130 protein-coding genes, 1 tRNA gene and 1 riboswitch (1 of these 132 cut by a window edge) are annotated in these 113101 nt (G+C 44.9%); of the genes, 54 read left to right on the plus strand and 77 right to left on the minus strand.

The annotated features are described in order from the left end of the window. Positions 1-645 precede the first annotated feature (645 nt). The 3 genes from ATB74_RS15770 to ATB74_RS15780 form a co-directional block, all read right to left on the minus strand. Positions 646-1899: an HD-GYP domain-containing protein gene (locus ATB74_RS15770; protein ID WP_061019124.1), complete on the minus strand. Its 1254-nt coding sequence runs from the start codon at positions 1897-1899 to the stop codon at positions 646-648. Positions 1900-1982: 83 nt separating this feature from the next. After that, positions 1983-2390: a VOC family protein gene (locus tag ATB74_RS15775; RefSeq protein ID WP_048605864.1), complete on the minus strand. Its 408-nt coding sequence runs from the start codon at positions 2388-2390 to the stop codon at positions 1983-1985. Between the two features lie 357 nt (positions 2391-2747). Further along, positions 2748-2832 (minus strand) — tRNA-Leu (locus tag ATB74_RS15780). 194 nt (positions 2833-3026) lie between these two features. Between ATB74_RS15780 and ATB74_RS15785 the strand changes: the two genes are divergently transcribed. Then, positions 3027-3503 carry an RDD family protein gene (locus ATB74_RS15785; protein ID WP_060983498.1) on the plus strand — a complete coding sequence of 159 codons (477 nt, stop codon included), beginning with the start codon at positions 3027-3029 and terminating at the stop codon, positions 3501-3503. A gap of 63 nt (positions 3504-3566) precedes the next feature. Here the strand turns inward: ATB74_RS15785 and lptG are convergent, their stop codons facing one another. Both lptG and lptF read right to left on the minus strand, forming a co-directional pair. Then, a complete protein-coding gene (gene lptG / locus ATB74_RS15790) occupies positions 3567-4637 on the minus strand; it encodes an LPS export ABC transporter permease LptG (protein ID WP_060983499.1) in 1071 nt (356 codons plus the stop codon). Between the two features lie 3 nt (positions 4638-4640). After that, complete coding sequence (gene lptF / locus ATB74_RS15795; RefSeq protein WP_048659253.1) at positions 4641-5741, minus strand: LPS export ABC transporter permease LptF; 1101 nt, start codon at positions 5739-5741, stop codon at positions 4641-4643. A 192-nt stretch (positions 5742-5933) separates the two neighbouring features. On the opposite strand from lptF, the gene pepA reads away from it, so the two are divergent. The 5 genes from pepA to ATB74_RS23885 all read left to right on the plus strand — a co-directional run bounded on the left by pepA (position 5934) and on the right by ATB74_RS23885 (position 12642). Continuing rightward, positions 5934-7454, plus strand: a complete 1521-nt coding sequence (pepA, locus tag ATB74_RS15800; RefSeq protein WP_017058936.1) for a leucyl aminopeptidase — start codon at positions 5934-5936, stop codon at positions 7452-7454. Positions 7455-7553: 99 nt separating this feature from the next. Further along, positions 7554-8003 carry a DNA polymerase III subunit chi gene (locus ATB74_RS15805; protein WP_061019125.1) on the plus strand — a complete coding sequence of 150 codons (450 nt, stop codon included), beginning with the start codon at positions 7554-7556 and terminating at the stop codon, positions 8001-8003. 102 nt (positions 8004-8105) lie between these two features. After that, entirely contained in the window at positions 8106-10979 is a 2874-nt protein-coding gene (locus tag ATB74_RS15810; RefSeq protein WP_061019126.1) for a valine--tRNA ligase, read from the plus strand. 220 nt (positions 10980-11199) lie between these two features. Further along, positions 11200-11604: a DUF2061 domain-containing protein gene (locus ATB74_RS15815; protein WP_060983502.1), complete on the plus strand. Its 405-nt coding sequence runs from the start codon at positions 11200-11202 to the stop codon at positions 11602-11604. 132 nt (positions 11605-11736) lie between these two features. Further along, on the plus strand, positions 11737-12642 hold the full coding sequence (locus ATB74_RS23885; RefSeq protein ID WP_081090133.1) for a bifunctional helix-turn-helix transcriptional regulator/GNAT family N-acetyltransferase: 906 nt from the start codon (positions 11737-11739) through the stop codon (positions 12640-12642). 49 nt (positions 12643-12691) lie between these two features. Here the strand turns inward: ATB74_RS23885 and ATB74_RS15825 are convergent, their stop codons facing one another. Then, entirely contained in the window at positions 12692-13486 is a 795-nt protein-coding gene (locus ATB74_RS15825; protein ID WP_061019127.1) for a glycosyl hydrolase 2 galactose-binding domain-containing protein, read from the minus strand. A 125-nt stretch (positions 13487-13611) separates the two neighbouring features. Further along, positions 13612-14028, minus strand: coding sequence for a ribonuclease E inhibitor RraB (rraB, locus tag ATB74_RS15830; RefSeq protein ID WP_061019128.1), 417 nt, complete (start codon positions 14026-14028; stop codon positions 13612-13614). 576 nt (positions 14029-14604) lie between these two features. Here rraB and arcA point away from each other — a divergent pair. The 5 genes from arcA (at position 14605) to ATB74_RS15855 (ending at position 19182) form a co-directional block, all read left to right on the plus strand. Next, positions 14605-15825 carry an arginine deiminase gene (arcA, locus tag ATB74_RS15835; protein ID WP_019821481.1) on the plus strand — a complete coding sequence of 407 codons (1221 nt, stop codon included), beginning with the start codon at positions 14605-14607 and terminating at the stop codon, positions 15823-15825. A 156-nt stretch (positions 15826-15981) separates the two neighbouring features. After that, positions 15982-16986 (plus strand): ornithine carbamoyltransferase, encoded by a 1005-nt coding sequence (locus ATB74_RS15840; protein ID WP_061019129.1) that lies wholly within the window; start codon positions 15982-15984, stop codon positions 16984-16986. A 266-nt stretch (positions 16987-17252) separates the two neighbouring features. Beyond that, positions 17253-18182, plus strand: coding sequence for an aspartate carbamoyltransferase (gene pyrB, locus ATB74_RS15845; RefSeq protein WP_012604860.1), 930 nt, complete (start codon positions 17253-17255; stop codon positions 18180-18182). A gap of 12 nt (positions 18183-18194) precedes the next feature. Continuing rightward, a complete protein-coding gene (gene pyrI, locus ATB74_RS15850) occupies positions 18195-18656 on the plus strand; it encodes an aspartate carbamoyltransferase regulatory subunit (RefSeq protein ID WP_061019130.1) in 462 nt (153 codons plus the stop codon). A gap of 136 nt (positions 18657-18792) precedes the next feature. Beyond that, entirely contained in the window at positions 18793-19182 is a 390-nt protein-coding gene (locus tag ATB74_RS15855; protein WP_004738682.1) for a RidA family protein, read from the plus strand. Positions 19183-19306: 124 nt separating this feature from the next. On the opposite strand, the gene ATB74_RS15860 is transcribed toward ATB74_RS15855, so the two are convergent. From ATB74_RS15860 to mlaF, 8 genes are all read right to left on the minus strand, one after another. Next, entirely contained in the window at positions 19307-20032 is a 726-nt protein-coding gene (locus ATB74_RS15860) for a 1-acylglycerol-3-phosphate O-acyltransferase (protein ID WP_017058926.1), read from the minus strand. A 152-nt stretch (positions 20033-20184) separates the two neighbouring features. Then, complete coding sequence (gene murA / locus ATB74_RS15865; RefSeq protein ID WP_060983508.1) at positions 20185-21450, minus strand: UDP-N-acetylglucosamine 1-carboxyvinyltransferase; 1266 nt, start codon at positions 21448-21450, stop codon at positions 20185-20187. Between the two features lie 8 nt (positions 21451-21458). Next, complete coding sequence (gene ibaG / locus ATB74_RS15870; protein ID WP_060983509.1) at positions 21459-21713, minus strand: BolA family iron metabolism protein IbaG; 255 nt, start codon at positions 21711-21713, stop codon at positions 21459-21461. 13 nt (positions 21714-21726) lie between these two features. Beyond that, positions 21727-22035, minus strand: a complete 309-nt coding sequence (locus tag ATB74_RS15875) for an STAS domain-containing protein (protein WP_004735315.1) — start codon at positions 22033-22035, stop codon at positions 21727-21729. Next, positions 22035-22664: an MlaC/ttg2D family ABC transporter substrate-binding protein gene (locus tag ATB74_RS15880; protein ID WP_155645106.1), complete on the minus strand. Its 630-nt coding sequence runs from the start codon at positions 22662-22664 to the stop codon at positions 22035-22037. Before ATB74_RS15880 ends, ATB74_RS15875 begins: the two co-directional genes overlap by 1 nt. Before the next feature lie 52 nt (positions 22665-22716). Next, the gene (mlaD, locus tag ATB74_RS15885) at positions 22717-23208 is read right to left on the minus strand and encodes an outer membrane lipid asymmetry maintenance protein MlaD (protein ID WP_061019131.1); all 492 of its coding nucleotides are present in this window, start codon (positions 23206-23208) and stop codon (positions 22717-22719) included. A gap of 2 nt (positions 23209-23210) precedes the next feature. Further along, positions 23211-23990, minus strand: coding sequence for a lipid asymmetry maintenance ABC transporter permease subunit MlaE (mlaE, locus tag ATB74_RS15890; protein ID WP_061019132.1), 780 nt, complete (start codon positions 23988-23990; stop codon positions 23211-23213). A 1-nt stretch (position 23991) separates the two neighbouring features. After that, complete coding sequence (gene mlaF / locus ATB74_RS15895; RefSeq protein WP_060983512.1) at positions 23992-24786, minus strand: phospholipid ABC transporter ATP-binding protein MlaF; 795 nt, start codon at positions 24784-24786, stop codon at positions 23992-23994. A gap of 264 nt (positions 24787-25050) precedes the next feature. On the opposite strand from mlaF, the gene ATB74_RS15900 reads away from it, so the two are divergent. The 12 genes from ATB74_RS15900 to mgtE all read left to right on the plus strand — a co-directional run bounded on the left by ATB74_RS15900 (position 25051) and on the right by mgtE (position 34324). Then, positions 25051-26016, plus strand: coding sequence for a calcium/sodium antiporter (locus ATB74_RS15900; protein ID WP_019821462.1), 966 nt, complete (start codon positions 25051-25053; stop codon positions 26014-26016). A gap of 34 nt (positions 26017-26050) precedes the next feature. Then, complete coding sequence (gene kdsD / locus ATB74_RS15905; protein WP_060983514.1) at positions 26051-27022, plus strand: arabinose-5-phosphate isomerase KdsD; 972 nt, start codon at positions 26051-26053, stop codon at positions 27020-27022. Next, entirely contained in the window at positions 27022-27579 is a 558-nt protein-coding gene (gene kdsC, locus ATB74_RS15910; RefSeq protein ID WP_061019133.1) for a 3-deoxy-manno-octulosonate-8-phosphatase KdsC, read from the plus strand. The genes kdsD and kdsC overlap by 1 nt, the downstream gene beginning before the upstream one ends. Beyond that, positions 27576-28139 (plus strand): LPS export ABC transporter periplasmic protein LptC, encoded by a 564-nt coding sequence (gene lptC, locus ATB74_RS15915; RefSeq protein ID WP_004735306.1) that lies wholly within the window; start codon positions 27576-27578, stop codon positions 28137-28139. Before kdsC ends, lptC begins: the two co-directional genes overlap by 4 nt. Then, complete coding sequence (gene lptA / locus ATB74_RS15920) at positions 28120-28614, plus strand: lipopolysaccharide transport periplasmic protein LptA (protein ID WP_060983516.1); 495 nt, start codon at positions 28120-28122, stop codon at positions 28612-28614. Before lptC ends, lptA begins: the two co-directional genes overlap by 20 nt. A 3-nt stretch (positions 28615-28617) precedes the next feature. Continuing rightward, entirely contained in the window at positions 28618-29343 is a 726-nt protein-coding gene (gene lptB, locus ATB74_RS15925; RefSeq protein ID WP_061019134.1) for an LPS export ABC transporter ATP-binding protein, read from the plus strand. A gap of 54 nt (positions 29344-29397) precedes the next feature. Beyond that, positions 29398-30858: an RNA polymerase factor sigma-54 gene (locus ATB74_RS15930; protein ID WP_017058913.1), complete on the plus strand. Its 1461-nt coding sequence runs from the start codon at positions 29398-29400 to the stop codon at positions 30856-30858. Positions 30859-30920: 62 nt separating this feature from the next. Next, positions 30921-31208 carry a ribosome hibernation promoting factor gene (gene hpf, locus ATB74_RS15935; protein WP_009847742.1) on the plus strand — a complete coding sequence of 96 codons (288 nt, stop codon included), beginning with the start codon at positions 30921-30923 and terminating at the stop codon, positions 31206-31208. Position 31209: 1 nt separating this feature from the next. Then, entirely contained in the window at positions 31210-31671 is a 462-nt protein-coding gene (ptsN, locus tag ATB74_RS15940) for a PTS IIA-like nitrogen regulatory protein PtsN (RefSeq protein WP_004738707.1), read from the plus strand. Between the two features lies 1 nt (position 31672). Then, complete coding sequence (rapZ, locus tag ATB74_RS15945) at positions 31673-32542, plus strand: RNase adapter RapZ (RefSeq protein WP_060983517.1); 870 nt, start codon at positions 31673-31675, stop codon at positions 32540-32542. A gap of 2 nt (positions 32543-32544) precedes the next feature. Further along, a complete protein-coding gene (locus ATB74_RS15950; protein WP_017066670.1) occupies positions 32545-32820 on the plus strand; it encodes an HPr family phosphocarrier protein in 276 nt (91 codons plus the stop codon). Positions 32821-32968: 148 nt separating this feature from the next. Continuing rightward, the gene (gene mgtE / locus ATB74_RS15955) at positions 32969-34324 is read left to right on the plus strand and encodes a magnesium transporter (RefSeq protein WP_048605905.1); all 1356 of its coding nucleotides are present in this window, start codon (positions 32969-32971) and stop codon (positions 34322-34324) included. A 91-nt stretch (positions 34325-34415) separates the two neighbouring features. Here mgtE and pmbA read toward each other — a convergent pair whose 3' ends face one another. Beyond that, on the minus strand, positions 34416-35759 hold the full coding sequence (pmbA, locus tag ATB74_RS15960) for a metalloprotease PmbA (protein WP_061019135.1): 1344 nt from the start codon (positions 35757-35759) through the stop codon (positions 34416-34418). Between the two features lie 118 nt (positions 35760-35877). On the opposite strand from pmbA, the gene yjgA reads away from it, so the two are divergent. Further along, positions 35878-36402, plus strand: coding sequence for a ribosome biogenesis factor YjgA (gene yjgA / locus ATB74_RS15965; RefSeq protein WP_061019136.1), 525 nt, complete (start codon positions 35878-35880; stop codon positions 36400-36402). Positions 36403-36510: 108 nt separating this feature from the next. Here yjgA and thiQ read toward each other — a convergent pair whose 3' ends face one another. From thiQ to mpl, 5 genes are all read right to left on the minus strand, one after another. After that, the gene (thiQ, locus tag ATB74_RS15970; protein ID WP_050654134.1) at positions 36511-37215 is read right to left on the minus strand and encodes a thiamine ABC transporter ATP-binding protein; all 705 of its coding nucleotides are present in this window, start codon (positions 37213-37215) and stop codon (positions 36511-36513) included. 10 nt (positions 37216-37225) lie between these two features. Next, positions 37226-38821, minus strand: coding sequence for a thiamine/thiamine pyrophosphate ABC transporter permease ThiP (gene thiP, locus ATB74_RS15975; protein ID WP_061019137.1), 1596 nt, complete (start codon positions 38819-38821; stop codon positions 37226-37228). 83 nt (positions 38822-38904) lie between these two features. Next, positions 38905-39897: a thiamine ABC transporter substrate binding subunit gene (gene thiB, locus ATB74_RS15980; RefSeq protein ID WP_061019138.1), complete on the minus strand. Its 993-nt coding sequence runs from the start codon at positions 39895-39897 to the stop codon at positions 38905-38907. 53 nt (positions 39898-39950) lie between these two features. After that, a riboswitch (TPP riboswitch) is annotated at positions 39951-40070 on the minus strand. Positions 40071-40113: 43 nt separating this feature from the next. Further along, positions 40114-40737: a flavin prenyltransferase UbiX gene (locus ATB74_RS15985; protein WP_016787846.1), complete on the minus strand. Its 624-nt coding sequence runs from the start codon at positions 40735-40737 to the stop codon at positions 40114-40116. A gap of 38 nt (positions 40738-40775) precedes the next feature. Further along, complete coding sequence (gene mpl, locus ATB74_RS15990) at positions 40776-42134, minus strand: UDP-N-acetylmuramate:L-alanyl-gamma-D-glutamyl-meso-diaminopimelate ligase (RefSeq protein ID WP_060983521.1); 1359 nt, start codon at positions 42132-42134, stop codon at positions 40776-40778. Between the two features lie 270 nt (positions 42135-42404). Between mpl and fbp the strand changes: the two genes are divergently transcribed. Then, positions 42405-43415 (plus strand): class 1 fructose-bisphosphatase, encoded by a 1011-nt coding sequence (gene fbp, locus ATB74_RS15995; protein ID WP_060983522.1) that lies wholly within the window; start codon positions 42405-42407, stop codon positions 43413-43415. A 92-nt stretch (positions 43416-43507) separates the two neighbouring features. Here fbp and ATB74_RS16000 read toward each other — a convergent pair whose 3' ends face one another. The 4 genes from ATB74_RS16000 to tamA form a co-directional block, all read right to left on the minus strand. Next, entirely contained in the window at positions 43508-43864 is a 357-nt protein-coding gene (locus ATB74_RS16000; protein WP_060983523.1) for a DUF2799 domain-containing protein, read from the minus strand. 81 nt (positions 43865-43945) lie between these two features. Further along, entirely contained in the window at positions 43946-44302 is a 357-nt protein-coding gene (locus tag ATB74_RS16005; protein WP_061019139.1) for a gamma-glutamylcyclotransferase family protein, read from the minus strand. Positions 44303-44319: 17 nt separating this feature from the next. Further along, the gene (gene tamB / locus ATB74_RS16010) at positions 44320-48078 is read right to left on the minus strand and encodes an autotransporter assembly complex protein TamB (protein WP_061019140.1); all 3759 of its coding nucleotides are present in this window, start codon (positions 48076-48078) and stop codon (positions 44320-44322) included. Then, complete coding sequence (tamA, locus tag ATB74_RS16015; RefSeq protein WP_061019141.1) at positions 48075-49787, minus strand: autotransporter assembly complex protein TamA; 1713 nt, start codon at positions 49785-49787, stop codon at positions 48075-48077. The genes tamB and tamA overlap by 4 nt, the downstream gene beginning before the upstream one ends. 195 nt (positions 49788-49982) lie before the next feature. Between tamA and msrA the strand changes: the two genes are divergently transcribed. Next, positions 49983-50612 carry a peptide-methionine (S)-S-oxide reductase MsrA gene (msrA, locus tag ATB74_RS16020; RefSeq protein ID WP_061019142.1) on the plus strand — a complete coding sequence of 210 codons (630 nt, stop codon included), beginning with the start codon at positions 49983-49985 and terminating at the stop codon, positions 50610-50612. Positions 50613-50720: 108 nt separating this feature from the next. Here msrA and ATB74_RS16025 read toward each other — a convergent pair whose 3' ends face one another. Continuing rightward, positions 50721-50921, minus strand: a complete 201-nt coding sequence (locus ATB74_RS16025) for a DUF1107 family protein (protein WP_019821424.1) — start codon at positions 50919-50921, stop codon at positions 50721-50723. 253 nt (positions 50922-51174) lie between these two features. Between ATB74_RS16025 and ATB74_RS16030 the strand changes: the two genes are divergently transcribed. The 7 genes from ATB74_RS16030 (at position 51175) to ATB74_RS16060 (ending at position 56839) form a co-directional block, all read left to right on the plus strand. Beyond that, entirely contained in the window at positions 51175-51726 is a 552-nt protein-coding gene (locus ATB74_RS16030) for a YtfJ family protein (RefSeq protein ID WP_060983528.1), read from the plus strand. Between the two features lie 90 nt (positions 51727-51816). Beyond that, positions 51817-52107, plus strand: coding sequence for a DUF2607 family protein (locus tag ATB74_RS16035; RefSeq protein WP_061019143.1), 291 nt, complete (start codon positions 51817-51819; stop codon positions 52105-52107). A gap of 42 nt (positions 52108-52149) precedes the next feature. Then, a complete protein-coding gene (gene zrgA, locus ATB74_RS16040) occupies positions 52150-52935 on the plus strand; it encodes a zinc uptake protein ZrgA (RefSeq protein ID WP_061019144.1) in 786 nt (261 codons plus the stop codon). 141 nt (positions 52936-53076) lie between these two features. Then, positions 53077-53793 carry an ABC transporter ATP-binding protein gene (locus ATB74_RS16045; RefSeq protein WP_061019145.1) on the plus strand — a complete coding sequence of 239 codons (717 nt, stop codon included), beginning with the start codon at positions 53077-53079 and terminating at the stop codon, positions 53791-53793. Continuing rightward, positions 53790-55049 (plus strand): ABC transporter permease, encoded by a 1260-nt coding sequence (locus ATB74_RS16050; protein ID WP_061019146.1) that lies wholly within the window; start codon positions 53790-53792, stop codon positions 55047-55049. The genes ATB74_RS16045 and ATB74_RS16050 overlap by 4 nt, the downstream gene beginning before the upstream one ends. A gap of 14 nt (positions 55050-55063) precedes the next feature. Further along, positions 55064-55579 (plus strand): DUF3299 domain-containing protein, encoded by a 516-nt coding sequence (locus ATB74_RS16055; protein ID WP_061019147.1) that lies wholly within the window; start codon positions 55064-55066, stop codon positions 55577-55579. A gap of 351 nt (positions 55580-55930) precedes the next feature. Then, the gene (locus ATB74_RS16060; protein ID WP_061019148.1) at positions 55931-56839 is read left to right on the plus strand and encodes a TIGR03899 family protein; all 909 of its coding nucleotides are present in this window, start codon (positions 55931-55933) and stop codon (positions 56837-56839) included. A gap of 165 nt (positions 56840-57004) precedes the next feature. Here the strand turns inward: ATB74_RS16060 and cysC are convergent, their stop codons facing one another. From cysC to cysD, 4 genes are all read right to left on the minus strand, one after another. Beyond that, positions 57005-57625 (minus strand): adenylyl-sulfate kinase, encoded by a 621-nt coding sequence (gene cysC / locus ATB74_RS16065; RefSeq protein WP_048659289.1) that lies wholly within the window; start codon positions 57623-57625, stop codon positions 57005-57007. Between the two features lie 24 nt (positions 57626-57649). Then, on the minus strand, positions 57650-59374 hold the full coding sequence (locus ATB74_RS16070) for an SLC13 family permease (RefSeq protein WP_061019149.1): 1725 nt from the start codon (positions 59372-59374) through the stop codon (positions 57650-57652). Positions 59375-59439: 65 nt separating this feature from the next. Then, positions 59440-60870, minus strand: a complete 1431-nt coding sequence (gene cysN, locus ATB74_RS16075) for a sulfate adenylyltransferase subunit CysN (protein ID WP_017058887.1) — start codon at positions 60868-60870, stop codon at positions 59440-59442. Positions 60871-60888: 18 nt separating this feature from the next. Then, positions 60889-61833 carry a sulfate adenylyltransferase subunit CysD gene (gene cysD / locus ATB74_RS16080; protein ID WP_258954156.1) on the minus strand — a complete coding sequence of 315 codons (945 nt, stop codon included), beginning with the start codon at positions 61831-61833 and terminating at the stop codon, positions 60889-60891. 414 nt (positions 61834-62247) lie between these two features. Here cysD and ATB74_RS16085 point away from each other — a divergent pair, with 414 nt between their 5' ends. The 11 genes from ATB74_RS16085 (at position 62248) to ATB74_RS16135 (ending at position 72207) form a co-directional block, all read left to right on the plus strand. Then, the gene (locus ATB74_RS16085) at positions 62248-64224 is read left to right on the plus strand and encodes a bifunctional 2',3'-cyclic-nucleotide 2'-phosphodiesterase/3'-nucleotidase (RefSeq protein ID WP_055319928.1); all 1977 of its coding nucleotides are present in this window, start codon (positions 62248-62250) and stop codon (positions 64222-64224) included. Between the two features lie 284 nt (positions 64225-64508). After that, positions 64509-65096, plus strand: coding sequence for a DedA family protein (locus tag ATB74_RS16090; RefSeq protein ID WP_061019150.1), 588 nt, complete (start codon positions 64509-64511; stop codon positions 65094-65096). Then, a complete protein-coding gene (locus tag ATB74_RS16095) occupies positions 65093-66226 on the plus strand; it encodes an ATP-grasp domain-containing protein (RefSeq protein ID WP_061019151.1) in 1134 nt (377 codons plus the stop codon). Before ATB74_RS16090 ends, ATB74_RS16095 begins: the two co-directional genes overlap by 4 nt. A gap of 19 nt (positions 66227-66245) precedes the next feature. Further along, positions 66246-66788 carry a hypothetical protein gene (locus ATB74_RS16100; protein ID WP_061019152.1) on the plus strand — a complete coding sequence of 181 codons (543 nt, stop codon included), beginning with the start codon at positions 66246-66248 and terminating at the stop codon, positions 66786-66788. A gap of 2 nt (positions 66789-66790) precedes the next feature. Next, on the plus strand, positions 66791-67540 hold the full coding sequence (locus tag ATB74_RS16105; protein WP_061019153.1) for an NRDE family protein: 750 nt from the start codon (positions 66791-66793) through the stop codon (positions 67538-67540). A 12-nt stretch (positions 67541-67552) separates the two neighbouring features. Then, positions 67553-67990, plus strand: coding sequence for a YHS domain-containing (seleno)protein (locus ATB74_RS16110; RefSeq protein ID WP_061019154.1), 438 nt, complete (start codon positions 67553-67555; stop codon positions 67988-67990). 10 nt (positions 67991-68000) lie between these two features. Beyond that, positions 68001-68444: a hypothetical protein gene (locus ATB74_RS16115; protein ID WP_060983537.1), complete on the plus strand. Its 444-nt coding sequence runs from the start codon at positions 68001-68003 to the stop codon at positions 68442-68444. A 12-nt stretch (positions 68445-68456) separates the two neighbouring features. Then, a complete protein-coding gene (locus tag ATB74_RS16120) occupies positions 68457-70211 on the plus strand; it encodes a lysophospholipid acyltransferase family protein (RefSeq protein WP_061019155.1) in 1755 nt (584 codons plus the stop codon). A 71-nt stretch (positions 70212-70282) separates the two neighbouring features. After that, complete coding sequence (locus ATB74_RS16125) at positions 70283-70849, plus strand: Crp/Fnr family transcriptional regulator (RefSeq protein ID WP_048659300.1); 567 nt, start codon at positions 70283-70285, stop codon at positions 70847-70849. A 57-nt stretch (positions 70850-70906) separates the two neighbouring features. Next, a complete protein-coding gene (locus tag ATB74_RS16130; RefSeq protein WP_060983539.1) occupies positions 70907-71359 on the plus strand; it encodes a GNAT family N-acetyltransferase in 453 nt (150 codons plus the stop codon). Beyond that, a complete protein-coding gene (locus ATB74_RS16135) occupies positions 71359-72207 on the plus strand; it encodes a DMT family transporter (RefSeq protein WP_060983540.1) in 849 nt (282 codons plus the stop codon). The genes ATB74_RS16130 and ATB74_RS16135 overlap by 1 nt, the downstream gene beginning before the upstream one ends. A 44-nt stretch (positions 72208-72251) precedes the next feature. Here the strand turns inward: ATB74_RS16135 and ATB74_RS16140 are convergent, their stop codons facing one another. Then, positions 72252-72836: a LysM-like peptidoglycan-binding domain-containing protein gene (locus tag ATB74_RS16140; RefSeq protein ID WP_061019156.1), complete on the minus strand. Its 585-nt coding sequence runs from the start codon at positions 72834-72836 to the stop codon at positions 72252-72254. 213 nt (positions 72837-73049) lie between these two features. Here ATB74_RS16140 and ATB74_RS16145 point away from each other — a divergent pair, with 213 nt between their 5' ends. Both ATB74_RS16145 and ATB74_RS16150 read left to right on the plus strand, forming a co-directional pair. After that, complete coding sequence (locus ATB74_RS16145) at positions 73050-73670, plus strand: FKBP-type peptidyl-prolyl cis-trans isomerase (protein WP_008220519.1); 621 nt, start codon at positions 73050-73052, stop codon at positions 73668-73670. A gap of 134 nt (positions 73671-73804) precedes the next feature. Further along, entirely contained in the window at positions 73805-74299 is a 495-nt protein-coding gene (locus ATB74_RS16150; RefSeq protein WP_060983542.1) for a DUF2780 domain-containing protein, read from the plus strand. Between the two features lie 421 nt (positions 74300-74720). Here ATB74_RS16150 and rplQ read toward each other — a convergent pair whose 3' ends face one another. The 37 genes from rplQ to fkpA form a co-directional block, all read right to left on the minus strand. Further along, positions 74721-75101 carry a 50S ribosomal protein L17 gene (gene rplQ, locus ATB74_RS16155; RefSeq protein WP_004729812.1) on the minus strand — a complete coding sequence of 127 codons (381 nt, stop codon included), beginning with the start codon at positions 75099-75101 and terminating at the stop codon, positions 74721-74723. Positions 75102-75125: 24 nt separating this feature from the next. Then, positions 75126-76118, minus strand: coding sequence for a DNA-directed RNA polymerase subunit alpha (locus tag ATB74_RS16160; protein ID WP_004729813.1), 993 nt, complete (start codon positions 76116-76118; stop codon positions 75126-75128). A 22-nt stretch (positions 76119-76140) separates the two neighbouring features. Beyond that, positions 76141-76761: a 30S ribosomal protein S4 gene (gene rpsD, locus ATB74_RS16165; RefSeq protein WP_004738777.1), complete on the minus strand. Its 621-nt coding sequence runs from the start codon at positions 76759-76761 to the stop codon at positions 76141-76143. 31 nt (positions 76762-76792) lie between these two features. Further along, on the minus strand, positions 76793-77182 hold the full coding sequence (gene rpsK / locus ATB74_RS16170; RefSeq protein WP_004738778.1) for a 30S ribosomal protein S11: 390 nt from the start codon (positions 77180-77182) through the stop codon (positions 76793-76795). Between the two features lie 19 nt (positions 77183-77201). Continuing rightward, positions 77202-77558 carry a 30S ribosomal protein S13 gene (rpsM, locus tag ATB74_RS16175; RefSeq protein WP_004738779.1) on the minus strand — a complete coding sequence of 119 codons (357 nt, stop codon included), beginning with the start codon at positions 77556-77558 and terminating at the stop codon, positions 77202-77204. Between the two features lie 148 nt (positions 77559-77706). Further along, positions 77707-77820 (minus strand): 50S ribosomal protein L36, encoded by a 114-nt coding sequence (rpmJ, locus tag ATB74_RS16180; protein WP_000868186.1) that lies wholly within the window; start codon positions 77818-77820, stop codon positions 77707-77709. 41 nt (positions 77821-77861) lie between these two features. After that, a complete protein-coding gene (gene secY, locus ATB74_RS16185; protein WP_004738781.1) occupies positions 77862-79196 on the minus strand; it encodes a preprotein translocase subunit SecY in 1335 nt (444 codons plus the stop codon). 20 nt (positions 79197-79216) lie between these two features. Beyond that, positions 79217-79651: a 50S ribosomal protein L15 gene (rplO, locus tag ATB74_RS16190; RefSeq protein WP_004736758.1), complete on the minus strand. Its 435-nt coding sequence runs from the start codon at positions 79649-79651 to the stop codon at positions 79217-79219. Positions 79652-79656: 5 nt separating this feature from the next. After that, complete coding sequence (gene rpmD, locus ATB74_RS16195) at positions 79657-79833, minus strand: 50S ribosomal protein L30 (RefSeq protein ID WP_004736756.1); 177 nt, start codon at positions 79831-79833, stop codon at positions 79657-79659. A 7-nt stretch (positions 79834-79840) separates the two neighbouring features. Further along, positions 79841-80341, minus strand: coding sequence for a 30S ribosomal protein S5 (rpsE, locus tag ATB74_RS16200; protein WP_017061307.1), 501 nt, complete (start codon positions 80339-80341; stop codon positions 79841-79843). Between the two features lie 14 nt (positions 80342-80355). Continuing rightward, positions 80356-80709: a 50S ribosomal protein L18 gene (gene rplR / locus ATB74_RS16205; RefSeq protein ID WP_004738784.1), complete on the minus strand. Its 354-nt coding sequence runs from the start codon at positions 80707-80709 to the stop codon at positions 80356-80358. Positions 80710-80718: 9 nt separating this feature from the next. Beyond that, positions 80719-81252: a 50S ribosomal protein L6 gene (rplF, locus tag ATB74_RS16210; RefSeq protein WP_017063712.1), complete on the minus strand. Its 534-nt coding sequence runs from the start codon at positions 81250-81252 to the stop codon at positions 80719-80721. A 10-nt stretch (positions 81253-81262) separates the two neighbouring features. Further along, positions 81263-81655: a 30S ribosomal protein S8 gene (gene rpsH, locus ATB74_RS16215; protein WP_017061309.1), complete on the minus strand. Its 393-nt coding sequence runs from the start codon at positions 81653-81655 to the stop codon at positions 81263-81265. A gap of 29 nt (positions 81656-81684) precedes the next feature. After that, positions 81685-81990 carry a 30S ribosomal protein S14 gene (gene rpsN, locus ATB74_RS16220; RefSeq protein WP_004738789.1) on the minus strand — a complete coding sequence of 102 codons (306 nt, stop codon included), beginning with the start codon at positions 81988-81990 and terminating at the stop codon, positions 81685-81687. Positions 81991-82006: 16 nt separating this feature from the next. Next, positions 82007-82546, minus strand: coding sequence for a 50S ribosomal protein L5 (gene rplE, locus ATB74_RS16225; RefSeq protein WP_004738790.1), 540 nt, complete (start codon positions 82544-82546; stop codon positions 82007-82009). 24 nt (positions 82547-82570) lie between these two features. Beyond that, the gene (rplX, locus tag ATB74_RS16230; RefSeq protein WP_004738792.1) at positions 82571-82888 is read right to left on the minus strand and encodes a 50S ribosomal protein L24; all 318 of its coding nucleotides are present in this window, start codon (positions 82886-82888) and stop codon (positions 82571-82573) included. Between the two features lie 11 nt (positions 82889-82899). Further along, positions 82900-83271 (minus strand): 50S ribosomal protein L14, encoded by a 372-nt coding sequence (gene rplN, locus ATB74_RS16235; protein ID WP_004736740.1) that lies wholly within the window; start codon positions 83269-83271, stop codon positions 82900-82902. Between the two features lie 162 nt (positions 83272-83433). Continuing rightward, entirely contained in the window at positions 83434-83688 is a 255-nt protein-coding gene (gene rpsQ / locus ATB74_RS16240) for a 30S ribosomal protein S17 (protein WP_004736739.1), read from the minus strand. Further along, complete coding sequence (rpmC, locus tag ATB74_RS16245) at positions 83688-83879, minus strand: 50S ribosomal protein L29 (RefSeq protein ID WP_004736737.1); 192 nt, start codon at positions 83877-83879, stop codon at positions 83688-83690. Before rpmC ends, rpsQ begins: the two co-directional genes overlap by 1 nt. Then, positions 83879-84289, minus strand: a complete 411-nt coding sequence (gene rplP, locus ATB74_RS16250; protein WP_004736736.1) for a 50S ribosomal protein L16 — start codon at positions 84287-84289, stop codon at positions 83879-83881. The genes rpmC and rplP overlap by 1 nt, the downstream gene beginning before the upstream one ends. An 11-nt stretch (positions 84290-84300) precedes the next feature. Then, complete coding sequence (rpsC, locus tag ATB74_RS16255) at positions 84301-84999, minus strand: 30S ribosomal protein S3 (protein WP_004736734.1); 699 nt, start codon at positions 84997-84999, stop codon at positions 84301-84303. An 18-nt stretch (positions 85000-85017) separates the two neighbouring features. Next, the gene (rplV, locus tag ATB74_RS16260) at positions 85018-85350 is read right to left on the minus strand and encodes a 50S ribosomal protein L22 (protein ID WP_004736732.1); all 333 of its coding nucleotides are present in this window, start codon (positions 85348-85350) and stop codon (positions 85018-85020) included. A gap of 10 nt (positions 85351-85360) precedes the next feature. After that, on the minus strand, positions 85361-85639 hold the full coding sequence (gene rpsS / locus ATB74_RS16265) for a 30S ribosomal protein S19 (protein ID WP_004736729.1): 279 nt from the start codon (positions 85637-85639) through the stop codon (positions 85361-85363). Positions 85640-85658: 19 nt separating this feature from the next. Then, positions 85659-86483, minus strand: a complete 825-nt coding sequence (gene rplB / locus ATB74_RS16270; protein ID WP_010435149.1) for a 50S ribosomal protein L2 — start codon at positions 86481-86483, stop codon at positions 85659-85661. Positions 86484-86497: 14 nt separating this feature from the next. Continuing rightward, complete coding sequence (gene rplW / locus ATB74_RS16275; protein ID WP_004736765.1) at positions 86498-86800, minus strand: 50S ribosomal protein L23; 303 nt, start codon at positions 86798-86800, stop codon at positions 86498-86500. Further along, a complete protein-coding gene (rplD, locus tag ATB74_RS16280) occupies positions 86797-87399 on the minus strand; it encodes a 50S ribosomal protein L4 (RefSeq protein WP_004738803.1) in 603 nt (200 codons plus the stop codon). Before rplD ends, rplW begins: the two co-directional genes overlap by 4 nt. 16 nt (positions 87400-87415) lie before the next feature. Continuing rightward, a complete protein-coding gene (gene rplC / locus ATB74_RS16285) occupies positions 87416-88045 on the minus strand; it encodes a 50S ribosomal protein L3 (RefSeq protein ID WP_004736763.1) in 630 nt (209 codons plus the stop codon). A gap of 14 nt (positions 88046-88059) precedes the next feature. Beyond that, on the minus strand, positions 88060-88371 hold the full coding sequence (gene rpsJ, locus ATB74_RS16290; protein ID WP_004736761.1) for a 30S ribosomal protein S10: 312 nt from the start codon (positions 88369-88371) through the stop codon (positions 88060-88062). Between the two features lie 446 nt (positions 88372-88817). Further along, a complete protein-coding gene (gene tuf / locus ATB74_RS16295) occupies positions 88818-90002 on the minus strand; it encodes an elongation factor Tu (protein ID WP_010435158.1) in 1185 nt (394 codons plus the stop codon). Between the two features lie 147 nt (positions 90003-90149). Beyond that, on the minus strand, positions 90150-92246 hold the full coding sequence (fusA, locus tag ATB74_RS16300; RefSeq protein ID WP_017061101.1) for an elongation factor G: 2097 nt from the start codon (positions 92244-92246) through the stop codon (positions 90150-90152). A gap of 166 nt (positions 92247-92412) precedes the next feature. Beyond that, positions 92413-92883, minus strand: a complete 471-nt coding sequence (gene rpsG / locus ATB74_RS16305) for a 30S ribosomal protein S7 (protein WP_010435163.1) — start codon at positions 92881-92883, stop codon at positions 92413-92415. Positions 92884-92989: 106 nt separating this feature from the next. Further along, positions 92990-93364, minus strand: coding sequence for a 30S ribosomal protein S12 (rpsL, locus tag ATB74_RS16310; RefSeq protein ID WP_004737194.1), 375 nt, complete (start codon positions 93362-93364; stop codon positions 92990-92992). A gap of 182 nt (positions 93365-93546) precedes the next feature. Next, on the minus strand, positions 93547-93822 hold the full coding sequence (gene tusB, locus ATB74_RS16315; protein WP_061019157.1) for a sulfurtransferase complex subunit TusB: 276 nt from the start codon (positions 93820-93822) through the stop codon (positions 93547-93549). A gap of 8 nt (positions 93823-93830) precedes the next feature. Beyond that, the gene (gene tusC / locus ATB74_RS16320) at positions 93831-94187 is read right to left on the minus strand and encodes a sulfurtransferase complex subunit TusC (protein ID WP_061019158.1); all 357 of its coding nucleotides are present in this window, start codon (positions 94185-94187) and stop codon (positions 93831-93833) included. Further along, the gene (gene tusD, locus ATB74_RS16325) at positions 94184-94573 is read right to left on the minus strand and encodes a sulfurtransferase complex subunit TusD (RefSeq protein ID WP_061019159.1); all 390 of its coding nucleotides are present in this window, start codon (positions 94571-94573) and stop codon (positions 94184-94186) included. Before tusD ends, tusC begins: the two co-directional genes overlap by 4 nt. Further along, complete coding sequence (locus ATB74_RS16330; protein WP_004729851.1) at positions 94567-95292, minus strand: helix-turn-helix transcriptional regulator; 726 nt, start codon at positions 95290-95292, stop codon at positions 94567-94569. Before ATB74_RS16330 ends, tusD begins: the two co-directional genes overlap by 7 nt. Before the next feature lie 205 nt (positions 95293-95497). After that, positions 95498-96274 (minus strand): FKBP-type peptidyl-prolyl cis-trans isomerase, encoded by a 777-nt coding sequence (gene fkpA / locus ATB74_RS16335; protein WP_061019160.1) that lies wholly within the window; start codon positions 96272-96274, stop codon positions 95498-95500. Between the two features lie 131 nt (positions 96275-96405). On the opposite strand from fkpA, the gene ATB74_RS16340 reads away from it, so the two are divergent. After that, on the plus strand, positions 96406-97383 hold the full coding sequence (locus ATB74_RS16340; protein ID WP_061019161.1) for a WD40 repeat domain-containing protein: 978 nt from the start codon (positions 96406-96408) through the stop codon (positions 97381-97383). Between the two features lie 5 nt (positions 97384-97388). Then, a complete protein-coding gene (locus ATB74_RS16345) occupies positions 97389-97616 on the plus strand; it encodes a SlyX family protein (RefSeq protein WP_061019162.1) in 228 nt (75 codons plus the stop codon). Positions 97617-97731: 115 nt separating this feature from the next. Here the strand turns inward: ATB74_RS16345 and ATB74_RS16350 are convergent, their stop codons facing one another. From ATB74_RS16350 to kefG, 5 genes are all read right to left on the minus strand, one after another. After that, the gene (locus ATB74_RS16350) at positions 97732-98697 is read right to left on the minus strand and encodes an isoaspartyl peptidase/L-asparaginase family protein (RefSeq protein WP_061019163.1); all 966 of its coding nucleotides are present in this window, start codon (positions 98695-98697) and stop codon (positions 97732-97734) included. 219 nt (positions 98698-98916) lie between these two features. Further along, a complete protein-coding gene (slyD, locus tag ATB74_RS16355; protein WP_017061108.1) occupies positions 98917-99507 on the minus strand; it encodes a peptidylprolyl isomerase in 591 nt (196 codons plus the stop codon). 94 nt (positions 99508-99601) lie between these two features. Then, entirely contained in the window at positions 99602-99802 is a 201-nt protein-coding gene (locus tag ATB74_RS16360; RefSeq protein ID WP_019825339.1) for a YheV family putative zinc ribbon protein, read from the minus strand. 157 nt (positions 99803-99959) lie between these two features. Further along, complete coding sequence (kefB, locus tag ATB74_RS16365; protein WP_060983380.1) at positions 99960-101756, minus strand: glutathione-regulated potassium-efflux system protein KefB; 1797 nt, start codon at positions 101754-101756, stop codon at positions 99960-99962. Next, positions 101743-102327, minus strand: a complete 585-nt coding sequence (gene kefG / locus ATB74_RS16370) for a glutathione-regulated potassium-efflux system ancillary protein KefG (protein ID WP_061019164.1) — start codon at positions 102325-102327, stop codon at positions 101743-101745. The genes kefB and kefG overlap by 14 nt, the downstream gene beginning before the upstream one ends. 174 nt (positions 102328-102501) lie before the next feature. Here kefG and ATB74_RS16375 point away from each other — a divergent pair, with 174 nt between their 5' ends. From ATB74_RS16375 to crp, 6 genes are all read left to right on the plus strand, one after another. Then, the gene (locus ATB74_RS16375; protein WP_061019165.1) at positions 102502-104424 is read left to right on the plus strand and encodes an ABC transporter ATP-binding protein; all 1923 of its coding nucleotides are present in this window, start codon (positions 102502-102504) and stop codon (positions 104422-104424) included. Continuing rightward, entirely contained in the window at positions 104421-104891 is a 471-nt protein-coding gene (locus ATB74_RS16380) for a TIGR02444 family protein (RefSeq protein WP_061019166.1), read from the plus strand. Before ATB74_RS16375 ends, ATB74_RS16380 begins: the two co-directional genes overlap by 4 nt. A gap of 275 nt (positions 104892-105166) precedes the next feature. Next, positions 105167-106159 (plus strand): hydrolase, encoded by a 993-nt coding sequence (locus ATB74_RS16385; protein ID WP_061019167.1) that lies wholly within the window; start codon positions 105167-105169, stop codon positions 106157-106159. A gap of 95 nt (positions 106160-106254) precedes the next feature. Continuing rightward, a complete protein-coding gene (locus tag ATB74_RS16390; protein WP_004729649.1) occupies positions 106255-106467 on the plus strand; it encodes a YheU family protein in 213 nt (70 codons plus the stop codon). Between the two features lie 77 nt (positions 106468-106544). Beyond that, positions 106545-107414, plus strand: coding sequence for a phosphoribulokinase (locus ATB74_RS16395; RefSeq protein ID WP_060983384.1), 870 nt, complete (start codon positions 106545-106547; stop codon positions 107412-107414). A gap of 239 nt (positions 107415-107653) precedes the next feature. Continuing rightward, positions 107654-108286 (plus strand): cAMP-activated global transcriptional regulator CRP, encoded by a 633-nt coding sequence (gene crp / locus ATB74_RS16400; RefSeq protein WP_004729651.1) that lies wholly within the window; start codon positions 107654-107656, stop codon positions 108284-108286. Positions 108287-108460: 174 nt separating this feature from the next. Here crp and ATB74_RS16405 read toward each other — a convergent pair whose 3' ends face one another. The 4 genes from ATB74_RS16405 to ATB74_RS16420 form a co-directional block, all read right to left on the minus strand. Continuing rightward, the gene (locus tag ATB74_RS16405) at positions 108461-109252 is read right to left on the minus strand and encodes a DUF1338 domain-containing protein (RefSeq protein WP_061019168.1); all 792 of its coding nucleotides are present in this window, start codon (positions 109250-109252) and stop codon (positions 108461-108463) included. Positions 109253-109465: 213 nt separating this feature from the next. Beyond that, positions 109466-110923, minus strand: a complete 1458-nt coding sequence (gene astD / locus ATB74_RS16410; RefSeq protein WP_061019169.1) for a succinylglutamate-semialdehyde dehydrogenase — start codon at positions 110921-110923, stop codon at positions 109466-109468. Between the two features lie 39 nt (positions 110924-110962). After that, positions 110963-111982 carry an arginine N-succinyltransferase gene (astA, locus tag ATB74_RS16415; RefSeq protein ID WP_061019170.1) on the minus strand — a complete coding sequence of 340 codons (1020 nt, stop codon included), beginning with the start codon at positions 111980-111982 and terminating at the stop codon, positions 110963-110965. Positions 111983-112089: 107 nt separating this feature from the next. Next, positions 112090-113101 carry the 3' portion of an aspartate aminotransferase family protein gene (locus ATB74_RS16420; protein WP_061019171.1) on the minus strand. Its footprint extends 200 nt past the window's final position, so only the last 1012 of its 1212 coding nucleotides appear in the window; its start codon lies beyond the right edge, outside the window; it ends in the stop codon at positions 112090-112092.

A 113101-nucleotide genomic window follows, 5' to 3' on the forward strand; every position in this document is an offset into this window, starting at 1 on the left:
TTCAATCTGAGCCATGATCAAACTCTTCAATTTAAGATTTTGTGACTCAACGAATACTGACTTCAAAACTAATATTCATGTAAACATGAACATGTAATTCTAAAGCTATTACCATTCCAACAGAATGGTAATGAATTGACTGTGCCGAATAACTACAAGTAGTTAAACGTATTGGTCACTCAGTTCATTGAAATCAATTTTGTTACCGAAGTAACTGTTATTACGTTCTTTCGAAAAAGAACCAATAACGTTTTGATATTCATCAACGAGTGCCCACACAGATTGATAGGTTTAAATTGTTAAAGAGCTTCTCTTCGTTGTGACTTACATCACTTCGGAAGAGGCGGCCATTCTAGCGATTTAATTCTCAGTGTCAAACACTTATTTGGAATTCATTCCTACTTTCTAAAAGTAGAAGCGAATCATCGCTTAAAGCTAGTTGCCTTACTAACATTCTTCGCTGAAGCCTTGTGGCGTCTGCCGTGTCAGTGAGGCGGCATTATAGAGATGCCACTTATATTGGCAAGCAATAAATGCGTTTTTTATTAAAAAAAGAGGTTAAGCGACGACATTTCAACCAAGGGCTTATTTATACCATTTTCACCCCAAGTTTCGAACAAATTACCCACAACAACCTGTGGATAACTACTCTCCACTATCAAAAAAGTAAGATAAACGAGCCCTAGGGTTTAGATACTCTCGAACTTGTTCAGGTAACTTACTTGGATGAACGGCATTAACGATTTTGATCTCTTTAATAAAGAGGTCAATGATCGGGGCTTGAGTTCTTGGCACGCTAGGATCATAGATGAGTACATTTGGATAAAGCATATGCTTAGCGTTAACGGATATCACAATCCCAATCGAATCATTTGAAAGCTGTACTACGGTTCCTGGTGGATACACTCCCATGAACTTAACCAACAGACCCAAGTTATCTTGGCTATATAGATGTTTACAGCTCTTATATAAGTGAGACAGCGCCAAATACGGGATCATTTGTTGAGATTGCGTTTTACCATGGCAAAGGTTATCGAATGCATTAGCCACAGAGACTATCTTGGCAAACTCATCAATCTCATGTTCTTTTAAGCCCTCGGGGTAACCAGAACCATCATTCATCTCATGATGCTGAGCGATCACCTTTTTAGCACTTTCAGGAAAGTCATCAATTCCTGCAACAATATCCACACCATATTTCGTATGAAGCTTCAGGTAGTTCTCTTCAGGTATTGTCAGGGCGCTTTGCTTTCTTAGTATCGCGACTGGTATTTTGATTTTACCTACATCGTGAAACAATGCTGCGAAGGAGAGCTCTTTCAATTGTTGTGTATTATAGCCTTTGGCCTTACCTATCATCAGTGCGACAACCGAAACATTTAAAGTATGAAAGTAAATGTCTTCGAAATCCGCTTTAGTATTCATAAGATGCAAGGTAACGTTATCATCGCTCACTAAGGTTTCGACGATATCATCAACAAGAGCCTTAACCTCCCCCACCGCATCTAAAGGTCTGTTACGGATCTTAGTCATCACAGAGCGCATTCGAGCAAGCGAACGTTCAAACTCTCTCTCGCAATGACTCACCCTGCGGCGGTAAGAGCTAAGGGTTTCGATACGCTCATGCTTATCTTTCCACATTCTTTCCGTTTCAAGGCTTACCTGTGAATCAATATCAACTTCTTGTTCACTGACTTGATTAACAGGTAGAGGCGAGGTATCACTTTGGCTCAGGTTTATATAGACGTGCTTAATCCCAAGATGTCGAATTACTTTTACTTGAGCGTCATCTTTGATTTTAAAGCTGTTGAATAAAAATGGGTGTTCATTCCATTTTACGGGGAGTCGTATATGCAGACCGGGCTGAATTCGATCTACGGTAATCTTTATGCTGCCCATTTTTATATATAATATTGATGATTAATCTCTATTTATAATTCTAATAAAACCAAGCAGCAATTTCACTATCCAATTTCACAGGTTCAACTTAAAGAATCACAGTGCACCATCCAGCGTATACCAAACTTATCTTCTACTTTGCCAAATCGAGCCCCCCAAAACGTATCGGCGAGTGGAGTCATTATCCGCCCTCCCTTCTTAAGCTTTTCAAAGATTTGTTCTTGAGTCGCGGTATCTTCAGTCACAAGAGACAGAGCGAGATTGTTACCTTCAAGTTCCTTGGCTTTAACGCCATCAGACATCATCAGCTTCATACCAAACGCTTCGAACTCAGCATGCATAACCCAATCAGGTTGAGCTCCCTCTATTACCTGTGGTGCATCACTGAAAAGTTGTTTCGATAAAACCACACCACCAAAACATTTATGATAAAAATCCAACGCTTCACTACAACGGCCATCAAAAAATAAGTAAGGGGTTACTGTCAGCATATTTCTCTCCTCTGTTAGTCCTTTAAACATAGACAATAGAATAGAGAATGACAGGTAACATCATGATTTAAGATGATTAATTCATTATCAGATCGAATAGCGAAGGGAAATTATGGGATTAAGGAATGAAACATCAAGATCTGTCTGATTAAAGAAGCCTTCTTGTCGCCACCGAGAAGGCAACGCTTCCTATACCCCAGATACAACAAAGCCCCGACTTTCGTCGAGGCTTTATCATTTAAATATGGTACCGGTAGGCGACTTGACTGGGCTTGCATCCAAGCCGACACGCTGGATTTCAAATTTACATACGTCCAAAACGACGAAAGGTCGCTATAAAAGCGACCTTTCTATGTTTGGTACCGGTAGGCGGACTTGAACCGCCACGCCCGAAGGCAACGGATTTTGAATCCGTCGTGTATACCAATTTCACCATACCGGCATTATCTTGGGGCATTGCCCTTTCGATGTTTGGCATTATACGTATGCGAACTGATGTGGCAAGTATAAAAACTTGAATTCATGTGTGTTTGCCGATAATTTCGCCACTAAGTCATAAGCTGTGCGTCATGTCTCTTTTCAGGCTAAGCCTTAAACTATATTCTGACGCCTCAATTTTTAAAGAAGTAATAACACATGACATCAACAAACACTCTGCCACCAGCAGGAGTCATGCGCCGATTTGGTGCCTTGTTCTATGACGCTCTAATCGTAATCGCTATTGAAATGTTGGCGGCTGGCGTCATTGTCGCTCTACTGCACGCGCTCATGGCTCTGGGTATTTTTAACCACAGCGGGTATGCAGATGTCAGTGACTTCTTAACCAACCATCCGATTTGGAGCTCTGCATACACCTTTTACTTAGTGGTCGTTTGGGTATATTTCTTCGTGTTCTTCTGGACAAGAGCGGGTCAAACTCTCGGCATGAGAGCTTGGAAGCTACGCGTTCAGAACAAAGACGGCTCAGCCATCACTGTGACCCAGGCGCTGATTCGTTTAGGTACATCAGGTTTTGGATTAGCGAACCTATGTGTTCCATTCGATCCTGAAAAGCGTGGCTTTCACGATATCTGGGCAAAGACCGAAGTCGTTGTGTTACCACAAGTACGATAGCGCAATTTAAGTTAGCTCCAAACAAGATCAAAAAAGGAAGGCGTTATGCCTTCCTTTTTCTATTTACAGTTTCCGCCTCAAGAGCATGATGGCAATTCCAAGGAACACCACGCTCGGGGCTATTGCGCCGAAGGCGGGCGGTATCTGATAAACCAAACTCACAGGGCCAAAAAACTCACTGGATATATAGAAGGTAAAGCCCGCAATAACACCAGACAGAATCCTCGCCCCCATGGTCACACTACGCAAAGGACCAAAGATAAATGACAGTGCCATCAACATCATAACTGCGATCGAAATTGGCTGAGTTATCTTTCTCCATAATGCCAGTTCATAACGTGATGCATCTTGCTCTGAAGCTTTGAGGTAAGAAACATAATCATACAACCCACTTAACGACAACTCTTCTGGTTTAACCGTTACTATCGCGAGCTTATCTGGAGCGAGAGAAGTCTCCCAAGAATAAGTTGGTAAACTTTCTTTGGTAATTTGAAGTTCGTTTTCAAAAGACGTGATCTCTACATTCTTCATAGTCCACACGTTATCTCCAACGTAATCCACTTCCTCAGAGTAAATAGCAGTCTTTAGAGCCTTGTTCTCATCAAAGCGCCACATATTCATGCCATATAACTTCTGATCATCGATTTTAACAATGAAGATGAAGTCATTCGCATCACGAGCCCAAACACCACTTTGCGTCGAGATAATATTACCGCCAGCAATGGAAATAGTTCTTAGATCACGAGCCATTTTCTGCGCTTGCGGTGCGCCCCACTGACCAAGTAGTGTCACCACGATCATCAGTGGAATAGCGGTTTTAAGTACCGATAGGCCGATATCTAACTTAGAGAAACCAGCTGCCTGCATAACTACCAGTTCAGAACTCGCAGCAAGCATACCAAGCCCGATCAATGCGCCAAGCAATGCAGCCATTGGAAAGAACATTTCGATATCACGAGGGATACTCAGTAAAACAAAGTACAGCGCTTGTAATAGATCGTATGTACCACGGCCAACTTTTCTCAGCTGTTCTACATACTTGATGATCCCAGAGAGACCAACAAACGTCACCAATACCAGTGACGTCGTTGCGATGATGGTTCTGCCTATATATAAATCGAGAATCTTAAACACGGCTTAAGCCAACCTCTTATTCTTGAATTTTTCTTTCAAACGCCTTACTGGCACGCTATCCATAAAGTTTGCACCAATCGCGACAAATAACAATAACGCATTAATTGGCCACATGCCGATTACCGCAGGAATGCTCCCCTCTTCAATTGAAGATTTAGTTGCACTGATTGCTAAGAAATAGGTGAGATAAATCAGTATTGCTGGGCCGATTTTCGCAAAACGACCTTGTCGTGGGTTTACCGCAGACAGTGGCACGACAAGCATGGTCAACAATGGAATACAAAGTACCAAAGAAATACGCCATTGCAATTCAGCTTTCGCGCTATTATTCGGGTTACCGATAAGGTCAAGTGTCGGGATGGCTTCCCAGTCTCGACCTTTCTTCTCAACTTCACGTTGACCGATCAGGCCTTCGTATTCTTCAAAGTGTGTCACCATATAATCAAGGCGTGTAGGCACACCTTCATGACGAGTGCCATCGTACATCACGATAACTTGGCGACCATCGCTGAGCTCTTTTACATCTCCCGACTTCGAGAACATCACACTTGGCAGTACTGAATCGCGCGGGCGCATTTGAGCAACGAACACATTTTCTAATTTATTACCGTCGATATCATCAATAAACACCACAGAAGAACCATCCGGTGTACCTTCGAATTTGCCTTTCGGTAATAAATCAACGCTGTTCTCCGCTGCCACTTCTTCATACATTTGTTCAACTTTGTCTTGTGACCAAGGAGATAACCAAAATGAGTTAAAGGCAGCAACTGTCGCCGTAATCAAAGCAAGGTAAAGTGCAGATTGGATCAGAAATTTATTACCAATACCGGTGGCGTTCATGACCACTATTTCACTTTCAGCGTAAAGGCGCCCAAAAGTGAGCAAAATACCAATATAGATACTGAGTGGAAGCATCAACAAGCCCATCGCTGGCATATTTAAGCCAACAATCGACAATATTAGACTTGCAGGGATATCACCATCAGAGGCGTCCGCTAAAACACTGATGAATTTTTGGCTGAGAAACACGAGAAAGAGAACAAAAAAGATCGCAAATTGGCTCTTGATTGTCTCGCGGATCAAATATCTAACAATAATCACGCTCAAATTACCTATACAAAACTTGTTTTTTTGATTGAATCACTATAATTTCCCGTTGAACCTTTTATTTTTTTAAATTTTTAGCTAAGTGTTAGCGTTCTTCTTTAAGGTTAGTTCCATTATAGGATCCAACAAGTAAGAACCCATTATCTAACATTTAGTTCGATTTGTCTTCAGGATGTAGGAGTACGCATGGAGTTCAGTGTAAAAAGTGGCAGCCCAGAGAAGCAACGCAGCGCATGTATCGTTGTCGGTGTATTCGAACCGCGCCGCCTTTCTCCAGTAGCCGAGCAATTAGATAAGATTAGTGATGGCTACATTAGTTCACTGCTTCGTCGCGGTGATCTAGAGGGTAAACCTGGCCAGATGCTACTACTGCATCAAGTACCTGGTGTACTTTCGGAACGTGTTCTACTGGTAGGCTGTGGTAAAGAACGTGAGCTAGGCGAGCGTCAATACAAAGAAATTATCCAAAAAACCATCAGCACACTAAACGAAACAGGTTCTATGGAAGCGGTATGTTTCCTTACAGAACTGCACGTTAAAGGTCGCGATACTTATTGGAAAGTTCGCCAAGCGGTAGAAGCGACTAAAGATGGTCTTTACACATTCGACCAATTCAAGAGCAATAAACCAGAGACTCGTCGCCCACTACGTAAATTGGTATTCAACGTACCAACACGTCGCGAACTGAGCCTTGGTGAGAAAGCAATTTCTCACGGCCTTGCTATTGCTTCAGGTGTAAAAGCGTCTAAAGATCTAGGCAACATGCCACCGAACATCGCAAACCCTGCGTACCTTGCTTCTCAAGCTCGTCGTTTAGCTGACGATTACGAGACAGTGAAGACTAAGATCATTGGCGAAGAAGAGATGGAAAAACTGGGTATGACATCATACCTAGCGGTTGGCCGAGGTTCTAAAAATGAATCAATGATGTCTATCATGGAATACAAAGGCGCTCCGGATCCAGATGCGAAACCGATTGTACTGGTAGGTAAAGGTCTGACTTTTGATTCAGGCGGTATCTCACTTAAGCCTGGTGAAGGTATGGATGAGATGAAGTACGACATGTGTGGTGCTGCGTCTGTATTCGGTACAATGAAAGCATTGGCTAAATTGAACCTACCAATTAACGTGGTTGGTATCCTAGCAGGTTGTGAAAACATGCCTGGCAGCAATGCTTACCGTCCAGGTGATATCCTAACGACAATGTCAGGCCAAACGGTTGAAGTACTAAACACTGATGCTGAAGGTCGCTTGGTTCTATGTGATGCTCTAACTTACGTTGAGCGTTTTGAACCCGATTGTGTTGTCGATGTTGCTACGCTAACTGGCGCATGTGTTATCGCTCTAGGTCACCACATAAGTGGCGTTCTATCGAACCACAACCCGCTTTCTCACGAACTTGTTAATGCTTCTGAGCAAGCAAGTGACCGAGCATGGCGTCTACCTATGGCAGACGAGTACCATGAGCAACTAAACAGCCCATTCGCTGATATGGCGAACATCGGTGGTCGTCCTGGCGGCACAATTACTGCTGGTTGCTTCCTATCTAAGTTTACTAAGAAGTACCACTGGGCACACATCGACAGTGCTGGTACAGCTTGGAAGTCAGGCGCAGCGAAAGGCTCGACAGGTCGTCCTGTCTCAATGCTAGTCCAATTCTTATTGAACCGCAGCGGCCAAGAGACTGAAGAGCAATCTTCAAAATAATAAAAAGGGCCTAAGGGCCCTTTTTTAATAAGCGCTATTTGTTAGTCCCTGTTAACCAAGTAACATTGATATCCACGATTTTCAGTTCGAGTATTAAGTATGCAGACTGCTACATTTTACATTGTGCCTTCAGACAGCCCGCAAGCCAGCGAAGATGGTTTTGCTCACTATGTGCTGTTTCTTGCTCAGCACTTTGCGAAACAAGGCGCTAAACTTTATCTCAACTGTAATGACAAAGAACATGCCGAGCGTATTGCTGAAGTTTTCTGGCAAGTCGAATCCAGTGAGTTTATTGCGCACAACTTGGTTGGCGAAGGCCCAAAGTATTCAACCAACATCGAAATTGGCTATCAAAGCGTAAAACATAATTGGAATCGTCAGCTAGTAATTAATCTGGCCGATAATCATACAACCTTTGCGAACGCCTTTGCTCAGGTGATAGACTTCGTCCCTTGCGAAGAAAAAGCTAAGCAACTCGCTCGAGAAAGGTATAAAATTTACCGTCAGGCTGGATATCAGCTACAAACTATCGAGATTCAACATCCATAGTCAAACCTCATAGTTAAAGCTATCTTTGGATTTAGATTCAAGAAGCTTCACTTATGAAGTTTGACCACGATTAACCATTCACAGTATCCGTTTAAGAGCACTATGGAAAAGACATACAACCCAACATCAATCGAACAAGCTCTGTATCAGACTTGGGAAGAGAAAGGCTACTTTAAGCCACACGGTGACACATCAAAAGAAGCTTACAGCATCATGATCCCGCCACCGAACGTCACTGGCAGCCTACACATGGGTCACGCGTTCCAAGATACGATCATGGATACGCTTATCCGTGCTCAACGTATGAAAGGCAAAAATACCCTTTGGCAAGTGGGTACTGACCACGCTGGTATCGCAACTCAGATGGTTGTAGAGCGTAAGATTGCTGCTGAAGAAGGCAAAACAAAACACGACTACGGCCGTGAAGCTTTCATCGACAAGATTTGGGAATGGAAAGGCGAGTCAGGTGGTACTATCACTCAACAGCTTCGTCGCCTTGGTGCATCTGTAGACTGGGATCGTGAGCGATTCACTATGGATGATGGCCTATCGGCTGCGACTCAAGAAGTGTTTGTTCGTCTATATGAAGAAGACCTAATCTACCGTGGTAAGCGTCTAGTAAACTGGGATCCTAAACTGCACACTGCAATTTCAGATCTTGAAGTTGAAAACAAAGACAAAAAAGGTTTCATGTGGCACTTCCGCTACCCGCTCGCGAACGGTGTTAAAACGGCTGATGGTAAAGACTACATCGTTGTTGCGACTACTCGTCCAGAAACCATGCTTGGTGATACTGGCGTAGCGGTTAACCCAGAAGATCCTCGTTACAAAGATCTTATCGGTAAAGAGATCCTACTTCCTGTTGTTAACCGTCTTATCCCTATCGTAGGCGATGAGCACGCAGACATGGAAAAAGGCACGGGGTGTGTGAAGATCACACCGGCTCACGACTTTAACGATTACGAAGTGGGTAAGCGCAACAACCTACCAATGATCAACATCCTAACGTTCAACGCTGATATCCGTGATGCTGCTGAAGTATTCACAACGAACGGCGAAGAAAGCGATGTTTACTCAACAGATATCCCTGCTAAGTACCAAGGCATGGAGCGTTTTGCTGCACGTAAAGCTATCGTTGCTGAATTCGATGAACTTGGTCTACTTGAAGAGATCAAAGACCACGACCTAACAGTCCCTTACGGTGACCGTGGTGGTGTGGTTATCGAACCGATGTTGACTGACCAATGGTACGTGCGTACAGCACCTCTTGCAGAACCAGCAGTTAAAGCGGTTGAAGATGGTGAGATCCAATTCGTACCTAAGCAGTACGAAAACATGTACTTCGCGTGGATGCGCGACGTGCAAGATTGGTGTATCTCTCGTCAACTTTGGTGGGGCCACCGTATCCCAGCATGGTACGACAACGATGGTAAAGTTTACGTAGGTCGCACTGAAGAAGAAGTTCGTGAAAAGAACAACCTAGCACCTGTTGTTGTGCTTAAGCAAGACGACGACGTACTGGATACTTGGTTCTCTTCTGCACTTTGGACGTTCGGCACGCAAGGCTGGCCTGAAAACACTGAAGCAATGAAAACATTCCACCCATCAGAAGTACTAGTATCTGGTTTTGATATTATCTTCTTCTGGGTTGCTCGTATGATCATGATGACCATGCACTTTGTGAAAGACGAAGATGGCAAAGCTCAAGTACCTTTCAAAACGGTTTACATGACGGGTCTTATCCGTGATGAAAACGGCGATAAGATGTCTAAGTCGAAAGGTAACGTACTTGACCCAATCGACATGATTGACGGCATCGGCCTTGAAGAGCTAGTAGAGAAGCGTTGTGGCAACATGATGCAACCTAAACTGGCTGCTAAAATCGAAAAAGCAACACGTAAAACTTTCGAAAACGGTATCGAACCATACGGTACTGATGCGCTACGTTTCACTCTTGCTGCTATGGCTTCAACTGGCCGTGACATCAACTGGGACATGAAGCGTCTTGAAGGTTACCGTAACTTCTGTAACAAGCTATGGAACGCAAGCCGTTACGTACTAATGAACACAGAAGAGCACGATTGTGGCATGTCACTGTCTGTAGAAGACCGTGCAAACATGGAATTCTCTCTAGCAGACAAGTGGATTGAATCTCAGTTTGAAATTGCAGCGAAAGAGTTTAATGCTCACCTAGACAACTACCGTCTAGACATGGCAGCAAACACACTTTACGAATTCATCTGGAACCAATTCTGTGACTGGTACTTAGAGCTAACTAAGCCTGTTCTTTGGAAGGGTACTGAAGCTCAGCAACAAGCGACTCGTTACACGCTTATCACGGTTCTTGAGAAAACTCTGCGTCTTGCTCACCCTGTTCTTCCTTACATCACGGAATCTATCTGGCAGAGCGTTAAGCCACTAGTAGATGGCGTTGAAGGTGAGACAATCATGACTCAAGCGCTTCCTCAGTTTAATGAAGCTAACTTCAATGCTGAGATCGTTGACGACATCGAATGGGTTAAGACTTTCATCACTGCTATCCGTAACCTACGTGCGGAATACGACATTGCACCAAGCCAAGGCTTAGAAGTAATGATCAAAGTAGCGGATGAGAAAGATGCAGCTCGTATCGAAGCAAACAAGATCGTTCTTACTTCGCTAGCTAAGCTGGACGATATTAAAGTTCTAGTTGATGGCGAAGAGACTCCAGCTTGTGCAACCAAACTGGTTGGCAAATCTGAGCTAATGATCCCAATGGCGGGTCTTATCGACAAAGATGCTGAGCTTGCTCGTCTAGATAAAGAAGTAGCTAAAACTCACGGCGAGATTAAGCGTATCGAAGGTAAGCTAGGTAACGAAGGTTTCGTTGCTAAAGCACCAGAAGCGGTTATCGCGAAAGAGCGTGAAAAGCTTGAAGGCTACCAAGAGACTCTTGTGAAGCTTGAAGAGCAAAAAGCGACCATCGCTGCGCTTTAAAACCGAGTGAACGAGAAGGCTTCGAACTTCTCGCTCTAAATAGAAAGGTTGGTCTTCGTGACCAGCCTTTTTTTATACTTCTGATTCCAATGCTTCTCAATCTAGCCTCACTTATTGATAGGTTTCATCTATCAAATTAATCTCTACTTCCCATTATACTTAATGATAATAATTCTCAATAATAGGTCTATCGAAACAATACAACGATTGAGTAATTATCATGAAAAAGACACTAACCTTTGCTGCATTACATTTTACTATCGCATTTAGTGTCGCTTATGTACTAACAGGCGACATCTTAATTGGTAGCTTAATCGCTATGATTGAGCCCTCAGTGAATACTGTTGCCTTCTATTTTCATGAAAAGGCGTGGGCTCAAGTTCCTGCTCTTAAAGCTCGTCAGTGGATGACCAAATTAAAAACAGCAAGCTTTGCTACCATCCACTTTAGTGTTGCCTTTACCGTTGTCTACTTGTTGACTGGCGATGCCTTCATTGGTGGTGTAATGGCTTTGCTAGAGCCAACTTTGAATACAGTTGCTTACTACTTCCACGAGAAAGTCTGGTTACGAAAAGCTGAAAGCCAAACAGTACAAACTCAGTTTTGTTTACATCAACACGCTTAATCTAAAGCTCACTGAGCGATTGAAGTAACCGGCTTCGAAAAACAAGTTCAACTTACCATTGACAAAGTTGCGTACCGCAATTAAGTTAATTGCGGTACGCAACTTTATTTCTTAATCCAAAGGTAAGTCGTTATGAATTCTCAACAGTTAAGAGACTATTCTCGTCAAACGGTTCGTTTACTTGGCATGCTTGATAAGCAGTGTGGTGATGTGAACCTCACTCCAGTTCAAGCTCATACTATTGGTGAAATCCAGTTGCAGCCAATCACCATCAACCAATTGGCACAGCAACTCAACGTAGATAAATCCAATGCTAGCCGTACTGTCACGGGTCTGATCAAGCTTGGCTTAGTTGAGAGCCTAGAGAACCCAGCAGACAAACGTAGCCAGTTAGTCGCTCTGACCGCTCAAGGTATTGATGCATTATCTCAACTCGACCAGCAGCAAAACATCTTCTTTGAAAAAGTACTCTCGACACTCAATGACAACGAACAACAACTACTTAAGCAAGGGCTTGAGAGCTACTTAAAAGGGTTAACGAAAGTATGCCAAGCCGATGAGTTTGTATTACGCCCACTCACAGAATCAGATAACCAACAATTAGCAGAAGTCATTCGCCAAGTTTCGGCTGAGCATGGACTGACCGAAGATAAAGGCTATGGCGTGGCCGATCCAACACTCGATGATATGTATTCTGTCTATAGCCAAGCGAATGCAATGTACTGGGTTATCGAACACAACGGCAAGATCGTCGGAGGTGGTGGCTTTGCCCCTCTAGCAGGTAAACCCAATGTGTGTGAGCTACAAAAGATGTACTTCTTACCGCAAACTCGAGGGCACGGCCTAGCCAAGCGAATTGTTGCTTTGAGCTTAAAGCAAGCCAAACAACTTGGTTATCAACACATGTATCTAGAAACGACGGAGTGCTTAGGTGCTGCGGTCAAACTCTATGAGAAGCTTGGGTTTGAGCATCTTGACTCAGCTTGGGGAGAGACAGGCCACGACGCTTGTGAGGTTGTCATGGCCAAGTCGTTATAAGCAGAATGCACCGCTATAGCGAAAGAAGCTAGCGCAAAAATATACGGAGTTAGCGTAGAAAGTTACTGACGCAAGAAGTTGGGTTCAAGGCAACAAAAGAACTCTCCTCTTGCCCATCAAGTACCACTTCTAATTGGTATAGATGCTTAGGGTTAGGATTCTCAATATCAAAAATGATAGGTGCCTCAATCTGAAACACGACGCCAGTATGTTCTGCGCGCACATCGATCGGCATTACGAGTGTCATACCATTAAACTTGATGGATGCCGATACTAACCCCGCCTTTAGCGTTTGATAGATAACATCCACTTTAAACTCACAGCCACCACCATGGTGCCAGATCTGCTCTGTGACTACTTGCTCTAGCTTGACGTTTCGAACGAACTGCAGATATGGCGCTTGCCAAATCCCGATGCGCGAATCAGATTTAGCGACAACCTGTGAAGAGATAGAATCATCCATATCCTCCTCAAGTAATAAGCTCTCCTCTTCTTCAAGGAAAAGGATCTCGAAACGGTTTCGGCCAGACTGCATATAAGGACGGATATCTTTACGGTATTCAGCTTGGCTACCATCACAATCAAACACAGCCACACCATTAAGTCGAACTTCAGCAAAGTAATCAACCCCAGCCATCACTAACTCAACAAGTGGGCACGCCAACATAGCGTCATCCACTTCGATGTCGTGCATCAGATGCCACTCTTGCTCTGCAATTTCGTATTCACTCAAGCTATCAGGGAGCTTTGAGCTTAACGGAGCCGGAAAGGTGATGTCATCTTGTGGGATAGAGAGATCCGTCAGTGGCGAAATTTGCCAAAGACCATCGAGAAGCAACCGCATATCATTCCTTGAGCTAGATCAATTTTGACCGCATTATAATGAATGAATGCATATAAAGACATTTATTTTTCTGAGGGTAAAAAAATGCCAGCTCGAGGCTGGCATTTTTCAAAATTGGGAAAGAATTACTCTTCGACTTCATCATCTTCGTCTGGGTAGATAGCATCTTCACCTTCGTAGTAAGTGCCCCAACCGTCGTAGATAATGTCAAACTTCTCTGCAAGGTTCACAAGCTTCTCAACTTGCTCATCGATCGCTTCTGCATTCAGAGTACATTGCATCGTTGCATCACAACAAAGCAGCTTATTGCCATCTTCGTCTTCTGTCTCTTCAGCTTCAAGCACTTCAAAGCCCATTTTGAATGCTTCAACAACCGCTTTTTCAAGCACATCGAAATCTTCAGCAAATAGGTGATGCTCGATATCGTATAGAGCTTCAGGATCGCTACCATCTTCAATTAATGCTGTAATGATGTCGCGAGTCTCTTCCTTTTGAAATTCAATTAATTCCGCTACTGATAGATATTCATCTTCGTGAGACATGTGTCTGCTCCAGAGTGTTGACTATGAAAAGATCAAATTTGATTGCCACGAAATATGGCACGGATCGTCCAGAAAAGCCACCCAGATCAAGCCTAGAAAGGTAAGTTTATCACGAGATCGCTGAGCCAATATCAATTCAAAAGTGAAATCAAAATCACAGAAACAAATTTTCAACATTTTATTAACTGACGTGTATTTTAGCATTTCGTTTTTATGGACACTTTAGGGCTTATTGAATAAAACTTGCGTGATTAGTCACGTTAAGTGCATACGCTAAACCGCTTTTGGGGTGCATAAATCCTCAGCTTGTTATCAAAAAGTGCATAATAGTGAATAAAAAATCACGATTAATAAGCAAAATTCAATTCTAACAAGCCATGAATTGAGCATAGATCCTCAAAAACGTTGTTCCGTTCGATAGCCAGTTAATTGGAATTTAATCTGTATAAAGTTGAAAACCACAGGTTTTATGACCAATAATCAGCCAAATACCTTGCATTAACTCAATCTGCAAAACTTGCATATTACGGACAAGCTTGTCATAAATAGACGCTGGATTAATAGTAAGGATGCAAAATGAGTAAGCTGTACGTTGGCTCCGAAGTCGGTCAATTGAGACGAGTTCTCCTAAATAGACCTGAAAGAGCACTCACCCACCTCACCCCTTCAAACTGCCATGATCTTCTATTTGATGATGTACTTGCCGTTGAAGCCGCTGGTGAAGAACATGATGCCTTTGCAGAAACGCTGCGCAGCCAAGACGTAGAAGTGCTACTGCTGCACGACCTGCTCGTAGAGACGCTTGCCGTATCTCAGGCTCGTGAGTGGTTGCTGAATACTCAAATCTCAGATTTCCGTTATGGGCCGACTTTTGCCCGTGACTTAAGAAACTACCTTGCTCAAATGGATAATGAGCATTTAGCAACGATCTTACTCGGAGGCTTGGCCTACTCTGAGCTTCCTATCAAATCATCATCGATGCTGCCTAAAATGCATCGACCACTCGATTTCGTTATCGAGCCACTGCCGAACCACCTATTTACGCGAGATACCTCATGCTGGGTTTATGGCGGTGTGTCGCTAAACCCAATGATGAAACCGGCTCGTCAACGCGAAACAAACCACTTACGTGCTATCTATCGCTGGCATCCAGTGTTTGCTGGTCAAGACTTCATTAAGTACTTTGGTGATGAAGATCTGCACTATGACAACGCTAATATTGAAGGCGGTGACGTATTGGTTATTGGTAAAGGTGCGGTACTAGTTGGTATCTCTGAGCGTACGAAGCCACAAGGTGTCGAAAACCTAGCGGCTAGCTTGTTCCGTTCGGGTCAAGCAACCGAAGTGATTGCTATCGATTTACCAAAACACCGCTCTTGTATGCACCTTGATACGGTGATGACGCACATGGATATCGATACTTTCTCTGTCTATCCGGAGATCGTGCGTAAAGACCTAGACACTTGGCGCTTAACGCCAAAAGAGAATGGCGAAATGCGTGTCGAAAAAGCTGAAAACTACCTCTCAGCGATTGAAGGCGCATTAGGCCTTGATCAACTGAAGATCATCACTACCGGCGGTGACAACTACGAAGCTGAGCGTGAACAGTGGAATGACGCTAACAACGTACTGACGGTGAAACCAGGTACAGTGATCGGTTATGAGCGTAATGTTTACACCAATGAGAAATACGACAAGGCGGGTATCGAAGTTCTAACGATTCCTGGCAACGAGCTAGGCCGTGGTCGTGGCGGCGCACGCTGTATGAGCTGCCCTATAGAAAGAGATGGTATCTAAGTCAAAGAGCTCAGTTAAACGGACTCAATAACTTATCTAGGCCAGTATTCATTTACTGGCCTTTTTTATTAAATAAATAAAATAAATATTCACAAATATAGCATTTTTATGTTTAACTGGGTTATTCATTGATTCTATATTCGCAAGGAGCGAGAGATGGCCTTTAATCTTCGCAATCGTAACTTTCTAAAACTTCTCGACTTTACTCCTAAAGAGATTCAGTTTTTACTCGATCTGTCTGCCGATCTAAAAAAAGCTAAGTATGCAGGAACAGAGCAGAAAAAGCTTAACGGTAAAAACATCGCTTTGATCTTTGAAAAAGCATCAACTCGAACTCGATGTGCTTTTGAAGTAGCCGCCTTTGATCAAGGTGCTCAAGTCTCTTACCTTGGCCCTTCTGGTTCTCAGATTGGTCAAAAAGAATCAATGAAAGATACGGCTCGTGTACTGGGACGCATGTACGATGGCATCGAATATCGTGGTTTTGGCCAGAGTATTGTTGAAGACCTAGGCGCTTATGCGGGCGTGCCTGTTTGGAATGGCTTAACCGATGAGTTCCACCCTACTCAGATTTTGGCTGATTTCCTCACTATGCTTGAGCATGGTCGCGGAAAACATCTGCACCAAATAAGCTTTGCTTATCTAGGCGATGCACGCAATAACATGGGTAACTCTCTGTTAGTCGGTGCGGCGAAGATGGGCATGGATATTCGCCTTGTCGCTCCAAAAGCTTTTTGGCCGGAAGAGCAGCTCGTTGAAGAGTGCCAAGCTATCGCGCAAAGTACAGGTGCCAAAATCAAGCTGACAGAAGACGTTGCTGAAGGCGTGAAAGGCTGTGATTTCCTTTACACCGATGTTTGGGTTTCGATGGGCGAGGCGCCAGAAGCTTGGGACGAACGTGTTGCTGTTATGACGCCTTACCAAGTGAATATGGATGTTATTAAGCTCACTGGTAACCCTCAAGTGAAATTCATGCACTGCTTACCTGCTTTCCACAACAATGAAACCGTAATCGGCCAGCAAGTCGCAGACAAGTATGGAATGAACGGTTTAGAAGTCACTGACGAAGTCTTTGAATCGGATTACTCAATTGTGTTTGATGAAGCAGAGAATCGTATGCACACTATCAAAGCGGTAATGGTTGCGACACTGGGCCAATAGCGAATATTGAAAGTAAACAAAAGCTTGATGTAATCGCTTGCGCTCACAAATTGAAAGCGTATAATTCTCGGCAATTTGTCTGAGAGTAGTGAAAATGACGCCAACCAATATTGTGATAACACATAATAATATTGTGAAAACACCAAATATTGCTCGTAAGCTAAGATGCTTACCAGGCCGTCTATTCTGCTTTTCAGCACTTTTTTAAAGCCTCCCATTATGGGGGGCTTTTTTATGGCCAATACATTATTGTGGGGAAGAAGATCATGGCGAATTCGCTCTATCAAAAGCACATCATCTCAATTCCAGAGCTTTCTCGTGAAGAGCTAGAATTAATTGTTCAAACGGCAGGTCAGCTAAAGGCTGAACCAAACCCAGAACTCATCAAGAACAAAGTTGTTGCCAGTTGCTTCTTCGAACCTTCAACGCGAACTCGTCTCTCTTTTGAAACTGCGATTCAACGCATCGGTGGTGATGTGATTGGTTTCGACAGTGGTGGTAACACTTCTTTGGCAAAGAAAGGCGAAACGTTAGCGGACTCGGTACAAGTTATCTCTTCATACGTTGATGCTTACGTGATGCGTCACCCTCAAGAAGGCGCAGCACGTCTGGCTTCTGAGTTCTCAAACGGTGTACCTGTTATTAACGCAGGTGACGGCGCAAACCAACACCCAACACAAACGTTATTAGACCTATTCTCTATCGCTGAGACACAAGGCCGCCTCGACAACCTAAACGTTGCATTCGTTGGTGACCTTAAGTACGGCCGCACCGTTCACTCGTTGACGCAAGCGCTAGCGAAATTCGACAACATCTGTTTCTACTTTGTGGCGCCAGAAGCTCTAGCGATGCCAGACTACATTTGCGAAGAGCTTGATGAAGCGGGAATCAAGTACCAACTATTGACGGACATGGAAGATGTCATTCCTGAGCTTGATGTCTTGTACATGACTCGAGTTCAAAAAGAGCGCTTCGATGAGTCAGAATACGCGCACATCAAATCCGCATACATCCTGACCGCTTCAATGCTGGAGAATGCACGTGATAACCTGAAGGTTCTACACCCTCTTCCGCGTGTTGATGAAATTACTGTCGATGTCGATAAAACACCTTACGCTTACTACTTCCAGCAAGCAGAGAATGGTGTTTACGCTCGTGAAGCATTGCTAGCCCTTGTTCTTAACGAAACGCTGTAGAGGAGAGATATCATGTCTAAAGAGACTCAATTAAAAGTTGAAGCAATCAGAAACGGTACTGTTATCGACCATATCCCAGCCAACATCGGGATCAAGGTGCTAAAACTGTTCGACATGCACAACTCTCATCAGCGTGTGACGATTGGCCTAAATCTGCCGTCCTCTGCACTAGGCGGAAAAGACCTACTCAAGATTGAGAATGTGTTTATCACCGAAGAACAGGCGAGCAAGCTGGCTCTTTACGCACCTCATGCTACAGTGAACCAAATCGAAGATTACGAAGTGGTTAAGAAGCTCCCCCTAGAGCTTCCTGAGCAAATCAACGATGTTTTCGAGTGTCCAAACACCAACTGTATTACTCACAATGAACCGGTTGAAAGCAGCTTTAAGATCTTTGAAAAGAAAGAAGATATTCAATTAAAGTGTAAGTATTGCGAAAAAGTATTCTCTCGCGAGATCGTGACAGAAAGATAACGCCATACGGCAACGCTGACCGAATGTAAAAACTATCAAATACCTCGCCTATGCGGGGTATTTTGCTCTTTACCTATCCAAAGTTTGAAGGCACACTGAAAATTGATTTTTATCTAATAACTGATGGAATAAACCAATGACTAAAGTACTTCACACAGAATCTGCTCCAGCTGCAATCGGCCCATACGTACAAGGCGTTGACCTTGGCAACATGGTACTGACTTCTGGTCAAATCCCAGTAAACCCAGCAACTGGTGAAGTATCTGCTGATATCGCAGAGCAAGCTCGCCAATCTCTAGACAACGTTAAAGCGGTTGTAGAAGCTTCAGGCCTAACTGTAAAAGACATCGTAAAGCTAACAGTATTCGTTAAAGACCTAAACGACTTCGGCACAGTAAACGAAGTTTACGGTAAGTTCTTCGATGAGCACGGCGTTGCAAACTACCCTGCACGTTCATGTGTTGAAGTAGCCCGTCTACCAAAAGATGTAGGTATCGAGATCGAAGCTATTGCGGTTCGCAAATAGGTTTTAATCTCTAGATTAAACACCCTCTAATAAACGACTTAGCGTAATGCTGAATGTTTATTAGATACAAAAAAGGTTGCCCAATTGGCAACCTTTTTTATTGTCTGTTGTTTGGCTTAGATAATTACTTTTTATTAAGCTCAACCACTTCTTTGTCTAACTCTTCAAGCTTAGCGGCCATCTGCTCACGAGCTAGGTTAGCCAGTTCACGAACATTAGACTTGTCGTAGCCTTCAGTGCTGATTGGTGGCAACATTTCAACAATCACGTGACCATTGTTCCAACGGTTTAGCTTCACGCCACCTGTTGAGCTGCACACGATAGGGATGATAGGTAAGCCAGCACCAATCGCAGCATGGAATGCACCTGTTTTGAATGGCAGCAGACCACGGCCACGAGAACGAGTGCCCTCAGGGAACATCCAAACCGAAACATCACTCTCTTTTAGACTAGTCACGACCTGATCAATCGTACCCACAGCCTTACTACGGTTAGCTCGGTCAATTAGGATGTTGCCCGTCAACCAGTAAAGCTGACCAAATAGAGGCATCCACACTAGGCTTTTCTTACCAACCGTCACCACTTTTGGCGTTACCGCTGATGAAATCGTGAATAGATCCCAACTATTTTGGTGGTTCGCCACATAAACGTGCTGGCCGCGAGAGTAGGCATCTTCTGGAATGCGAAGCTCTAGTTTCATACCGAAGATTTTCGACATGCGACCGAAATAACGGCCAAAGGTAAATACGTGTTTCGGGTTACGTGGACTTAATAGACAGTAACCACAACCAAACACAAACATAAGAATCGCAAATATCGCCACTGCGAAAATACGTAATATTGCTATCATTTTGTTCCTCACCGACCGCCAAGTTGATTCATCTATTCACGCAAAAATGAGCAATAGATTTACTTGCGGTAAATACAACTATAAAAAAGCCGAAACCAAGGTTCCGACTTTTATGTTTTCATCTTACTGATTCATTAATCCACTAACCTAGGTTAGTTCGACTCACTAAATCGTGTAATGTTTGCGCCTAAGGCTGACAGTTTATCTTCAATCTTATCGTAGCCACGATCGATGTGATAAATACGGTCAACGATAGTTTCGCCTTGAGCAATACAGCCAGCAATAACAAGGCTCGCAGATGCGCGAAGGTCCGTTGCCATTACTTGAGCGCCGCTCAGTTTTTCCGTTTCACCACAGATAGCCGTGTTACCTTCGATTTCCGCTTTTGCACCCATTCTCTGTAACTCAGGAATGTGCATAAAGCGGTTTTCAAAGATAGTCTCAGTGATAACACCACTGCCCTTCGCCATCATGTTAAGCAGAGTAAACTGTGCTTGCATGTCGGTTGGGAAACCAGGGTGAGGTGCCGTTACGATTTTCACCGCTTTCAGTTCACGACCCGTCATATCAAGGCTGATCCAGTCTTCGCCCGTTTCAACCTTCGCACCCGCTTCTTCAAGCTTCGCTAAGGCAGCTTCAAGAAGATGAGCGTTGGTGTTGCGACAAACCACTTTACCGCCAGAAACAGCAGCAGCAACCAGGAAAGTACCTGTTTCAATACGGTCAGCAACCACAGAGTGTTGGCCACCACCAAGACGTTCAACGCCTTCGATAGTAATCGTATCTGTACCTGCGCCAGAGATCTTAGCACCTAGTTTGTTTAGGAAGTCAGCCGTATCAACAATCTCAGGCTCGCGCGCTGAGTTATCGAGTACTGTTGTACCTTCCGCTAGCGTTGCTGCACACATGATAGTAATGGTGGCACCCACACTTACTTTGTCCATCACGATGTGCGCGCCTTTCAAACGGCCATCAACACTTGCTTTCACATAACCATCTTCCAACTTAATGGTCGCACCTAGTTGCTCTAGGCCATGAATATGTAAATCAACAGGACGAGCGCCAATTGCACAACCGCCTGGAAGTGACACTTGACCTTCACCAAAACGAGCCACTAAAGGGCCTAAAGCCCAGATAGAAGCTCGCATTGTTTTTACTAAATCGTAAGGCGCACAAAATTCATTAATTTCGCTACCATCAACATGAACACTACCGTTACGTGATACTTTTGCGCCTAAACGCTTAAGCAGTTCCATCGTAGTATCGATGTCACGTAGGTGAGGAACGTTACTTACTTCCACTGGCTCTTCAGCAAGAATTGAAGCAAATAAAATTGGTAGCGCTGCATTTTTTGCGCCTGAGATCGTCACATCGCCGCTTAGCGGCTTATCCGATCCAATAACTCGAAACTTTTCCATCATAAACCTTAAAGTGACATCAGTTTCTTATCACGTTCCCACTCTTCCGGCGTGAAAGCCTTAATAGAAAGAGCATGGATGTCATTGCGTTGAATGTATTCCATTAGTGGGCCGTAGATTAGTTGCTGCTTCTTAACTCGATTCATGCCGTCAAAACATGAATCAACCGCAACAACTTCGTAATGACTGCCTTCACCCTTCACGATAATTTCCTGAAGGTTTAGAGCCTCTGCTAATAATTCTTGTACTTTTGTGCTGTCCACAAATAGCTCCTGCCTAATTTTTTATGTGTTCTGCCATCATTGGCTGGATATTGCTCAATTGGAACAACGTTCGTAATTGTTCTGGCACGAAACTGAGCATTATATGACAGTTTTGATTTTTTGCATGCTCTAATAAGTGAATTAGCATCACCATTCCTGCTGAATCGACTCGATTTATATGGCTAAGGTCAATTTCAACGCTCGATTCTGTCGTTTGCCACTTTTCCAATATACGCCAGATTGCAGGAACACTGTCTCGGTCTATATCACCAAGCAGTTGATATTCTTTAGAGCTTAGTGCTTGCCATTGAGAATGGCTCATTATTTGTTACTCTCAAAACGAATCGGTTGTGCTGCCAATTTCTCTAGCTCGCCAGCAACTTGTAAGATGCCTTCTTGACGAATCTTAGTATTCCACTCCGATTGCTTGCTCGACAACAGGCTAATACCTTCGGCAACCATATCAAATGCTTTCCACTCACCCGACTTCTTGTCTTTACGTAGCTTAAATTCAAGATTAATGTTTGGTCGCGGCGTATCAATGATATCGACCTTGATACTGGTAATACGGCTATCCGCTTTGATTTTTGGTTCTGGGCCAAATTCAATCGTCTGATCGGTGTATTGAGTCAACACTTGAGCGTAAGAAGAAACTAGGTATTTACGAAATGAATCGATAAATACACCTACGTCTTTCCTATCCGCACCTTTCAAGTTTGGGCCTAATAACTTAAGTGCCGCATATTGAGCATTCACATAAGGCATCAACTCTTCTTCCACGATGACCTTCAATAACTCAGGGTCTTGGTGGATATTGTCTTGTTCACTCTTCAAACGCTCAAACGCAACTTCCGCAACTTGAGTCATCATCTGGTATGGCTGAGTACGATCAATCGATTCTGCAGCAAAAGCTTGAGCCGAAATAAGTAAAGCCATTGCCGCCATAAACATTGATTTCAAGTAACCAATAGCTTTCAAGTGACGAATAGTTTTCAACATCATCTTATTCCTTTGCTTCGCTGTCATTAGAACCACCAACGCTATACAGCACTTGGCCAATCAAATCTTCTAATACTAATGCCGATTTGGTGTCTTCAATAGAATCACCATCAACCAACATTTCTTCGTCATCAAAAATAAAGCCCGGAACCAAACTGATGTACTGCTCACCGATTAATCCAGACGTTAAGATTTGAGCACTAGAGGTATCTGGAAATTGTGAGTACTTCGCATCAATAGACAATTCAACGACAGGAAGATAGCTCTCAGTATCAAGCTCAATACTTTTAACTCGGCCAACTACCACACCACCGACCTTTACTGGAGAGCGAACTTTTAGACTACCTATGTTGTCAAAGGTCGCTTTTAAGTTATAAGTATGGTTCGAACCTATGCCTTTTACGTCAGCAACTTGAAAGATCATGATTAAGATTGCGCAAATTCCGGCAATAACAAAGGTGCCGACCCATAATTCTAATTTTCGAGTTTGTTGCATGATTAATTCCCAAACATCAATGCGGTAAGAACAAAATCTAGCCCGAGTACCGCCAGAGAAGAGTGCACTACAGTGCGTGTGGTTGCCTGACTAATACCTTCTGAAGTCGGTACTGCATCATAACCATTGAAAAGTGCGATCCAAGTGACTGTGATAGCGAAGACCATGCATTTGATCATGCTGTTACCAATATCTCGGCCAAGCTCAACTGAAGACTGCATCGCAGACCAGAAGCTACCGTGGTCAATCCCTTTCCAATCAACACCAACTAACTGAGCCCCCCAAATCCCGACCGCCATGAAGATCATAGCGAGCAGTGGCATTGAGATAAGACCAGCCCAAAGACGTGGCGCAATAATGCGTTTAATAGGATCAACAGCCATCATTTCTAGGCTAGAGATCTGTTCCGTTGCTTTCATTAAGCCGATTTCAGCCGTTAACGCTGAACCTGCGCGGCCTGCAAATAGTAGTGCTGTCACCACTGGGCCCAACTCGCGTAACAATGAAAGCGCGACCATTTGGCCAAGGTTCCCCTCAGCTCCGTAGTCGATTAACACGACATAACCTTGCAGGCTAAGCACCATGCCAATAAACAGACCCGAAACTAAGATGATAGCCAATGACTGAACGCCAACGCTATAAAGCTGTTTAACTAATAAAGGGAAGTTTTTTAGTCTCGGAATGCCAAATAAAGCCCCAAATAACATTAGGCTTGCTCGACCAAATGACTCACAGACCGCAAGTGTGCGCTTACCAACACTCGCAATAGTTTTAACAATCATATTAAAACAAATCCTTTTCTAAGCTCTTTGCTGGGAATCTAAATGGCACAGGGCCATCTGCTTCGCCTTGCAAAAATTGTTGCACTCGAGGATCACTGTTGCTGTACAGATCATCAGGTGAACCAGATGCAATAACCTTTCCGTCAGCCATCAAGTAAACCCAATCAGCAATACTCATTACCTCAGGCACATCGTGAGAAACGATAATAGAGGTTAAACCCAAAGCTTGATTAAGATTACGAATCAACTCGACCAATACACCCATAGTTATTGGATCTTGGCCAACAAACGGTTCATCGTACATGATAAGCTCTGGATCCAGTGCGATCGCACGAGCCAACGCCGCTCGTCTCGCCATACCACCGGACAGTTCACTCGGCATTAATTGTGCCGCGCCTCGTAAGCCTACCGCTTCAAGCTTAAGCAATACGATGGTACGAATGAATTTTTCATTAAGTTCAGTGTGCTCTCGCAACGGAAATGCCACATTATCAAACACATTGAGATCCGTAAAAAGCGCACCCGATTGAAAGAGCATGCTCATTTTCTTACGAGCTTGATATAGCTTTCGACGTGATAATGCAGGGATATTGTCGCCATCAAACCAAATTTCGCCTTCATCTGGCGGTAGTTGTCCACCAATCAAACGCAGCAAGGTTGTTTTTCCTATCCCCGACGGTCCCATGATTGCGGTTATTTTGCCTTGAGGCACCTCTAAACTGATGTCATCAAAGATAACCCGCTCACCGCGTGAGAAGCTGAGGCTCTTAACTTTCACAAGCTCAGTGTTCAACATGTTTTTGTTGTTTCCTTGCTTTAAAAAACGCCAATTATGGCTGCAATAATAATGAGTCTACTTTAGAATTAAAAGCACTGTTCAATTAATTATAAAAAACAGGAAACAAAGGCAGGGATTTGAAAGCATTGAGAAATTCTTTGTTCAGCTACATTTCTTTGCTACTAACTGGTAATTAATTTGTAGAGTGACTTCCCTTTTATCTAGCAACAAGTCAAAATTAGCGGTTAATTCTCCGTTTTTTATTAATTTTTAGGAATCATCATGCTTGAAGCGATTGCGTTTCTTATTATCGGTCTAGGTTTTTTGGTGTGGAGTGCAGATAAACTGGTTTACGGTGCAGCTGCTCTTGCTCGAAACTTCGGTATCTCACCACTAGTTATCGGTATGACGATCTTAGCAATGGGGTCTTCAGCTCCTGAAATGATGGTTTCTGCCACAGCAGCTCTTGATGGCAAAACAGATACAGCCGTAGGTAACGTTTTAGGCTCAAACATTGCCAATATCGCACTGATTTTAGGTATTACAGCGCTTATCAAACCGCTATCAATCAGCTCAGGCGTAATTCGTCGTGAACTACCTTTGATGATAGGTGTCACTTTATTAGCTGGCGCACTACTTTGGGATAACCATTTGGGTTTCTACGAAGGCGTGTTGTTATTTGTTCTTTTCGGCGCTTTCTTGTTTGCCATGCTACAAATCAGCCGCAGTGAGAAAAAGAACGGTGATGCCTTCCTTGACGAGCAAGAATCAGAAATCCCAGAGGGCGTAAGCAACCCTAAAGCCGCAATGTGGGTGGTGATTGGTCTGATCATTCTGCCTTTAGCTGCTGATATGCTGGTTGATAATGCGGTAATCATCGCGAAATACTTTGGCATGAGCGACCTTGTGATTGGCCTAACCATCATTGCCGTAGGTACTAGTCTGCCTGAGCTTGCAGCATCGCTAGCCGGTGTTATGAAAGGTGAAGATGATATGGCCGTGGGCAATATCATTGGTTCAAACGTATTCAACATCCTTGCTGTTATGGGTATCCCGGGCATCCTAAACCCTTCGATTTTGAGCGAGTTTGCGATGGGTCGCGACTTCTGGGTAATGCTGGGCGTATCGCTACTGCTTGTGGTCATGGCACTAGGGAAATCTCGTAGCGTGAACCGTATTGAAGGCGGCGTGTTAATCGTAACATTCGTTGTCTACCAAAGTTACCTACTAATGAACATGTCGGCTTAATTGTTGATTTAACTTCCCGTACTTGGAGTATTTGATGTCTCAGCCATTTGATTACCGCAGTGTCGCAAAACAAGTTTTGGAAACCGAAGTTGCAGGTCTCACTCAATTAGACCAATATTTTAATGATGATTTTTGCCAAGCTTGCGACCTTATCCTAAATAACAAAGGTAAAGTCGTTGTAATGGGCATGGGCAAATCAGGTCATATTGGCAACAAAATAGCAGCCACGCTAGCAAGTACCGGTACATCTGCTTTCTTTGTGCACCCAGGTGAAGCTGCACATGGTGATCTAGGCATGATCGAACCGGGCGATATTGTAATTGCAATATCCAACTCAGGTGAATCAGGAGAGATCCTCAGCCTATTCCCAGTATTAAAACGCTTGAACATCAAGATCATCAGCATGACAGGTAAGCCAGCATCAAATATGGCTACCTTATCTGATATCCATTTACAAATTTCAGTACCAGAAGAAGCGTGTCCACTGGGCTTAGCGCCAACAACTAGCACTACTGCTACTTTGGTGATGGGTGATGCACTAGCCGTTGCACTTTTACAGGCTCGAGGCTTTACCGCTCAAGATTTTGCTCTGTCTCATCCAGGCGGCGCTTTAGGTCGTCAACTGCTGTTGAAATTAGACGACATCATGCACACAGGCGATGCACTTCCTATTGTTGCTCCGGATGCATTAATAAGAGACGCTCTGTTAGAGATCTCTCAAAAAGGCTTAGGCATGACGGCTATCGTTGGTCAAGATGGTCAAATGGCCGGTATTTTTACCGATGGTGATTTACGCCGTATCTTAGATAAACGCGTTGATATCCATAATACTCAAATTGGCGATGTGATGACGCTAAACCCTACCGTTGCCGATCCAAACATGCTTGCAGTTGAGGGTTTAAACTTAATGCAAGCGAAGAGCATCAATGGCTTGATGCTATGCCAAGATGGCAAGCTAGTTGGCGCCCTAAACATGCATGATTTATTGAAAGCTGGAGTAATGTAATGACACAGACAGTCGAAACTCTATACGGCACTGTTGACTCAGGTGTATTTGCAATCGCAAAAGACATCAAACTCCTAATTTGCGATGTCGATGGCGTATTCTCTGATGGTCGTATCTACATGGGCAACAACGGTGAAGAGCTGAAGACCTTCCACACTCGTGACGGTTACGGCATTAAGTCACTGATGAATGCTGGCATTGAAATCGCGATCATCACTGGCCGTAAGTCTCAAATTGTTGAAAATCGAATGACGGCTCTCGGCATTAAGCTGATTTATCAAGGTCAAGACGATAAAGTTAAGGCATACCAAGATATTTGCGATAAGCTTTCAGTGAATCCTGAAAATACGGGTTATATCGGCGATGATCTGATCGACTGGCCTGTGATGGAAAAAGTTGGCTTGAAGGTCTGTGTAGCAGATGGTCACCCACTACTTGCAAAGCGTGCAAACTACGTGACAACTATTAAAGGTGGTCATGGCGCGGTACGTGAAGTCTGCGACCTTATTTTACAAGCAAGAAATGAACTCGACGTGCATAAAGGTTTAAGCATATGAGTTTTACTCGTATTATCTATTTAATACTAATATTTATTGCCTCTTGGTCGACCTATTACCTGTACGACAAAGAGCAAACATCAACGATACAAGTAGCTCCAAATTTGGAGCTACCCGCGTTTAGTGGCAAAAGTCTAAACAATATTAGCTACGACGAAAGCGGTATTCGTAGCTATCAGGTTGAATCGACGTATTTAGAACACTACTCAGTGGTTGGCGATACGCACTTTCAAAACCCAGTTCTTTCGGTGTTCCGTGAAGGACACACGATTGAATGGCAAGTCACCGCTGATCGCGCGATTATGGATGAGAATCAAGTTGTCACTTTTTATGACAACGTCGTGGCAAAGAATCTGTTGCCAGAAGCCAGCTTCGATACAATGACCACTGATAAAATGGTTGTTGAGCTGCCTAGCCGAGATTTTTATTCAGAGACTCCGGTCCATATGATCGGTACATTTTTTGAAACTGAGGGGCAAGCAATGAAAGGTAACTTCGGTACCAACAATGCGACCCTCTTTAATTCTGTTCAAGGTAGATATGAAACTCTTACACCTTAGTTTATTCGCTTTGACCCTTGCGGCACCTAATGTCTATGCTCTGTCTTCGGATAGCGAGCAACCTGTCTACATTGACTCAGACAGCCAGCAATTGGATATGAAAAGTAACCAAGTGACTTTCCTTGGTGATGTAAACCTTAAACAAGGCAGCATCAATATCAATGCCGATAAGGTTATTGTTACTCGTAACGCCGTAAATGGTGAGATTGAAGAGATTCAAGGCTTCGGTAAGCCAGCAACCTTCTCTCAGCTTACTGACGACGGTAAGACACTCTACGGTGAAGCTGACGACTTACATTACCAGCTTGTTGCTGACAGACTGATCATGACCAAGAATGCGATGCTATCTCAAGATGGCAGCATCATCCGTGGCTCTAAGATTACTTACCAGATTGCTTCTCAAAAACTGGTTGCCGATAGTGATAGTAGCGAGCGTGTATCAACGGTATTGCAACCAGCGGAAGTGAATAAGTAAACTATGGCTGTTCTTAAAGCAAAAAACCTAGCAAAAACCTACAGCAAGCGTAAAGTTGTTACCGATGTGAGCCTGCAAGTAGAATCCGGTCAGATCGTCGGTCTGCTTGGACCAAACGGTGCAGGTAAAACCACGTCTTTCTACATGATTGTCGGTTTAGTTGCGCGTGATGAAGGCACCATCAGTATTGACGATCTAGATATCAGTATATTGCCAATGCACAGCCGTTCTCGTCTTGGTATCGGTTACCTGCCTCAAGAAGCTTCAATTTTCCGTAAGTTGTCAGTAGAAAACAACATCATGGCGGTTTTACAAACCCGTGATGAAATGACTAATGAACAGCGCCAAGATAAACTAGAAGACCTGCTAGAAGAGTTCCACATCCAACATATCCGCACCAGTAATGGTATGGCTCTATCGGGTGGTGAGCGTCGTCGTGTTGAGATTGCTCGAGCACTAGCAGCGAATCCGCAGTTCATTCTATTAGATGAACCGTTCGCAGGTGTTGACCCGATCTCAGTTATCGATATCAAAAAAATTATTGTTCACCTGCGCGATCGTGGCTTGGGCGTTTTGATTACCGATCACAACGTTCGTGAAACATTAGACGTGTGTGAAAAAGCTTACATCGTAAGCCAAGGGCACCTGATCGCTGAAGGTACTCCTGAAGATGTTCTCAATAACGAACAAGTTAAACAAGTTTATCTAGGCGAACAATTCCGTCTATGATTATATAGAGAGTATCGAGAGTTCTAAGAATAATAACTAGGTAAGTCACACTGAATGAAACCCTCATTACAACTTAAGCTAGGCCAACAGTTAGCAATGACTCCTCAATTGCAGCAAGCGATTCGTTTGTTGCAATTGTCTACTTTAGATTTGCAACAAGAGATTCAAGAAGCACTTGAATCTAACCCACTACTCGATGTCGAAGAAGGCAATGAAGATACGCCAACATCGGAAGAAAAACCTAGCAGTGACGAAAAAGAAACAGTTGAAGCCACAGAGCAAGACTTACCTGATAGCTCAGACTTAATCGAAAAATCAGAGATTGGCAACGAACTAGAAATCGACACAACTTGGGAAGATGTCTACAGCGCAAACACCGGTAATACGGGTATTGCGATTGATGACGACATGCCGGTTTATCAAGGCGAAACCACTCAAAGCCTACACGATTACCTACTTTGGCAACTCGACTTAACACCATTCACTGACACCGACCGAAGCATCGCTTTTGCATTAATAGATGCCATCGATGACTATGGCTACCTCACTGTAACTTGTGAAGACATCCTTGAAAACTTCGACAATGAAGAGATCGAGCTTGATGAAATTGAAGCCGTACGTAAACGAATTCAGCAGTTTGACCCACTAGGTGTCGGCTCAGTCAATCTGCAAGATTGCTTGTTACTGCAACTGGCAACTTTCCCCCAAGATACGCCTTGGCTCAACGAAGCTAAGTTAGTACTTACTAGCCATATCGACCAACTCGGCAACCGCGATTACAAACTGGTTATCAAAGAAACCAAATTGAAAGAAGCAGAACTACGTGAAGTTTTGCAGCTTATTCAACAGCTGGACCCTCGCCCTGGCAGTAAGATTACTCCCGATGAAACTGAGTATGTAGTTCCGGATGTATCTGTCTTCAAAGATCTTGGCAAATGGTTAGTGACTATTAACCCTGATAGCGTGCCTAAGCTGAAAGTGAATCAACAGTACGCAGATCTGGGTAGTAAAGGCAACAGCGCCGACAATCAATACATCCGCTCAAATTTGCAAGAAGCAAAGTGGCTAATTAAAAGCCTAGAGAGCCGAAATGAGACGCTACTCAAAGTTGCGCGATGCATTGTTGAACATCAACGTGATTTCTTCGAACATGGCGAAGAAGCGATGAAGCCAATGGTTCTGAATGATGTTGCGTTAGCCGTTGATATGCACGAATCCACGATCTCTCGTGTAACGACTCAAAAATTCATGCACACGCCACGTGGTATCTTCGAACTCAAATACTTTTTCTCAAGCCATGTCAGCACTGACAATGGCGGTGAATGTTCATCTACAGCAATTCGCGCACTCATTAAGAAGCTTGTAGCAGCGGAAAATACCGCGAAGCCTCTAAGTGATAGTAAGATTGCTGCTTTACTGGCTGACCAAGGAATTCAGGTAGCTAGACGTACCATAGCGAAATACCGTGAGTCTCTGGGCATTGCCCCATCGAGTCAGCGTAAACGCCTGCTATAAGCTAATTTAGTCGCTATTTACTTAGTAACTATAGCCAGGCAACCAACTGAAAAGGAAAGTCTATGCAAATCAATATTCAAGGCCATCACGTTGATCTTACCGATTCAATGCAAGACTATGTTCACACTAAATTCGACAAACTTGAGCGCTTCTTTGATCATATAAATAGCGTTCAGGTTGTTTTAAAAGTTGAGAAAATCAATCAAATCGCAGAAGCTACCCTGCATATAAATCAGGGGGAAATCCATGCGACAGCAACAGATGAAAGCATGTATGCCGCGATTGATTCATTGGTTGATAAACTCGTCCGCCAACTCAACAAGCACAAAGAAAAGCTAAGTAGTCACTAACATGCAATTAAGCGAAGTACTTTCATTGGACTGCACCAAAAGTGCAGTCCAATGCACAAGCAAAAAAAGAGCCCTTGAGCTCATCAGTCAGATCGCAGCAGAAAGCTGTGGTCAAGATTCAACAGAACTGTTTGAGTGCATGTTGAGCCGTGAAAAAATGGGCAGTACAGGCATTGGTAATGGCATTGCTATTCCCCACGCTCGTATGAATGTCAGTGATAAAGCGATTGCTGTATTACTGCAATGCCAAGATCCCATCGAATTTGATGCTATTGATAATCGTCCTGTCGACCTACTATTTGCCCTGCTTGTTCCAAGTGAACAATGTAAGGAGCATCTAAAAACCCTTTCTTGTATGGCAGAGCGACTAAACGATAAGCAGACTCTGAAACAGTTACGTAATGCTCAAAGCGATCAAGAGCTTTACGACATCATGATTCAAGTGCCAACTTGCGAGCAATAACATGCGGTTAATCGTTGTTAGTGGCCAATCTGGGGCCGGTAAAAGTGTTGCGCTACGAGTCCTTGAAGACTTGGGGTATTACTGCGTCGATAACCTGCCAGTAAACCTGCTCAACGACTTTGTCGAATCGGTACGTGAGATCAATCAAAACGTCGCGGTTAGCATTGATATTCGTAACCTACCGAAAGAGCCTCAATTAGTTACAGAGATGCTAGAACAGCTAGAGTCTGCCACTAATATTGATGTGAACGTCTTGTTCCTAGATGCGAGCAAGCAGACGTTACTCAAGCGCTACAGCGAAACACGTAGAATTCACCCTTTATCGATCGGCCAAGAAAAGCTCTCTCTTGAGCAAGCGATTGATTTAGAGAAGACACTCCTGACACCTCTCGCAGAGCAAGCATGCATTGTGATTGACAGTAGCGACTGCAACCTCTACGAATTGAGTGAAAAGGTTCGTTTTAAAGTTGAAGGCAAAGAGAAGCAAGAGCTGATCATCGTCTTTCAATCTTTCGGTTTTAAGTATGGCCTACCAAGTGATGCCGACTACGTGTTTGATGTTCGCTTTTTGCCGAACCCCCACTGGGAACCCGCACTACGACCACTAACTGGGCTAGATGCACCAATTCACTCTTTTCTTGAAAAACACGCAGAAGTTATTGAACTCAAGCAACAGATCCAAGGCTTTGTTGAACAGTGGTTACCAATGTTAGAGAAGAACAATCGCAGTTACCTAACGGTCGCGATTGGCTGTACTGGCGGTAAACACCGCTCGGTTTATCTAACTCAGAAAATTGGTGAGTACTTCGAGCAACTTGGCCATCAAGTCCAAATAAGACACGCCTCCCTAGAGAAGCACCAACAGGGCTAACCATGGAATTAACTCGAACTGTACTGATCCAAAATCGCTTGGGTCTTCACGCTAGAGCAGCTGTAAAGTTGGTTGAGCTTGCACAAAGCTTTGATGCAACCATCACTATCCATAGCGAAGAAGACAAAACAGCGACAGCAGACAGCGTAATGGGGCTACTTATGCTGGAATCAGCGCAAGGGCAACATATTACTATTCAAGCTGCAGGCACCGACTCACAGCAAGCACTGGATGCCGTCTGTCATCTCATTGAAGACAAGTTTGATGAGGGTGAGTAGCGAAACCGCTTCACTCACAACGCCTAAGACTCAAACAACGAACCAACCAATATTAAATCTTAGTTCTATCTAAGTTTATGATTTAAATAAGCCCCAGAATTAAGTTACTATTCCAACCATTGTTAGAATAATGAGATAGGAGGAAAATATGGCAGAGCAATTAGAATTCGACCAAGCTCACCAAACCCTCCAAGAAGTCAGCGAAGCCCTAGAAAACGGCCGATTTGTTCACGTACGCCGACAACTTCAGGACATGGAACCTGAGGATATTGCACACCTTTTAGAAGCCTCCCCTCGCAAAAGTCGTGACGTACTCTGGCAACTCACCGATCCTGAAGACTACGGTGAAATTCTTGATGAACTAAACGAAGACGTCAAAGATGCTCTTGTGTCGAAAATGGCACCGGAGACCTTAGCAGAAGCAACAGAAGGTATGGAAACCGATGACGTCGCGTACGTACTTCGAAGCCTACCCGACGATGTTTCTCGCGAAGTCCTTTCTCAAATGGACTCCGTCGATCGTGCATTAGTTGAAACTGCCCTGTCGTACCCTGAGGATTCAGCGGGTGCGATCATGAATACCGACGTAATCACGATTCGTGGTGATGTCGATGTTGACGTTGTTTTGCGTTACATGCGTATGCGTGGCGAACTGCCCGATGCAACTGACGCTCTGTATGTTATTGATGAAGAAGAACGTCTTATCGGTAACCTATCGCTTACCACACTGGTAACGACTCAGCCTGATGTGGCAGTTTCCGAAGTGATGGAGGATGCCGACGAAGCGATCGCGGTTGAAACCAGCGCTTCCGATATTGCGAGCCTGTTCGAACGTCGTAATTGGGTTTCAGCGCCAGTAGTCGATAGCAATCAACACCTTGTTGGTCGTATCACCATCGATGACGTGGTTGATGTTATCCGTGAAGATGCCGAGCACTCAATGATGAGTATGGCGGGTATGGACGATGACGAAGATACCTTCGCACCAGTCGTAAAATCCGCTCGTCGTCGTAGTGTGTGGCTTGGTGCTAACGTACTCGCGGCACTTGCTGCAGCATCGGTATCGAATATGTTTGAAGCAACGCTCGACCAAATGGCAGCGATTGCTGTACTGATGACCATTGTACCTTCGATGGGTGGTGTTGCGGGTAACCAAACCGTTGCTCTGGTGATTCGTGGTTTGGCACTCGGTCATATCGGTGACAGTAACAAACGCGAACTGCTACTCAAAGAGGCAGCCATCGGCTTCCTAAACGGCGTTCTATGGGCCGTTATCATTGGTGGTATCGTGGTGGCTTGGAAAGGTAACTGGATACTGGGAGGTATCATCTCAGCGGCGATGATGACTAACTTGATTGTCGCAGGTATTGCAGGTGTAACTATCCCAGTGATGCTGAAGAAAATGAATATCGATCCAGCCCTTGCTGGCGGTATGGCACTGACCACAGTAACCGATGTTATTGGCCTATCGGTGTTCTTAGGCTTAGCCACCATACTTATCTAGCTTGATTACCGACTCGGTAAATACAAAAAGGGAGCCATCGGCTCCCTTTTTAATGCATCAGGTTTAAGTCTCATGTTTAAACTGAAGCAAATTACTCACCCGCGACTTTCATCGACTCAAGCAGGATAGAACCCGTTTGAATTTGCGAACGTGTTTCTACGTCGTTACCAACCGCTACAATCTGAGTAAACATGTCTTTTAGGTTACCCGCAATCGTCACTTCCGATACTGGGTATTGGATCTCTCCGTTCTCAACCCAGAAACCAGCAGCACCACGAGAGTAATCACCCGTTACGGTATTAACGCCTTGGCCCATCACTTCCGTCACTAAGAAGCCTGTACCTAGCTCTTTTAGCATCTGCTCAAAGTTTTGACCGGTCGATTTAACGAACCAGTTATGAATACCACCAGCATGACCTGTTGGTGTCATATCCATTTTACGTGCGGCATAGCTCGTTAGCAGGTAAGTTGCTAACACGCCATCAGTGATGATTTCGCGATCTTGAGTGTAAACACCTTCGCTATCAAATGGGCTCGAAGCCAAGCCACGTAGGATATGGGGACGCTCTGAGATATTAAACCAATCAGGTAGAATTTTCTGTCCTAGATGATCCAATAAGAAAGAGGATTTACGGTAAAGGTTACCACCACTGATTGCCATCACAAGGTGACCGATCAGGCCAGTAGCAACATCGTTAGCGAACATAATTGGGTATTGACCAGTTGGTAGCTTTTTCGCATCCAAACGGCTAATGGTCTTTTCTGCTGCTTCTTGACCTACGCGCTCAGGCGTCCATAGCTCATCACGGTGACGTGCGACGGTGTAGCTGTAGTCTCGCTCCATCTCACCGTTAGCGCCTTGTCCAATCACACAGCAGCTCGTGCTATGGCGACTCGAAGCGTAGCTTGCTAGTAAGCCATGGCTGTTACCATAAACCTTAACACCATAATGGCTGTCATAGCTTGCGCCATCACTCTGTTTGATCTTATCGCTATAAGCTAACGCTTGCTTCTCAGCAGCAATCGCAATCTCAGCAGCATAATCAGGGTTTGGTTCATCAGGGTGGAAAAGATCCAAGTCTGGAATTTCTTTTACCATGTATTCTTTTGCTGCAGGACCTGCAAATGGGTCTTCAGAAGTGTACTGAGCGATATCAAGCGCAGCCGCTACTGTTTGAGCAATGGCCTTTTCACTCAGATCAGATGTAGATGCGCTGCCTTTTTTCTGGCCGCGATAAACAGTAATACCTAGCGCACCATCACTATTAAATTCAACGTTTTCCACTTCACACATACGTGTTGAAACACTTAAACCCGTTGACTTAGTAATAGCGACTTCAGCTGCGTCTGCACTCACTGATGCCATATCCAACGCTTTAGCTACTGCGGCTTCTAGCTCAACTCTTTGCTGGGCGACTTGCTGTTTTACATCCATATCTATTCTAATTTTTTAGGTCAATATTACGTAGGATAACAAGAATTTCGCTTTCTCCCCAAGATTCTTGCTAAAATAGGCAATATATTCGTTTGAGATAGTGACATAGGCAGAAAAGATGGCTCGCAAAAACCAAAAAGCCCCATGGGAACCAGAAGAAGAAATCATCTGGGTAAGTAAGACAGAAATGAAAACGGACATGGATGCCCTGCAAAAGCTGGGAGAAGAGCTTGTTGGTCTAAAGCCTTCTGTATTAGACAAATTTCCGCTGTCTGAAGATTTGGCACAAGCGATTAAAGATGCACAACGCTTTAAAAATGAAGCGAAGCGTCGTCAACTTCAATACATTGGTAAAGTAATGCGCAATGTCGATCCTGAGCCAATTCAAGCGGCTTTGGATAAAGTACGTAACAAACACTCACAAGCAACAGCTGAGCTACATAAGCTTGAGCAACTGCGTGATCGTGTTGTTGCTGAAGGTGATGCGGCTATTTCAGAAGTCATGGAAATGTACCCTGAAGCAGACCGTCAACGTCTTCGTCAGCTAGCTCGCCAAGCTAACAAAGAGAAATCAGCGAACAAGCCTGCAAAGTCTTCTCGTGAGATCTTCCAAATCTTAAAAGAGCTAAAGCTAGAAGAGTAATCGTTATCTCGCTTTACTCATAGAGTGAATAAAAGACCTAGCGCATGCTAGGTCTTTTTGTTTTTGACGCGCTCAATATCAGAGATCTTAAACAGGAGTGATGAGTCGTCACTCACCCGCTTTAACAAATGAGCTTAACTCTGGCTGTGGATGATCCGCCGTCAGTGCCTCTATCGAGTCTTCAACCAACACCTTACCTAGCGCCACAAAAACAAACTTATTCGCGATACTGCGTGCGTCACCTAAATGGTGAGTCACCATCAAAACCGTAATATTTCGCTCTGCCGCTAATCGCTTCACTAAGCTAAGCATCTCTTCCCGCAGCAAAGGATCCAGCGCAGAGAAAGGTTCATCCAACAGCCAAATATCATGAGGCTGAACAAAACAACGCGCCAACGCCACACGCTGACGCTGACCGCCTGATAAGTGCTCAGGTAACCTATCCAAATACTCAGCGACGCCTACTTGAGCAGCAGCTTGCTCCACCGCTTGCTTTTGGGTTGCGGTAAGCTTCAAACCAGGATGCAGACCTAAGCCAATATTTTCTCGCACCGTAAGGTGAGCAAACAGGTTGTGCTCTTGAAACAACATCGCCAACGGGCGTTGGTGTGCCTCTTTACCAATAAGCGATTGCCCTGCCACTGAGATCTCACCCGATGTAGGCTCGATGAACCCAGCAACTAGCGCCAACAGTGTAGATTTACCAGCGCCACTCGGCCCCATAAGCGCAACAATATCGCCCTGCTCAGCTTGAAAATCAAAGCTAAATAACTCTCTGTGATAGTGGTAGTCCACATCTTTCATCACTAACATCATCGGTTCCTCAACTCTTTAGCTTTGAGCTTCGAGTAAATAAAAATTCAATCAAGCTAAAACTGCCGACACTCAGTAACAGCAAGCTCACTGACACCACAGCAGCCGCTTCCATTTGATAGCTGCCTAATAACTGGAATAGGTACAAAGGCAGAGTTCTAAAGTCTTGGCTACCAAATAAGGCAATCGCACTTAAGTCGCCCATCGCCAACATAAAGCTGATTGAGAAGGCTTGCGCCATAGGTTTACGCAGTGCTCGCCACTCCACCAGCCTAAAGCGAGTGAATCCTGTCATTCCTAAGCTGGCACACACATACTGATACTGCTGAGAAAGGTGCAGCATAGGCTGAGCCAAGGTTTTAATTACGTAAGGCAGCGCCATTAAGCTGTTGACTGCAATCACGATAAAGAAAGCTAAACTGAAAACATCGGTGAATGAACGCAGTAATAAGAAGATACCCGTACTGATCACTAGCCCCGGAGTCACTAAGATAATAGTGCCAATCAATTCAATTTTGTCGGCTCTAAAATTCTTATTCTGTAAGCGCCATGCTCGGCTAGTCAGCAGTATGGCGATACCAATACCAACCGCGATTACACTTGCTAATGACGCGACTTTAACCGAGGTCATTAATGCCGCCCAAAACGGCTCACTGCTAAGTACTGTCAGTGCTTGCGAGTTAATACCACTGACGATAACCATAGCTAATGGCGGCAATACCAGCATTGAGACTATGATGATCCAGAAGCTGTCCCAAGCTTTTGACCACCAGCTGTCCTTAACCAAATATTTATCTTCCGCCAACTGACTGGCCGTCACAGAAATAGGTTTCGATAGGCGTTGAATGCTGACCGCTAGCACACCACACAGCAGCATTTGCCATATCGCGAGTAAGGCACCTGCCTGCAGGTCAAAGTCGAATTTAATGGCCTGATAAATAGCGAGCTCGATAGTGGTTGATTTAGGTCCACCGCCTAGTGCCATCACGGTAGCAAAGCTGGTAAAGCACAGCATAAAGACTAAGCCACACACATGAGGCAATTGCTGTCTTAAACGTGGCCATTCAACCCATCTGAATTTGTTCCAATGACTCATACCCAAGTGAGCACAAAGCTTGTGTTGCTCGGCAGGCACGGTATCTAAGGCTTGTAAAAGTAAGCGACTGGCATAGGGCAAGTTAAAGAAAACGTGCGCCAGCAAAATGCCATTCAATCCATAGATAGAGAATGGCAATTCAATGTCGAAGTTCGCCAAAAACTTAGCTAACCAACCACTATTACCATAGATAGCAAGTAAGCCAAATACACCGACTAACACGGGCAGGACTAAGGTCGACGCGAACAGCCTTAACAACAAAGCTCGTCCAAAAAATTGTCTGCGACATAGCGCATGAGCAATAGGTATAGCAAAGCCAACACTCAGCGTTGTTGAGAGTGTCGCTTGATAAAAGCTGAATTTCGTTACATGCCAATAGTAGGGATCGGACCATACTTGGCTGATATCAAGAGAAGGGGCATTGCTAAGCAATGCCCCAACTGCTGAAACCACGAAGGCGGTAATGAGTATCGCAACCCAAATCCCAACCTTAGGTGTTTTCTTTATCATAAATTGATTTTTTACCGTAAACAGTTCACTCAAAGTATATCGAACGAACTTTTAAATACAGAAAGCCTATTTTTTAAAGTAAGTTAGAAAGTAAGTGCACTCTGCCATTCACGAATCCATGGCTTACGCTTAGCGGCAATTTCTTCAGGCGTGAAGCTTAGCGCTTTCTGAGGAACCTTAAGTTGCTCGAACCCTTTTGGAAGCTCAATATCGGTCACTGGGTACATCCAGTTGCCTGTTGGCATCGCCGATTGGAATTCATCACTTAGGATAAACGCCATAAAATCATCAGCAAGTTTCTCGTTCTTACTGCCTTTAACTTTAGCGGCCACTTCAACTTGAGTGTAATGCCCTTCTTCGAAGCTTGCTGCTGCGTACTTAGAATCGCTCTCAGCAATAATGTGGTAAGCCGGAGAGGTTGTGTAAGACAACACTAAATCCGACTCACCTTCTAGGAACATAGAATAAGCTTCAGACCAACCTTTGGTTACAGTCACAGTTTTCTGAGCAAGCTTCTTCCATGCTGCTGTCGCTTCATCACCGTATACCGACTTCATCCAAAGCATCATGCCTTGGCCTGGTGTTGATGTACGTGGGTCTTGGTAGATAACCTTGAGATCATCTCGCAGCTCAACCAGCTCTTTCAAGCTCTTCGGCGGGTTTGCCAATTTCTCTTTGTTGTAAACAAAAGCAAAGTAGCCAAAGTCATAGGGAACAAAAGTGCTATCGTTCCAACCATTAGGAAGCGTTACTGATGAAGTATCAACATTATGCTCAGCCAATAAGCCCGTCGCTTTCGCTTCAGCCATAAGGTTGTTGTCGAGACCTAGCAAGATATCGGCTTTGCTGTTGCCCCCTTCAAGACGTAAACGGTTCAGGATAGAAACGCCATCTTCTAGCGCGACAAAATTCACATCACAGCCACACTTTTCTTCAAATGCTTTTTCAACGGCAGGACGAGGGCCCCAATCCGCAGCAAAAGAATCATAGGTATATACAGTTAGAGTATTGTCTGCAGCTACGGCAGAAAAAGAGATCGCTGTAGTAACAGCAAGGGTAGTTAATGTGAATTTCACTGGACGCTCTCCATGGTCTGAGCGGCACAGGTTTGAGGGAGGAGAACGGTAGAGGTTGTTCCTAACTCAATTCCTACGCCAGCATTATCTGGTTCAGGTTTACGGGTCCCAAGCATCTGCTTGATCTCAGCTCGCATTCATTATTTGAATGGTTCGCTCCCCGATGAGTGTTCAGAATTGTAATTTGATTTTTAACAATAAGCTATCAAGTTTGGATCAATTACGTTGATCGTAGCCCCAACGTGGCACTAAACCTTGTTCGATACCAAGATGATCAAGAATACGCGCCACCATAAAGTCGACCAGATCTTCAATTGACTTAGGTTGATGATAAAAACCCGGAGCCGCAGGCATGATCGTCACGCCCATGGTCGAAAGCTTGTGCATGTTCTCTAGATGCAGCGTCGAAAATGGCGTCTCGCGAACCACCAACAACAGTTGACCTCGCTCTTTCATGACCACGTCTGCTGCTCGCTCAATCAGGTTATCCGACAAGCCATGTGCAATCGAAGCCAAGCTTCCCGCTGAACATGGACAAACGACCATCTGCTTCGGCGCTGCTGAACCAGAGGCAACCGGCGAGAACCAGTCGTCTTTGCCACACACCACCAGCTTTTCAGGGTCGCAACCAAGGTGTTTAACTAAAGCTTGTTTCGCCGCATCCGGTCCAGCAGGTAACTTAAGCTCATGCTCGGTCGCCAATACCACTCGCGCTGCCGATGAAATCAGCAAATAGACCTGATAATCGGCCGCCAAAAGGCATTCAAGTAAACGCAGGCCATAAGGCGCACCGGATGCGCCAGTGAAAGCAAGAGTTATCGCTTTATCGTGTTTTGTCATGTTCTCAATTACTTCAAATTATAAGGTCGTGGATGCCGTTAGCCTTTGAGTGCCAATCCATCCAACAGTTTTTGGTGAATACCACCAAAGCCACCATTACTCATTACCAAGATTTGGTCGCCCGCTTGTGCCTCTGAGACAATTTTAGCAACGAATGCATCCATGTCATCACTCACGTGTGCAGGTTGGTGACAAGCGTCTGCAACATCTTGAACCGACCAATCAATGTTATCCGGTTGGAATAAGTAGGTAGAATCCGCCTGCTTCAACGAATCAGCCAGGGTTTCTTTGTGCACACCACGTTTCATAGTGGCAGAACGAGGCTCTAAAACGGCAATGATCTTCTTAGTGTCGACCTTATTACGTAACCCGCCTAGCGTAAGTTCAATCGCCGTTGGGTGATGAGCAAAATCGTCATAAACAGAAACACCTGCCACCTCGCCTTTAAACTCCAAGCGGCGCTTAGTGTTAATGAAAGTAGCTAGTGATTCACAAGCGAGGTCTGGAGTCACACCTACGTGTCGTGCAGCAGCTATCGCCATCAAAGCATTATTTACGTTGTGATCGCCCACTAAATCCCAATCTACCGTTCCAACACATTCGCCTTGGAAGTAGACCTCAAATTTAGAACCATCTTTAATCAGCTTCTTCGCATCCCAATCACCTTGTTCGCCGCTTGATTCAGTCTCACTCCAACAGCCACGAGATAGAACATCTTGAATAGCAGTGTCTTGCTTAGGTGAGAAAATGCGACCATTACTTGGCACAGTGCGAACCAAATGATGAAACTGACGCTTAATAGCTTCAAGATCATCGAAGATGTCCGCATGATCGAACTCTAGGTTATTCATGACCAAGGTTCTTGGGTGGTAATGGACGAACTTAGAGCGTTTATCGAAAAAAGCACTGTCGTATTCGTCAGCTTCGACCACGAAGAACATGCTTTCACCAAGGCGAGCAGAGATACCAAAGTTCCCCAACACACCGCCAACTAAAAAGCCCGGAGCATAGCCACAGTCTTCCAAGATCCAAGCCAGCATGCTTGATGTCGTGGTCTTACCATGCGTTCCCGATACCGCCAACACCCAACGGTCATGCAGTAAGAATTCTTGCAACCACTGAGGGCCAGAGGTGTATCTAAGATTGTTATCCAATACATACTCAACACACGGGTTACCACGGCTCATCGCGTTACCGATAACCACGAGATCCGGCCTTGGCTCGAGTTGGCTAGGGTCGAACCCTTCAATAATTTCAATCCCTTGAGATTCCAACAAGGTGCTCATTGGTGGGTAAACATTCGCGTCACTACCGGTAACCTTGTGACCTAGTTGACGAGCCAATACCGCAGCACCACCCATAAAGGTGCCACAAATTCCTAAGATATGAATATGCATAAATTGCTTCCAAACGCTTGGCTAAATAAACGATGCCCTAATTAAAACGGCTTGCACTCATTATCATTAAATAGCGGTTAAAAGCGAGCGGCAATGCAAAACAAATTTAGTCGACATAGTAAGTGAGATCTGCGTCGCTTAGTTCATTACCATTAAAAAGATCTAGCCTTTAGAATTTAGGTAAGCGTCTAGATGAATAAAGCCCGTACAAGAGGCCAATTCTATAGTGCTCAAATCCCCCTAATATTCAGAGAAGTTTAAGGAAATAACATGTCTGAGATGCGCACCCTTGGTGAGTTCATTGTTGCAAAACAAAATGACTTCCCCCATGCAAGCGGTGATCTATCATCCCTTTTGTCATCAATTCGTCTTGCTGCAAAAATTGTTAACCGCGAAATTAACAAGGCAGGTCTTGTCGATATTACTGGCGCTGTTGGTACAGACAACGTTCAAGGTGAAGAGCAACAAAAGCTAGACCTGTATGCTAACGACAAATTTAAAGCCGCACTTGAAGCTCGAGATCAAGTTTGTGGTGTCGCGAGTGAAGAAGAAGACGAAGCCGTTGCCTTCAATAAAGAGCTCAACAAAAACGCAAAATACGTTGTACTGATGGATCCACTTGATGGTTCTTCAAACATCGATGTGAATGTATCGGTTGGTACAATTTTCTCAATCTACCGCCGAGTATCACCGATTGGTACTCCACCAACACAAGAAGACTTCCTACAACCAGGGCATAAGCAAGTAGCTGCTGGTTACGTGATTTACGGCTCTTCAACCATGCTGGTATACACAACTGGTGCTGGCGTAAATGGCTTCACCTACGATCCATCACTGGGTACCTTCTGCCTGTCTCATGAAAATATGATGATCCCTGACGAAGGTAAGATTTACTCAATCAACGAAGGTAACTACATTCGTTTCCCTACAGGTGTTAAGAAGTACATCAAATACTGTCAGGAAAGCGAGCCAAGTGATAATCGTCCTTACACTTCTCGCTATATTGGTTCTCTTGTATCTGATTTTCACCGTAACCTACTTAAAGGCGGCATCTACCTGTACCCAAGTACAGAAAGCCATCCTCAAGGTAAGCTGCGTCTATTGTATGAGTGCAACCCAATAGCCTTCATCATGGAGCAAGCTGGTGGTATCGCCTCCGATGGTGCCCAACGCATCATGGATATCAAACCAACAGAGCTACATCAACGTGTACCTTTCTTTGTCGGTTCGAAGAGCATGGTAAAAAAAGTAGAAGAGTTTCTTGAGCTTAACCCAGACTAAGCCATTCGTTTATTTATTAAATTAACGTCATTAAAAAAGCCAGCATCTAAATGCTGGCTTTTTATTGGTCACTGCGTTAACTTTTCACTGGATTATCGAATATCAAATTTCGATTCAGCACCTCGTTCATAGTTGAAGCGGAACCATTTATCAATATCATCGCAAATTCCAAGGTAAGTCTCGCCGCGACGTCCTAGCGCACGTGGATTTTGGGAACAATACTGAGTTTTACCAATTTCATACCCTTGGCCATAAGCGGCATACAAGTCTGCATCAATTGATGGTGAAGACGCTGCTTCAGCCAAACTTGCTTCTGTTTGCTTAGTTTTACCTTTCAGTGCCATTTCTTCACCAAAGCTCTGCCAATCGGTCGTGTTCATTGACGTTGGTGGCGGAGTTTGTGCACAACCAAATAACATTACTGATAGCACCAATAATAGATATTTCATAATTTCCTCCTGATGGAAAAGATTAGCCTGTAGATTGAGACTTTTAGCTATTACGTCAGAAAGCTTTCATTAGTTCATTCACTACAGCGGGTTGTTCCGCTTACACCAGTCACCCGAAAGTATTTCTTTTTTAGCGGTTAGATCAAGCTGATACAAATATACCCATGCTAATCCAAATATAGTCTCTATTTGCTCACGACGATACTCAACCGGAACACCTTCTAGCCGATCAAGCGACGCCAAAACTTCGTCGTTAACTAAATAGACCTCGCCAGCGACACTTTTCTTTCCCAAAATCATCGCCGGATAGGCACCTAAATCAAAAAGTGCGTATTCATTAGGTGTATCAAACTGCCCTAATAAATCGCAGCCCTTCAAATAGTGGTGATTGGACTGACCTTGCCTCAAGGTTCCATAGACAAAAACAAGATGCTGCATACGCCCTCCATGAGGCTTTACTCGAACTCAAATTGATAGAGGAGGTCTACCGCACTGTCTAAACCAGAGACGGCTTCAACGTAGAGATCCTGCATCAATCGATAACGAACGGTAAACTCACCAAGCGAGTTGAAGATACCAACACCATACTTAACCTGTAAGCCTGGAAGGATGTAACCACTTACCGTCACTTGAGAGTCATCGCCAGACCCTGCAGTATCCAGTTGTAAGTCCTGCACACCAAATGCCTCACCGATTTCACCGACAACCTTACCGCTCTTCGCCAAGCTCAAGCCAATTAGGGTAGTCGTCATCGAACCATTCGATTCACCATCGATATCTTGACCACGTAGAATATAAGAAAGCGCGTTAGCTTGCGGCATCGCAGGGTCAGAATAAATTTCGATAGTCGGCTCTGTTGCAGGGCCTGTCACACGAATACCGGCAGTTACATCGTCTTGAGTATTATCAGGGTTACGTATCGCATTAATCGCTACGTATGGCTGATCCGGTGGGCCGTTCATTAGGATCTTGCCCTCTTCGATCAACAGGTCTTGCCCGAATGATTGGTAAGTACCATCCACGATGTTCACTTCACCCGTGATGAAAGGGCCTTGGTCTTTTTGAGCAACATTAAGCTTACCGACCAACTCACCTTCAAGGCCGAAAGCGGACAGCTTAAAGTCATCACCAATGGAAATATTAATGTTAGTCATCACATTGAACGGAATCGTATCTTCACTTTCAGGCTCAAGATCTTTGTTCAAGATAACTTGATCGGAGGACACACCAACAGCTGATGGAGGTAAATCTTCTACAACAATTCGTCCCCATGGTAATGAAATATCGCCCGTAATCTTCGCAAGCTCTGGTGTAACATCAATGGTCATATCAGGCACTACCTTAACCTTGACCATCGGCGGAATATCAACCATCAACTCATCAGCAAAAACTCTGACGTTAGAGTGCCATGCTTTAAGGTCTTGCCAATCCCCGCTTCCCTCGATATCAAGGTGACCATCAGGCGTTTCAATATTCGCATCCAGTTTTGCACTATAGCCATCAAAGTCGAGGTCGATACGGCCATCTTTTACATCAACAGGCGTAACATCACCTTTGACTTGAATACCATCAACAGAGAATTGACCAAAGACTTGAGGGTGCATCAAAGAGCCTTTTACTTTTAAGTCACTCTCAAGGTTAGCCTTTAATAGGCTGTATTCACCGAGAATCGGCTGTAAGAAATCGAGGTGGAACGTGCTCAGCTTGATTGCTGCATCAACCATTTTATCTTCAGCGAGAATATCCGGTAATGAAACCGTGCCAGACAAGTCACCATTATCGGCAACATCCAACATAAAGTTAGCGTCTAGCTTGTTGTCTTTCAGCTGGGCATTCAATGCAACACTTTCCCAACCCAAAATGATTGGCTCACCAACTTGTTGAACAACCTGACCTTTCGGCATATCAACGCTTACCGTAACCTCCGGTTCACCTTGTTCAGACCACTTGGCATGAGCTGTCGCATTCACCAAACCCTGTAGTTGCGTTTCTTTAGGAACAAAAGCTTTAATTTGCTCGAAATCGAATTGGTTGATGGCCAATTTCGCCTCTCCCGATTTCCCGACACGAACGTCTTCATCCAGACACACACTAGAACTAGACTGTTTCCAACAGTGCGCTTGAACATCAGCAAACTGCTTATCGACATCCGCCTTAATCGCAACAGGCTGCTCTAATATCCAAGGACCTTGCTGAGTGGTGATTTTGACTCGATCTAATGATCCATCCCAGATAAGAGAAGGCTTTTGAATCAACTCACCAGAGATAGCTAGACTTGTCGACACGATGTTGGATATCACATCGAGTGTCACGGTATGTTGCTTCTCGCCACCACTCACCGTTAAGTCGATGCTTTCCACGCTCTGATCTTGATAGGTTAAGTTCTTGGCTTTTAATACAAGATCGGCTTGAGCTTCAGGTAATGGCAGAGGAACCACAGAGCCATTAAGAGACAAGGATTCTAGTGTTGCTTCGTTATTCCAATCGACCTTATCAACATTAAGCGCGAGATCGACTTCTGGCTTTTTCGTTGGGCCGCTTAGCTGGATATTACCAATCACTTTCCCCGTCAGCTCCGGAACACTTTTATCTAACTGTGGGAAATTAATCGCAACGCCCATATCCCATTGATTATCAAGTTGCCCCTGTGCCTTAATCGAGTTAACACCGTGGGCCAAGCTCAAACCACTGGTTTTAAGTTTAGGCTCACCACTCGCACTGCGATCAGACGCCGACAACTGCCCTTCGATATCCAGAGGGTATTCACGCAGGATCCCCTCAATATCAAGTTTGGGCAGTTCAATCGCCCAGCCACCGGCTTTAGTCAGTTCACCAGAGGTAGCAATACTTCCACTAATGTTACCCTCGGCTTCTGGCCATTGCAGACCCGGCTGAATATCTTTTAACGCAACCTCAGCTTGCCAGTTAACAAGACTCTTCCAATTCGCTTTAACGACACCGTTGAGCTCACCGCCTAGCGTGTTCAGCTTTAGGCGCTCGAGCTCAATCTGCTCAGTGGTACCTTTACCCTGTAGGTCAATGGCTAACGCAGGAATATCCTTACCATCAGCTTCGCCAATTAACTGCACATTAAAACCATCTAATGAACCATCCGCTTTGAACTTCTTAATCTCCGCTTGGTAATCGCTTTTGCCTGTAAGAGGCCATTGCGCTTGCCCTCCCTCTAAAAGAAGGTCAAATGGCAGAGCCGGCTCTAAGGGTTGAATATCCCCAGACAACTTTGCCTCAATCAACTCAGAAAACTGGGAATCTAGGTTTAGCTTAGCCACGCTGCCTTGTGCTTTCAGCGATAGTTTCTGACCAGCAAGGTCAGTTTCTTTCACTAACGCATCCAAAGAAAGCTCTAGCGGGTAACCATCTTTAAGCTCAATCTTGGTAGAAAGGTTCGCATTCGCCTGCGGCATATCGAGTTCGAGAGTGGAAACATCAACCGTGTTTTTACCCGCTCGAGCTTCGAGTCCAAGGTGGTTCACCACAATTGGCGTTTCTTGTTCTAAGGTAAAACGGTTGAGGTCAAAACGCTCCAGCATAATCTGTAAAGGAATCCAGACTTCCGGCAATTCGATAGCAGTTTTAGTAGCAGTCTCTGGCTCGACAGCTTCTACTTGCGGTTCTTCTGTCGATTCCGCGAGTTTAACTTTCAGATCATTGAATAAGGTTGGCGATACCGTCAGCTTTTCGCCCTGCATGCTCAAAGCCGTAGAGAACAGGCTCCATTCAATTTCATGACCTAGGATATTCAGCTTGATATCAGATAAAGCGATTCGATTGATCACGATTGGTAGTGGTGTTTTTACCGATGTTACGGGCGGTGTAGGCTCTGCTTCTTCTGTAGAAGCTGGCGGTAATTCAGTAAATGCGAAGTCCAACCCTTGAATAGCTAAACGATCGACACACAGCTTAGGATCGAGCAGACAGCGTGGATTAATTGCCAAGTTCAGCTTTTGAACCTTGGTATCGATATGAAGGCTATCATCTTTGAACTGGACATTATTAAGCGTAAAGCTTGGAAAGAGAGCGCCTTTAGTACTTTCCACTTTAAGTTGTGGCACTGCTTTTTCAGCGCCCCACAGCACGGTGTTCAACCCCGGATTGGTGAACAAAACAAAACCGAGCAGGGCTATCAACAATAGCAAAATAGACGTCAATGAAATCGACGTCCATTTTATGCACTTACCCACAACGTTAATCATAATTCAGGCCCTAAACTAAAGTGCAGTTGGAACTCATCGCCTTTCTTCGCATCTAGGCCCCAAGCAAAGTCTAAACTCACAGGACCTACGGGAGAGGCCCAACGCACTCCGACACCGGTGCCGTGCTTCCACTCTGGCTTATCATTGAATGCATCACCAATATCGTAGAATGCGGCACCCCACCAGTTTCCAACTAATCGGTATTGGTATTCAAACGAGCTGGTTGCCATGTATTTTGCGCCGGTTAGTGCACCACTTTCATCTCGAGGAGAGATAGACTCATAGCCATAACCACGAATGCTATTATCACCACCAGCAAAGAATCTTAGAGAGGGAGACAGCTTTTCAAACTCGTCGGCAAAGTTACCGCCGAATTGAAGGCGAGTTAAACCACGGTGGTTGTTGCCAATACTTCGTATCCATGCCGTTCGCCCTTGAAAACGTACCACCTTGGTTTCAGATAACAAGGTATCATCAGCCGCCTCAAACATAATGGTTTGTTTATCGCCCCACATCGGCATCGAACCGCCTCGTGTTCGAGTTCGTGAGAACGAAATCCCCGGCAATACAAATTGTGCTAAATCGTCTTGTAAACCTTGCTCATAGTTTTCGACCAAGTATCGAATGAATACTGTGCGCTGCCAGCCATTATCCAGACGCCAATATCTTTCTAAGGCTAAGTTTGATTCCAAACTTTTGGTATCTCGGTTATCCAAGTTCTTCATTCCGTACTTAACTTGATAGTAGTCATTAAGCACGTCATCCAATGGAATTTTATAAGCCGCCGTGATCGTCTGTTCAGGCTTGGAGATCGACAAACTACTATTGAAGCTATGGCCTTTATCATTAACCCAAGGTTTCTTCCATTTGAGAGTACCTTTCACGCCAAGGTCTGTTGAGACACCGATACCCGTTTCAATTTGGTTACGCGCTTGAGGAGCAAGGCTGACCTTCATAGGAATCTCTCTGCCCTCACCCAACTGGCTTAAATCAGGCTCAACAAATACCGAAGAGAACCAATCGGTATTAGATAGGTTTTGGTTGTACTCACCAACTTTGGTTATGGAATAAGGTTCGCCATCTTCAAATGGTTTGAGTGACTGCACTTTATCCTCTTCTATTTGGCTACCAGTAACCAGAGTGGTACCAAAGTGATAGCGAATACCACTGTTATAATGAAGACGAACATAAGCGCGGTTTAATTCAGGGGCGACTTCTAGCTTACTGAGGTCATATGCCCCATCAAAATAGCCTTTCGCTAATCCAAGATTACGTATCGACGATTTCAAAGAGTCATAATTACCATGGTTCAAGATTGAACCTTTAGACAGCTTACTCTTAGCGATCAACGCTAAAAAGTCTGGGTCATCTTTGGCTTCACCAGTCAGAACGATATCGGAAGCATAAATAATAACAGGCTCTCCCGACTCAACCGTAACGGTCAGCTCGGTATCATCTTCGGAGTGAGTAAATGTGATAATAGGTTGGTAGTAGCCTAACGCATTCAGGGCTTCTTTAATCATAGATTCCAAGCGAGATTGGAACCTTAGTGAAACCGAATACTCTTCTTCAGGGATCGCACTCAGATAAGCATCAACATTATCTTCAAGCGCTCCATCCAGCCCTTTAATCTCAAGGGAAACGTCAGCAAAAGCGAGCGTCGATGACAGTAGAGTGCCAATCAGAACTGGTAAAGTTTTTCTTATCATGTTTAATTGGTGAAGAAGTTATCAATACGTTAATAAGTGAAAAGAAATAATACCGCTAAATAGGCATTGAGTCTGTAATAAATCCTGGAATAACACGGTCTAATTTAAAGACTTATTCAATATTGACCAACAGTTGATATGAACCCACGTTAAATAAAAGCCAGCGCGGTAAACGTATGCGAAAAGGAATATAAGATGCTAAACAAACAACAACTGGTTTCTGCAGCAACCGCACTACCGGGAAATACTGACCCAATTCGAATCACTGAGCGCCATTTCGTTAATCAAACCGATCTGCTAGATACACCTACGGGCTCTCAACAAGAAGTCCTGTTTGGTATGGGATGCTTCTGGGGAGCTGAGCGTTTGTTTTGGCAATTGGATGGCGTTATTTCAACATCCGTTGGTTACGCTGGCGGATACACAGTCAACCCCACTTATGAACAAGTATGTACTGGGCAAACCGGCCATACCGAAGTCGTTCGTGTCATTTTTGATAGTGAACAAACCTCTCTAACTCGAATACTTGAAACTTTTTGGGAGCGTCATGACCCAACTCAAGGGATGCGCCAAGGCAACGATTTAGGAACTCAATATCGTTCCGCGATTTACACCTTCAGTGAAGAACAACAATCTATCGCTGAGCACTCTAAACGTGAATATCAACGAGCAATGACTGAATCTTTAGGCAACGAGATCACAACGGAAGTTCTGCCTGCTGGAAAATATTTTTTCGCTGAAACCTACCACCAGCAATACCTAGCTAAAAATCCGAATGGGTATTGCGGGTTGGGTGGAACAGGTGTCTGCTTCCCTCCACAATAAAGTGCCGTTCGACATACTAGCGAGAACGACACGCATTAAAAAAGGGCTTCCATTGGAAGCCCTTTTCATTGTTAATCTATTCGGTGCAAACAAATTGATAAAGCGCAGTTACACCGGCAACGCTGCAATCGTGCCGTTAACTTCTTTAAAAATAGTGAGCTTTTGTTTGTCTGAAACTTCAGGAAGAAGCACCTTGCCTTGGTCGAAGCGAAACTCTCCAACACCTTCAATAGCAAATTGGCCTTTGAACAGGACTTTAACGAAACGCGCCACCTGATGTGGACGGTAAGTAGAAAATTTTCTTAACATAATACAACCTCAATTCCATTTGAGTACTACAGTCACATACCTGAACAGCGTCGCTGTTCAAAGCACATTTAATCGCTAATTCCTTTAGCAAACAGCAAGATAATCTATTGTTCATCTCGATATTGATGCATTATACCTTTTGGTAACAAGCCTGCAACTTCTTTCTACGTCGTACGATAAAAAAGTTAAAGAGGCATTTTTCAAATTTCATATTATACTTCCTGTGCAAACCAATAAGCGGAACAAAAATATAATGAAAAACAAAACTCTACTGGCTTTTTTAGCCGCAGCCTCTCCACTCTTCGCCAATGCTCACAACCTATCAGTAGGCGCTACCCTGCCTGCCGTCGATGTTAGTAACTATGGTGAGATTGTTCTAAACGACGGAAATACTGGATATCAAGCTTGGGCAACCAATGATCTTCTCGGTAAAGTTCGCGTCGTTCAAGCTATCGCTGGCCGCAGCAGTTCTAAAGAGCTCAACGCACCACTGATGGCAGCCATTACCGCATCGAAGTTCTCAGAAGACAGCTACCAAACCACCACCATCATCAACCAAGATGATGCGATTTGGGGTACTGGGTCTTTTGTTAAGTCGTCTGCCGAAAGCAGCAAAGAAGAATTTCCATGGTCTTCTATGGTCCTAGATGAAGACGGCACCGTTGCGTCATCATGGGCTCTAAAAGAAGAAAGCTCAGCGATTATCGTTCAAGACAAGCAAGGTAAAATTTTGTTTGTAAAAGAAGGCGCATTAAACGAATCAGAAGTCACTCAAGTCATTGAGTTGATTAAAGCGAGTCTTTAATAAGATATTCGCGTCTTTTTCGAGACCTAACCAAAGGATATTGTTATATTGTAACAGTATCCTTTTTTAATTCTGTGGTTAATGATCCTGATGTGGCAAAACACACCTAACAATGCGAAACGCAAAACCTGCTTTTTGCTAGGGCTGATGCTTATGCTAAGCCTGTTAGCCGCAACACATATTGTGGATATTCACCCAGAACACCACACTTCGCATCAATGTGAGCTGTTTTCGCTTAATCAGTTCATTACTGCGCACTCGCTGCCACAAGTTCCAGAGTTCCATTCAGAATTTACTGTCGCTATCACTGAGTCAGTAACTTCACTACAGCGGCTATATTTCGCGTATTTAGCTCGCTCACCTCCTGTAAATATCGCTTAATTACCACTACTTTTTAATTAACCTTTATTCAGGAAAAAAAACATGAAACCTACTATTTTAGCCGTTGTTATCGGCATGACTGTCTCTACAAATGTTCTAGCTAACGAAGAATTCCGCTCTCATGGTGCACACGTACATGGTCAAGTTGAAGTAAACATCGCGCAAGATGGGCAAGAACTGCTTGTTGAAGTAACAGCTCCTGGCGCAGATGTGGTTGGCTTTGAACATGCTCCAGAAACTGCAGAGCAGAAAAAAGTGTTTGAGCAGGCTATCGCACAATTAAACAAGCCAGAAGAACTGTTTAGTTTTAACAATGCGAGTTGTACTCTGAAGTTCAAGTCAGTGGCAAACACCTTAGAAGGCGATCATGACGACCATGAAGGCCATGACCATGCGGAACACGATCATGACGACCACAAAGGCCATGACCACGCTGAACACGGTCATGACGACCACAAAGGCCATGACCATGCTGAGCACGATCATGACGATCACAAAGACCATGAACACGCTGAACACGCTGAACACGATCATGGTGACCACAAAGACCATGACCACGCTGAACACGATCATGACGACCACAAAGACCATGACCATGCTGAGCACGATCATGATGACCACGAAGGTCATGACCACTCTGAAGGTGGCCACGGCGAATTCACCGTTGAGTACCATTACCAATGTTCAGACGTTGCTAAGCTAGACACAGTTAGCACTCAATGGTTCTCTAAGTTCGGTAATACAGAAAAAATGACTGTGAACTTACTAACAGACACAGCTCAAGTACAAGAAGTGCTTAACGCAGAGCGTATTAGTTTCCGATTCTAATCACTCCTAGATCGGATTAAACGTAAAATAAACAGCCAGGTAAGTCATCGCTTACTTGGCTGTTCAAATCGGTGTGTTCTGGGGAATTTATGCTTCAAATTGCTGTCCAGTAGATACACCGCTTTAATTATTGGAGCTTGCATGTCTTCTGACAGTTCATCACTTGTAGTCAAACTCGAAAATATCAGCTTTCGTTGGAAGCCTGAATTACCACCAACGCTAGAGATCCCCTCTCTGTACATCCAAGCCCAAGAGCACCTTTTCATAAAAGGGCCAAGTGGTTGTGGAAAATCAACTTTGTTAGGGCTACTGACCGGGATCAACCAAGCTGAGCAAGGAGAAGTCTCTATTCTTGATCAAGGTCTCACTCAGCTTACACCTCGTCAAAGAGATAAATTCAGAGCCGATCATATTGGTTATATTTTCCAGCAATTTAACCTGCTTCCTTATCTGTCAGTTATCGATAACGTGACGCTTCCTTGCCAGTTTTCACAGATTCGTAAACAGCAAGTCGCTGAAAGCCAGAAAAGCTTACAAGAGACGGCTCGAGAGTTATTACTCCGATTAAAGCTACCTCAAGCTTTAATGGACAAACCCGTTACCGAGTTGAGCATAGGTCAACAACAACGTGTTGCTGCCGCTCGTGCTTTGATCGGCCAACCTAAAATCATTATTGCCGACGAACCGACATCGGCTTTGGATCATGACAACCGAGAAGCCTTTATCGAATTGTTGCTAGAGCAAGCTAATCAAGCGGGCTCGACTCTGATCTTTGTGAGTCACGATCCAACACTAGAAAAGTTGTTCACTCGAACCATAGATTTAAAAACCGTTAACCAAGCTAAGGCTGTCGTATGAAAGTAATTACTCACTTAGCCTTAAAAAGCGTACTCAACCGTAAAGCCACGGCTATTCTCACCATTCTCACGGTGGCGGTATCCGTCATTCTCTTACTCGGCGTAGAACGCGTTAGAACCGAAGCAAAAAGCAGCTTCGCCAATACGATATCGGGTACTGACCTTATCGTTGGTGGCCGTTCTGGTCAGGTAAACCTGCTGCTTTACTCAGTATTCAGAATCGGTAATGCGACCAACAACATCGACTGGAAAAGCTACCAAGAATTTAGCCAACACAAAGCCGTAAAGTGGGCGATCCCTATTTCATTGGGTGATTCTCATAAAGGCTTCCGTGTGATGGGTACTAACCATAGCTACTTTGAAAACTACCGCTATGGAAGTAAGCAACCACTTACTTTCCAGCAAGGTAAAGAGTTTAATGAGCTATTTGATGTGGTGATTGGTGCCGATGTCGCGAAGAAGTTGGACTATACGATTGGTGATCAAATCATTCTTGCGCACGGTATCAGTGATGTTGCGTTTAGCCGTCACGATAATCTGCCCTTCAAGATCGTGGGAATACTGGCACCAACCGGAACACCAGTAGACAAAACCGTCCACGTATCGCTAGAGGCAATCGAAGCAATTCACGTTGGCTGGGAATCCGGTGCTAACTTAGGACATACACCGGATGCGGAAACCTTAAAGACTTTTGATTTCCAACCTCAGCAAATCACAGCCATGATGCTTGGGCTGAATTCGAAGATTCAAACCTTCGCACTGCAACGAGAAATAAATAACTACCGCCAAGAACCTTTGAGCGCCATTATGCCGGGCATTGCGCTTCACGAATTGTGGGGAATGATGGCAGTAGCAGAACAAGCACTACTGATTGTTTCAGGGTTTGTTGTTGTCGCCGGTTTATTGGGCATGCTCAGTAGCCTACTCACTAGCTTGCAAGAAAGGCGTCGAGAGATGGCGATTCTGCGCGCGATGGGCGCAAGACCTCGTCATGTGTTTGGTTTACTGATCAGTGAAGCCAGTGCGCTAACCTTCCTTGGCATTACATTAGGTGTTGCGGTGTTGTTTGCTCTGATCGCAGTGGTTGCTCCTATTGTGCAACAAAGTTATGGTATAAACATATCGATATCCGCAATCACACCTCATGAGTGGAAACTGCTTATGTTGGTGCAAGTTGCCGGAATCATTATCGGCTTTATTCCCGCTTTCAGGGCTTACCGTCAGTCATTATCTGATGGCATGACTATTCGAATCTAAAATAGGAACCTACGATGCAACGCAAATTCCTACTGATATTTGGGCTACTTCTGTTCCCATTTATTAGCACAGCTCACGCTGAAACCACTCAGAACGACGAATCGGTGTTAACACTTGATTGGATTGATTTGATTCCAGAATCAGAGCGAGCTCAACTAGATTCATTTGGTATGCCGATGGTTGACCACAATAGTATGGACAAACCTCAACAATCGACACTTGGTGCTGTTCGCCCAGAACTGAATGGCAGCACAGTAAAGATTCCTGGCTTTGTGATTCCATTGGAAGGTGATGAGAATATGATCACTGAGTTTCTGCTGGTACCCTACTTTGGCGCATGTATCCACGTGCCACCGCCGCCACCGAACCAAATCATCTACGTGAAGTTCCCGAAAGGTGCACCAATACAGCAGTTATGGGATGTGATCTATTTAGTCGGTACGCTGAAAACTGAGTCAATAAGTCATGACTTAGCGCAAACAGGTTATCTTATTGAAGGTACTGCGATTGAAGAGTATGACGACATGTAGTCATAAGAAGGGTGGCTCAAGGATGAGTTGCCGTCACAGAACGAGTGCGATCATTCAATAACAGTTTAATAACGATGATTTTCTTCTGAATTACGCGATGTAATTAGATAAGTAAGCTAGAACAGCGACATAAGTCGCGAGTAATAACCCTATACTAAGCTGTTTCTTCAGCTTGTTATCATTGACTTGATTCATAACTCCTCCTTGAGAATTACAACAAATTTAACATTTTATTATCATTAGCAAAAGTAAAATTTTGTTGAAACCTTCAACTCTGCACGCAAAATCTAGCCACCAATAAGATAAAGAGTTACATTTTAGACAGTTAAGTCGTTTCCTTAGGGTACTCTTATGTCAGAAACTAAACAGCCAGTGATCATTGAGCATGCTAGCGATACACAGCACAAGCATGAGAAAAAACCTCATATTGCCGACAGTGCCAGCAGAATGCTGCACATCGCACAAAGCTTCGGCCTCGATTCCTTAATTAGTCATAGTGCAAAGCCAAACGATAAAGGTGAGAGTACCCTTATCGAACGGGCACTATTACGAGAGAAAAAACGTAGAGAGCTTCGCCAAAAGAACCTAGAGCAGATTCTAAAGTTGGCACACTCTTCATGTAAGGATGAAGCGGCTGGAGATCCTGATCAGGACTGGTTATACCGTTTCTTCGATATGGCACAAGAGATCCACAATACATCGATGCAGAGGCTATGGGCTCAAGTACTGAAACGAGAAGTCACCAACCCAGGCTCGACGTCGATGAAGGCACTGCAAATCTTAAAAGATATGACACCAAAAGAAGCGCTAACCCTACAAAGAGCGGCGTCACTGGGTTGTAGCTTTGGTAGCGATAACAGCAGAAAGCTCTTACTCGGCTTTAAATCTCATGCTGGGCTATTCAGCTTTGGTAAAAGGGACACCACTAGCACCATCAACCTTGGTGGGCACAACCTGCCCTACTCTAGCTTGCTCCACTTGATAGAGCTCGGGATTATTCTCGGCACAGAATTAGAATCCGGAGAGATTGATTTCGATCCAGCCCTGCACCTAACCTATCAAGGCAAGAGCATGTCACTGGCACCGTTATCAAAAGGGGTAAAACTGGTTTACTATCGATTCAGCCCAACGGGTAATGAGCTTTGTACCTTACTTGGCAACAAGCCAAACACGCAGTATTACGACCAGCTGATTGCGCTATTGAGTCAGAAATTTACGGTTCAGACAGAAGTGAAAAGCAGCGTGAATTACACCGTCTAGACAATCGACGGTGTAAAAAATAGACGGGTAAAAAGTGAAGTGTATTGAGAAGAATAAAGAGAATCTAGAGGATAGGTTTCTTGTCTCGGTAAACCAAGGCTGCACTACTTATCAGTCATGAATAAATCGATAAGCAAGTGGGCAGCCTTAGTCATACCAACGATCTCAATTGGCTAAAATATTTCGCTTCTCCAACGCATCAATACAAAGTTCGACCAACTCATCGAGTGTCTTTTCACCTGCGGGTAGATCAACCTCAGGATTCTGAGGCGCTTCGTACACTGAACTAATACCTGTAAAGTTCGGGATCTCTCCAGCACGAGCTTTCTTATACAGTCCTTTCGGATCACGCTGTTCGCAAACCTCAAGTGGTGTATTCACAAACACCTCAAGAAACTCACCTTCAGGTAATAAATCTCGCACAAGTTGTCGTTCCGCTTGATGTGGAGAAATAAAAGCAGACAGCACAATTAAGCCTGCATCTGCCATCAATTTAGCAAGCTCGCCAATACGACGAATATTCTCTCGACGATCTTGTTCAGAGAAGCCAAGGTCGCTACATAAGCCATGACGCACATTGTCGCCATCCAATAAGTAAGTATGGTAACCAAGCTGTGCCAAGCGATTTTCTAATGCTCCAGCGACTGTCGATTTACCAGAACCAGACAACCCCGTGAACCAGAGCACGGCTGGCTTTTGTGATTTCAGATCCGCGCGAAATGTTTTATCAATCGAGTGTTGATGCCACACAACATTCTCATCTTTGGGTTTGAGTACTGCGGTCATAATTAGTCCTTTAAATAAACAGCATTAAAATGGGAAAAAATAAGGAATTAGGGTCAATACCAAACCCGAATAGACAATCGAGATTGGGATGCCGATACGTAGATAATCCGTGAGATGGTAATTACCTACGCTATAAACAAGTAAATTGGTTTGGTAGCCGTACGGAGAGATAAAACTGGCACTCGCACCAAACAATACCGCCATAATGAACGGCATAGGATCGACGCCATAGCCTACCGCCATACTGTAGCCAATCGGAAATGAGAGTGCTGCCGCCGCATTATTGGTCACTAGCTCAGTCAGAACCAAAGTCATAAAGTAGGTCGCGACTAGCGCACCAAACACACCCCAACCATTAAAGGCTTCCATAAACATCAGCCCCATACGCTCAGACAGCCCAGATGAAATCATCAGTTGAGCAATAGACAGAGCAGAGCCCACGATCACCACAATATCAACCGGAAAACGGCGACGGAGCTCACCAAGTTGTACCACACCAAATGCCACCAGCAATAGTAAGAAACCTGCCAGCCCTTTGATAATCGGCACTACGTCAGCAAGGGCTAAACCAATCACACTAGCAAAACCGAGCAACACAAACGTCGACTTATCAGCATCAAGCTTGGCACTCGAATCTAAGTCATTCATCAACACAAACTCTTTACTGTGTTGTTGGCGTTGTTCTTCAAAGCGTTTGCCGGGAACCAAAATCAAAGTATCACCAGCGGTCAATGTGATATTCCCTAGCCCACCTTCAAGGCGCTCATGTCCACGACGAATAGCAACCACAACCGCATCGAAACGGTCTCTAAACTGGCTAGTTTTCAGGGTTTTGTTACAGAAGCTTGCCGATGAACTCACCACCACTTCAACAAAGCTCTGGCCGTTTAGGTGGTGCTGACCAAACAGAGTCAGCCCTTGGATTTCTTGCAGTGTTGCCACGCTCTCGACATCGCCACAAAACAGCAATCGGTCACGAGCTTGAAGAATAAAATCAGGGTCAATCGATGCGGTGGTTTTACCGTCGCGAATCACTTCCGCTAAGAACAGCTTTCGCAATGCTCGGAGGTTGTTCTCACTGACGCTACGACCAACTAACGGTGAACCCGGTTCAACTCGCGCCTCAAGAAAGTAAGGCAGATCGTCCTGCGATCCGTCATCGTAGCTGGGTAAGAAGTAGCTCAGAGGAATAAGGATCAACACACCACCGACTAAAACCGCTAAACCGATCAAGGTCGGTGTGAAAAAGTTTAAGCTCGGCAGCCCAGCATCTTCAACAAAGCTATTGATGATCAAGTTGGTAGAGGTGCCGATCAATGTCAGTGTTCCACCTAAGATAGCAGCGTATGACAAAGGGATAAGTAGTTTAGATGGCGCATGTTGTTGATTACGTTTGATCGCTCCGATCAAAGAAACAACCACTGCCGTGTTATTAGTAAAAGAAGAAAGTAACGCTGTGGAAATACCCAACTTCGCAACCACGGTACCTAGCCTACCTTCAGAGATATTGCGGCTAACCCAGCTGATTAAGCGAGTTTTCTCCAACGCACTTGAGGCGAGGATCAGAAGAATTAAAGTCAGTAATGAGGAATTAGTGAAATTATTAGCTAGGCTCGAAAGATCGATCATACCTGCCATAAAAGCAATAAATGCTGCGCCAGCAAAGATGAAGCTTGGCTTAATGCGGGTAACGAGCAGGCAAGTAATGATGCCAAGCAAAATCGCTAATACAAATCCTTGTTGCCACATATACCCGTCCTTTATGGCGGAAACGATCGGTTTCCGCCTGATTCAATAAGCTGTTACTTAGTCGTTTATGACTTCAGTAGTTGGCTTAGGTCTTTGGCATCCCAATGAGGGAAATGCTTGCGAACCAATGCGTTGAACTCAAGTTCAAATGCAGAGAAGTTACCGACTTGCTGTTCAACAGAGTCCAAACGGTCTCGAATTAAACCCGCACCTACCGTCACGTTGGTTAGTCGGTCGATCACGATGAAACCACCGGTATCAGCACTCTCACGGTATTTATCCAGCGCGACAGTCTCGTTCAGTGACCATTCACACAAGCCAATGCCATTCAATGGCAACTCATCGACAGCGTGAGTCGACAGGTTATTGATGTCATATTGGTGACGAACCGTTTCAACCTGACCGACGGTTTTCTTGCCAGCGATCTTGATGTCGTAAGCTTTGCCCGGTTGCAATGGTTGCTCTGTCATCCATACGATGTCGGCCAATACATGGTTAGTTGATTCAATCTGCGCGTTTTCTAGCACAATCAAATCACCACGACTGATATCGATCTCATCTTCAAGGGTCAGTGTTACCGCCAAGCCTGCTTGTGCAGATTCCAAATCACCATCAAAGGTCACGATGCGTGCAACCTTAGAAGTTTTGCCTGACGGCAGTGCTTTGATTTCATCACCGACACTCACACGGCCAGAAGCCACTGTGCCGGCAAAACCGCGGAAGTCTAAGTTAGGACGGTTTACGTACTGAACTGGGAATCGGAATTCACCTGCCGAACGTTTTTGATCGATGTCGACGTTCTCTAACACTTCTAGCAGAGATGGGCCTTCGAACCATGCAAGCTCTTTACTTGGTGCAGCAACGTTGATGCCTTCAAGCGCCGATACTGGCAAGATCTGAATATTGGTTTCGCCTTCTAAGTTTTCTGCAAACTCTAGGTATTCATCGCGAATTTCTTCAAAACGATCTTGTGCGTAATCCACGAGATCCATCTTATTTACAGCGACAATAAAATGCTTCAAACCAAGCAGGTTAGAAATAAACGAGTGACGACGCGTTTGATCCAGAACGCCTTTACGAGCATCAATCAAGATCACCGCTAGATCACACGTTGAAGCACCTGTTGCCATGTTGCGCGTGTACTGCTCATGCCCTGGGGTATCAGCAATAATGAATTTACGTTTTTGCGTCGAGAAGTAGCGGTAAGCAACATCGATGGTGATGCCTTGCTCACGCTCAGCCTGCAAGCCATCAACAAGCAGTGCTAAATCAGGCTTCTCACCTGTGGTACCTACTCGTTGGCTATCCGAGTGAACCGCTGCTAGCTGATCTTCATAAATCTGTTTTGTATCATGGAGCAAGCGCCCGATTAGCGTACTTTTACCGTCATCTACCGAGCCACAAGTTAAAAATCTAAGCATAGATTTATGCTGATGCTGACTTAGATAACCTTCAATCCCTAGTTCAGCCAATTCGGCTTCTACTGCACTATTCATTTTTCTTTCCTTAGATTCTTAGAAATAACCTTGGCGCTTTTTCAGCTCCATTGAGCCCGACTGATCATGGTCAATCGCTCGACCTTGACGCTCACTAGACGTCGCCACCAGCATCTCTTCAATAATGCCTGTTAGCGTATTCGCCTCAGATTCAACCGCTCCGGTTAGTGGGTAACAGCCTAAAGTACGAAAACGAACGCTTTTCTCTTCAATCACTTCACCTTCTTGCAGCTCCATACGGTCGTCATCAACCATGATCAGCATGCCATCACGCTCAACAACCGGGCGTTTATCAGAAAGGTAAAGGGGAACAATATCGATACTCTCTAGATAGATGTATTGCCAGATATCGAGCTCAGTCCAGTTAGATAGTGGGAATACACGAATGCTTTCGCCCTTATTCACCTGACCGTTGTAGGTGTGCCACAACTCTGGACGTTGGTTTTTTGGGTCCCATGTGTGGTTCTTATCGCGGAATGAGTAAACACGCTCTTTCGCTCGAGATTTCTCTTCATCACGACGCGCACCACCGAAAGCGGCATCGAACCCATACTTGTTTAACGCCTGCTTAAGGCCCTGAGTTTTCATGATGTCTGTGTGTTTCGAAGAACCATGTACGAATGGGCTACAACCCATCTCGATACCTTCAGGGTTCTTATGTACTAAAAGGTCAAAACCGTACTTTTCTGCTGTGCGGTCACGAAACTCAATCATCTCGCGGAATTTCCAGTCCGTATCAACGTGTAATAATGGGAATGGAATCTTGCCTGGGTAAAACGCTTTGCGAGCTAAATGAAGCATCACAGAAGAATCTTTACCGATGGAGTACATCATCACTGGGTTATCAAACTCAGCCGCCACTTCACGGATAATATGAATACTTTCCGCTTCGAGCTGTTTTAAGTGGGTTAAACGTTCTTGGTCCATTTCAGTGCTTCCTTTAAGGCTCGCGTTACGAGCAATTCATTACTTGGTCTTGCCAAGCATGGGATTTAACTCATCCACTTGAGTGAATGGGAGTATTGGCACTAGAAGAAAACAGAAGCTTCGTGTTGAGCTATCCTTGCTATTCATCTGCCTGATACGTCCTTGATATAGGCATTATGACGAGCCTCTCATATTACTGGAAATTCTAAAATTTCATTTTTTATTCGAAAAGCTGATAAGGGATTGAATTTATCGATAAACAAGTGAAATGAATGGACTAATATAATTGATACCAATTGCGCATCGATTGAACAGCTTTGGGAGGCGTCTTGCAGAACACCATAAAGTAATCGATCTAAGTCACGAATTAACATTCGTTGTAATCATTGTTTCATTCCATTTTGTTACATTACGCAACGAATTTTCTACTATCCACTTTGGAGCTACAAAATGAAAGTTGCAATGAAACCTTTGTCATTGGCTGTACTTGCGGGTCTTGGTTTGACTCTAGCAGGCTGTACAACAACACCAGATACCGATGAAGTGATTAAACTACGTGTCGTAGAGACAACGGACATCCATACCAACCTAATGGATTACGATTACTACAAAGACAAGCCATCGAAAAAAATCGGCTTAGCACGTACTGCAACTTTAGTAAAAGAAGCTCAAAACGAAGTAACCAACAGCGTATTAGTTGATAACGGTGACTTGCTGCAAGGTAGCCCAATGGGTGATTACATGGCAGACAAAGGCATCGTTGCAGGTGAAGTTCACCCTGCATACAAAGCAATGAACCAACTAAGCTACGATGCAGCAAACATCGGTAATCACGAATTCAACTACGGTCTTGAGTTCCTAGAAGAGTCTATCAACGACGCTGATTTCCCATACATCAGTGCTAACGTTTACGACGCAGAAACGAAAGAGCACTACTTCACGCCTTACATCATCAAGACACACACGTTTGAAGATACAGCTGGCGTAGAGCATGAGATCAAAGTGGGTTACATCGGTTTCGTTCCACCACAAATCATGACGTGGGATAAGAAGAACCTTGAAGGTAAAGTTACTGCTCGCGACATCATTGAAACTGCTAACGAGTTAGTGCCTCAAATGAAGGCTGAAGGTGCAGACGTTATCGTTGCGATCCCTCACTCTGGCGTATCTCAAGACCCATACAAAGCAGGTGAAGAAAACTCTACGCTTTACCTTTCTGAAGTAGAAGGCATTGATGCTATCGCATTCGGTCACTCTCACGCAGTATTCCCTGGTAAAGGCTTCGACAACATCCAAGGTGTTGATAACGAAAACGGCACCATGAACGGTGTTGCGGCAGTAATGCCAGGTCGTTGGGGTAGCCACGTAGGTGTTATGGACCTAACACTGGCACAAAAAGACGGTAAGTGGGAAGTGGTTAAAGGCCAATCAGAAGCACGCCCTATCTACGACAAGATCGAGAAGAAGTCGCTTGCTGCTGCAGATGAAGGCATCGTAACAGCACTAGAAAAAGACCACGCAGGTACTCGTGAGTTTGTTAACCAGCCAATTGGTAAAGCAGACGATGTGATGTACAGCTTCCTGTCTCTAGTACAAGACGATCCAACAGTACAGATTGTTAACCTTGCACAGAAAGATTACGTTGAGCAATTCATCCAAGGTGACCCAGACCTAGATGGCACGCCAGTACTTTCAGCAGCTGCACCGTTCAAAGCGGGCGGCCGTAAGAATGACCCAGCAAACTTCACTGAAGTTGAATCTGGTCAACTGACATTCCGTAACGCAGCTGACTTGTACCTTTACCCGAACACGCTAGTTGCGATGAAGGTAACCGGTCACGAAGTAAAAGAGTGGCTTGAGTGTTCTGCTGGTCAATTCAACCAGATCGACGTTAACTCAACAGCACCACAACAGCTGATCGAGTGGGATAACTTCCGTACTTACAACTTCGATGTTATCGACGGTGTTGATTACCAAATCGACGTAACTCAACCTGCGAAATACGATGCAAACTGTAAAGTGGTTAACCCGGACTCACAGCGTATTGTTGGCCTAACTTACCAAGGTAAGCCAATCGACATGAAGCAAGACTTCCTGATCGCGACCAACAACTACCGTGCATACAGTGCTAAGTTCCCTGGTACAGGTGAAGACTTCATCGCATTTGATGCACCAGATGAGAACCGTACAGTACTTGCGAACTACATCTCTCGCGTAAGCAAAGAGCAAGGCCAAGTGAGCCCAACAGCTGACAACAACTGGTCATTCGCACCAATCAAAACGGATAAAAAGCTAGATATCCGCTTTGAAACGTCGCCAAGCGAGAAAGCAGCACAGTTCATCAAAGAGAAGGGTCAATACCCGATGAAACGTGTTGCGACTGACGATGTTGGTTTCGGCGTTTACCAAATTGACCTAACTAAATAGATTACTCTAGTAATCTATAGTTAACGTTCTGAAAGGCTGAGTTTAACGACTCAGCCTTTTTCTTTTCTTCTCAATATTCAGTCCAAAACCTTAAGTTTCTAACCCTTTAACACCCTCAAGTTCTATACCTAAACCACACACCTCAAAACACTCATTGCATTCAATCAACACAAAAAAGCTGCAATTCGTTGTAAGTTTTTCTCAGCTCCTCCTGTCTATTTAATTTACTACACTCAATGAATGGTCATTAAGCTATTCATTTATAGGATAGATAAGGACATTTGATGGACACCGTCGAGAGTATTCAAGCATGGTTAAATTCAGGGGAGGAGTCGTTGCTATGGCTGATGCTTGGCATTGTCGCGCTTTCTTACCTGCTTGAAGATCTTGCGATTGTTACCGCTGCCGGTTTAGCCACTCAAGAGCTCATTCTTCCTCAATATGCGCTGCTTGCCATTTTCATCGGCATTGCCACGGGTGACTTAGGTCTCTACTACTTAGGAAAGTCAGGACGTTACTTCCGAGGTGTTCGATATAGAGCCCTCACCAATAAGTACTTTCGTTCGCTTCGTACCAAATTACGTCAAAACGCATTCAGCAGTCTTTTTGTTATCCGCTTTATACCGGGGCTTCGTACCGTTGGTTTTACCTTAAGTGGTTTTTTCGCCATACCACTGCCTACTTTCTTGTTTGCCGTTATTAGTGCGACAGCGATCTGGACTGGCGTTGTCTTCTCTGCCATCTACTGTTTAGGGACATCAGCGTGGCTGCAAGCCTCTGAATATCAATGGATCGTCATCCCGTGTGCCATCGCTTTGCTGTTTGTCGGTAATCAATTAATGAATAAAACCTACTCTAGAGGATTATCATGAGTTCACCGCAAGATATTCACATCATTCCAGCACATCAAATTAATGCAGGCATGCCCCTGCTTGAAAAAGATACCGTGCGCAGTGTCTCTCCTTACGAGTTTCTTCCGACGTGGTTCTTCTACACGCCAGTGGTCATTCAAAGCCTGATGCAAGGGTTACGGCACTTTGATTGGGCGCTACCACTCATCGCCAACCCGAGCATTAAACTCAGTGGCATGGTCGGCGAATCGAAACACGAGATACTAAGCCTTGCCGGATCTTCAAGTCAGCGTTGGATCTCACCGTTTATTACCCTAACCAAAACGGATCTTAGCAGTAAAAAACAAGCCGAAGACGCACGCAGCGCGTTAATACAATCAGATCTTGATTTCCCGATCGTGGCGAAGCCGGATCTTGGCTGTCGAGGTGTTGGAGTAAAGCTGATCAACAACCAAGATCAACTTGAGCAATATATTGAATTTTTCCCAACTAATGCTCGCTTTCTACTGCAAGAAAAAGCGCCATATCAGGCTGAAGCGGGCATTTTCTATGTTCGTTACCCGAATAGTAAACAAGGCGAGATCATCTCGATCACTCTTAAATATTCGCCAATGGTGATTGGAAATGGTACCTCGACACTCAAACAGTTGATTGAGAATAGCCCACGAGCAGGACAACTCAGCCACCTCTATTTACCAAGACATCAAGATAAATTGGATCAAGTGCTCGCAGAGGGCGAAGAGTTCCAACTCGCGTTTGCAGGCAGCCATAGCCGTGGCTGTATCTTCCGAGACGGTAATCAATACATCACTCAAGCTCTAACAAAACGCTTAGACGAGATATTCGACGACTTCGATGGCTTTCACTTTGGTCGACTCGACGTCAAGTTTAAGGACATGCACAGCCTAATGAACGGCGAGGATTTCACGATTCTTGAAGTCAATGGTGCAAGCAGCGAGGCTGGACATATCTGGGATCGTAACACCCCATTGCGAGAGATATTTTCTACGCTACTCCTTCAATACCGCATTCTTTTTGATATTGGTGCTCAGCAAAAACAACGAGGCCACCAACCTCCATCGTTTAAGAGCCTGTTCACCGCATGGCAAGAAGAGCGACGCCTTGTTCGACAATATCCGACCACCGACTAACTTTGTACGAGGATCATGAATGAATCCGATAGCCCAACCAAGCGCACTCACTGCTTTATCTCCGAGTATCAAGGGAGCGGTAGAGATACTGAATCAAGGCCTCGAGTTTCTGTTAGAGATTTCTGACAGTGACTATCTAACAAGCGCTAAGCCACACGTCACCAGCTCTATCGGTGAACATACTCGTCACACACTCGATCTTTTTCATGCTTTGATTTTGAAAGAGGATGCGACCATCGATTACAACACTCGTCGTCGTGGTCACCCCGTCGAATACGACCGCTCAATTGCAGTAAAAGAGATCCACTATGTGATCAATTGGTTAGAACGGTTAGAGCGCAACGATCTCGAAGCACCTATCATGATCCAAACCGAGGTCTCGATGGGTGCTCAAGTGTTTGCAAGCCTACCTTCTACGCTAGAAAGAGAAGTGACTTTTGCGGCGCTGCATGCCAATCATCATTACGCGATGATCAAGGTGATCACCACCTACCTAGACATTAAAACCTGCAACACCTTTGGTTATGCCCCAACCACCAGTAGCTATCTGAGGGAGCAATAATCATGTGTTCAGTATCTTGGTTGCTTGAAGAGAATGGTTATCAGGTCTTTTTTAATCGTGATGAGCAAAAGACCCGAGCATTAGCCATGCCACCTAAACAGTATCAAGTTAACGGTGTCGATATCATCATGCCTCTCGACCCAACTGGCGGTGGTAGCTGGATAAGCATTAATGGGTTCGGGCTTTCGCTATGCTTACTCAATAACTATCAAGGCATGGTTCCAGTTGGTCCTTTGGTCAGCCGTGGGTTGTTACTTAAGAACCTATCCTCAAGTCGTAATATCAGTCAGCTCTCTGAAGCGTTTCATAAGCTCGACCTGCACTCTTTTGCCCCGTTTACCTTGCTGGCTTTTGCACCGAATCTAACTCAACACAATGGTTTGGTGATTGCCTACATGTGGGATGGCATTCAACAGAAAATAGTGGAAACCGACTCTCCACTATTCTCTTCCGGTGTTGATTTAGAGCGAGTGCAAACCTACCGACAAGCCAAATACGATCAGCTTATGGCAACAGGTAAGAATCAACAGAGCTTACTCAAGTTTCATTCTCACCATCACAGTGAACAGCCCCATTTAGCAACCTGTATGCATCGTGAAGACGCACACACAGTCAGCTTTACCCATTTACGTAATCTGCACGGTCAAGCCTCTATGTTTTATGCACCCGGCTCACCTTGCGAACCAATAAACCCATGCCAGATAAATCAACAACGCTTTACCTTCGATTTGTCACCCGCAATCAATCTATAGATGGAGTCCATCATGAGAAAACTAATCACCATGGTCATGCTACTTGTTAGCCCATACGTATTTGCTGCCGATGAAATCTATACCGGCTTCTTTAGCAGTAAGGCACTCGATGGCTACGATACCGTCGCATACTTCACTTCTGGAAAGCCTGTTGAAGGGAGCAAGAAGTTCAGCACAGAGTACAAAGGCGCGGACTGGTATTTCTCTTCTGAAAAGAATCTGACTTTATTTGTTAATAATCCTGAAAAATATGCCCCTCAATATGGTGGTTATTGCGCATGGGCCGTTTCTGCCAAAAACGACTTCGCACCCGGCGATCCACAGTATTGGACCATAGTTGATGACAAACTTTATCTTAACTACGACCAAGAGATTCAAGCCACTTGGGAGAAAGACCGTGCACAGCATATTCAACAAGCCGATAAAGCTTGGCCGCAGCTGATTAAGTAAGGGAATAACCATGACATTCACTCCTACTAAACATCTCCCGGCAGCATTTATCGCGTTTGTGTTTATTCAGTCACTGTTCTTTAAGTTCACTGGCTCATACGAGACAGAACATATCTTTGGCACGCTCGCGACATGGTCAGGCTTAAGCTGGTTCGGTTCGTTTGGCGGCTACTTGATTGGATTCGCTGAATTAATAGCGGCCATTCTACTGTTCACTCGTTGGCATGGCCTTGGCGCCATTATGAGTGTGGGGATTATGAGTGGCGCAATATTCTTCCACCTGTTTACGCCACTCGGTATTCAAATGCCTGAGTTCAATGCAGCGGGTGAAATTGTCGGTTACGACGGCGGATTATTGTTTGGTATGGCATGCCTAGTGTGGTTATGCGGTGCTTTTTTAAGTGTGAAAGATTTCAAGAATCAAGACGGTTTCCTAAACAACTTTAGTCAATAAGGTAGCTTCATTATGATTGATAGTCCTTTTCGTTTACCACGTTACACGCCTTTTGGTTTAGGTGAGTCTGTTGTCGAGTGGGCAACTGGGCTATCTAAGCTAGACCGACTCTACCAAGATCGAAAAAACGAGTTATCTAGCTTTGAATTCATGAACTACACCCTATCGGCGCTCAATATCGACTACTCGGTGGCATCGGGAAGCACGGAATACATCCCGGAAGAAGGACCAGTCGTGATTGTGGCGAACCACCCACTTGGCGCCATTGAAGGTGTGATCCTTGCGGATCTCGTAGGATCGGTAAGAAAGGATGTGAAGGTATTAGCGAATGAGTTACTCAAGCGACTACCTGAACTGGATGACCTTTTCATAGGTGTTGATGTCTTTAATAGTAAAGAATCGAAACGCACCAATGCCAAAGCTATTCGTGATGCCAATAGTCACTTAGCCGACGGCGGGCTATTGATCGTGTTCCCTGCAGGGGAAGTATCAAGTTACCGCAAAGGGGCTAAAACACTAACTGATATCGAATGGAGTAAATCAGTCGCGAAGTTCGTTAAACGTCATCAAGCCACTACGGTTCCTATCTTTATCAATGGAAAAAACAGTGAGTTTTTCTACCAAGCGGGGCGTGTACATCCACTGTTGAGAACCGCTCTACTCGGGCGTGAACTTCTTAATAAACAAGCGACAACTATCTCTATCTCGATTGGCTCATCGATTCCGTATTCAGAGATAAAATCGTTTGAAAAAGAGATGGATATCGTCAACTACCTACGACTTAATACCTACCTAATGAGTCAACAAGATAGTACGAATACACCAATCCACGCGCCTTCTTTCGATACTCAAGTGATAGCGCCAATATCACCCGAAGTATTGGCAATTGAGGTAGACTCACTCCCTGAAGAGATGAAGCTGCTCGAGCAAGGGGATTTCGAGGTCTACTGCACGCCAAGCCAATCTATTCCAAACTTAATGCGTGAGATTGGTCGAGTCAGAGAAGAGAGTTTCCGTGAAGTTGGAGAAGGCAGTGGGCTTGCTTGTGACTTGGATGAGTATGACCTTTACTACCATCAACTGTTTGTGTGGAACAAAGCGAAGGCAGAATTAGTCGGCGCTTATCGACTCGGTATGGTCGACAAGTTAATCGCAGAGCACGGGTTGGACCAACTCTATTCCCGCAGTCTGTTTAACTATAACCAAGAGTTTATCGATACGTTAGACAACAGCATTGAGCTTGGTCGCTCTGTAGTGAGCAAGCCTTACCAAAAGAGCCTTAACTCACTGTTACTGCTATGGAAAGGTATCGCGACCTTTGTGTCTCGTCACCCTCAATACACCCACCTATTTGGCCCGGTCAGTATCAGTAATGATTACAGCCACAATGCACGCCTGTTGATCGCGACCACTTTATCAATTCACCACTACGATGAAGAAAAAGCGAATCTGGTTTCCCCTTCTTCACCACTCAATACCAGTAGTCATGTGTTCTGGCAGAATCATCTATTGTCGTCACTGGCGAGTGTGCCCCTACTTTCAAAAGTATTAGCGCGGATGGAACAAGGAAAAGGCCTACCTGTGTTATTGCGCCAATACCTAGGGATGAACGGGAAGTTGGTTTGCTTTAACGTTGACCCATCATTTAATGATGCGTTAGATGGTTTGATTGTCGTGAACCTTAAGAAGGTACCTTTGAAGACCTTAGGTAAATACATGGGTAGAGAACTCGCTCAAGACTACCTAGAGCAACACGCTCGACGCTGATTTAGCCCGAACTGTACCTACACTCAAATAAGTGCGATGATTTCGGCACTTATTTGGGTTAGGTTATTTTCATGCACACCTCTTTTATCGAACAACTGCAAAGCTTCGACTTTTCTGAAAGTCAGATTGAATCTCTAGTCGCTGTCGCCAAGCCACTTGAACTTCCAACCAGACACATCCTTATTAACCAAGGTGAAATGGCAGGCTCAATCTACTTCGTACTTGAAGGCTTGTGTCATGCTTGCTACCTCACTGATGATGGTAAGCAATACAGCAAAGAGTTCTACTGGGAACAAGATTGGATCATCGGCTTTGAGAGTCTGATAAAAAACCAAGCTTCCCCTTACCTATTAGAAACACTCACCCCCATCACAATGTTAGAACTGCCAATGAATGCAGTAATCGAGTGGCGTGCATCGAATAACCCTTTGTATTTAAAGCTGTTAGAAACACAACTGATGCATAAGGAAAACAAAGAACGCTTCATGCTGCTCTACACACCAGAGCAACGTTACCAGCTTTTCTGCGAACACTACCCAGACCTTGAACAACGCCTCAACGACAATCAAATTGCCGCCTACTTAGGAATAACCGCGATAAGTTTGAGCAGAATTAAAGGTCGAATTAACAATAGTTAATGCCAACAATCATCACGCATAGTACATTCAGAGCATCGATAACCTCTGGATGTAAACATGATCACTTGGCACTCAATTCCTTTCTCTGAACTTTCAACACATCAGCTTTATCAACTACTTAAATTAAGAGTCGATGTATTTGTGGTTGAGCAAACCTGCCCTTATCCAGAGCTTGACGGTAAAGACACATTCGCTGGTGTTCACCACCTTCTTGGTTACGCCGATGAGGAGTTAGTGGCGTGTGCTCGCTTATTACCGCCGGGCACGAGTTATGACAACACTAGCATCGGCCGAGTGGCAACTAAGCAATCAGCAAGAGGTGATGGCTTAGGCCACCAATTATTGAAAGAAGCATTAACACACTGTGAGTCTCTTTGGCCTGGCACGACCATAGATATTGGTGCACAAGAGCACCTAGAAAGTTTCTATGAAAGTCATGGATTCAAGACGATCTCTGAGATGTATCTGGAAGATGACATTCCTCATGTAGATATGAGATTAGAAAAATAATGACGAATATCACTGCCGGTATTCTATTGTTGGTTGCAGGTAATTTGTTTGCCTCGCTTTCCGATGTAGCAGTAAAGCTATTGAATGGCGAGGTACCGCCTCTTCAATATATTTTTTTCCGACAGTTGATATCTCTGTTGATCATCACCCCACTGTGGTTACAGCAGAAAAAAGAACAACGACGCTTACAGCAAGCCAAAGTAACCTTCATTCGAGGTCAATTAATTCTAATCGGTAGTGGGTGTATGGTTGTGGCAATCACTCATTTATCTTTAGCAACCGCCAACGCTGTGTTTTACGTAGCGCCCCTATTGATGTTGCCGCTTTCTATGTTTCTACTCAAAGAGCAACCTGCGCTAGGCAAGGTCATCGCCACCACTGTCGGCTTTATTGGCGCGCTAATCGTATTGCGGCCTTCTCAGTTCCACTGGGCAGCACTGTTTGCATTGGGGACAGCACTAACTCTTGCCCTATTTAACGTACTGGTAAGGAAGCTTCCTAGTGAGCAATCTGTAGTGACGACGCTGTGGTGGACAACCCTCTTCTCCATACCTGTATCGTTACTACTGTGCTTGTTGTATTGGCAACCGGTATCTATCGAGCACTTAGGATACATAGCACTCAGCGCAACACTCATCTTAAGCTATAACGGCCTTGCGGTTACTGCCTACCAAAAAGCACACTCTAGCCAAATTGCCTTGGCTGAATATTCAGGCTTGGTGTTTGTCGCGCTAATAGGCGCCATTTGGTTCGATGAGATTCCAGATACATTAACCTTTATCGGTATCATGCTGATCATCTTACCGCTGGCCCCTTTCAAGCGACCAAAAAAAAGAGCTAATGCTTAGCTCTTTTCTATCATGCTGTTGAGTTCATAACTCAAGCAAGGCACCTATTTACTACGGCCAAAGCCGCCATCAGACAAGCGGAAGAACATCACCGATGTGTTGCCTTTCTCTAACTGCAGGATATCAAGCTGCCCGGTCTCGGCCAGTTTGAATCGAACTAACTGGCCTTTACGAATCTGACTTAGTGGTTTGTCTGAGCCTTCAATACGCACTAGCGCATTCAAGTCCGACAACGGTAAATCGTTGTTTCGAAAAACCTGTGCTAACGTATCCCCTTGCTTTACGAGGTACTCCTGCCAGTTGTTGTTGCTCGGTTCTGATGAACTGTTCTTGGCATTTTGCTGTTCGCTTAAGCCAACGGTGTTTATCTCTAGCTCAACGCGCGATGTTGTTGGCGCAACGTCTACTTTAGGTTCTGGTAGCGGCACAAAAAGTAATATCAGTACGATCGGAGAAATCACCATCAACAGTCTTTGGTGTAACTTCGGCAATGAGCCCCAAGTTTGCGCTGTCGAGATTTTCATTTTCTTCATATCGATCGAACTCAATTTCTCTTTGACCTGATTCAGTCGATCCTTGAATTCTGCTAAGTGGTCAACTTTCTGTTTTTTCTTTTGACGACGATTCATACCACTGCGTCCTATACATTGAATAACTACAGTATAAAAACCAAAGTACCAACAGTATAGATCTTTCCGTCACAACAAGGCTCAAAGCGAGAAAATTGACATGGCTGTGATTTGGGCACGGTAAAGCGCAAGTGATCAGAGGCTAGCCGTTTCTTCACGCTGCTAATACTGGTATTCTTACCCTTTTCGTACTGACAAAAAGAGTGACTTTTCATGTCTGAAGTAAAATTTGAAACTGTAGAGCAAAAAGCTAGCTACGGTATCGGTCTACAAATGGGCCAACAACTTGCTGGTTCTGGTCTTGAAGGCCTAAACGTTGACGCAATCGCTGCTGGTATCGCAACAGCTCTAGTTGGCGACATGCCAGCTATCGAAGTTGACGAAATCAACAACGCACTACAAGAGCTACACACTCGTGGTGAAGCTGCACGTCAAGAACTAGCTAAAGCTGCTGCTGCTGACGGCGAAGCTTTCCTAGCTGACAACGCTCTTCGTTCAGAAGTAACGGTTCTTGAGTCTGGTCTTCAGTACGAAGTACTAACTGAAGGTACTGGCGAAATCCCAACTGCAGACAAGCAAGTACGTGTTCACTACCACGGCGAACTAACTGACGGTACTGTTTTCGACAGCTCTGTATCTCGCGGTCAACCTGCTGAGTTCCCAGTAACTGGCGTAATTCAAGGTTGGGTACAAGCTCTACAAATGATGCCTGTTGGTTCTAAGTGGAAGCTATACATCCCTCAAGATCTAGCATACGGTGAGCGTGGCGCAGGTGCTGCAATCCCACCATTTGCTGCTCTAGTATTTGAAGTAGAACTTCTAGCAATTCTTTAATTTTTATAAAAACCTATAGTAAAACAAAATACTATAGGCAAATAAAATTGAAATAATCCAACGGCGATGTGACTACATCGCCGTTTTTCGTTTATAGTGAAAGAGTAAATTACTTTATTACTTAAGGACGAATAATGAAGAAAGTACTCATCACAGTTTTAAGCAGCCTTGCTGTTGTCTCTTGCGCTAGCACTAGCGACTCAGAACAAACCAGTTCATCATCAGATACCAATTATTCCCAACTATCACAAACTGCACTAATGGCAGCAGTGAATATGTGGTCTCAACAGAATGAAACAACACCTCTTGCAGATACTGTCGCTGACCAAGCTTCTGTTACCAGCGATCAAGCAATTGGCGGTATCGGTTCAATGTTGGCCCTTGCACAAAACTCACTTGGCACAGCCGACAACAAAGAACTCGCGACACTTATTCCTGGCATGTCGACTCTTGAGTCAACTGGACTATCATCACTAATTAACTCGCAAAGTGCGGTTGAAAGTGCCTTCACAAGTCTAGGAATGGACTCATCGATGGTTTCAACATTTGCGCCAATCGTTCTTCAAGCACTGCAGTCCCAAGGCGCAACAAGTGGTCTAATGGATTCACTTGCTGCTGTATGGCAATAATCGCTAGTTATTAATAGCAAGTATGGAAATCTGATAAGGGCACTTCGGTGCTCTTTTTTATGCGTGAAAGAAAAGATGCTCGTGATACGAGATACGAGATACGAGATACGAGATACGAGATACGAGATACGAGATACGAGATACGAGATACGAGATACGAGATACGAGATACGAGATACGAGATACGAGATACGAGATACGAGATACGAGATACGAGATACGAGATACGAGATACGAGATACGAGATACGAGATACGAGATACGAGATACGAGATACGAGATATTTTTGAAAAATGGAGCAGATAAGACAAGCAAAAATGCCGAACCTCGTGGTGCAATTACTTAGTATAGATATCCTCATTCTACAGATACAAAAAAGCCGAGCTAATGCTCGGCTTTTGTATTAAGAATCTAGTATAGATTACTCAGCAGCTTCTTCAGCAGCTGGGCGGTCTACAAGCTCAATGTAAGCCATTGGAGCTTTATCACCAGTACGGAAACCACATTTAAGAATGCGAGTGTAACCACCTTGGCGAGCCGCGAAACGCGGGCCTAGTTCATTAAATAGTTTTGCTACAACTTCGTTATCACGAGTGCGAGCAAATGCAAGACGACGGTTAGCAACACTGTCTGTCTTAGCTAGGGTAATCAATGGCTCAATTACGCGACGTAGTTCTTTTGCTTTAGGCACGGTAGTTTTAATAACTTCGTGACGAACAAGAGAGCTAGCCATGTTGCTGAACATCGCTTTGCGATGACTGCTGTTGCGGTTGAGTTGACGACCACTTTTACGATGGCGCATGACCTAATCCTTCTAACTTTTCGATTAATCTTCAGCGATTGACGCTGGTGGCCAGTTTTCTAGACGCATGCCTAGAGAAAGACCACGTGAAGCAAGCACATCTTTAATCTCTGTAAGAGATTTCTTACCAAGGTTTGGCGTTTTAAGTAGCTCAACCTCAGTGCGCTGTACAAGATCACCGATGTAGTGAATCGCTTCTGCTTTCAAACAGTTAGCAGAGCGAACTGTTAGTTCAAGATCGTCTACAGGACGTAGTAGGATAGGATCGAATTCTGGCTTCTCTTCCTTCTCCTCAGGTACACGTACATCACGAAGATCTACGAACGCATCCAGTTGTTCAGCTAAAATAGTAGCTGCACGACGGATTGCTTCCTCAGGTTCTAGAGTACCGTTCGTTTCCATATCGATAACAAGCTTGTCTAGATCAGTACGTTGCTCTACACGTGCCGCTTCTACAGCGTAAGCGATTTTATCAACCGGGCTGTAAGTAGCGTCAACAAGTAGACGACCGATAGGACGCTCATCTTCTTCAGTATGGATACGAGCTGAAGCTGGAACGTAACCACGACCACGTTCTACTTTGATACGCATAGCGATCTCAGCATTGTCATCCGTTAGGTGACAAATTACGTGCTCAGGGTTAGCGATCTCTACATCACCATCGTGGGTGATGTCACCTGCAACAACAGGGCCTGAGCCTGATTTGTTCAGTGTAATAAACACTTCATCTTTGCCTTCAGCAACGCGTACAGCCAAACCTTTAAGGTTTAGAAGGATTTCCAGGATATCTTCCTGAACGCCTTCTTTAGTGCTGTATTCGTGTAGCACACCTTCGATTTCAACTTCTGTTACGGCACAACCCGGCATAGAAGATAGAAGAATGCGGCGAAGAGCATTACCTAGAGTGTGGCCGAAACCGCGCTCTAATGGCTCAAGAGTTACTTTCGCGTGTGTCGTATTGATCTGTTCAATGTCAACAAGACGCGGCTTAAGAAATTCTGTTACAGAACCCTGCATTGTGTCCTCTCTTTTTTTAACCTTACTTAGAGTAAAGTTCGACGATCAAGTGTTCATTGATGTCAGCTGATAGGTCAGAACGCTCAGGCATACGCTTGAATGTACCTTCCATTTTGCCAGCATCTACTTCAATCCAAGTTGGCTTTTCACGTTGTTCAGCAACTTCTAGAGCCGCTTTAATACGAGATTGCTGTTTAGCTTTCTCGCGGATAGAAACAACGTCGTTTGCCGCTACTTTGAAAGAAGGAACGTTTACAACTTTACCGTTAACTAGGATAGACTTGTGGCTAACTAGTTGACGAGATTCAGCACGAGTAGCGCCAAAGCCCATACGGTAAACTACGTTATCAAGACGACCTTCAAGAAGCTGAAGCAGGTTTGCACCTGTGTTGCCTTTAAGACGTGCAGCTTCTTTGTAGTAGTTGCGGAATTGTTTTTCTAGAACGCCGTAGATACGACGAACTTTTTGCTTCTCACGAAGCTGAACGCCATACTCAGATAGACGACCGCGACGAGCGCCGTGTACACCTGGTGCGTTATCAATTTTACACTTGGTATCGATCGCACGGACACCAGACTTAAGGAATAAGTCAGTACCTTCGCGACGGCTAAGCTTCAGCTTAGGACCCAAATATCTTGCCATGATCTTTCTCCAATATTCCTAGAAACGAAACTTAAACGCGACGTTTCTTAGGTGGACGACAACCGTTATGAGGGATTGGTGTCGCATCAACAATGTTAGTGATACGGAAACCAGCAGCGTTCAGTGCACGAACAGTAGATTCGCGACCTGGACCTGGACCCTTAACCATAACTTCCAAGTTCTTTAGGCCATATTCTTTAGCCATTTCACCACAACGCTCAGCTGCAACTTGTGCTGCGAACGGAGTAGATTTACGAGAACCACGGAAACCTGAACCACCTGCTGTAGCCCATGCAAGAGCGTTGCCTTGACGGTCAGTGATAGTTACGATTGTGTTGTTGAAAGAAGCATGAATGTGCGCTACGCCATCAGCTACTTGCTTGCGTACGCGCTTACGCGCGCGAGTTGGTTGTTTTGCCATTGTACTCTACCTTATCCGACTATTTCTTGATCGGCTTGCGCGGACCCTTACGGGTGCGAGCGTTGGTTTTAGTACGCTGTCCACGTAGTGGTAGACTGCGACGATGACGAAGACCGCGGTAACAGCCAAGGTCCATAAGACGCTTGATGTTCATCGATACTTCACGACGTAGATCACCTTCTACAGTGTACTTAGCTACACCATCACGCAGTTGATCGATCTGCTCTTCAGTTAGTTCACTGATCTTAGCATCTTCAGCAATACCCACTTCAGCTAGAATAGCTTGAGAGCGAGTTTTACCGATACCGTAGATTGCAGTAAGTGCAATTACAGAATGCTTATGATCAGGAATGTTAATGCCGGCTATACGGGCCATTATTCACTCCTAAGGGGTTCATAAAAGAATTATCCGCAGCAAAGCCCGTTATGGATACGCTGCGGCATACTACTTCTTTTGCACGCAAAAGGTAGGCCGAGGAATATACTCGACTCTACCTTGTATTTCAAGTAAAAATTTCTGCTAATTAGCCTTGGCGTTGCTTATGCTTTGGCTCACTGCAAATCACGCGAACGACACCGTTACGCTTGATAACTTTACAGTTACGGCAGATTTTTTTAACGGAAGCACGAACTTTCATTGCTAAACTCCGTAAATGGAATCGAAATAATTACCACCGAATTAACGGCCGTAACCTTTCAGATTCGCTTTCTTTAACACAGAATCATACTGTTGTGACATCAGATGAGTCTGTACCTGTGCCATGAAATCCATGATAACTACCACTACGATTAGTAGTGATGTGCCGCCGAAGTAGAAACGAACGTTCCACGCGACCATCATGAATTCAGGAATCAGACATATAAAAGTAATGTATAGAGCGCCCGCAAGGGTTAGTCTAGTCATCACTTTATCGATATATTTCGCTGTCTGCTCACCTGGGCGGATACCGGGTACGAATGCACCAGACTTCTTCAAGTTATCAGCTGTTTCACGTGGGTTAAACACCAACGCTGTATAGAAGAAACAGAAGAAGATTATAGCTGCTGCATAAAGCATTACATACAAAGGTTGACCTGGGCTAAGAGCTAATGACACGTCAGTTAACCAACCGAACGCGCTGCTTTCACCATTTTGACCAAACCACTGCGCTAATGTTCCTGGGAACAAAATAATACTTGATGCGAAAATCGCTGGAATAACACCTGCCATATTAATCTTAAGAGGCAAGTGAGAGCTTTGTGCTGCAAAAACTTTACGACCTTGTTGACGTTTCGCATAGTTAACGACGATACGGCGTTGACCACGTTCCATGAAAACTACGAAGTAAATAACAGCAAAAGACAATACAGCAATCAACAGCAGAAGAAGCACATGCAATTCACCTTGACGCGCTTGCTCGATTGTTTGACCGATTGCAGAAGGCAATCCAGCAACAATACCTGCAAAAATCAGAATGGAAATACCATTACCGATTCCTCGCTCAGTGATTTGTTCACCTAACCACATTAAGAACATGGTACCAGTTACTAAACTCACGGTAGCAATAAGCGTAAACATGGTTTGGTTGATAACAACCAGATTGTCGACCATGTTTGGTAAGCCTGTTGCGATACCAATAGCTTGGAATGTTGCAAGTACAAGCGTGCCGTAGCGTGTATATTGGCTTATCTTACGACGGCCTGCTTCACCCTCTTTCTTGAGTTCCGCTAACGCTGGATGAACTACAGTTAGCAATTGGACTACGATCGATGCCGAAATGTACGGCATGATACCCAATGCTAATATAGATGCACGCTCAAGAGCACCACCGGAGAACATGTTAAACATTTCAACGATGGTACCTTTTTGCTGATCGAACAAATCGGCAAGTACAGCTGCGTCAATACCAGGGATCGGCACAAAAGAGCCGGCTCGGAATACTAAAAGTGCACCAATTACGAATAATAAGCGCGACTTTAGTTCACTTAAGCCGCTCTGAGCACTACGAAAATCTTGTCCTGGTTTCTTAGCCATCTGTACCTCGTTCCTCGAGATTATTCCTCGATTTTACCGCCTGCAGCTTCGATTGCAGCTTTAGCGCCTTTAGTCACGCGTAGACCTTTAACAGTCACAGCTTTGCTTAGGTCACCAGAAAGAACGATCTTAACAAATTCGATGTTCTTAGTGATAACGTTAGCAGCTTTAAGGCTGTTAAGATCAACTACGTCACCTGTTACTTTCGCTAGCTCAGCTAGACGAACTTCAGCAGACACTAGGCTCTTACGAGAAGTGAAACCGAATTTAGGTAGACGTTGTTTTAGAGGCATTTGACCGCCTTCAAAACCTGGACGAACAGAGCCGCCAGAACGTGACTTTTGACCTTTGTGACCGCGGCCACCTGTTTTACCAAGGCCAGAACCGATACCACGACCTACACGCTTCTTAGAAGGTTTAGAGCCAGCAGCCGGTGATAGAGTATTCAAACGCATTCTGATTACTCCTCAATCTTAACCATGTAGTAAACCTTGTTGATCATACCGCGTACGCACGGAGTATCTTCAAGTTCTACTGTATGGTTGATGCGACGAAGACCTAGACCTTTAAGACACGCTTTGTGCTTAGGTAGGCGACCAATTGAGCTTTTAGTTTGAGTTACTTTAATAGTTGCCATCGTGTGCTTACTCCGAAATAGATTCAACAGTTAGACCACGTTTAGCAGCAACCATTTCTGGTGACTTAACGTCTACTAGAGCACCAATCGTTGCACGAACGATGTTGATCGGGTTCGTTGAACCGTATGCTTTAGAAAGTACGTTATGTACGCCCGCAACTTCAAGTACAGCACGCATTGCACCACCGGCAATAACACCTGTACCTTCTGCAGCTGGCTGCATGTAAACTTTAGAGCCCGAATGACGACCTTTCACCGGGTGGTGAAGAGTGCCTTCGTTAAGCGATACTGTAACCATGTTACGGCGCGCTTTTTCCATTGCTTTTTGAATCGCAGCAGGTACTTCACGAGCTTTGCCGTAACCGAAACCTACGCGACCGTTACCGTCACCAACTACTGTTAGTGCAGTAAAGCTCATGATTCGACCACCTTTAACCGTCTTAGATACACGGTTAACTGCGATCAGCTTTTCTTGCAAATCATTAGCTTGTTGTTGTTCTTTAGCCATCTTCCAACCCTACCTTAGAATTTCAGACCAGCTTCGCGAGCAGATTCTGCTAGCGCCGCTACTCGACCGTGGTATTGGAAACCAGAACGATCAAATGCAACTGAAGCTACGCCTTTTTCAAGAGCGCGCTCAGCAACAGCTTTACCAACTGCTTTAGCTGCATCAACGTTACCAGTGTTCTTAACTTGCTCACGGATCGCTTTTTCTACAGTAGAAGCAGCTGCGATAACCTCAGAGCCGTTTGCCGCGATAACTTGTGCGTAAACATGGCGAGGAGTACGGTGTACTACCAGGCGAGTTGCACCAAGTTCTGCAATCTTACGACGTGCACGTGTAGCACGACGGATGCGAGATGCTTTCTTATCCATAGTGATACCTTACTTCTTCTTAGCTTCTTTAGTACGCACATTTTCATCTGCGTAACGAACACCTTTGCCTTTGTAAGGCTCAGGAGCACGGTAAGAACGAATGTCAGCCGCAACTTGACCTACTACTTGCTTATCGCAACCAGTAATGATGATCTCAGTTTGGCTAGGGCACTCAGCTTTAATACCTTCAGGTAGAGCGTGCTCTACTGGGTGAGAAAAGCCAAGAGTTAGAGCTACAGAGTTGCCTTTCATAGCAGCACGGTAACCAACACCCTTAAGAGTTAGCTTCTTAGTGAAGCCCTCAGTAACACCCACAACCATGTTATTAACTAGAGCGCGAGCTGTACCAGCTTGTGCCCATGCGTTAGTAACACCTTCTTTCGGACCGAAAGTTAGGTTGGTTTCTTCCTGTGCAATAACTACGGCGCTGTTAAGAACGCGAGTAAGCTCACCTTTGCTACCTTTTACAGTAACTTCTTGGCCGTTTAGTTTCACCTCTACGCCAGCTGGAATAGCGACAGGTGCTTTAGCAACACGAGACATAATCTACTCCTTAAGCTACGTAACAGATGATTTCACCGCCAAGACCTGCTTTACGAGCAGCACGGTCAGACATCAGACCCTTGGAAGTAGAAACAACTGCAATACCAAGACCACCCATCACTGTAGGTAAAGAGTCTTTATTTTTATAAACTCTTAGACCAGGACGTGATACACGCTTGATTTGCTCGATTACAGGTTTAGCTTGGAAGTACTTAAGAGTAACTTCTAGCTCAGGTTTTGCTTCGCTGTTAACAGCGAAGTCTACGATGTAACCTTCAGCTTTAAGTAATGCAGCAATTGCAACTTTAAGCTTTGAAGAAGGCATTTTTACAGCAACTTTGTTTGCTGCCTGACCGTTACGAACTCGGGTCAGCATATCCGAAATCGGATCTTGCATGCTCATAAGATTTACTCCAAATGATTAAGTGGCAATTACCAGCTAGCCTTACGAAGACCCGGAATCTCGCCTTTCATGCAAGCTTCACGAACCTTAATGCGGCTTAGACCGAATTTACGTAGGTAACCGTGTGGACGACCAGTTTGGTTGCAACGGTTGCGCTGACGTGATGCACTTGAATCACGTGGAAGAGATTGCAGTTTAAGAACCGCATTCCAACGATCTTCTTCAGATGCGTTTACATCGCTAATGATAACTTTTAGCGCAGAACGCTTTTCAGCGAACTTAGCTACTAGTTTTGCACGTTTAGCTTCACGTGCTTTCATTGATTGTTTAGCCATAACAGTAACCCTACCCTTACTTACGGAATGGGAAGTTAAAGGCAGCCAGCAGAGCTCGGCCTTCCTCATCGGAACCCGCAGAAGTCGTGATAGTGATATCAAGACCGCGGACACGATCGACTTTATCGTAGTCGATTTCCGGAAAGATGATTTGCTCGCGAACGCCCATGCTGTAGTTACCGCGACCGTCAAAAGACTTAGCGCTAACACCACGGAAATCACGTACACGTGGAAGTGCGATAGAGATTAAACGCTCTAAAAATTCCCACATGCGCTCACCACGCAAGGTTACTTTACAACCAATTGGGTAGCCTTCACGAATTTTGAAACCAGCTACAGATTTACGCGCTTTAGTGATAAGTGGCTTTTGACCAGAGATCGTTGCCATATCAGCTGCTGCGTTTTCTAGCAGTTTCTTATCGTTGATTGCTTCACCAACGCCCATGTTTAGGGTGATTTTCTCAATCCTAGGGACTTGCATGACGCTTGTGTAGCTGAACTCTTTGGTAAGCTCAGCGACTACAGACGACTTGTAGTAATCATGCAGTTTCGCCATAGTAGAACTCCAAATTACTTCTAATTAGTTAGAAACAGTTTCGCCGTTAGATTTGAAGAAACGAACTTTCTTGCCATCTTCGATACGGAAACCGATACGGTCTGCTTTACCAGTAGCCGCGTTAAAAACAGCAACGTTAGAAGCATCAATAGCTGCTTCTTGTTCAACGATGCCACCTTGTTGACCTAGAGCCGGAACCGGCTTTTGGTGTTTCTTAACAAGGTTGATGCCTTCAACGATAACTTTACCAGTTGTCAGAACCTTAGTTACTTTACCTTTCTTGCCTTTATCTTTACCAGCAAGAATGATTACTTCGTCATTACGACGGATTTTAGCTGCCATATTGCCGCTCCTTACAGAACTTCAGGTGCTAGTGATACAATCTTCATGAATTTCGCGTTACGAAGTTCACGAGTCACAGGACCAAAGATACGTGTGCCGACTGGTTGCTCAGTAGTGTCATTTAACAATACACAAGCATTACTGTCGAAGCGAATGACAGAACCGTCTGGGCGACGAACGCCTTTACGGGTGCGCACTACTACCGCCTTCAGAACATCACCTTTCTTTACTTTACCGCGAGGAATCGCTTCCTTCACTGTAACCTTGATGACGTCACCGATATGTGCATAACGGCGGTGAGAGCCACCCAGAACCTTAATACACATTACCTTGCGCGCGCCAGAGTTATCTGCTGCGTCAAGTGTACTTTGCATCTGGATCATTGTTAGTGCTCCGCTAAATATTAAAACTAGACCCTCTCGGGTCGGGCTGCCTCTTTAAAAGGGACGCGAATTGTACCACCCTTTTTTTAAATTGGGTAGACAAAAAACAAGCGGCTCCAAAAAATTATTTGGAGCCGCTTATAAGTTATAGAATTACAAAGATTAAATCTTCGCTTTTTCTAGAACTTTAACCAATGTCCAAGACTTAGTCTTAGACAGAGGACGACACTCAGCGATTTCAACTTTGTCGCCTAGGCCACAAGTGTTGTCTTCGTCGTGTGCGTGTACTTTAGTCGTGCGTTTGATGAACTTACCGTAAATTGGGTGTTTTACAGTGCGTTCAATAGCAACAACGATAGACTTGTCCATCTTGTCGCTTACTACACGGCCTTGCTGGATGCGGTTAGTTTCGCTCATTATGCGCCTGCCTTTTCAGTCAAAACAGTTTTCACACGTGCGATGTCACGGCGTACAGCTTTTAGAGTATGAGTTTGCTGTAGTTGACCAGTTGCAGCTTGCATGCGCAAGTTGAACTGTTCACGTAGCAAATTCAATAGCTCAGCGTTAAGCTCTTCAACGTTCTTTTCGCGTAGATCTTGTGCTTTCATCACATCACCTGCTTAGTTACAAAAGTAGTTTTAACAGGCAGTTTACGTGCCGCTAGGCGGAACGCTTCACGTGCCAACTCTTCAGGTACGCCATTCATCTCGTACATAACTTTGCCTGGTTGGATTTGAGCAACCCAGTACGCAACTGAACCTTTACCTTTACCTTGACGAACTTCAAGAGGCTTTTCAGTAATCGGCTTGTCTGGGAATACACGGATCCAGATTTGACCTTGACGCTTAATGTGACGTGTCATAGCACGACGTGCCGCTTCGATTTGACGTGCAGTCAGACGACCACGGCCAACAGCTTTAAGACCGAATTCGCCGAAGCTTACTTCAGTACCTTTAGCTAGACCACGGTTACGACCAGTCATAACCTTGCGGAACTTAGTACGTTTTGGTTGTAGCATCGTTCGACTCCTTACTTACGGCCTTTACGCTGCTTCTTAGGCTTATCGCCTTTTGGCTCTACTGCGTTAGCAGCTGGCATACCGCCTAGAATCTCACCTTTGAAGATCCAAACTTTAATGCCGATCACACCGTATTGAGTGTGAGCCGAAGAAGTTGCGTAATCAATGTCTGCACGTAGAGTGTGTAGAGGCACACGGCCTTCACGGTACCACTCAGAACGTGCGATTTCAGCACCGCCAAGACGGCCGCCTACTTGTACTTTGATGCCTTTAGCGCCTAGACGCATAGCATTTTGTACCGCACGCTTCATTGCACGACGGAACATAACACGACGCTCTAGTTGAGACGCGATGCTATCAGCTACAAGCTGACCATCTAGCTCAGGCTTACGTACTTCAGCGATGTTAATTTGCGCTGGTACACCTGCGATTTTAGCTACAGCTGCGCGTAGCTTCTCTACGTCTTCACCTTTCTTACCGATAACAACGCCAGGACGAGCAGTGTGAATAGTCACACGGATGCTCTTAGCTGGACGCTCGATAACGATACGAGATAATGATGCTTTTTGTAGTTCCTTTGTAAGGAACTGACGTACCTTGAAGTCGCCGTCTAGGTTGTCAGCGAATTCGTTGGTATTAGCAAACCATGTAGCATTCCAAGGCTTAACGATGCCAAGACGAATACCATTAGGATGTACTTTCTGACCCATTGCTTACTCTCCTAGTCTTTAGCGATCTGCTACAACAATAGTGATGTGGCTTGAACGCTTCAAGATACGATCCGCACGACCTTTAGCACGAGGCATAATACGCTTCATGATAGGGCCCTCATCTACGAAGATTTTAGCGACATTTAGATCGTCGATATCTGCACCTTCGTTATGTTCCGCGTTAGCGATAGCTGACTCAAGAACCTTCTTAACTAATACAGCAGCTTTTTTGTTGCTGAAAGTTAGAATTTCTAGAGCTTGGTCTACCGACTTACCGCGAATTTGGTCTGCAACTAAGCGAGCTTTCTGTGGAGAAATACGAGCAAAGTTATGTTTAGCTAAAGCTTCCATCATCTACTCCTTATTTCTTCTTAGCTTTCTTATCTGCAGCATGACCGCGATAAGTACGAGTTGGTGCAAATTCGCCCAGTTTGTGACCGATCATTTCTTCGGTAACGAAAACTGGAACGTGCTGACGACCATTATGGACAGCGATGGTCAAACCAATCATTGTTGGGATGATCATTGAGCGACGGGACCAAGTCTTAATAGGCTTTTTGTCTCCGCTTTCCACCGCTTTCTCTACCTTCTTCAGCAAGTGTAGGTCAATAAAAGGACCTTTCTTGAGAGAACGTGGCATGGCGATTCCTCTTTATAAATTATTTAGTGCGACGACGTACGATGTACTTGTCAGTGCGCTTGTTCTTACGAGTCTTGAAGCCCTTAGTAGGAACGCCCCAAGGAGAAACTGGGTGACGACCACCAGATGTGCGGCCTTCACCACCACCATGTGGGTGATCCACCGGGTTCATTACTACACCACGTACGGTTGGACGTACGCCGCGCCAGCGTGAAGCACCAGCTTTACCAAGTTCACGTAGCATATGCTCAGAGTTACCAACTTCACCGATCGTTGCACGACCTTCAGAAAGTACTTTGCGCATCTCACCAGAACGTAGACGGATAGTTACGTATGCACCATCGCGAGCGATGATTTGAGCATAAGCACCAGCCGAACGAGCTAGTTGAGCACCTTTACCAGGCTTAAGTTCAACACAGTGTACAGTAGAACCTACTGGGATGTTGCGCATCGGCAGAGTGTTACCTGCTTTGATTGCAGCATCTACGCCAGATTGAATCTGGTCGCCTGCGTTAACACCTTTAGGTGCAATGATGTAACGACGCTCACCGTCTGCGTACAGAACTAGAGCGATGTTAGCACTACGGTTTGGATCGTATTCTAGACGCTCAACTTTCGCTGGGATGCCATCTTTAGTACGTTTGAAGTCAATTACACGGTAATGGTGCTTATGACCACCACCGATGTGACGTACTGTAATACGACCGTTGTTGTTACGACCACCGTTCTTAGAGTTTTTCTCTAGAAGTGGTGCGTATGGCTTACCCTTGTGTAGGTCAGCGTTAACAACTTTAACGACGTGACGACGACCAGGGGAAGTCGGCTTACATTTAACAATAGCCATTTTTACTACTCCTGTTATTCCGCGCCGCCAACGAAGTCAAGATCTTGACCTTCTTTCAAAGTAACGTAGGCTTTTTTCACGTCTGAACGACGGCCTTCACGCATACCTTGACGTTTGGTCTTACCCTTTAATACAAGAGTATTTACAGACTTAACTTCAACTTCAAATAGCTTTTCTACAGCTGCTTTGATCTCTTTCTTAGTTGCATCTTTAGCTACTTTGAAAACGATAGTGTTCGCTTTCTCAGCTGCCATAGTTGCTTTTTCAGAGATGTGCGGAGCACGTAGAACTTTTAAGATACGCTCTTCAGTGATCATGCTAGCATCTCCTCAACTTGCTTAACTGCGTCAGCAGTCATTAGAACCTTGTCGAAAGCGATTAGTGATACTGGATCAACACCAGCAACATCACGTGCATCTACTTTGTATAGGTTACGAGCAGCTAAGAATAGATTTTCATCTACTTCGCCAGTCACAATCAGAACGTCGCTTAGCTCAAGCTCTTTAAGCTTAGCTACAAGTTCTTTTGTTTTTGGTGCTTCTACAGAGAAGTTATCAACAACGATTAAACGCTCTTGACGAACTAGCTCAGAAAGAATGCTCTTCATAGCACCGCGGTACATTTTTTTGTTTACTTTTTGGCTGTGATCTTGTGGTTTCGCAGCAAAAGTAACACCACCTGTACGCCAGATTGGGCTACGAATTGTACCAGCACGTGCGCGGCCAGTACCTTTTTGACGCCATGGCTTAGCGCCACCGCCAGATACTTCAGAACGAGTCTTTTGAGCACGAGTACCTTGACGAGCACCTGCTGCATATGCAACAACTACTTGGTGTACAAGAGCTTCGTTGAAGTCACGTCCGAAAGTAGTCTCGGAAACAGTTAGTGCATCAGCACCTTTAACCATCAATTCCATTACTTACTCCTAGACGTTATGCTTTAACAGCAGGTTTTACGATCACGTTTCCGCCTGTTGAGCCCGGTACTGCACCTTTAATAAGGAGTAGATTGCGCTCAGCGTCAACACGTACGATCTCTAGGTTTTGAGTCGTTACACGCTCAGCACCCATGTGACCTGCCATTTTCTTGCCTTTAAACACGCGGCCTGGAGTTTGACATTGGCCAATTGAACCCGGTGCGCGGTGAGACAAAGAGTTACCGTGAGTCATATCTTGAGTAGAGAAGTTCCAACGCTTGATAGCGCCTTGGAAGCCTTTACCTTTAGATGTACCAGTAACGTCTACTTTTTTAATTTCGTTGAAAAGTTCTACGTTTAGCTCAGCGCCAACTTCAAACTCTTCGCCGTTTTCTAAACGGAATTCCCAAAGACCGCGACCTGCTTCTACACCCGCTTTCGCGAAGTGACCAGCTTCAGGTTTAGTTACACGGTTAGCTTTCTTAGCACCAGTAGTTACTTGGATTGCTGCGTAGCCGTCTGTCTCAAGAGTTTTAACTTGAGAAATACGGTTCGCTTCAACCTCAACAACAGTTACTGGGATAGAAACGCCTTCTTCAGTAAATACGCGGGTCATACCCACTTTACGTCCGACTAGACCAATCATTATTCTTATCTCCCTTAACCTAGGCTGATTTGAACATCAACGCCAGCTGCAAGATCAAGACGCATTAGAGCATCAACAGTTTTATCTGTTGGCTCAACGATGTCGATCAAACGCTTGTGAGTACGGATTTCGTACTGATCACGTGCATCTTTGTTGACGTGTGGAGAGGTAAGAACAGTGAAACGCTCTTTACGAGTAGGAAGTGGAATAGGACCACGAACCTGTGCGCCAGTACGTTTTGCTGTTTCAACGATTTCCGCAGTTGAAGCATCGATTAGCTTGTAATCAAACGCTTTAAGGCGGATACGAATACGTTGGTTCTGCATGAGACAGAGCTCCAATTATTAAAAATTACACAAACAATATCGCCACTCAAACCCGATAAAACGAGAGAATGCCGATTGATTTATGTGAAACCGTAGCATCCAAAATTAGGACGCATTGTCAGTTAACTTTTGAAGCAAACAAAAAGTTTACTATTTTTATTAACCGCGAACATAAGCTGAGTATACATTACTAGGTAAGACCTACTCCTCAGTGCTCATTGGTTCACAACCAGCGTTAGCCAGTGCGATGCATTATACAGATCACACTTTAGTATGCAAGTAGTGTTGGAAAAATAATCGGAATTTATTGGAAGTTGATTTTGTATCGAGAGGGAAGAAGATAGATGGAAGGTAATATTTCTTTCGAGAAAACAAAAGGGAAGCCGAAGCTCCCCTTTTCAGATGCGCGCTCTTCTAATGAAGAGTGTGCAAAAATCTAAATGCTATTAAGCGAAGATTTTAGCTACAACACCAGCACCAACTGTACGGCCACCTTCGCGGATTGCGAAACGTAGACCTTCGTCCATTGCGATTGGAGCGATTAGCTCAACAGTCATTTGAACGTTGTCACCTGGCATTACCATTTCTACGCCTTCTGGTAGAGTGATGTCGCCTGTTACGTCAGTTGTACGGAAGTAGAACTGTGGACGGTAACCTTTGAAGAAAGGAGTGTGACGGCCGCCTTCGTCTTTAGAAAGTACGTATACTTCAGACTCAAACTTAGTGTGTGGGTTGATAGAACCTTTCGCAGAAAGTACTTGACCACGTTCAACGTCATCACGCTTAGTACCACGTAGAAGTGCACCAACGTTCTCACCTGCACGACCTTCGTCAAGCAGTTTACGGAACATTTCAACACCAGTACAAGTAGTAAGAGTAGTCTCTTTGATACCAACGATTTCTACTTCGTCACCTACACGTAGGATACCGCGCTCGATACGACCAGTTACAACAGTACCACGACCTTGGATTGAGAATACATCTTCAATTGGTAGTAGGAACGGTTGGTCAACTGCACGCTCTGGCTCAGGAATGTAAGAATCTAGTGCTTCTGCAAGCTCAACGATCTTGTCTTCCCACTGCTTCTCGCCGTTTAGTGCGCCAAGTGCAGAACCTTGGATAACTGGTAGGTCATCACCTGGGAAGTCGTATTCAGAAAGAAGTTCACGAACTTCCATCTCAACTAGCTCAAGTAGCTCTTCGTCATCAACCATGTCACATTTGTTCATGAATACGATGATGTAAGGGATACCAACTTGACGACCAAGTAGGATGTGCTCACGAGTTTGAGGCATAGGGCCGTCAGTCGCAGCAACAACTAGGATACCGCCGTCCATTTGTGCAGCACCAGTGATCATGTTTTTAACATAATCCGCGTGTCCTGGACAGTCTACGTGTGCGTAGTGACGTGCTGGAGTGTCGTACTCAACGTGAGAAGTTGCGATTGTGATACCGCGCTCACGCTCTTCTGGAGCGTTATCGATAGATGCGAAATCTTTAGCAACACCGCCGTATACTTTTGCAAGAGTAGTACAGATAGCAGCAGTTAGAGTTGTTTTACCGTGGTCAACGTGGCCGATAGTACCAACGTTTACGTGCGGTTTCGTACGTTCAAATTTTTCTTTAGACACAATCGTGTTCCTTCCTAGTTATGATTCGCCACGTTCATTATTGAGCGAGACGCGCCAGAAATTGCTATTTTATGCGCCAACTCTCGTTAGCGCAATATTTGGACGCATTGTTCTTTCAAAAAATGAAAAAAAATGCCTTCCTTTTGTTTAACCACGCTCTGCAATGATTGCTTTTGCAACATTGTTAGGCACTTCAGCGTACTCACTAAACTCCATAGAGTAAGAAGCACGACCTTGTGTCGCAGAACGTAAATCAGTTGCGTAACCGAACATGACAGACAACGGAACTTGTGCACGAATTATCTTCAGGCCAGCTGTCCCCTCGTCCATACCTTCGATGATGCCGCGACGACGGTTAATATCGCCAACAACGTCACCCATCCAGTCTTCTGGAGTAGTTACTTCAACTTTCATCATAGGCTCAAGCAAAACTGGTTGCGCTTCAAGTGCACCCGTTCTGAAAGCCATAGAGGCAGCGATTGTAAACGCCATCTCACTTGAATCTGTTTCATGGTAAGAACCATCATATAGTGTAGCTTTGATATCCAAAACTGGATAGCCAGCAAGCACACCATTGTTCATCTGCTCTTCAACGCCTTTAGCGACTGAAGCAATAAACTCTTTCGGTACGATACCATTGGCAATTTCATCCACAAAGACAAAGCCTTCGCCAGCTTCTGATGGTTCCAGTTTCAGCCATACGTGACCGTACTGACCTTTACCACCATGTTCACGGATAAATTTACCTTCCGCTTTCGCAGTACCACGAATAGTCTCACGGTAAGCCACTTGCGGGTTACCAACGTTGCAGTTGACGCTAAATTCACGCTTCATACGGTCAACGATGATATCTAAGTGTAGTTCACCCATGCCAGAAATCAGAGTCTGGCCAGTTTCCGCATCCATATCAACGCGGAACGATGGGTCTTCTGCTGCTAGTTTACCTAGAGCGATAGTCATTTTATCTTGATCAGCTTGAGAACTTGGCTCTACAACGATCTGAATAACTGGGTCTGGGAACTCCATGCGCTCAAGAACAATCTTATGGTTCTGATCACAAAGGGTTTCACCAGTAGTCACATCTTTCAGACCAATAATGGCTGCGATGTCACCTGCTCGTACTTCTTTTACTTCTTCACGCTTGTTTGAGTGCATTTGAACAATGCGACCTAAGCGTTCACGTTGTTTCTTCACAGAGTTGTAAGCTGTTTTACCGCTTTCAACAACACCAGAGTAAACACGGATGAAAGTTAAAGTACCAACGAATGGGTCTGTTGCAATCTTAAATGCTAGCGCTGAGAACGGTTCTTTGTCGTCTGCGTGACGCTCTGCTTCATTCTCGTCTTCATCGATACCTTTAATTGCAGGGACATCGACTGGAGAAGGAAGGAAATCAACAACTGCATCTAGAACAGCTTGTACACCTTTGTTTTTGAATGCACTACCACAAGTAGCAAGTACGATTTCATTATTAAGGGTACGAGTACGAAGACCTTGTTTGATTTCAGCTTCTGTTAGTTCACCTTCTTCAAGGTACTTATCCATCAGCTCTTCATTTGCTTCTGCAGCAGCTTCAACAAGTTCTGTACGATATTCTTCAGCCATTTCTTGCATGTCTGCAGGAATATCTTCGTACGTGAAAGTCATGCCTTGGTCAGCTTCGTTCCAGTTAATTGCCTTCATCTTGATAAGATCAACAACGCCTTGGAAATTTTCTTCAGCACCAATGTTCAGTTGAATTGGAACAGGAGTTGCGCCTAGACGGTCCTTGATCTGTTCAACTACGCGCAAGAAGTCTGCGCCAGTACGGTCCATTTTATTAACGAAAACCATACGTGGAACTTGGTACTTATCAGCTTGACGCCATACTGTCTCTGACTGAGGTTCAACACCAGATGAGCCACAGAACACAACAACTGCACCATCAAGTACACGCAGAGAACGTTCTACTTCGATTGTGAAGTCAACGTGTCCAGGAGTGTCGATGATGTTGATACGGTGGTCCGAGAACTGAGCTTCCATACCACGCCAAAACGTAGTGGTTGCTGCTGAAGTGATCGTAATACCGCGCTCTTGCTCTTGCTCCATCCAGTCCATGGTTGCTGCACCATCGTGAACTTCGCCGATTTTGTGAGAAAGACCGGTATAGAACAGAATACGTTCACTTGTGGTTGTTTTACCTGCATCTACGTGAGCAACGATACCGATATTACGGTATTGCTCTATAGGAGTTTTACGAGCCACGGTTGAATCCTCTTATTAGAGACTTAGGGACTATTGCTATGCCTAGATTATGCGTTAAAAGCGATGCTTCGCTAAAAATTGCTTGCCCTAGAAATAGCAATAGTTCCTAGCATAAGCATAGGAACTAAAGAAGTGCTGCAAGGAACCTTGCAGCACTAAAAAGGTATTACCAACGGTAATGTGCGAACGCTTTGTTTGCGTCAGCCATGCGGTGAACGTCTTCACGTTTCTTAACCGCAGTACCTTTGTTCTCAGACGCGTCTAGCATTTCAGCAGCTAGGCGTTGAGCCATAGATTTTTCACCACGCTTACGCGCAGCTTCAACTACCCAACGCATAGCAAGAGCGTTACGGCGAACCGGACGAACTTCTACAGGTACTTGGTAAGTTGAACCACCTACACGGCGAGATTTAACTTCTACCGCTGGGCGAACATTTTCAAGAGCTTCTTCAAATACAGCTAAGTGGTCTTTACCAGACTTCTCAGCCATTGAATCTAGTGCAGTGTAAACGATTTTTTCTGCAGTAGATTTCTTTCCGTCAACCATAAGGATGTTAACGAATTTTGCCAGCAATTCAGATTTGAACTTAGGATCTGGAAGGATCTTACGCTGACCTATTACGCGACGACGTGGCATGGATATTCTCCGTTGTCTTCTTCAGGTTTTTTCCAAAACTTTTCAGAATAATAAATAAAATAGTGTTTGGCCTTACTTAACGCTTTCTTTAAAAAAAGAAAATGCATTAAGACTTAGGACGTTTCACACCGTACTTAGAACGACCTTGTTTACGGTCGTTAACGCCAGCACAGTCTAGCGCGCCGCGAACAGTGTGGTAACGAACACCCGGAAGGTCTTTTACACGACCGCCACGGATTAGTACAACACTGTGCTCTTGAAGGTTGTGACCTTCACCACCGATGTACGAAGTTACTTCGAAACCGTTGGTTAGACGTACACGACATACTTTACGTAGTGCCGAGTTAGGTTTTTTAGGTGTAGTAGTGTAAACACGAGTACATACACCACGTTTTTGTGGGCACGCTTCTAGTGCAGGCACGTTGCTTTTAACAACTTGCTTTACACGAGGCTTGCGAACCAACTGGTTAATAGTTGCCATTAACTAGCTCCTGAAATTTACTTGAAAGTAAGCTTTGTGAAAAATCTATCCCTAATCACAAGTCGTAATTAGGGACGCAAAATTCTATTCAGCAGTGGGAGGTGTGTCAAGAAATATACAGATCTTTTTTAGCCGTCTAGAGCTCAGGATGGTCTCTTTTTAACCAAACTGATAAAAGACGCTTACCAAGTCACTGATTTGTCGTTCAAAACCGTCAGTTTAACGAAGCCATCGAAGTCAACTTGATCAATGGTACTTGAGACAAGTAGTTGTAAACCTCGGCTATCGAGATCTGGTTTTAACACCGACACCTGCTCTACTGCGCAGATTTGAGTGAATAACTCATGATTAGGAAGGCAAACATACACTGTATCTTCCACCAAAAGGAACTGGTCCTGTGGCTGAGAATAGGTCAATGCAAGTTTAAGTTTGTCGACTGATTTTACGATATGAAGCATAGCGTCCCCTAGAAAGTCAGGATCTGTTGGCACTGAGCTAACTTCTGCGTTAACTCGTCGGCTTCAACGGTGGTCACATCGATTAGCAAGTTGTCTGCTGAAAGACCAAACTGACTCAGACTACGCTGACACACATACACCTGTTCGATGTCGTACAGGTCCATAAGTTTGAATGCAGAGATATAGTCACGCGATAGTGTTTCGTCGGGCTGCTGCGCCTTGAGAAGCTGTGTCACGCCATCGCCAACAAAGAACACGGCGATATCGTCACTGTAAGCGGATGCAGCAAGTAATGCGTCTAACCCTTCTCTACCCGCAGCGGTAGTATGAGGAAAACTATTAAATATAAAGGCTAACTTGCTCAAAACTGTACCACCCTATCTTGCGTGAGTAGCGCTTCCGATAAGCTCCCTAACCCGGCCTGAGTAAACCCTGACGCTAAGTTAGATGCGCTTAGTTGGTGTTGCTCTGCTTCGTCCGAGCTAATCACACCACGTCTTAGCGCGGCTGCTACACAGGTTTCAAGGCTCACATCGTGCTCATCAGCCAGCTTTTGCCAAGCAGAAGCTAAATCAAATTCATCGTTAGCCGGTACGGTAAGGTCTGAGCCGTTACTGACGCCATCTTGATAGAAGAATACACTGTGAAGTTTGTGGCCCTGTTTAATCAGAGCCACAGCAAACTGGTAAGCACTTCTTGCTGACTGTGAACCGTAGACAGGTCCATTGACTAGGAGTGTATAGCTTAACAACCCTCTTCATCCTCTGTTTTACGTTGGCGGATGTATAGGTACACAGTGTGCTTAGAAATATTTAAACGCTCAGCAACACGGTTAATCGCGTCTTTAATATCGAAAATACCTTTGTCGTAAAGCTCCATCACGATCTGACGGTTCTTAGTATTGTTCGATACCGATTTGTCAGCGTTAATTTCTTCAATGGTGCGTTCAACCGTTTGGTCGACAAGTTCTTCAACGTCACTAGCGAAGTTAACCGATGATGCGGCTTCATCTGCGTCTTGCGTAGGCATGAACGATTGCAGTACTTGTGAGAATGGCGCGTCTAAGTTGACGTTAATACACAGCAAGCCAATCACTCGGTCTTCACCGTTGCGGATAGCAACTGTGATCGACTTCATCAACACTCCGCCTTTAGCGCGAGTGAAGTATGAACGTGAGAAGTTACGTTTAGAACCTTCAATATCTTTTAGCATCTTCAATGCAAGATCAGTGATCGGCGAACCTACCTGACGACCTGTATTTTCGCCGTTGGCAATTTTAATCGCAGAAGTATTGAGGTCTTCTAAAGAGTGCAAAACGATTTCACAAAACGGACCAATAAGGCTCGCAATACCGTCAACAACGGCCTCATAAGATCTTAGAATGATTTTATCGTGTTCACTGAATGGCATAACGTGGACTGATTCCATTTCAAGTAACACATCTGCATTGACTGTTTCTGTAGTAGTCACTTATTCCTTACCTTCGTGTGAAAAATCAACAAATTTATGTAAGTTTATCAGAAAATTTTAATTGCACACCTAGCTAACATTGCAACTAGTGATTTAGAACAAGTTTAAAAATCAAATACTCATCTTCAAATCATAAAAAAAGCCTAACTCAAAGTTAGGCTTTTTATTCAATCAACGTATTTTAGTACGATACTTTTAACCGATATTACTGTGCAGAAGCTGCTTCAGCGTTATCGATGTTTAGTAGTTCTACTTCGAATACTAGCGTTGAGTTAGCTGGGATAGTCGGTGTGTCTTGCTCACCGTATGCTAGCTCTGGCGGGATAACGAACTTGTACTTAGAACCAACTTGCATCAGTTGTACGCCTTCAGTCCAGCCTGGGATTACGCGGTTTAGTGGGAATGTTGCAGGTTCACCACGATCGTAAGAGCTGTCGAACTGAGTACCGTCTGTTAGCGTACCTTTGTAGTGTACTTGAACGGTATCAGTGTCTTTTGGAGAAGCACCTTCACCAGCAGTCATTACTTGGTAAAGTAGACCAGATTCAGTTTGCTTAACGCCTTCAGTTTTAGCGAACTCAGCGCGGAAGTCATCACCGGCTTTCTTAGTTGCAGCTGATTTCTCTGCCGCTTGTGCTTGCATCGTTTCAGCAACACGCTTGTCTAGAGCTTCAAGCGCTGCGCGAGTTTCTTCTTCGTTAAGTGCTGTTTTCTCTGCGAATACGTCTTCGATACCTTGAAGAACCATATCTTTGTCTAGGTTAATACCTAGTTCGCTTGGCTTATCAATGCTTGTGCTTAAGTAGTTAGCGAAAGATACACCGATTGCGTATGCCGCTTTGTCATCTTCTGTTTTAAAGTTTACTGCTTCAACTTTAACTTCTTCAACCTGTGGAGCTTCTGCCTTTGGTTCTTCTTTCTGACAACCAACTGCTAGCATAACCGTTGCGGCAAGCAGTGATACTTTTAAAACTGATTTCATTGAATTCTCCAATTAATGGCCAAGCCATTGGTTATTGTGCACAAATCTAATGATTAGATTGGTGTGAATACGTTAGTTATAACAATATACTAGTCATATGTCTTTCGACACAAACCGGATTATTAGATGTGATGCGAATATTTTTCCACTCATTGCTATGTACAATTGTCATCACCTTGTTAAATGGATGTTTTTTCTTCCAAGATGATGAGCAACGTTGGGAAATTGAACCCAACGGTGCCACCAGCTTTGCACTCAGCAGAGATGGACGCTTCGCCCTGCTCTACTCTCAGAAAAAGCAGCTACTCCTTTGGGATCTCGCCCAAAACAAAGAGCTGGCTCAACTTGGCCCACAAGATCAGTTAGAAAACCAAGTATCGCGCATCCGTATTTCGGACAATGGCCGTTTTGCCATTACCGCTAGCCAAATGAACTTCGCCGTTTGGGACTTATCTTGGACTCAAGCACAAGGTCTATGGTCTATCTCCGATGGCTTGATTCGCGATGTCGATATATCTAGCAATGGTGAAAAAGTATTGCTTGGCCTTTCTAATGGTAAAGCCATCTATGTGGACTTAGTCACCGGACGCCGTCTGGAGTTCCTTGCTCACCGAGAAAAAGTGAATTCCGTGTCCCTTTCATCCAATGGACGCTACGCCTTATCGGGTGGTAACGACTACAAAGCCTACCTTTGGGATACCGAGTCGGGCTTGGTATTGCGCACCTTTGAGCATGAACAAAGAGTAGTACGTGTCGCGCTACAACGCGATGGCGAGCTGGCTTTTACCTCTGATGGCGGCAATCAAGCGATGATTTGGGATCTTGAAACGGGCGAACCTCAAGCACAACTACAAAGCTGGTCTCGACAGTTGATTTTCTCGAGTGCGCGTTTTTCTGATGACGGCAGCATGTTGGTGACGGGCACACCATCTAGCCAAGTGAGTGTGTGGAATACTCAGAATGGCAAACGAATTTCTCGCCACGATACTGAGCCACTAAAAGATGCTCGCCCTCCTCGTGCGGTAGTGTATGATGCAGCCTTTGATGATAAGAACCGTGTGATATCGGGCACCTCTGCGGGCATTGCCCAAGCTTGGAATGTGGATTAAGAACGATGACAGAAAAGCGAGTTGAACAACTAGAAAGCCGCGTGAATGACCTAGAGTGTCAGCTAGCTTTCCAAGAACAGACCATTGAAGAGCTCAATGAAGCGCTTAGCCAACAACAAATGTTGATCACGAGAATGCAAGACCAGATGAAATTCGTGGTTGGCAAAGTGAAAAATATGGATGGCTCTAACCTAGCGGACCCATCAGAAGAAACGCCACCGCCACACTATTAAGTTCAATTCAAATGGGCTCCTGTTCATTTGTCATAATTGAAAAACAAAGGGCGGCAGAAAATATCTGCCGCCCTTTGTTTATGTACTTGGTAATTTAATTTACGCCTGTATGAGATTACTCATCCGCATAAATCTTCACTTCAACACGACCTTGAGTATCAACGCTTGCACGATACATTCCTGAGCTGTTCATACCAAAATGAATATCGCCTTGGTCATCAATAGCGATCAAACCACCTTCACCACCCATGGTTTTCAATTCACCTTGAATGATCGTTTCACAGGCGGTGTGCACATCTTCTTTTAGATAACGCATTCGTGCTGCGACATCACTGGCGACCATTTTACGTAGGAAGAACTCGCCCATACCCGTTGTTGAAACCGCAACGTTGCCATTTTCAGCGATGGTTCCTGCACCAATAATCGGAGAGTCACCCACACGACCGTATTTCTTATTGGTCACGCCACCGGTACTAGTTGCTGCCGCTAAGTTACCCGCTTGGTCTAATGCCACCGCACCAACCGTGCCGTACTTTTTGTCGTCAGGGTATTTCTCAGCTTGCTGCTCATCGTATTTCGCTTCAGACAGAGCAAAGATGCCTTTCTCTTTCATCGACTGAAGTTGGTCATAGCGGCGCTCAGTAAAGAAGTAATCTTGCTCAGTAAAGGTGTAGTCATGCTCAAACGCAAACTTCTCGGCACCTTCACCAATCAGCAACACATGGTCGCTTTTCAGCATCACATCACGCGCAAGCTCAATCGGGTTTTTGATATGGCGAACGCCCGCAATGGCACCCGCATCCATTTCGCGGCCATGCATCACAGAAGCGTCCATCTCAACAAATTCATCATGAGTTAAAACAGAGCCCTTACCTGCATTAAAGTGGGGGCTGTCTTCCATCACCTTGACTGACGCAACCACCGCATCCAGAGCATCACCACCCGCTTGCAATATTTGATAACCAGCCAAAACCGATTTTTCCAAAGCCTCGGTAATACCCGCTTTTAATTCATCGCTCATTTGCTCTCGCAAGATGGTTCCTGCACCACCATGAATGGCAATTGAAAAAGGCTGTGACATACAAACTCTCCACTGACGTCATCTTATAATGTTGTGCTATCAATACCACATCCATGGTTCTATGTCTGATAGCGAAAACCAAACTTTTTGCGAATGCTTAGATTTGCGGACACTTAGTTTAGTAGATTAAAAGTAAGCTCAAAAAGCTAGACTCCTAAACGCAAAAAGCCTCCACAAGGGAGGCTTTCAAGATTCTTAAACTACACCGTTAATTCGGTATTAGTGAGAACCACAGCTACCGCCGCCGCAGCAGCCGTCTTTCTTCTCTTCACCGTGGTCATGGCCTTCGCCACCACAGCAACCGCCTTCGTGGTCGTGATCGTGGTCATGACCGCCACAGCCGCCTTCTTGGTGTACGTGACCGTGTTGAACTTCTTCTTCAGTCGCTTCACGAACCGCTACAACTTCAACGTCAAACGTTAGAGTTTGGCCAGCTAGCATGTGGTTACCATCAACAACAACTTCGTCGCCATCTACTTCAGTAACTTCTACTGGGATTGGACCTTGGTCAGTATCCGCTAGGAAACGCATGCCAACTTCGATTTGCTCAACACCTTGGAATACGTCAGCAGGAACACGTTGAACTAGTGCGTCGTTGTGCTCGCCGTAAGCGTCTTCTGGAGTAACAGTTGCAGAGAACTTGTCGCCAGCTACTTTGCCTTCAAGCTCTTTTTCAAGACCTGTAATTAGGTTGTTGTGACCGTGAAGGTAATCTAGTGGAGCTTCTGCAGTTGATTGGTCAACTACTACGCCATCTTCAAGTTTCACTTGATATGCAACACTAACTACTACGTTCTTTTCAATTTTCATGAGAGCTCCAAGGAGGTTTGGACTAAGCTCGAACAGTTGAGCTTAGGAAAAATTCTGTACCCGGATATTATGGGGATCAATTAACGAAACTCAATCATTCTGGCTTAAAAATACCGATCATTTCTTGATTCGCGTGTTCAGATTTCTCTACAGTTTTCGGTTTACGCTGTTCTGTGAAGTCACAATCGACACATTCCACCAGCTCTATATTATTTTCAATCCACCAACGGAGTGTGTCTTGAGTACTACAACTTGGGCAGCTTGCCCCTGCGATAAAGCGTTTTTTCTGTTTCACGTTGATATCCTTTACTACTCTGGATTCGCAGTTCTTCTACTCTAGATCTATTTAAGAAAAAGCAGAGACCACGTTTATTATTAGATTGGTTCTCTAGACTATTATTTCTAAGCTCAAGCTATATCTCTAAACTCAAACTATTAGTTATAAATTCAGGCTACTGCCAATAGTTTCGAGACTGGTGATCGTTTTCCATCTCGTGTCCAAAGATCTCTTCAAGCTCTTTACGAGCCTCTTTCGCTCTTTGGGCTAACTCGGCATCTTCGTTATGCTGAGGCAGCAACTCTTTGAGCATACCATTATCCAACTTTCTAAAGTGTGCTTCTGCTCGCTTCGCTTTATATGGATGCATACCAAGTTCAGTCAATGTTTGACGACCTAAATCCAGTGCCCCAAGAAAGGTTTCACGCGAATAATTACTCACACCATGGTTAAGTAATTGGTAGGCTTCAACACGGCTTCGAGCACGCGCTAAGATCTTTAAGCCTGGGAAGTGCTGCTTACATAAATCGACGGTTTTCATGATTTCATCGGGGGAGTCAGTACACAGCACAATCGCCTCTGCTTTATCAGCACCGGCTGCGCGTAACAGCTCTAGGTGAGTCGAATCTCCGTAAAATACTTTGTAGCCAAACTTTCTAAGGATATGGATTTGGCTGGCATCACTCTCAAGAACGGTAATACGAATCTTATTGGCATACATCAAACGACCAATAATCTGACCGAAACGACCAAAGCCTGCAATGATCACTCGAGGACTGCGATCGACCACATCCGAAGACATTGCGTTTTCGCTGATTTGGTTAAGTTGACGAGCAAAGAATCGGTCTTGCAGCTTGAGCATCAATGGCGTGGTCACCATCGACAAACTCACAACCACCAGTAAGAACGACACTTGTTCGCCGCTTAAGATGCCTTGAGCACTCGCCGCGGTAAAAATAACGAAAGCGAACTCACCACCTTGGCTGAGAATCATCGCCATGCGACTGCGGGCTTTGGCTTGAGTACCGAAAATACGAGCTAGCGCATACAGCACTAAGCCTTTCAAAACCACGAGAGCTAATACAGCAATCAGTATCGCGAATGGGCTTTCAGCTAGTAAGCCTAAGTTCACCGCCATACCAACCGAGATAAAGAACAGACCAAGCAACAACCCTTTGAATGGGTCAATCGCGATTTCAAGCTCGTGTCGGTATTCACTTTCAGCCAGAAGTACGCCCGCTAGGAAGGTACCTAATGCCATCGACAAGCCAATCTGTTGCATGATCACGGCAATACCGATTACCAATAGCAGTGCTGCGACGGTGAATAACTCACGCACACCACTCATCACTACGTATCGGAACAGTGGTCTCAATAAGAAGTGGCCACCAACCAGCAGACCAATCACACCACCCAGCATCCAAAGCATGTCCGCCCAACTGCCACCGGTATTACCCGCAAGCAAAGGCAACATTGCGAGCATAGGGATTACTGCAATATCTTGGAAAAGTAACACCGCAAAGCCAGACTGCCCGGCTTCTTTGCCGCCAAGCTCTCGCTCTTCAATAACACGCAAGGCAATCGCAGTCGAAGACAGCGCCAAGCCCATACCTATCACTAGGCTGGTTTGCCACGTTAATCCAAATAGACAGGCGATGGCGGTAATAATCAGAGTGGTGATCAGCACTTGCGCGCCACCTAACCCAAGAATGGGGGCTCGCATCTGCCACAATTTTTTCGGGTTAAGCTCTAGGCCAATCAGGAAGAGCAGCAGTACTACCCCGAATTCGGAGAAGTGCAGAATCGCCTCTACGTCACTGATTAAGCCAAGTCCCCAAGGCCCAATCGCTACACCAGCTAATAAGTAACCGAGTACTGAACCCAAGCCAGCTCGCTGCGCGATAGGAACCGCAACCACAGCAGCCGCTAAAAATATAACGCTACTTTGTAGAAAATCATTAGTCAGAGCCATCATCTGCTCCTATATCTTGTAGCGGGTCTCGCAACCAATTTCGATACGCTTCGGCGTGTTGGTAACGCGTCATATCGGTGACATTTCGTGCCCAGTGTAAAACCAAAGGGGATATCCAATTCATCTGACACAAAGCAGCGGTTAGCTCGAATGGTTGCAAAATCTCTTGTAATGGATATTTATTATAGCCTGCGGCACCAAACGCCTCTTCTTTACCACCGGTTGTGATAACGCTACGCCAGTGTTTGCCCTTAAGTGCGCTTTGCTCACCAAAGGCAAAACCCTTACCTAACACGCGATCAAACCACTCTTTCAACAACGAAGGACATGAATACATAAACAAAGGGTGTTGGAACACAATCACATCATATTCAAGCAGCAATTCATGCTCGGAAGGCACATCAATAAAAAAGTCCGGATAGATGGCGTAGAGATCGTGGATTTTGACATTCCCAAGTGACTCTATCTTTTTAACCATGATCTGGTTAGCGATAGAGGTTTGCGGCTCAGGGTGCGCATAGATGACCAGCACCTTTGGCACGGATTTGTCTGTCGAGGGAGTATTACTCATTCCTTTGAAACATTCCTTTGAAGGCTAAACGGTGGCAAGGCCACAAGAATTTAAGCAAAAGTTATTAATATGTTATTGGCATCATAACGCAAATTGCATTGTGATCGACTTTTATCTGGTTTCAGCCTACTATGCAGGCGTCTGTTCACCTCTAATTTCTATGCTATTTCAATTATGATTACTTTCTCTGATATTCAATTGCTACGCGGCGGTAAGCCACTCCTCGACCAAGCATCTGCGACTTTTCACCCTGGCGACAAGATCGGTTTGGTTGGTAAAAACGGCTGTGGTAAATCTACGCTATTCGCCTTAATTAAGGACGAACTGTCTATTGATGCAGGCTCATTCAGTAAACCAGCTCATTGGGAAATGGCTTGGGTTGCTCAAGAAACGCCAGCATTAGAAAGAACAGCAATTGAATACGTGATTGATGGCGACCGTGAATACCGCGGCCTTGAAGATCAACTAGAGAAAGCTGAACAAGCCGACAACGGCACCTTGGTAGCAGAGATCCACGGCAAGATTGAGACCATTGGTGGTTACAGCATCAAGGCTCGCGCTGCCGAGCTGTTAGACGGCCTAGGCTTTAGCCAAGAACAAATGGCGTGGAACCTGACTCAATTCTCAGGTGGTTGGCGTATGCGTTTAAACCTAGCGCAAGCCCTACTGTGTCGCAGTGACCTACTGCTACTCGATGAACCTACCAACCACTTGGATTTAGACGCAGTAATGTGGCTAGAGCGTTGGTTACAAAGCTACCCTGGCACGCTAGTACTTATCTCGCACGATAGAGACTTCTTAGACCCTATCGTCAACCGTATCGTGCACGTTGAAAATCAACAGCTCAATGAGTACACAGGTAACTACTCATCGTTCGAAACCCAACGAGCGCAAAAACTGATTCTGCAACAAGCGATGTACCAAAAGCAGCAGAAACAGATGTCTCACATGCAGAGCTACATTGACCGTTTCCGTTACAAAGCTTCAAAGGCTCGCCAAGCGCAAAGCCGTATTAAAGCGTTAGAGAAAATGGAACAAGTACTGCCTGCTCAGTTTGATAACCCATTCAGCTTTGAGTTTAGAGAACCAGACGCACTACCAAACCCAATCATGATGATGGACGAGGTCTCTGCAGGTTACGATGACAATCTGATTCTAGAGAAGATTCGCTTGAACCTAGTACCGGGCAGCCGTATTGGTCTGCTTGGTCGAAATGGTGCTGGTAAATCCACGCTGATTAAGCTTCTTTCTGGCGAACTGAAACAGCAAGGTGGTGAGCTGAGCTATTCGCAAGGCGTTAAGATTGGTTACTTCGCACAGCACCAATTAGAAACCCTGCATCCAGAAGAGACGCCGCTGCAACACATGATGCAGATTGCCCCTAAACACACCGAGCAACAACTGCGTGATTACCTAGGTAGCTTCGGTTTCCAAGGTGAAAAAGCGCTCGATAAAGTGGCCCCCTTCTCTGGTGGTGAAAAAGCGCGTTTAGTTCTAGCGCTACTGGTATGGCAAAAACCAAACCTGTTGCTACTCGATGAACCAACCAACCACTTGGATCTCGACATGCGTCAGGCGCTGACTTTTGCATTGCAGACGTTTGAAGGTGCAATGGTTATCGTATCGCACGACCGTTACCTACTACGTGCGACTACCGATGATTTATACCTTGTACACGACCGCCAAGTAGCACCGTTTGATGGTGACTTAAGCGATTACTACAAGTGGCTAACCGAGCAACAGAAAATTGAACGTAAAGAAGCGCAAGCATTGGCACCAGCCAAAGACGGCGCCAACAGTGCAGCAGCGAAAAAAGAACAGAAACGTAAAGAAGCCGAGTTCCGTAAACTGACGGCACCACTTCGTAAAAAGCTGACTCAATTTGAAAAGCAGATGGATAAATTAACGCAGGCTCTTGAAGAAGCCGAACAAGAATTATCCGACACTTCACTGTATGAAGCTGAAAATAAGGCTAAACTGAATAAAGTACTCGCTCTCCAAGCGAGCAGTAAGTCACAGCTAGAAGAAGTTGAAATGGATTGGATGTCCACTCAAGAAGCGCTTGAGCAGATGGAACAGGATATGGATAGCTTATGAACCCAGAGCACGCCCCAATATCACTAACACTGGAACGACTATGGCAATTTAGCCTTCAGTACTACAGTGTGCGCGGTGTAAAGGATGCGTGCCTAGCTTTGCAAAACCAGTTCCACGGCAACGTCAATTTACTGCTGCTTCTCAAATGGCTCGATGAGCAGCAATTGTCTTTTGCTGAAGAAGAGTGGCACAAAGTACAACAATGCTTGGGCCGCTCTGAAACCCTGCTTCATAGTTATCGAGAGCTACGTAAACACCTCAAAGCACACGTTGTCGACTCACTATACCGTGAAGCCTTACAGTTTGAGTTACAGCTTGAAAAGCAACAACAGTCCGATCTCGTCGACTGTATAAACTCCCTACAGCTTTACGCTAACCAGCAATCACCGCTCGCGTTTCAGTACTGTCGTTTATTAGGAGCAGAAAACCTCTACGACGCTTTTTCTGAACCAGCACCTCAGCCCTAGCTCATTCTCTTTCCTTTTTCTTCAATCAAGATCCAAGCTTAACTGCGCCCTGTCTCTCTTCATTTGCATGCACTGACTAATACGCACAATGAAGTGTTTAACGCACCTAACATTGATATTATTCAACTGGTTACCCATAGCCTGTTTTTCTGTCTCGTATAAGTGAAAGCCTTGCGCTTATGCCGAGAATCAACCAAGCTCAAATAAAAACGTGGGCATTTCGTTACAAGCTCAACACGTTATCAAAGCCCATAAAAGAAGCATGGATCGTTTTTATGACAATATTTACCGCAGCCGCTGGTCTCTCTAATCCGCACTTACAAACCTTAGTGCCACGGTTTATTAGAAAACAGGCGCTGTTTCATCCTCACTGGCAAACCTTAGAAACTCCCGATGGTGACTTTCTTGATCTTGCTTGGAGCGAATCACCAGACGATGACAACCCAAGCATTGATGTTCGAAGGAACAAGCCGATATTCGTTCTATTCCATGGTTTAGAAGGTAGCTTTGAGAGCCCTTACGCCAACGGACTGATGAATGCATTTGCTAAAGATGGTTGGTTATCGGTAATGATGCACTTCAGAGGTTGCAGCGGAAAACCTAATCGCCTGGCTCGCGCTTACCATTCAGGTGAGGTCGAAGATGCGCGCTTTTTCCTAAGACACCTGCACGCTCAGTTTCCGAATAACCCGAAGGTTGCGGTTGGCATATCTTTAGGTGGGAACATGCTGGCGAACTATTTGGCTGAATACGCAGACGACCCGTTGCTGTCGGCGGCGACCATCGTATCTGCTCCTTTTGACTTAGCGTGTTGCTCTAGTCGCATTGAACGCGGTTTCTCCAAGCTCTATAAGAAGTACCTGCTCAACTCTCTAAAATCGAATGCGCTAAAAAAGGTTAACCTGCTACAGGAAAAACTTGGCATCACCGCTGAAGCCATCAAGAACATCACCAAACTGTATGAGTTTGATGAACGCATCACTGCACCTCTACACGGCTTCAAAAATGCCCAAGACTATTATGCGCAATGTTCTGCGCTGCCTAAGCTCAATAAGATTAAACTGCCGACTCAGATCATTCATGCCAAAGATGACCCATTCATGACCGATGATGTGATCCCAAAATTCGTTCTGCCCGATAACATCGATTATCGACTGTTTCAAAAAGGCGGCCATGTGGGGTTTATTACTGGCAGCACACTCAAACCAAGGTTTTGGTTAGAAGAAGCCTTGCCTGCCTACTATGAAAGTATCCAAGATTCGGCATAATGACCGAGCCTTAGTAAATAGAAGCAAAACATTACTAAGCACACGCATTTCGACATCAATAAACATATCCATGAACATAAAAGAGAGAAGTATTTATGATCATCCCATGGCAAGACATTGCACCAGAGACACTGGAAAACCTCATCAAAGAATTCGTGCTGCGTGAAGGCACAGACTACGGTGACGTCGAGGTTTCACTGCAAAACAAGATTGACCAAGTGAAACATCAATTAGCCTCAAAGGAAGTCAGCATCGTGTTTTCTGAGCTACATGAAACCGTTGATATTCAAGTCACAAAACGCTTCTAAGCTGCGCTCATAAAGGAGCCGTGTTATAGTGGTAAACGATTGCTAACAAGTAAGTTACTCAAAAGACAAGGGTTGTCATGTCCGCTAAACATCCAATTATTGCGGTGACGGGTTCATCTGGAGCCGGCACCACCACCACCTCAGAAGCCTTCCGTAAAATGTTCAATATGATGGACGTGAGGGCTGCTTGGGTTGAAGGGGATAGTTTCCATCGCTTCACTCGACCTGAGATGGATGTCGAGATCCGGAAAGCGCGCGAGCAAGGTAAGCACATCAGCTACTTTGGTCCACAAGCCAACGACTTTGGTGCGTTAGAGGAGTTCTTCCGTAAATACGGTAACGAAGGTACAGGTAAGGTACGAAGCTACCTGCACACCTTCGATGAAGCCGTGCCTTACAATCAAATGCCGGGCACCTTCACGCCATGGCAAGAGATCCCGGAAAATTCCGATGTGATGTTTTACGAAGGCTTGCACGGCGGTGTGGTTGATGGCGACATTAACGTTTCTCAACACGTCGATTTGCTGATCGGCATGGTACCTATCGTAAACCTAGAGTGGATCCAAAAGTTCGTTCGTGACACTCGCGATCGTGGCCACTCACGCGAAGCGGTAATGGACTCCATTGTTCGTTCAATGGATGATTACCTCAACTACATTACCCCGCAATTTTCGCGCACTCACATAAACTTTCAGCGTGTTCCAACCGTAGATACATCGAACCCACTTAACGCCAAAGGGATTCCAAGTTTAGACGAAAGCTTCGTAGTTATACGTTTGCGTGGCATCAAAAACGTCGATTTCCCCTACCTTCTGGCTATGATTGATGGCTCGTTTATGTCTCGCCACAACACGCTAGTGGTGCCAGGTGGCAAGATGAGTTTTGCTATGGAGCTCATTGTGAGGCCAATCCTGCAACAACTTATCGAAACCGGAAAAATAGGTTAACAAAACGACATTCTGGTTGATTACTTTTCATACCGTGATCATGTGCACAATTTTGCGTAAAAAATCGTAGCTTGGTCACGATTAAAATCAAGAAATAGTACCTGAAAAAGGATACTATTCTTAAACGAAACACAAGATAGCTTGCAGCGCTCAACGAGTGCTCTTATCCTACAAGTCAATCCAGGCTTAGCTAAAATACGGAAAGCAGCAAGCATACCCTGCAGAGGAAGTGAGATATTATGGTTCTAGGTAAACCTCAAACCGATCCAACATTAGAGTGGTTCCTTTCACACTGTCATATTCATAAGTACCCTTCAAAAAGTACTTTGATTCATGCTGGTGAAAAGGCAGAAACCTTGTACTACATCGTTAAAGGTTCTGTGGCAGTTCTTATCAAAGACGAAGAAGGTAAGGAAATGATTCTTTCTTACCTAAACCAAGGCGACTTCATCGGTGAACTTGGCTTGTTCGAAGAAGACCAAGAGCGTACTGCTTGGGTTCGTGCTAAATCTCCTTGTGAAGTAGCTGAGATTTCTTTCAAGAAATTCCGTCAACTTATCCAAGTGAACCCAGATATCCTAATGCGCCTTTCAGCGCAAATGGCAAACCGTCTACAAGTAACTAGCCAAAAGGTTGGTGACTTAGCGTTCCTTGACGTAACAGGTCGTATCGCTCAAACGCTACTAAACCTAGCGAAACAGCCAGATGCAATGACTCACCCTGACGGCATGCAAATCAAGATCACTCGTCAAGAGATTGGCCAGATCGTTGGTTGTTCTCGTGAGACAGTTGGTCGTATCTTGAAGATGCTAGAAGAGCAGAACCTAATTTCTGCACACGGTAAAACTATCGTGGTATACGGTACTCGTTAATCTCGATTCACTGAGCCAAAAATTTGAAAGCCACCAAATGCGAATTTGGTGGCTTTTTTGTTTTCTAAAGATCTATAGAGCAGATACGAGAAGAAATCACAGAATCCTATTTGTAAACTTCCTCGAAGCGAAGCGTACTCACATCTCTAGGATACAGCCCGTACTCGTACCTTGTTAACCGTTGGTACTTTCGAAGATCTTATCCGCCGATGCGGCCACAAAACCCGTATAAAGCTCACCATTCGCCATTGCATAACGCTTAGCAAACTCATAGAAGCCACCAGGAATCATCTCATTGCCTTCAATAAATGCCACTGGGACTTTGTCTGCCATAGTTGATGATTGCTCTAATAATACCTCTGGAGAGCCTTTAACTTCACCGCCAGATGCATTGATAGTGAAGCCAGACTCGCTCAGGTAGTCATTCACCGCCTGCACTTCATCAAAGTTATTCAGCTGGTTCACACTTACCGTAAAGTGGTTTGCACCATATCCATGAGCCGCTAGCCAAGATGCGTATTCGCTCTCTTTAGCTAGTACTTGGAAATCAGCGAAGCTCAAATCCCATTGGCGACCACCAAACAAGAACTCATGACCTTGAAACTTGCTTGCATCAACCTGCTCAACTAACTTAGCAACGATCTGTTGTAATTCACTAGAACACTCTTCGACCTTCAATTCACTAATGAACACTTTTGGCTGCTTCGGGTCTGGGTGCTCGTAGTGTTTAGCCACTAGCTTCTTGCTCTCAAACAGGTAGTCGCCACACGCCTTGTAACCCAGTTCCAGGAAAGGCTTAGCTAGTGTTTCAATACCGAGAGGGGCAACATTAAAAGTACGCAGTGCAATATGGTCGTTGATCAGCGCTTCATCTTCTTTCAGCAAGTGATGCACTTTCTCAGCCGATGGACACAGCCTGTGAATGTAATCGTCCCATAGTGATTTAAAGAGTAGATCGGGCGTCATGGTGACTCCTTGTCAGAGGTTCTAGCAAGCTAGTAATTTGGATTAGAAAGGGAGAGGCTGAGACACAGAGTCAGCAGCCATCAGCCTGTGACATACTTGTTCTATTATTATCTACCGCCCAATCTAGGTGTCGGACGTGATGGAAAAGGGAAGCGATAACACCACTTCCCTATTTCAAGCTTAACCAATGAGCCTAAGACTCATTAGCCTAAATTAAAGCTCAATACCTGGGCTAAACGATGCTGGTAGTTGAGTTTCGCCACCTTCCATTGAAGCCATAGGGTAAGCACAGTAGTCAGCTGCGTAGTAAGCACTTGGACGTAGGTTGCCTGAAGCACCCGGACCACCAAACGGTGCATCACCACTTGCGCCTGTTAGCTGACGGTTACGGTTAACAATACCCGCACGGATATGGTCAACGAAATATTCCCATTCAGAATCGTCTGTTGATACAAGGCCTGCAGACAAACCAAAGCGTGTGTCGTTAGCTAATTCAACCGCTTGCTCTAGCGATTGGTAACGAACCACTTGCAGCAATGGACCGAAGTACTCTTCATCTGGCAGTTCAGCAATATTGGTTGCATCGATAATGCCCGGAGAAACAAACGCCGCTTGACCCGCTTTTGCTTCTACTAGGCTGACACCACCTAACGATTGCAGATTAGCTTGCGCGTCTAGAATAAATTTAGCTGCAGCTTCAGAGATCTGAGGGCCCATGAAAGGTGCAGGTTCAGCGAATGGCTGATCGACACGAATCTTTTGCGTAGCTGCGACCAGTTTATCTAGAAGCAGATCGCCCTTCTCGCCAACAGGCACATACAAGCGACGAGCACATGTACAACGCTGACCCGCACTGATGAACGCCGATTGGATGATAGTGTATACCGTTGCGTCTGCATCACCGTATTGGTCGCTGATCACCATAGGGTTGTTGCCGCCCATTTCTAGTGCCAGCATCTTGCCCGGTTGGCCCGCGAATTGACGATGCAGGATATGACCAGTATTCGCACTACCCGTAAATAGCACGCCATCAAGACCTTTAGCATCAGCCAGTGCGATACCTGTCTCTTTAGCGCCTTGCACTAGGTTGATCACGCCAGCAGGAAGACCCGCTTCTTGCCATAGCTTCATTGCGAATTCCCCCGTCCAAGGTGTCTGCTCTGAAGGCTTGAATACTACGGTGTTGCCCGATAGCAGAGCTGGAACAATATGACCGTTAGGTAAGTGACCTGGGAAGTTGTAAGGGCCAAATACCGCCATCACGCCCAATGGACGGTGACGAAGTACAATTTGGTTGCCAGCCGCTTCACGTGAAGCTTCACCTGTACGCTCGTGGTAAGCACGGATAGAGATGGCGATCTTGCCTGCCATCGCGCCCGCTTCAGTGCGAGTTTCCCAAATAGGCTTACCCGTCTCTTTTGCAATAATCTGTGCAATCTCTTCGCTGTTCTCTTTTACCTTCTCAGCAAAGTTCAACACGATCGCTTCACGCTCTGCAAAGCTCAATTTTTTCCAAACCAAGAAGGCTTCACGAGCTGCTGCTACTGCAGATTCAACCTGCGCTGGTGTTGCGCTATCACCCTGCCACACTACTTCATTGTTGTATGGGCTTACTGATGTCATGGCGTCACCTTGACCTGCCACCCACTGTCCTGCTATCCACTGAGTCATACTTCTATCCTTAAAATCTTCGACAGATAATCGCCGCTCTTACTGAGCCAACATGCGAACAAATTCGCCTTCTTTTACTTCAAGAGCGCTCGCTACTTCAGATGATAAAATCACTGTATCGCTTGCTTGGTCATACGCACCTTTCGCGGCTACTGCGCGGAAGTTCTCAAACGAGGTATTACCAATTAGGAAGTCTTTAGAGCTAGAGTGCTCTGCAATTTGAACCTGTGCTCTAATTGAGTGACGCACCGATTCGATGTTTCTTAGATCACACTCAACCGTTGGGCCTGCATCAAAGATATCGACATAGCCACGGTTAGTGAAACCTTCACGTTCCAACAACTTAAGTGCAGGGCGCGTATTGTCATGAACCTCTCCAATCACCGCCTGAGCTTCTTTGCTCAATAGGTTCACGTAGATAGGTAGCTTTGGCATTAGGTCAGCAATGAAACCTTTCTTACCTATACCGGTTAGGTAATCCGCAAGCGTGAAATCAATCGAGAAGAAATGCTCTTGCAGCCATTGCCAGAAAGGAGAATTACCTTCTGCATCCGATACACCACGCATCTCAGCAAAAATCGTTTTCGAAAAACGCTCTGGGTGCTCAGACATGATCAGGAAGCGACACTTCGACATCAAACGACCATTCAATCCACCACGGAAAGCTGGGCGCAAGAACAATGTGCAGATCTCACTGCATCCTGTGTAGTTATTACCGAAAGTCAGTAGCTTCACGACGTTATTCACGCCAAGCTTTTGCGATGAGTGAACCACTTTGCTGATGTGGTACGAATAAAACGGGACATCCCAGCCAATTGAGGCTTCAATGCCAGTCGTACCCGCAACGTCACCGGTTTCTGTGTCGAAGCCAACCATCAGGTAGCCTTCGTCACCGGGCTCAGTCACGTTTTGCTTGGCAAAGCTGTATTCAGAGTGAGTAATACGGTTAGTTAACAGTTCTTCGTTAACCGGAAGAGATGTGAATCCGTGACCAGATTCAACCGCGCAGGTATGCAGCGCATCGTAATCAGATAATTTTATTGGGCGAACAACTAGCATCAATATTCCCTCCAGATGCAAAATAGGCCCAAAACCAGAAGCTTGGGCCTTTAGCAGAACGTCATGGGATCGCTCTATTGGCGATCATTCCTATGACGCCGCTCAGGCTAAACTAGCGTAGCGATTGCTTTGTCTAGTTTTGATAAGCCTTCTTCAATTTCTTGTGTAGTAATAACCAGTGATGGCGTGAAACGAACCACGTTTGCACCCGCAACCAGTACCATCAAGCCTTGTTCGCCTGCTGCTACCAATACGTCACGTGCACGGCCTTGCCACTCTTCGTTAAGTGCAGCACCTAGTAGTAGGCCTTTACCACGAACTTCACTGAAGATTTGGTACTTGTCGTTAATCTTAGCTAGACCATCGCGGAACAGAGCTTCACGCTCTTTCACGCCAGCTAATGTTTCAGGTTGGCTACCCACATCAACAACCGCCTCAGCAACAGCACACGCCAGTGGGTTACCACCGTAAGTAGAACCGTGCGTACCAACTTTTAGATGTGTCGCGAGTTCAGTGGTCGTTAGCATTGCACCAATAGGGAAACCACCACCCAGAGATTTAGCCGTGCTTAGAATATCTGGTGTCACACCTAGGCCCTGGTAAGCATAAAAGTTACCGGTACGACCATTACCCGTTTGCACCTCATCAAAGATAAGCAGTGCATTGTGTTTATCACACAGTTCACGAACTGTGTTCACGAATTCAGACGTTGGAGAGATGATACCGCCCTCGCCTTGCAGAGGTTCCATCATGATTGCACAAGTACGATCAGAGATGTGCGCTTCTAGCGCTGCAATATCGTTGTAAGGCAGGTGAGTCACATCGCCCGGTTTAGGACCGAAACCATCAGAGTAAGCTTCTTGACCACCAACCGTTACGGTAAAGAAAGTACGACCGTGGAAACCTTGTTTGAATGCAATGATTTCAGATTTCTCAGGACCGTGAACATCCGCCGCCCAACGACGAGCTAGCTTCAATGCTGCTTCATTCGCTTCTGCGCCAGAGTTGGCAAAGAATACTTTTTCTGCAAAACATACGTCGGTTAGCTTTTTCGCTAGACGCAGCGCAGGTTCGTTGGTCATCACGTTACTTAGGTGCCAAATCTTGTTTGCTTGCTCA

The sequence above is a fragment of the Vibrio splendidus genome (genome assembly GCF_001557875.1).
Lineage (GTDB): Bacteria > Pseudomonadota > Gammaproteobacteria > Enterobacterales > Vibrionaceae > Vibrio > Vibrio splendidus_F.

Excerpts from the sequence above, each read along its gene's own strand:
- ATB74_RS15770 (WP_061019124.1), bottom strand. The coding sequence starts at position 1,899 with ATGGGCAGCATAAAGATTACCGTAGATCGAATTCAGCCCGGTCTGCAT.
- ATB74_RS15775 (WP_048605864.1), bottom strand. The coding sequence starts at position 2,390 with ATGCTGACAGTAACCCCTTACTTATTTTTTGATGGCCGTTGTAGTGAA.
- ATB74_RS15785 (WP_060983498.1), top strand. The coding sequence starts at position 3,027 with ATGACATCAACAAACACTCTGCCACCAGCAGGAGTCATGCGCCGATTT.
- pepA (WP_017058936.1), top strand. The coding sequence starts at position 5,934 with ATGGAGTTCAGTGTAAAAAGTGGCAGCCCAGAGAAGCAACGCAGCGCA.
- ATB74_RS15805 (WP_061019125.1), top strand. The coding sequence starts at position 7,554 with ATGCAGACTGCTACATTTTACATTGTGCCTTCAGACAGCCCGCAAGCC.
- ATB74_RS15810 (WP_061019126.1), top strand. The coding sequence starts at position 8,106 with ATGGAAAAGACATACAACCCAACATCAATCGAACAAGCTCTGTATCAG.
- ATB74_RS15815 (WP_060983502.1), top strand. The coding sequence starts at position 11,200 with ATGAAAAAGACACTAACCTTTGCTGCATTACATTTTACTATCGCATTT.
- ATB74_RS23885 (WP_081090133.1), top strand. The coding sequence starts at position 11,737 with ATGAATTCTCAACAGTTAAGAGACTATTCTCGTCAAACGGTTCGTTTA.
- ATB74_RS15825 (WP_061019127.1), bottom strand. The coding sequence starts at position 13,486 with ATGCGGTTGCTTCTCGATGGTCTTTGGCAAATTTCGCCACTGACGGAT.
- rraB (WP_061019128.1), bottom strand. The coding sequence starts at position 14,028 with ATGTCTCACGAAGATGAATATCTATCAGTAGCGGAATTAATTGAATTT.
- arcA (WP_019821481.1), top strand. The coding sequence starts at position 14,605 with ATGAGTAAGCTGTACGTTGGCTCCGAAGTCGGTCAATTGAGACGAGTT.
- ATB74_RS15840 (WP_061019129.1), top strand. The coding sequence starts at position 15,982 with ATGGCCTTTAATCTTCGCAATCGTAACTTTCTAAAACTTCTCGACTTT.
- pyrB (WP_012604860.1), top strand. The coding sequence starts at position 17,253 with ATGGCGAATTCGCTCTATCAAAAGCACATCATCTCAATTCCAGAGCTT.
- pyrI (WP_061019130.1), top strand. The coding sequence starts at position 18,195 with ATGTCTAAAGAGACTCAATTAAAAGTTGAAGCAATCAGAAACGGTACT.
- ATB74_RS15855 (WP_004738682.1), top strand. The coding sequence starts at position 18,793 with ATGACTAAAGTACTTCACACAGAATCTGCTCCAGCTGCAATCGGCCCA.
- ATB74_RS15860 (WP_017058926.1), bottom strand. The coding sequence starts at position 20,032 with ATGATAGCAATATTACGTATTTTCGCAGTGGCGATATTTGCGATTCTT.
- murA (WP_060983508.1), bottom strand. The coding sequence starts at position 21,450 with ATGGAAAAGTTTCGAGTTATTGGATCGGATAAGCCGCTAAGCGGCGAT.
- ATB74_RS15875 (WP_004735315.1), bottom strand. The coding sequence starts at position 22,035 with ATGAGCCATTCTCAATGGCAAGCACTAAGCTCTAAAGAATATCAACTG.
- ATB74_RS15880 (WP_155645106.1), bottom strand. The coding sequence starts at position 22,664 with ATGTTTATGGCGGCAATGGCTTTACTTATTTCGGCTCAAGCTTTTGCT.
- mlaD (WP_061019131.1), bottom strand. The coding sequence starts at position 23,208 with ATGCAACAAACTCGAAAATTAGAATTATGGGTCGGCACCTTTGTTATT.
- mlaE (WP_061019132.1), bottom strand. The coding sequence starts at position 23,990 with ATGATTGTTAAAACTATTGCGAGTGTTGGTAAGCGCACACTTGCGGTC.
- mlaF (WP_060983512.1), bottom strand. The coding sequence starts at position 24,786 with ATGTTGAACACTGAGCTTGTGAAAGTTAAGAGCCTCAGCTTCTCACGC.
- ATB74_RS15900 (WP_019821462.1), top strand. The coding sequence starts at position 25,051 with ATGCTTGAAGCGATTGCGTTTCTTATTATCGGTCTAGGTTTTTTGGTG.
- kdsD (WP_060983514.1), top strand. The coding sequence starts at position 26,051 with ATGTCTCAGCCATTTGATTACCGCAGTGTCGCAAAACAAGTTTTGGAA.
- kdsC (WP_061019133.1), top strand. The coding sequence starts at position 27,022 with ATGACACAGACAGTCGAAACTCTATACGGCACTGTTGACTCAGGTGTA.
- lptC (WP_004735306.1), top strand. The coding sequence starts at position 27,576 with ATGAGTTTTACTCGTATTATCTATTTAATACTAATATTTATTGCCTCT.
- lptA (WP_060983516.1), top strand. The coding sequence starts at position 28,120 with ATGAAACTCTTACACCTTAGTTTATTCGCTTTGACCCTTGCGGCACCT.
- lptB (WP_061019134.1), top strand. The coding sequence starts at position 28,618 with ATGGCTGTTCTTAAAGCAAAAAACCTAGCAAAAACCTACAGCAAGCGT.
- ATB74_RS15930 (WP_017058913.1), top strand. The coding sequence starts at position 29,398 with ATGAAACCCTCATTACAACTTAAGCTAGGCCAACAGTTAGCAATGACT.
- hpf (WP_009847742.1), top strand. The coding sequence starts at position 30,921 with ATGCAAATCAATATTCAAGGCCATCACGTTGATCTTACCGATTCAATG.
- ptsN (WP_004738707.1), top strand. The coding sequence starts at position 31,210 with ATGCAATTAAGCGAAGTACTTTCATTGGACTGCACCAAAAGTGCAGTC.
- rapZ (WP_060983517.1), top strand. The coding sequence starts at position 31,673 with ATGCGGTTAATCGTTGTTAGTGGCCAATCTGGGGCCGGTAAAAGTGTT.
- ATB74_RS15950 (WP_017066670.1), top strand. The coding sequence starts at position 32,545 with ATGGAATTAACTCGAACTGTACTGATCCAAAATCGCTTGGGTCTTCAC.
- mgtE (WP_048605905.1), top strand. The coding sequence starts at position 32,969 with ATGGCAGAGCAATTAGAATTCGACCAAGCTCACCAAACCCTCCAAGAA.
- pmbA (WP_061019135.1), bottom strand. The coding sequence starts at position 35,759 with ATGGATGTAAAACAGCAAGTCGCCCAGCAAAGAGTTGAGCTAGAAGCC.
- yjgA (WP_061019136.1), top strand. The coding sequence starts at position 35,878 with ATGGCTCGCAAAAACCAAAAAGCCCCATGGGAACCAGAAGAAGAAATC.
- thiQ (WP_050654134.1), bottom strand. The coding sequence starts at position 37,215 with ATGTTAGTGATGAAAGATGTGGACTACCACTATCACAGAGAGTTATTT.
- thiP (WP_061019137.1), bottom strand. The coding sequence starts at position 38,821 with ATGATAAAGAAAACACCTAAGGTTGGGATTTGGGTTGCGATACTCATT.
- ATB74_RS15985 (WP_016787846.1), bottom strand. The coding sequence starts at position 40,737 with ATGACAAAACACGATAAAGCGATAACTCTTGCTTTCACTGGCGCATCC.
- mpl (WP_060983521.1), bottom strand. The coding sequence starts at position 42,134 with ATGCATATTCATATCTTAGGAATTTGTGGCACCTTTATGGGTGGTGCT.
- fbp (WP_060983522.1), top strand. The coding sequence starts at position 42,405 with ATGTCTGAGATGCGCACCCTTGGTGAGTTCATTGTTGCAAAACAAAAT.
- ATB74_RS16000 (WP_060983523.1), bottom strand. The coding sequence starts at position 43,864 with ATGAAATATCTATTATTGGTGCTATCAGTAATGTTATTTGGTTGTGCA.
- ATB74_RS16005 (WP_061019139.1), bottom strand. The coding sequence starts at position 44,302 with ATGCAGCATCTTGTTTTTGTCTATGGAACCTTGAGGCAAGGTCAGTCC.
- tamB (WP_061019140.1), bottom strand. The coding sequence starts at position 48,078 with ATGATTAACGTTGTGGGTAAGTGCATAAAATGGACGTCGATTTCATTG.
- tamA (WP_061019141.1), bottom strand. The coding sequence starts at position 49,787 with ATGATAAGAAAAACTTTACCAGTTCTGATTGGCACTCTACTGTCATCG.
- msrA (WP_061019142.1), top strand. The coding sequence starts at position 49,983 with ATGCTAAACAAACAACAACTGGTTTCTGCAGCAACCGCACTACCGGGA.
- ATB74_RS16025 (WP_019821424.1), bottom strand. The coding sequence starts at position 50,921 with ATGTTAAGAAAATTTTCTACTTACCGTCCACATCAGGTGGCGCGTTTC.
- ATB74_RS16030 (WP_060983528.1), top strand. The coding sequence starts at position 51,175 with ATGAAAAACAAAACTCTACTGGCTTTTTTAGCCGCAGCCTCTCCACTC.
- ATB74_RS16035 (WP_061019143.1), top strand. The coding sequence starts at position 51,817 with ATGTGGCAAAACACACCTAACAATGCGAAACGCAAAACCTGCTTTTTG.
- zrgA (WP_061019144.1), top strand. The coding sequence starts at position 52,150 with ATGAAACCTACTATTTTAGCCGTTGTTATCGGCATGACTGTCTCTACA.
- ATB74_RS16045 (WP_061019145.1), top strand. The coding sequence starts at position 53,077 with ATGTCTTCTGACAGTTCATCACTTGTAGTCAAACTCGAAAATATCAGC.
- ATB74_RS16050 (WP_061019146.1), top strand. The coding sequence starts at position 53,790 with ATGAAAGTAATTACTCACTTAGCCTTAAAAAGCGTACTCAACCGTAAA.
- ATB74_RS16055 (WP_061019147.1), top strand. The coding sequence starts at position 55,064 with ATGCAACGCAAATTCCTACTGATATTTGGGCTACTTCTGTTCCCATTT.
- ATB74_RS16060 (WP_061019148.1), top strand. The coding sequence starts at position 55,931 with ATGTCAGAAACTAAACAGCCAGTGATCATTGAGCATGCTAGCGATACA.
- cysC (WP_048659289.1), bottom strand. The coding sequence starts at position 57,625 with ATGACCGCAGTACTCAAACCCAAAGATGAGAATGTTGTGTGGCATCAA.
- ATB74_RS16070 (WP_061019149.1), bottom strand. The coding sequence starts at position 59,374 with ATGTGGCAACAAGGATTTGTATTAGCGATTTTGCTTGGCATCATTACT.
- cysN (WP_017058887.1), bottom strand. The coding sequence starts at position 60,870 with ATGAATAGTGCAGTAGAAGCCGAATTGGCTGAACTAGGGATTGAAGGT.
- ATB74_RS16085 (WP_055319928.1), top strand. The coding sequence starts at position 62,248 with ATGAAAGTTGCAATGAAACCTTTGTCATTGGCTGTACTTGCGGGTCTT.
- ATB74_RS16090 (WP_061019150.1), top strand. The coding sequence starts at position 64,509 with ATGGACACCGTCGAGAGTATTCAAGCATGGTTAAATTCAGGGGAGGAG.
- ATB74_RS16095 (WP_061019151.1), top strand. The coding sequence starts at position 65,093 with ATGAGTTCACCGCAAGATATTCACATCATTCCAGCACATCAAATTAAT.
- ATB74_RS16100 (WP_061019152.1), top strand. The coding sequence starts at position 66,246 with ATGAATCCGATAGCCCAACCAAGCGCACTCACTGCTTTATCTCCGAGT.
- ATB74_RS16105 (WP_061019153.1), top strand. The coding sequence starts at position 66,791 with ATGTGTTCAGTATCTTGGTTGCTTGAAGAGAATGGTTATCAGGTCTTT.
- ATB74_RS16110 (WP_061019154.1), top strand. The coding sequence starts at position 67,553 with ATGAGAAAACTAATCACCATGGTCATGCTACTTGTTAGCCCATACGTA.
- ATB74_RS16115 (WP_060983537.1), top strand. The coding sequence starts at position 68,001 with ATGACATTCACTCCTACTAAACATCTCCCGGCAGCATTTATCGCGTTT.
- ATB74_RS16120 (WP_061019155.1), top strand. The coding sequence starts at position 68,457 with ATGATTGATAGTCCTTTTCGTTTACCACGTTACACGCCTTTTGGTTTA.
- ATB74_RS16125 (WP_048659300.1), top strand. The coding sequence starts at position 70,283 with ATGCACACCTCTTTTATCGAACAACTGCAAAGCTTCGACTTTTCTGAA.
- ATB74_RS16130 (WP_060983539.1), top strand. The coding sequence starts at position 70,907 with ATGATCACTTGGCACTCAATTCCTTTCTCTGAACTTTCAACACATCAG.
- ATB74_RS16135 (WP_060983540.1), top strand. The coding sequence starts at position 71,359 with ATGACGAATATCACTGCCGGTATTCTATTGTTGGTTGCAGGTAATTTG.
- ATB74_RS16140 (WP_061019156.1), bottom strand. The coding sequence starts at position 72,836 with ATGAATCGTCGTCAAAAGAAAAAACAGAAAGTTGACCACTTAGCAGAA.
- ATB74_RS16145 (WP_008220519.1), top strand. The coding sequence starts at position 73,050 with ATGTCTGAAGTAAAATTTGAAACTGTAGAGCAAAAAGCTAGCTACGGT.
- ATB74_RS16150 (WP_060983542.1), top strand. The coding sequence starts at position 73,805 with ATGAAGAAAGTACTCATCACAGTTTTAAGCAGCCTTGCTGTTGTCTCT.
- rplQ (WP_004729812.1), bottom strand. The coding sequence starts at position 75,101 with ATGCGCCATCGTAAAAGTGGTCGTCAACTCAACCGCAACAGCAGTCAT.
- ATB74_RS16160 (WP_004729813.1), bottom strand. The coding sequence starts at position 76,118 with ATGCAGGGTTCTGTAACAGAATTTCTTAAGCCGCGTCTTGTTGACATT.
- rpsD (WP_004738777.1), bottom strand. The coding sequence starts at position 76,761 with ATGGCAAGATATTTGGGTCCTAAGCTGAAGCTTAGCCGTCGCGAAGGT.
- rpsK (WP_004738778.1), bottom strand. The coding sequence starts at position 77,182 with ATGGCAAAACAACCAACTCGCGCGCGTAAGCGCGTACGCAAGCAAGTA.
- rpsM (WP_004738779.1), bottom strand. The coding sequence starts at position 77,558 with ATGGCCCGTATAGCCGGCATTAACATTCCTGATCATAAGCATTCTGTA.
- rpmJ (WP_000868186.1), bottom strand. The coding sequence starts at position 77,820 with ATGAAAGTTCGTGCTTCCGTTAAAAAAATCTGCCGTAACTGTAAAGTT.
- secY (WP_004738781.1), bottom strand. The coding sequence starts at position 79,196 with ATGGCTAAGAAACCAGGACAAGATTTTCGTAGTGCTCAGAGCGGCTTA.
- rplO (WP_004736758.1), bottom strand. The coding sequence starts at position 79,651 with ATGCGTTTGAATACTCTATCACCGGCTGCTGGCTCTAAACCTTCTAAG.
- rpmD (WP_004736756.1), bottom strand. The coding sequence starts at position 79,833 with ATGGCAACTATTAAAGTAACTCAAACTAAAAGCTCAATTGGTCGCCTA.
- rpsE (WP_017061307.1), bottom strand. The coding sequence starts at position 80,341 with ATGGCTAAAGAACAACAACAAGCTAATGATTTGCAAGAAAAGCTGATC.
- rplR (WP_004738784.1), bottom strand. The coding sequence starts at position 80,709 with ATGGATAAGAAAGCATCTCGCATCCGTCGTGCTACACGTGCACGTCGT.
- rplF (WP_017063712.1), bottom strand. The coding sequence starts at position 81,252 with ATGTCTCGTGTTGCTAAAGCACCTGTCGCTATTCCAGCTGGCGTAGAG.
- rpsH (WP_017061309.1), bottom strand. The coding sequence starts at position 81,655 with ATGAGCATGCAAGATCCGATTTCGGATATGCTGACCCGAGTTCGTAAC.
- rpsN (WP_004738789.1), bottom strand. The coding sequence starts at position 81,990 with ATGGCTAAACAATCAATGAAAGCACGTGAAGCTAAACGTGCAAAACTA.
- rplE (WP_004738790.1), bottom strand. The coding sequence starts at position 82,546 with ATGGCGAAACTGCATGATTACTACAAGTCGTCTGTAGTCGCTGAGCTT.
- rplX (WP_004738792.1), bottom strand. The coding sequence starts at position 82,888 with ATGGCAGCTAAAATCCGTCGTAATGACGAAGTAATCATTCTTGCTGGT.
- rplN (WP_004736740.1), bottom strand. The coding sequence starts at position 83,271 with ATGATCCAGATGCAAAGTACACTTGACGCAGCAGATAACTCTGGCGCG.
- rpsQ (WP_004736739.1), bottom strand. The coding sequence starts at position 83,688 with ATGAGCGAAACTAACCGCATCCAGCAAGGCCGTGTAGTAAGCGACAAG.
- rpmC (WP_004736737.1), bottom strand. The coding sequence starts at position 83,879 with ATGAAAGCACAAGATCTACGCGAAAAGAACGTTGAAGAGCTTAACGCT.
- rplP (WP_004736736.1), bottom strand. The coding sequence starts at position 84,289 with ATGCTACAACCAAAACGTACTAAGTTCCGCAAGGTTATGACTGGTCGT.
- rpsC (WP_004736734.1), bottom strand. The coding sequence starts at position 84,999 with ATGGGTCAGAAAGTACATCCTAATGGTATTCGTCTTGGCATCGTTAAG.
- rplV (WP_004736732.1), bottom strand. The coding sequence starts at position 85,350 with ATGGAAGCTTTAGCTAAACATAACTTTGCTCGTATTTCTCCACAGAAA.
- rpsS (WP_004736729.1), bottom strand. The coding sequence starts at position 85,639 with ATGCCACGTTCTCTCAAGAAAGGTCCTTTTATTGACCTACACTTGCTG.
- rplB (WP_010435149.1), bottom strand. The coding sequence starts at position 86,483 with ATGGCTATTGTTAAATGTAAGCCGACTTCCCCTGGTCGTCGTCACGTC.
- rplW (WP_004736765.1), bottom strand. The coding sequence starts at position 86,800 with ATGATCACTGAAGAGCGTATCTTAAAAGTTCTACGTGCTCCGCACATC.
- rplD (WP_004738803.1), bottom strand. The coding sequence starts at position 87,399 with ATGGAATTGATGGTTAAAGGTGCTGATGCACTAACTGTTTCCGAGACT.
- rplC (WP_004736763.1), bottom strand. The coding sequence starts at position 88,045 with ATGATTGGTCTAGTCGGACGTAAAGTGGGTATGACCCGCGTATTTACT.
- rpsJ (WP_004736761.1), bottom strand. The coding sequence starts at position 88,371 with ATGCAGAACCAACGTATTCGTATCCGCCTTAAAGCGTTTGATTACAAG.
- rpsG (WP_010435163.1), bottom strand. The coding sequence starts at position 92,883 with ATGCCACGTCGTCGCGTAATAGGTCAGCGTAAGATCCTTCCAGATCCT.
- rpsL (WP_004737194.1), bottom strand. The coding sequence starts at position 93,364 with ATGGCAACTATTAACCAGTTGGTTCGCAAGCCTCGTGTAAAGCAAGTT.
- tusB (WP_061019157.1), bottom strand. The coding sequence starts at position 93,822 with ATGCTTCATATCGTAAAATCAGTCGACAAACTTAAACTTGCATTGACC.
- fkpA (WP_061019160.1), bottom strand. The coding sequence starts at position 96,274 with ATGAAATCAGTTTTAAAAGTATCACTGCTTGCCGCAACGGTTATGCTA.
- ATB74_RS16340 (WP_061019161.1), top strand. The coding sequence starts at position 96,406 with ATGCGAATATTTTTCCACTCATTGCTATGTACAATTGTCATCACCTTG.
- ATB74_RS16345 (WP_061019162.1), top strand. The coding sequence starts at position 97,389 with ATGACAGAAAAGCGAGTTGAACAACTAGAAAGCCGCGTGAATGACCTA.
- ATB74_RS16350 (WP_061019163.1), bottom strand. The coding sequence starts at position 98,697 with ATGTCACAGCCTTTTTCAATTGCCATTCATGGTGGTGCAGGAACCATC.
- slyD (WP_017061108.1), bottom strand. The coding sequence starts at position 99,507 with ATGAAAATTGAAAAGAACGTAGTAGTTAGTGTTGCATATCAAGTGAAA.
- kefB (WP_060983380.1), bottom strand. The coding sequence starts at position 101,756 with ATGGCTCTGACTAATGATTTTCTACAAAGTAGCGTTATATTTTTAGCG.
- kefG (WP_061019164.1), bottom strand. The coding sequence starts at position 102,327 with ATGAGTAATACTCCCTCGACAGACAAATCCGTGCCAAAGGTGCTGGTC.
- ATB74_RS16375 (WP_061019165.1), top strand. The coding sequence starts at position 102,502 with ATGATTACTTTCTCTGATATTCAATTGCTACGCGGCGGTAAGCCACTC.
- ATB74_RS16380 (WP_061019166.1), top strand. The coding sequence starts at position 104,421 with ATGAACCCAGAGCACGCCCCAATATCACTAACACTGGAACGACTATGG.
- ATB74_RS16385 (WP_061019167.1), top strand. The coding sequence starts at position 105,167 with ATGACAATATTTACCGCAGCCGCTGGTCTCTCTAATCCGCACTTACAA.
- ATB74_RS16390 (WP_004729649.1), top strand. The coding sequence starts at position 106,255 with ATGATCATCCCATGGCAAGACATTGCACCAGAGACACTGGAAAACCTC.
- ATB74_RS16395 (WP_060983384.1), top strand. The coding sequence starts at position 106,545 with ATGTCCGCTAAACATCCAATTATTGCGGTGACGGGTTCATCTGGAGCC.
- crp (WP_004729651.1), top strand. The coding sequence starts at position 107,654 with ATGGTTCTAGGTAAACCTCAAACCGATCCAACATTAGAGTGGTTCCTT.
- ATB74_RS16405 (WP_061019168.1), bottom strand. The coding sequence starts at position 109,252 with ATGACGCCCGATCTACTCTTTAAATCACTATGGGACGATTACATTCAC.
- astD (WP_061019169.1), bottom strand. The coding sequence starts at position 110,923 with ATGACTCAGTGGATAGCAGGACAGTGGGTGGCAGGTCAAGGTGACGCC.
- astA (WP_061019170.1), bottom strand. The coding sequence starts at position 111,982 with ATGCTAGTTGTTCGCCCAATAAAATTATCTGATTACGATGCGCTGCAT.